General features: G+C 72.7%; 100 protein-coding genes, 2 pseudogenes and 1 riboswitch (2 of these 103 running past the window's edge). Of the genes and pseudogenes, 61 read left to right on the top strand and 41 right to left on the bottom strand.

Annotated features, from left to right (window positions below; translation table 11 throughout):
- The 6 genes in view from gnd to tkt are tightly spaced (at most 30 nt apart) and all read right to left on the bottom strand, a layout consistent with a single transcriptional unit that may run on beyond the window.
- Positions 1-5: the start of a phosphogluconate dehydrogenase (NAD(+)-dependent, decarboxylating) gene (gene gnd / locus ACSU6M_RS28380; RefSeq protein WP_437073418.1), read on the bottom strand. The gene continues 871 nt to the left of window position 1, outside the view; only the first 5 of its 876 coding nucleotides appear in the window; it begins with the start codon at positions 3-5; its stop codon lies off the left edge, out of view.
- 2 nt (positions 6-7) lie between these two features.
- Positions 8-1,654, bottom strand: a complete 1,647-nt coding sequence (gene pgi / locus ACSU6M_RS28385; RefSeq protein ID WP_437073419.1) for a glucose-6-phosphate isomerase — start codon at positions 1,652-1,654, stop codon at positions 8-10.
- On the bottom strand, positions 1,647-2,573 hold the full coding sequence (gene opcA, locus ACSU6M_RS28390) for a glucose-6-phosphate dehydrogenase assembly protein OpcA (RefSeq protein WP_437073421.1): 927 nt from the start codon (positions 2,571-2,573) through the stop codon (positions 1,647-1,649). Before opcA ends, pgi begins: the two co-directional genes overlap by 8 nt.
- Positions 2,570-4,141, bottom strand: coding sequence for a glucose-6-phosphate dehydrogenase (gene zwf / locus ACSU6M_RS28395; RefSeq protein WP_437073423.1), 1,572 nt, complete (start codon positions 4,139-4,141; stop codon positions 2,570-2,572). The genes opcA and zwf overlap by 4 nt, the downstream gene beginning before the upstream one ends.
- Positions 4,138-5,262 (bottom strand): transaldolase, encoded by a 1,125-nt coding sequence (tal, locus tag ACSU6M_RS28400; protein WP_437073425.1) that lies wholly within the window; start codon positions 5,260-5,262, stop codon positions 4,138-4,140. The genes zwf and tal overlap by 4 nt, the downstream gene beginning before the upstream one ends.
- A 30-nt stretch (positions 5,263-5,292) precedes the next feature.
- The gene (gene tkt, locus ACSU6M_RS28405) at positions 5,293-7,386 is read right to left on the bottom strand and encodes a transketolase (RefSeq protein WP_437073427.1); all 2,094 of its coding nucleotides are present in this window, start codon (positions 7,384-7,386) and stop codon (positions 5,293-5,295) included.
- Between the two features lie 146 nt (positions 7,387-7,532).
- Between tkt and ACSU6M_RS28410 the strand changes: the two genes are divergently transcribed.
- Entirely contained in the window at positions 7,533-8,420 is an 888-nt protein-coding gene (locus ACSU6M_RS28410; RefSeq protein WP_437073429.1) for a helix-turn-helix domain-containing protein, read from the top strand.
- 6 nt (positions 8,421-8,426) lie between these two features.
- Here ACSU6M_RS28410 and ACSU6M_RS28415 read toward each other — a convergent pair whose 3' ends face one another.
- Complete coding sequence (locus tag ACSU6M_RS28415; RefSeq protein WP_437073430.1) at positions 8,427-8,924, bottom strand: GNAT family N-acetyltransferase; 498 nt, start codon at positions 8,922-8,924, stop codon at positions 8,427-8,429.
- 56 nt (positions 8,925-8,980) lie between these two features.
- Positions 8,981-10,381: a glycoside hydrolase family 16 protein gene (locus tag ACSU6M_RS28420; protein WP_437073431.1), complete on the bottom strand. Its 1,401-nt coding sequence runs from the start codon at positions 10,379-10,381 to the stop codon at positions 8,981-8,983.
- Between the two features lie 197 nt (positions 10,382-10,578).
- Between ACSU6M_RS28420 and ACSU6M_RS28425 the strand changes: the two genes are divergently transcribed.
- Complete coding sequence (locus ACSU6M_RS28425) at positions 10,579-10,992, top strand: VOC family protein (protein WP_437073432.1); 414 nt, start codon at positions 10,579-10,581, stop codon at positions 10,990-10,992.
- Between the two features lie 10 nt (positions 10,993-11,002).
- Here ACSU6M_RS28425 and ACSU6M_RS28430 read toward each other — a convergent pair whose 3' ends face one another.
- The 6 genes from ACSU6M_RS28430 to ACSU6M_RS28455 all read right to left on the bottom strand — a co-directional run bounded on the left by ACSU6M_RS28430 (position 11,003) and on the right by ACSU6M_RS28455 (position 16,979).
- Positions 11,003-11,449 (bottom strand): N-acetyltransferase family protein, encoded by a 447-nt coding sequence (locus ACSU6M_RS28430; protein ID WP_437073433.1) that lies wholly within the window; start codon positions 11,447-11,449, stop codon positions 11,003-11,005.
- A gap of 95 nt (positions 11,450-11,544) precedes the next feature.
- The gene (locus ACSU6M_RS28435) at positions 11,545-13,230 is read right to left on the bottom strand and encodes a carbohydrate binding domain-containing protein (protein ID WP_437073435.1); all 1,686 of its coding nucleotides are present in this window, start codon (positions 13,228-13,230) and stop codon (positions 11,545-11,547) included.
- A gap of 249 nt (positions 13,231-13,479) precedes the next feature.
- Complete coding sequence (locus ACSU6M_RS28440; protein ID WP_437073437.1) at positions 13,480-13,968, bottom strand: hypothetical protein; 489 nt, start codon at positions 13,966-13,968, stop codon at positions 13,480-13,482.
- A 103-nt stretch (positions 13,969-14,071) separates the two neighbouring features.
- Positions 14,072-15,196, bottom strand: a complete 1,125-nt coding sequence (locus ACSU6M_RS28445; protein WP_437073438.1) for an ATP-grasp domain-containing protein — start codon at positions 15,194-15,196, stop codon at positions 14,072-14,074.
- A 190-nt stretch (positions 15,197-15,386) separates the two neighbouring features.
- Entirely contained in the window at positions 15,387-15,749 is a 363-nt protein-coding gene (locus ACSU6M_RS28450) for a hypothetical protein (protein ID WP_437073440.1), read from the bottom strand.
- A gap of 579 nt (positions 15,750-16,328) precedes the next feature.
- On the bottom strand, positions 16,329-16,979 hold the full coding sequence (locus ACSU6M_RS28455; protein ID WP_437073441.1) for a helix-turn-helix domain-containing protein: 651 nt from the start codon (positions 16,977-16,979) through the stop codon (positions 16,329-16,331).
- Positions 16,980-17,202: 223 nt separating this feature from the next.
- Between ACSU6M_RS28455 and ACSU6M_RS28460 the strand changes: the two genes are divergently transcribed.
- Together ACSU6M_RS28460 and ACSU6M_RS28465 are read left to right on the top strand one after the other, a co-directional pair.
- Positions 17,203-17,874 carry an MmyB family transcriptional regulator gene (locus ACSU6M_RS28460; protein ID WP_437073443.1) on the top strand — a complete coding sequence of 224 codons (672 nt, stop codon included), beginning with the start codon at positions 17,203-17,205 and terminating at the stop codon, positions 17,872-17,874.
- Between the two features lie 438 nt (positions 17,875-18,312).
- Complete coding sequence (locus ACSU6M_RS28465; protein WP_437073445.1) at positions 18,313-20,364, top strand: phosphocholine-specific phospholipase C; 2,052 nt, start codon at positions 18,313-18,315, stop codon at positions 20,362-20,364.
- Positions 20,365-20,438: 74 nt separating this feature from the next.
- Here the strand turns inward: ACSU6M_RS28465 and ACSU6M_RS28470 are convergent, their stop codons facing one another.
- Positions 20,439-21,404, bottom strand: coding sequence for a hypothetical protein (locus ACSU6M_RS28470; RefSeq protein WP_437073446.1), 966 nt, complete (start codon positions 21,402-21,404; stop codon positions 20,439-20,441).
- Positions 21,405-21,835: 431 nt separating this feature from the next.
- A pseudogene (locus ACSU6M_RS28475) lies at positions 21,836-22,624 on the bottom strand (phosphatase PAP2 family protein); the annotation flags it as partial.
- A 173-nt stretch (positions 22,625-22,797) separates the two neighbouring features.
- Between ACSU6M_RS28475 and ACSU6M_RS28480 the strand changes: the two are divergent.
- On the top strand, positions 22,798-23,409 hold the full coding sequence (locus ACSU6M_RS28480; protein ID WP_437073448.1) for a TetR/AcrR family transcriptional regulator C-terminal ligand-binding domain-containing protein: 612 nt from the start codon (positions 22,798-22,800) through the stop codon (positions 23,407-23,409).
- Between the two features lie 147 nt (positions 23,410-23,556).
- Here the strand turns inward: ACSU6M_RS28480 and ACSU6M_RS28485 are convergent, their stop codons facing one another.
- Positions 23,557-24,669, bottom strand: a complete 1,113-nt coding sequence (locus ACSU6M_RS28485) for a DUF2510 domain-containing protein (protein WP_437073449.1) — start codon at positions 24,667-24,669, stop codon at positions 23,557-23,559.
- A gap of 294 nt (positions 24,670-24,963) precedes the next feature.
- Between ACSU6M_RS28485 and ACSU6M_RS28490 the strand changes: the two genes are divergently transcribed.
- On the top strand, positions 24,964-27,639 hold the full coding sequence (locus ACSU6M_RS28490) for an ATP-binding protein (protein WP_437073451.1): 2,676 nt from the start codon (positions 24,964-24,966) through the stop codon (positions 27,637-27,639).
- A 4-nt stretch (positions 27,640-27,643) separates the two neighbouring features.
- On the opposite strand, the gene ACSU6M_RS28495 is transcribed toward ACSU6M_RS28490, so the two are convergent.
- Positions 27,644-28,642: a DUF3048 domain-containing protein gene (locus ACSU6M_RS28495; protein WP_437073452.1), complete on the bottom strand. Its 999-nt coding sequence runs from the start codon at positions 28,640-28,642 to the stop codon at positions 27,644-27,646.
- Between the two features lie 206 nt (positions 28,643-28,848).
- Here ACSU6M_RS28495 and ACSU6M_RS28500 point away from each other — a divergent pair, with 206 nt between their 5' ends.
- A complete protein-coding gene (locus ACSU6M_RS28500) occupies positions 28,849-30,039 on the top strand; it encodes a zinc-dependent alcohol dehydrogenase (protein WP_437073454.1) in 1,191 nt (396 codons plus the stop codon).
- 35 nt (positions 30,040-30,074) lie between these two features.
- On the opposite strand, the gene ACSU6M_RS28505 is transcribed toward ACSU6M_RS28500, so the two are convergent.
- Both ACSU6M_RS28505 and ACSU6M_RS28510 read right to left on the bottom strand, forming a co-directional pair.
- A complete protein-coding gene (locus ACSU6M_RS28505) occupies positions 30,075-31,142 on the bottom strand; it encodes an ATP-dependent DNA ligase (RefSeq protein ID WP_437073456.1) in 1,068 nt (355 codons plus the stop codon).
- Between the two features lie 93 nt (positions 31,143-31,235).
- The gene (locus ACSU6M_RS28510; RefSeq protein ID WP_437073458.1) at positions 31,236-31,484 is read right to left on the bottom strand and encodes an SCO4226 family nickel-binding protein; all 249 of its coding nucleotides are present in this window, start codon (positions 31,482-31,484) and stop codon (positions 31,236-31,238) included.
- 100 nt (positions 31,485-31,584) lie between these two features.
- Here ACSU6M_RS28510 and ligD point away from each other — a divergent pair, with 100 nt between their 5' ends.
- Together ligD and ACSU6M_RS28520 are read left to right on the top strand one after the other, a co-directional pair.
- Positions 31,585-32,622, top strand: coding sequence for a non-homologous end-joining DNA ligase (gene ligD, locus ACSU6M_RS28515; protein WP_437073460.1), 1,038 nt, complete (start codon positions 31,585-31,587; stop codon positions 32,620-32,622).
- A gap of 67 nt (positions 32,623-32,689) precedes the next feature.
- The gene (locus ACSU6M_RS28520) at positions 32,690-33,742 is read left to right on the top strand and encodes a LacI family DNA-binding transcriptional regulator (RefSeq protein WP_437073462.1); all 1,053 of its coding nucleotides are present in this window, start codon (positions 32,690-32,692) and stop codon (positions 33,740-33,742) included.
- Here ACSU6M_RS28520 and ACSU6M_RS28525 read toward each other — a convergent pair.
- Positions 33,739-34,527 (bottom strand): VOC family protein, encoded by a 789-nt coding sequence (locus tag ACSU6M_RS28525; protein ID WP_437073463.1) that lies wholly within the window; start codon positions 34,525-34,527, stop codon positions 33,739-33,741. The genes ACSU6M_RS28520 and ACSU6M_RS28525 overlap by 4 nt on opposite strands.
- Between ACSU6M_RS28525 and ACSU6M_RS28530 the strand changes: the two genes are divergently transcribed.
- Together ACSU6M_RS28530 and ACSU6M_RS28535 are read left to right on the top strand one after the other, a co-directional pair.
- On the top strand, positions 34,520-34,705 hold the full coding sequence (locus ACSU6M_RS28530; protein WP_437073465.1) for a hypothetical protein: 186 nt from the start codon (positions 34,520-34,522) through the stop codon (positions 34,703-34,705). The genes ACSU6M_RS28525 and ACSU6M_RS28530 overlap by 8 nt on opposite strands.
- A 35-nt stretch (positions 34,706-34,740) precedes the next feature.
- On the top strand, positions 34,741-34,986 hold the full coding sequence (locus ACSU6M_RS28535; protein ID WP_437073466.1) for a WhiB family transcriptional regulator: 246 nt from the start codon (positions 34,741-34,743) through the stop codon (positions 34,984-34,986).
- Between the two features lie 19 nt (positions 34,987-35,005).
- Here the strand turns inward: ACSU6M_RS28535 and ACSU6M_RS28540 are convergent, their stop codons facing one another.
- The 4 genes from ACSU6M_RS28540 to ACSU6M_RS28555 form a co-directional block, all read right to left on the bottom strand.
- Entirely contained in the window at positions 35,006-35,980 is a 975-nt protein-coding gene (locus tag ACSU6M_RS28540; RefSeq protein ID WP_437073468.1) for an acyl-ACP desaturase, read from the bottom strand.
- 222 nt (positions 35,981-36,202) lie between these two features.
- A complete protein-coding gene (gene ddaH, locus ACSU6M_RS28545) occupies positions 36,203-36,979 on the bottom strand; it encodes a dimethylargininase (RefSeq protein WP_437073469.1) in 777 nt (258 codons plus the stop codon).
- A gap of 96 nt (positions 36,980-37,075) precedes the next feature.
- Positions 37,076-39,331, bottom strand: a complete 2,256-nt coding sequence (locus tag ACSU6M_RS28550) for an ATP-binding cassette domain-containing protein (protein ID WP_437073471.1) — start codon at positions 39,329-39,331, stop codon at positions 37,076-37,078.
- Between the two features lie 10 nt (positions 39,332-39,341).
- On the bottom strand, positions 39,342-40,967 hold the full coding sequence (locus tag ACSU6M_RS28555; protein WP_437073472.1) for an ABC-F family ATP-binding cassette domain-containing protein: 1,626 nt from the start codon (positions 40,965-40,967) through the stop codon (positions 39,342-39,344).
- 340 nt (positions 40,968-41,307) lie between these two features.
- Between ACSU6M_RS28555 and ACSU6M_RS28560 the strand changes: the two genes are divergently transcribed.
- Entirely contained in the window at positions 41,308-42,150 is an 843-nt protein-coding gene (locus ACSU6M_RS28560) for an isocitrate lyase/PEP mutase family protein (RefSeq protein WP_437073474.1), read from the top strand.
- A 6-nt stretch (positions 42,151-42,156) separates the two neighbouring features.
- On the opposite strand, the gene ACSU6M_RS28565 is transcribed toward ACSU6M_RS28560, so the two are convergent.
- Positions 42,157-42,573 carry an SsgA family sporulation/cell division regulator gene (locus ACSU6M_RS28565; RefSeq protein WP_437073476.1) on the bottom strand — a complete coding sequence of 139 codons (417 nt, stop codon included), beginning with the start codon at positions 42,571-42,573 and terminating at the stop codon, positions 42,157-42,159.
- A 275-nt stretch (positions 42,574-42,848) separates the two neighbouring features.
- On the opposite strand from ACSU6M_RS28565, the gene ACSU6M_RS28570 reads away from it, so the two are divergent.
- The 4 genes from ACSU6M_RS28570 (at position 42,849) to mmpA (ending at position 45,468) form a co-directional block, all read left to right on the top strand.
- Positions 42,849-43,889 (top strand): WD40/YVTN/BNR-like repeat-containing protein, encoded by a 1,041-nt coding sequence (locus tag ACSU6M_RS28570; protein ID WP_437075393.1) that lies wholly within the window; start codon positions 42,849-42,851, stop codon positions 43,887-43,889.
- Positions 43,890-43,970: 81 nt separating this feature from the next.
- Complete coding sequence (locus tag ACSU6M_RS28575) at positions 43,971-44,294, top strand: plasmid stabilization protein (protein WP_437073478.1); 324 nt, start codon at positions 43,971-43,973, stop codon at positions 44,292-44,294.
- Positions 44,295-44,521: 227 nt separating this feature from the next.
- Positions 44,522-45,214 (top strand): endonuclease V, encoded by a 693-nt coding sequence (locus tag ACSU6M_RS28580; RefSeq protein ID WP_437073480.1) that lies wholly within the window; start codon positions 44,522-44,524, stop codon positions 45,212-45,214.
- A gap of 107 nt (positions 45,215-45,321) precedes the next feature.
- Positions 45,322-45,468, top strand: a complete 147-nt coding sequence (mmpA, locus tag ACSU6M_RS28585; RefSeq protein WP_437073481.1) for a morphogenic membrane protein MmpA — start codon at positions 45,322-45,324, stop codon at positions 45,466-45,468.
- Between the two features lie 111 nt (positions 45,469-45,579).
- Here the strand turns inward: mmpA and ACSU6M_RS28590 are convergent, their stop codons facing one another.
- Positions 45,580-46,758 carry a saccharopine dehydrogenase family protein gene (locus ACSU6M_RS28590; RefSeq protein ID WP_437073483.1) on the bottom strand — a complete coding sequence of 393 codons (1,179 nt, stop codon included), beginning with the start codon at positions 46,756-46,758 and terminating at the stop codon, positions 45,580-45,582.
- Positions 46,759-46,849: 91 nt separating this feature from the next.
- Here ACSU6M_RS28590 and ACSU6M_RS28595 point away from each other — a divergent pair, with 91 nt between their 5' ends.
- The 5 genes from ACSU6M_RS28595 (at position 46,850) to ACSU6M_RS28615 (ending at position 53,448) form a co-directional block, all read left to right on the top strand.
- A complete protein-coding gene (locus ACSU6M_RS28595; protein ID WP_437073485.1) occupies positions 46,850-47,230 on the top strand; it encodes an MmcQ/YjbR family DNA-binding protein in 381 nt (126 codons plus the stop codon).
- Between the two features lie 136 nt (positions 47,231-47,366).
- Positions 47,367-48,527, top strand: a complete 1,161-nt coding sequence (locus ACSU6M_RS28600; protein WP_437073486.1) for a CaiB/BaiF CoA transferase family protein — start codon at positions 47,367-47,369, stop codon at positions 48,525-48,527.
- On the top strand, positions 48,524-49,738 hold the full coding sequence (locus ACSU6M_RS28605) for an acetyl-CoA C-acetyltransferase (protein WP_437073488.1): 1,215 nt from the start codon (positions 48,524-48,526) through the stop codon (positions 49,736-49,738). The genes ACSU6M_RS28600 and ACSU6M_RS28605 overlap by 4 nt, the downstream gene beginning before the upstream one ends.
- A gap of 37 nt (positions 49,739-49,775) precedes the next feature.
- Positions 49,776-51,956: a 3-hydroxyacyl-CoA dehydrogenase NAD-binding domain-containing protein gene (locus ACSU6M_RS28610; protein ID WP_437073489.1), complete on the top strand. Its 2,181-nt coding sequence runs from the start codon at positions 49,776-49,778 to the stop codon at positions 51,954-51,956.
- A gap of 157 nt (positions 51,957-52,113) precedes the next feature.
- Positions 52,114-53,448, top strand: coding sequence for a glycoside hydrolase domain-containing protein (locus ACSU6M_RS28615; RefSeq protein ID WP_437073490.1), 1,335 nt, complete (start codon positions 52,114-52,116; stop codon positions 53,446-53,448).
- Between the two features lie 10 nt (positions 53,449-53,458).
- On the opposite strand, the gene ACSU6M_RS28620 is transcribed toward ACSU6M_RS28615, so the two are convergent.
- Positions 53,459-54,175: a MerR family transcriptional regulator gene (locus tag ACSU6M_RS28620; protein WP_437073491.1), complete on the bottom strand. Its 717-nt coding sequence runs from the start codon at positions 54,173-54,175 to the stop codon at positions 53,459-53,461.
- Between the two features lie 222 nt (positions 54,176-54,397).
- Here ACSU6M_RS28620 and ACSU6M_RS28625 point away from each other — a divergent pair, with 222 nt between their 5' ends.
- The 4 genes from ACSU6M_RS28625 to ACSU6M_RS28640 are packed head-to-tail and all read left to right on the top strand — an operon-like array spanning position 54,398 to position 57,888.
- A complete protein-coding gene (locus ACSU6M_RS28625; protein ID WP_437073493.1) occupies positions 54,398-55,864 on the top strand; it encodes an amino acid permease in 1,467 nt (488 codons plus the stop codon).
- 42 nt (positions 55,865-55,906) lie between these two features.
- Positions 55,907-56,386 (top strand): macro domain-containing protein, encoded by a 480-nt coding sequence (locus tag ACSU6M_RS28630; RefSeq protein ID WP_437073495.1) that lies wholly within the window; start codon positions 55,907-55,909, stop codon positions 56,384-56,386.
- 31 nt (positions 56,387-56,417) lie between these two features.
- Entirely contained in the window at positions 56,418-56,900 is a 483-nt protein-coding gene (locus ACSU6M_RS28635; RefSeq protein WP_437073496.1) for a F0F1 ATP synthase subunit B family protein, read from the top strand.
- A gap of 43 nt (positions 56,901-56,943) precedes the next feature.
- Entirely contained in the window at positions 56,944-57,888 is a 945-nt protein-coding gene (locus ACSU6M_RS28640; RefSeq protein WP_437073498.1) for a PfkB family carbohydrate kinase, read from the top strand.
- Here ACSU6M_RS28640 and ACSU6M_RS28645 read toward each other — a convergent pair.
- Positions 57,876-59,408 (bottom strand): M1 family metallopeptidase, encoded by a 1,533-nt coding sequence (locus ACSU6M_RS28645; RefSeq protein ID WP_437073500.1) that lies wholly within the window; start codon positions 59,406-59,408, stop codon positions 57,876-57,878. The genes ACSU6M_RS28640 and ACSU6M_RS28645 overlap by 13 nt on opposite strands.
- A gap of 163 nt (positions 59,409-59,571) precedes the next feature.
- On the opposite strand from ACSU6M_RS28645, the gene ACSU6M_RS28650 reads away from it, so the two are divergent.
- Both ACSU6M_RS28650 and ACSU6M_RS28655 read left to right on the top strand, forming a co-directional pair.
- A complete protein-coding gene (locus ACSU6M_RS28650; RefSeq protein WP_437073501.1) occupies positions 59,572-61,506 on the top strand; it encodes a Xaa-Pro dipeptidyl-peptidase in 1,935 nt (644 codons plus the stop codon).
- Positions 61,507-61,790: 284 nt separating this feature from the next.
- On the top strand, positions 61,791-63,431 hold the full coding sequence (locus ACSU6M_RS28655; RefSeq protein WP_437073503.1) for an ABC-F family ATP-binding cassette domain-containing protein: 1,641 nt from the start codon (positions 61,791-61,793) through the stop codon (positions 63,429-63,431).
- 40 nt (positions 63,432-63,471) lie between these two features.
- On the opposite strand, the gene ACSU6M_RS28660 is transcribed toward ACSU6M_RS28655, so the two are convergent.
- The 3 genes from ACSU6M_RS28660 to ACSU6M_RS28670 all read right to left on the bottom strand — a co-directional run bounded on the left by ACSU6M_RS28660 (position 63,472) and on the right by ACSU6M_RS28670 (position 67,402).
- Positions 63,472-64,641, bottom strand: a complete 1,170-nt coding sequence (locus tag ACSU6M_RS28660; protein ID WP_437073504.1) for a serine hydrolase domain-containing protein — start codon at positions 64,639-64,641, stop codon at positions 63,472-63,474.
- A 169-nt stretch (positions 64,642-64,810) separates the two neighbouring features.
- A complete protein-coding gene (locus ACSU6M_RS28665; protein WP_437073506.1) occupies positions 64,811-67,165 on the bottom strand; it encodes a Tex family protein in 2,355 nt (784 codons plus the stop codon).
- A gap of 99 nt (positions 67,166-67,264) precedes the next feature.
- Positions 67,265-67,402, bottom strand: coding sequence for an LPFR motif small protein (locus tag ACSU6M_RS28670; protein ID WP_399652735.1), 138 nt, complete (start codon positions 67,400-67,402; stop codon positions 67,265-67,267).
- 126 nt (positions 67,403-67,528) lie between these two features.
- Here ACSU6M_RS28670 and ACSU6M_RS28675 point away from each other — a divergent pair.
- A pseudogene (locus ACSU6M_RS28675) lies at positions 67,529-67,729 on the top strand (GlxA family transcriptional regulator); the annotation flags it as partial.
- 96 nt (positions 67,730-67,825) lie between these two features.
- On the opposite strand, the gene ACSU6M_RS28680 reads toward ACSU6M_RS28675, so the two are convergent.
- On the bottom strand, positions 67,826-68,575 hold the full coding sequence (locus tag ACSU6M_RS28680) for an enoyl-CoA hydratase/isomerase family protein (RefSeq protein WP_437073507.1): 750 nt from the start codon (positions 68,573-68,575) through the stop codon (positions 67,826-67,828).
- Positions 68,576-68,896: 321 nt separating this feature from the next.
- Here ACSU6M_RS28680 and ACSU6M_RS28685 point away from each other — a divergent pair, with 321 nt between their 5' ends.
- Complete coding sequence (locus ACSU6M_RS28685) at positions 68,897-69,406, top strand: ATP-binding protein (RefSeq protein ID WP_437075395.1); 510 nt, start codon at positions 68,897-68,899, stop codon at positions 69,404-69,406.
- Between the two features lie 3 nt (positions 69,407-69,409).
- Here ACSU6M_RS28685 and idi read toward each other — a convergent pair whose 3' ends face one another.
- From idi to galE, 3 genes are all read right to left on the bottom strand, one after another.
- Positions 69,410-70,003: an isopentenyl-diphosphate Delta-isomerase gene (idi, locus tag ACSU6M_RS28690; protein ID WP_437073508.1), complete on the bottom strand. Its 594-nt coding sequence runs from the start codon at positions 70,001-70,003 to the stop codon at positions 69,410-69,412.
- Positions 70,004-70,170: 167 nt separating this feature from the next.
- Entirely contained in the window at positions 70,171-71,112 is a 942-nt protein-coding gene (locus ACSU6M_RS28695; protein WP_437073510.1) for a cation diffusion facilitator family transporter, read from the bottom strand.
- A 184-nt stretch (positions 71,113-71,296) separates the two neighbouring features.
- The gene (galE, locus tag ACSU6M_RS28700; RefSeq protein WP_437073512.1) at positions 71,297-72,268 is read right to left on the bottom strand and encodes a UDP-glucose 4-epimerase GalE; all 972 of its coding nucleotides are present in this window, start codon (positions 72,266-72,268) and stop codon (positions 71,297-71,299) included.
- A gap of 349 nt (positions 72,269-72,617) precedes the next feature.
- Between galE and ACSU6M_RS28705 the strand changes: the two genes are divergently transcribed.
- The 18 genes from ACSU6M_RS28705 to ACSU6M_RS28790 all read left to right on the top strand — a co-directional run bounded on the left by ACSU6M_RS28705 (position 72,618) and on the right by ACSU6M_RS28790 (position 92,606).
- Positions 72,618-74,405, top strand: coding sequence for a DUF5941 domain-containing protein (locus ACSU6M_RS28705; protein WP_437073513.1), 1,788 nt, complete (start codon positions 72,618-72,620; stop codon positions 74,403-74,405).
- The gene (locus ACSU6M_RS28710; protein ID WP_437073515.1) at positions 74,402-75,154 is read left to right on the top strand and encodes a sugar phosphate nucleotidyltransferase; all 753 of its coding nucleotides are present in this window, start codon (positions 74,402-74,404) and stop codon (positions 75,152-75,154) included. Before ACSU6M_RS28705 ends, ACSU6M_RS28710 begins: the two co-directional genes overlap by 4 nt.
- Positions 75,142-76,203 (top strand): iron-containing alcohol dehydrogenase family protein, encoded by a 1,062-nt coding sequence (locus ACSU6M_RS28715; protein WP_437073517.1) that lies wholly within the window; start codon positions 75,142-75,144, stop codon positions 76,201-76,203. The genes ACSU6M_RS28710 and ACSU6M_RS28715 overlap by 13 nt, the downstream gene beginning before the upstream one ends.
- Positions 76,181-76,960 carry a CDP-alcohol phosphatidyltransferase family protein gene (locus tag ACSU6M_RS28720; protein WP_437073518.1) on the top strand — a complete coding sequence of 260 codons (780 nt, stop codon included), beginning with the start codon at positions 76,181-76,183 and terminating at the stop codon, positions 76,958-76,960. Before ACSU6M_RS28715 ends, ACSU6M_RS28720 begins: the two co-directional genes overlap by 23 nt.
- An 8-nt stretch (positions 76,961-76,968) precedes the next feature.
- Positions 76,969-77,841 carry a glycosyltransferase family 2 protein gene (locus ACSU6M_RS28725; RefSeq protein WP_437075397.1) on the top strand — a complete coding sequence of 291 codons (873 nt, stop codon included), beginning with the start codon at positions 76,969-76,971 and terminating at the stop codon, positions 77,839-77,841.
- A 90-nt stretch (positions 77,842-77,931) separates the two neighbouring features.
- The gene (locus tag ACSU6M_RS28730; RefSeq protein ID WP_437073520.1) at positions 77,932-78,861 is read left to right on the top strand and encodes an ABC transporter permease; all 930 of its coding nucleotides are present in this window, start codon (positions 77,932-77,934) and stop codon (positions 78,859-78,861) included.
- Positions 78,854-79,645 carry an ABC transporter ATP-binding protein gene (locus ACSU6M_RS28735; protein ID WP_437073522.1) on the top strand — a complete coding sequence of 264 codons (792 nt, stop codon included), beginning with the start codon at positions 78,854-78,856 and terminating at the stop codon, positions 79,643-79,645. The genes ACSU6M_RS28730 and ACSU6M_RS28735 overlap by 8 nt, the downstream gene beginning before the upstream one ends.
- Before the next feature lie 393 nt (positions 79,646-80,038).
- The gene (hpnC, locus tag ACSU6M_RS28740) at positions 80,039-80,932 is read left to right on the top strand and encodes a squalene synthase HpnC (RefSeq protein WP_437073524.1); all 894 of its coding nucleotides are present in this window, start codon (positions 80,039-80,041) and stop codon (positions 80,930-80,932) included.
- On the top strand, positions 80,929-81,879 hold the full coding sequence (gene hpnD, locus ACSU6M_RS28745) for a presqualene diphosphate synthase HpnD (protein WP_437073525.1): 951 nt from the start codon (positions 80,929-80,931) through the stop codon (positions 81,877-81,879). The genes hpnC and hpnD overlap by 4 nt, the downstream gene beginning before the upstream one ends.
- A gap of 199 nt (positions 81,880-82,078) precedes the next feature.
- Positions 82,079-83,506: a hydroxysqualene dehydroxylase HpnE gene (hpnE, locus tag ACSU6M_RS28750; protein ID WP_437073527.1), complete on the top strand. Its 1,428-nt coding sequence runs from the start codon at positions 82,079-82,081 to the stop codon at positions 83,504-83,506.
- A 68-nt stretch (positions 83,507-83,574) separates the two neighbouring features.
- Complete coding sequence (locus tag ACSU6M_RS28755; RefSeq protein WP_437075398.1) at positions 83,575-84,639, top strand: polyprenyl synthetase family protein; 1,065 nt, start codon at positions 83,575-83,577, stop codon at positions 84,637-84,639.
- 121 nt (positions 84,640-84,760) lie between these two features.
- Positions 84,761-86,815, top strand: a complete 2,055-nt coding sequence (gene shc, locus ACSU6M_RS28760) for a squalene--hopene cyclase (RefSeq protein ID WP_437073529.1) — start codon at positions 84,761-84,763, stop codon at positions 86,813-86,815.
- Positions 86,812-87,453: a phosphorylase family protein gene (locus ACSU6M_RS28765; RefSeq protein WP_437073530.1), complete on the top strand. Its 642-nt coding sequence runs from the start codon at positions 86,812-86,814 to the stop codon at positions 87,451-87,453. Before shc ends, ACSU6M_RS28765 begins: the two co-directional genes overlap by 4 nt.
- A gap of 5 nt (positions 87,454-87,458) precedes the next feature.
- Positions 87,459-88,481 (top strand): adenosyl-hopene transferase HpnH, encoded by a 1,023-nt coding sequence (gene hpnH / locus ACSU6M_RS28770; protein ID WP_437073532.1) that lies wholly within the window; start codon positions 87,459-87,461, stop codon positions 88,479-88,481.
- A gap of 4 nt (positions 88,482-88,485) precedes the next feature.
- Entirely contained in the window at positions 88,486-90,390 is a 1,905-nt protein-coding gene (gene dxs, locus ACSU6M_RS28775) for a 1-deoxy-D-xylulose-5-phosphate synthase (RefSeq protein WP_437073534.1), read from the top strand.
- Positions 90,387-91,796 (top strand): aspartate aminotransferase family protein, encoded by a 1,410-nt coding sequence (locus ACSU6M_RS28780; RefSeq protein WP_437073535.1) that lies wholly within the window; start codon positions 90,387-90,389, stop codon positions 91,794-91,796. The genes dxs and ACSU6M_RS28780 overlap by 4 nt, the downstream gene beginning before the upstream one ends.
- Before the next feature lie 64 nt (positions 91,797-91,860).
- On the top strand, positions 91,861-92,490 hold the full coding sequence (locus ACSU6M_RS28785) for a helix-turn-helix domain-containing protein (protein WP_437073537.1): 630 nt from the start codon (positions 91,861-91,863) through the stop codon (positions 92,488-92,490).
- A complete protein-coding gene (locus ACSU6M_RS28790; RefSeq protein WP_437073538.1) occupies positions 92,487-92,606 on the top strand; it encodes a DUF6126 family protein in 120 nt (39 codons plus the stop codon). The genes ACSU6M_RS28785 and ACSU6M_RS28790 overlap by 4 nt, the downstream gene beginning before the upstream one ends.
- A 35-nt stretch (positions 92,607-92,641) precedes the next feature.
- Here ACSU6M_RS28790 and ACSU6M_RS28795 read toward each other — a convergent pair whose 3' ends face one another.
- On the bottom strand, positions 92,642-93,439 hold the full coding sequence (locus ACSU6M_RS28795; protein WP_437073539.1) for a tyrosine-protein phosphatase: 798 nt from the start codon (positions 93,437-93,439) through the stop codon (positions 92,642-92,644).
- Between the two features lie 337 nt (positions 93,440-93,776).
- On the opposite strand from ACSU6M_RS28795, the gene ACSU6M_RS28800 reads away from it, so the two are divergent.
- The 4 genes from ACSU6M_RS28800 (at position 93,777) to ACSU6M_RS28815 (ending at position 99,237) form a co-directional block, all read left to right on the top strand.
- Positions 93,777-95,849, top strand: coding sequence for an alpha-galactosidase (locus ACSU6M_RS28800; RefSeq protein ID WP_437073540.1), 2,073 nt, complete (start codon positions 93,777-93,779; stop codon positions 95,847-95,849).
- A gap of 307 nt (positions 95,850-96,156) precedes the next feature.
- Positions 96,157-96,314: riboswitch (cyclic di-AMP (ydaO/yuaA leader) on the top strand.
- 4 nt (positions 96,315-96,318) lie between these two features.
- Positions 96,319-97,266: a M23 family metallopeptidase gene (locus ACSU6M_RS28805; protein ID WP_437073541.1), complete on the top strand. Its 948-nt coding sequence runs from the start codon at positions 96,319-96,321 to the stop codon at positions 97,264-97,266.
- A 246-nt stretch (positions 97,267-97,512) separates the two neighbouring features.
- Positions 97,513-98,298, top strand: a complete 786-nt coding sequence (locus ACSU6M_RS28810) for an SGNH/GDSL hydrolase family protein (RefSeq protein ID WP_437073543.1) — start codon at positions 97,513-97,515, stop codon at positions 98,296-98,298.
- Between the two features lie 198 nt (positions 98,299-98,496).
- On the top strand, positions 98,497-99,237 hold the full coding sequence (locus ACSU6M_RS28815; protein WP_437073545.1) for an SIMPL domain-containing protein: 741 nt from the start codon (positions 98,497-98,499) through the stop codon (positions 99,235-99,237).
- A 6-nt stretch (positions 99,238-99,243) separates the two neighbouring features.
- On the opposite strand, the gene ACSU6M_RS28820 is transcribed toward ACSU6M_RS28815, so the two are convergent.
- Positions 99,244-99,864: a TetR family transcriptional regulator C-terminal domain-containing protein gene (locus ACSU6M_RS28820; protein WP_437073546.1), complete on the bottom strand. Its 621-nt coding sequence runs from the start codon at positions 99,862-99,864 to the stop codon at positions 99,244-99,246.
- Positions 99,865-99,936: 72 nt separating this feature from the next.
- A complete protein-coding gene (locus ACSU6M_RS28825; protein WP_437073548.1) occupies positions 99,937-101,115 on the bottom strand; it encodes a Glu/Leu/Phe/Val dehydrogenase dimerization domain-containing protein in 1,179 nt (392 codons plus the stop codon).
- A 577-nt stretch (positions 101,116-101,692) separates the two neighbouring features.
- Here ACSU6M_RS28825 and ACSU6M_RS28830 point away from each other — a divergent pair.
- Together ACSU6M_RS28830 and ACSU6M_RS28835 are read left to right on the top strand one after the other, a co-directional pair.
- The gene (locus ACSU6M_RS28830) at positions 101,693-102,886 is read left to right on the top strand and encodes an MBL fold metallo-hydrolase (RefSeq protein WP_437073550.1); all 1,194 of its coding nucleotides are present in this window, start codon (positions 101,693-101,695) and stop codon (positions 102,884-102,886) included.
- Between the two features lie 101 nt (positions 102,887-102,987).
- Complete coding sequence (locus tag ACSU6M_RS28835) at positions 102,988-104,409, top strand: cellulase family glycosylhydrolase (protein ID WP_437073551.1); 1,422 nt, start codon at positions 102,988-102,990, stop codon at positions 104,407-104,409.
- Here ACSU6M_RS28835 and ACSU6M_RS28840 read toward each other — a convergent pair.
- Positions 104,406-104,864: a pyridoxamine 5'-phosphate oxidase family protein gene (locus ACSU6M_RS28840; RefSeq protein ID WP_437073552.1), complete on the bottom strand. Its 459-nt coding sequence runs from the start codon at positions 104,862-104,864 to the stop codon at positions 104,406-104,408. The genes ACSU6M_RS28835 and ACSU6M_RS28840 overlap by 4 nt on opposite strands.
- Positions 104,865-105,299: 435 nt before the next feature.
- Between ACSU6M_RS28840 and ACSU6M_RS28845 the strand changes: the two genes are divergently transcribed.
- Together ACSU6M_RS28845 and ACSU6M_RS28850 are read left to right on the top strand one after the other, a co-directional pair.
- On the top strand, positions 105,300-106,010 hold the full coding sequence (locus ACSU6M_RS28845; protein WP_437073554.1) for a CBS domain-containing protein: 711 nt from the start codon (positions 105,300-105,302) through the stop codon (positions 106,008-106,010).
- Positions 106,011-106,076: 66 nt separating this feature from the next.
- A complete protein-coding gene (locus ACSU6M_RS28850; RefSeq protein ID WP_437073556.1) occupies positions 106,077-106,949 on the top strand; it encodes a universal stress protein in 873 nt (290 codons plus the stop codon).
- Between the two features lie 256 nt (positions 106,950-107,205).
- On the opposite strand, the gene ACSU6M_RS28855 is transcribed toward ACSU6M_RS28850, so the two are convergent.
- On the bottom strand, positions 107,206-108,597 hold the full coding sequence (locus ACSU6M_RS28855) for an erythromycin esterase family protein (protein WP_437073558.1): 1,392 nt from the start codon (positions 108,595-108,597) through the stop codon (positions 107,206-107,208).
- A 379-nt stretch (positions 108,598-108,976) separates the two neighbouring features.
- Between ACSU6M_RS28855 and ACSU6M_RS28860 the strand changes: the two genes are divergently transcribed.
- From ACSU6M_RS28860 to tdh, 6 genes are all read left to right on the top strand, one after another.
- The gene (locus tag ACSU6M_RS28860) at positions 108,977-110,989 is read left to right on the top strand and encodes an ATP-binding protein (protein ID WP_437073559.1); all 2,013 of its coding nucleotides are present in this window, start codon (positions 108,977-108,979) and stop codon (positions 110,987-110,989) included.
- 83 nt (positions 110,990-111,072) lie between these two features.
- Entirely contained in the window at positions 111,073-111,504 is a 432-nt protein-coding gene (locus tag ACSU6M_RS28865) for a roadblock/LC7 domain-containing protein (RefSeq protein ID WP_437073560.1), read from the top strand.
- Positions 111,505-111,506: 2 nt separating this feature from the next.
- Positions 111,507-111,878, top strand: a complete 372-nt coding sequence (locus tag ACSU6M_RS28870; RefSeq protein ID WP_437075400.1) for a DUF742 domain-containing protein — start codon at positions 111,507-111,509, stop codon at positions 111,876-111,878.
- On the top strand, positions 111,856-112,479 hold the full coding sequence (locus tag ACSU6M_RS28875) for a GTP-binding protein (RefSeq protein ID WP_437073562.1): 624 nt from the start codon (positions 111,856-111,858) through the stop codon (positions 112,477-112,479). The genes ACSU6M_RS28870 and ACSU6M_RS28875 overlap by 23 nt, the downstream gene beginning before the upstream one ends.
- Entirely contained in the window at positions 112,476-113,033 is a 558-nt protein-coding gene (locus ACSU6M_RS28880) for a GAF domain-containing protein (protein ID WP_437073564.1), read from the top strand. Before ACSU6M_RS28875 ends, ACSU6M_RS28880 begins: the two co-directional genes overlap by 4 nt.
- A 214-nt stretch (positions 113,034-113,247) precedes the next feature.
- On the top strand, positions 113,248-113,883 hold the 5' portion of the coding sequence (gene tdh / locus ACSU6M_RS28885; RefSeq protein ID WP_437073565.1) for an L-threonine 3-dehydrogenase. It continues 393 nt past the right edge of the window; 636 of the gene's 1,029 nt are visible here — the first part of the coding sequence; it begins with the start codon at positions 113,248-113,250; its stop codon lies beyond the right edge, outside the window.

The following is a 113,883-nucleotide window of genomic DNA, read 5'->3' on the forward strand; positions in this document are numbered from 1 at the left end:
TGCATGATCACTTCACTTCCTTGAGGTCGCGGTAGGCCGCGACGAGTGCTGCGGTGGAGGCGTCCAGACCGGGCACCTCCGCGCCTTCGGTCAGGGCGGGTTCGACGCGCTTGGCGAGGACCTTGCCGAGCTCCACGCCCCACTGGTCGAAGGAGTCGATGTTCCACACCGCGCCCTGCACGAACACCTTGTGCTCGTACAGCGCGACCAGCTGACCCAGCACCGACGGCGTCAGTTCGCGGGCCAGGATCGTGGTCGTGGGGTGGTTGCCGCGGAAGGTGCGGTGGGCCACCTGCTCCTCGGCGACGCCCTCGGCCCGTACCTCCTCGGCGGTCTTGCCGAAGGCCAGCGCCTGTGTCTGTGCGAAGAAGTTCGCCATCAGCAGGTCGTGCTGCGCCTTGAGTTCGTCGCTCAGCTCGCCGACCGGGCGGGCGAAGCCGATGAAGTCCGCCGGGATCAGCTTGGTGCCCTGGTGGATCAGCTGGTAGTAGGCGTGCTGCCCGTTGGTGCCGGGCGTGCCCCACACCACCGGACCGGTCTGCCACGCCACCGGGTTGCCCTCACGGTCCACCGACTTGCCGTTGGACTCCATGTCCAGCTGCTGGAGGTAGGCGGTGAACTTCGACAGGTAGTGGCTGTAGGGCAGCACCGCGTGCGACTGGGCGTCGTGGAAGTTGCCGTACCAGATGCCCAGCAGGCCCAGCAGCAGCGGGGCGTTGGCCTCGGCGGGAGCGGTCCTGAAGTGCTCGTCGACGATCCGGAAGCCGTCCAGCATCTCCCGGAAGTTCTCCGGGCCGATCGCGATCATCAGGGACAGGCCGATGGCCGAGTCGTAGGAGTAGCGTCCGCCGACCCAGTCCCAGAACTCGAACATGTTCGCCGTGTCGATGCCGAACTCGGTGACCTTCTCCGCGTTCGTCGACAGCGCCACGAAGTGCCGGGCGACCGCCTTCTCGTCGCCGCCGACGCCCTTCAGCAGCCAGGAGCGGGCCGAGGTGGCGTTGGTGATCGTCTCGATCGTGGTGAACGTCTTGGAGGCGACGATGAACAGCGTCTCCTCCGGGTCGAGGTCCCGCACCGCCTCGTGCAGGTCGGCGCCGTCCACGTTGGACACGAAACGGAAGGTCAGATCCCGTGCCGTGTAGGCGCGCAGCACCTCGTAGGCCATGGCCGGGCCGAGGTCGGAGCCGCCGATGCCGATGTTGACGACGTTGCGGATCCGCCTGCCGGTGTGGCCGGTCCACTCGCCGGAGCGCACCCGCCGGGCGAAGTCGGCCATCTTGTCGAGCACGGCGTGCACGCGCGGAACGACGTTCTCGCCGTCCACCTCGATCACCGCATCGCGCGGGGCGCGCAGCGCGGTGTGCAGCACCGCCCGCCGCTCCGTGATGTTGATCTTCTCGCCGCGGAACATGGCGTCCCGCAGCCCGAAGACATCGGTGGCGGTGGCGAGTTCCTGGAGCAGGGCCAGGGTCTCGTCGGTGACGATGTTCTTGGAGTAGTCGATGCGCAGATCACCGACGCGCACGACGTACCGCTCGGCGCGCCCGGGGTCCGCGGCGAACAGGTCGCGCAGGTGCGGGAGCCCCTGGGCGCGGTGGTCCTCCAGGGCGGTCCACTCCGGGCGCCGGGTCAGCTGGGGGGCGTCAGACATGGGAAGAGGTCTCCTTGCCGCGCAGGGCGATGGCGTACATCTCGTCGGCGTCGAGGCGCCGCAGCTCCTCGGCGATGAGTTCGGAGGTCGGGCGCACCTTCAGCGCGAGGGTGCGGGAGGGCTGGCCGGGCAGGGACAGCGTGGCCAGCGGGCCCTCGGGGCGGTCGATGACGATCTCGCCGTGCTCGGTGCCCAGCCGTACGGCCGTGACGACCGGCCCGGCGGTGACCACCCGGTCGACCGTCACGCCGAGGCGGGCCTCCAGCCAGCGGGCCAGCAGCTCGGCGCTGGGGTTCTCCGCCTCGCTCTCCACGGCCGCCGAGACGATCCGCTCCCGCGCCTGGTCCAGGGCCGCCGCCAGCATCGAGCGCCAGGGGGTGAGCCGGGTCCAGGCGAGGTCGGTGTCGCCGGGGGAGTAGGAACGTACGCGGGTCTCCAGCGCCTGGAGCGGGTGCTCCACGGCGTACATGTCGGTGATCCTGCGCTGCGCCAGCGCGCCCAGGGGGTCCTTGGCGGGCACCTCGGGCGCGTCCACCGGCCACCACACGACGACCGGGGCGTCGGGGAGCAGCAGTGGCAGCACGACCGAGTCGGCGTGGTCGGACACCTCGCCGTAGGTGCGCAGGATGACGGTCTCGCCGGTGCCGGCCTCGGAGCCGACCCGCACCTCGGCGTCCAGCCGGGACTGGGTGCGCTCGCGCGGGGTGCGGGCGTGCCGCTTGATGACGACCAGGGTGCGCGAGGGGTGCTCGTGCGAGGCCTGCTCGGCCGCCTTGATCGCGTCGTAGGCGTTCTCCTCGTCCGTGACGATGACCATCGTCAGGACCATGCCCACGGCCGGTGTGCCGATCGCGCGGCGGCCCTGCACCAGCGCCTTGTTGATCTTGCTTGCCGTGGTGTCGGTCAGGTCGATCTTCATGGCCTGCGCCAGCTCCGTCCGTCTCGTGCGAGCATCTCGTCGGCTTCCTCGGGTCCCCAGCTGCCCGACGCGTACTGCGCGGGCCTGCCGTGCGTGGCCCAGTACTCCTCGATCGGGTCGAGGATCTTCCAGGACTCTTCCACTTCCTGGTGACGCGGGAACAGGTTGGCGTCCCCGAGGAGGACGTCCAGGATGAGCCGTTCGTACGCCTCCGGGCTGGACTCGGTGAACGACTCGCCGTAGGCGAAGTCCATCGTCACGTCCCGGATCTCCATCGAGGTGCCGGGCACCTTGGAGCCGAACCGGACCGTCATGCCCTCGTCCGGCTGCACCCGGATGACGATGGCGTTCTGGCCGAGCTCCTCGGTGGCGGTGGAGTCGAACGGGGAGTGCGGGGCGCGCTGGAAGACGACCGCGATCTCCGTGACCCGGCGGCCGAGCCGCTTGCCGGTGCGCAGGTAGAAGGGGACGCCCGCCCAGCGGCGGTTGTCGACGTTCAGCTTGATCGCCGCGTAGGTGTCGGTGGTGGAGTCGGGGTCGATGCCGTCCTCCTCCAGATAGCCGCGCACCTTCGCGCCGCCCTGCCAGCCCGGCGCGTACTGCGCGCGCACGGTGTGCCGGCCCAGGTCCTCCGGCAGCTTCACCGCCTTGAGGACCTTCAGCTTCTCCATGAGCAGCGAGCCCGCGTCGAAGGAGGCGGGCTCCTCCATCGCGGTGAGCGCCATCAGCTGGAGCAGGTGGTTCTGGATGACGTCACGGGCCGAGCCGATGCCGTCGTAGTAGCCGGCCCGGCCGCCGATGCCGATGTCCTCGGCCATGGTGATCTGCACATGGTCGACGTAGGACCGGTTCCAGATCGGCTCGAACATCTGGTTGGCGAAGCGCAGCGCCAGGATGTTCTGGACCGTCTCCTTGCCCAGGTAGTGGTCGATGCGGAAGACCTGCTCCGGGTCGAACACGTCGTGCACGAGCGCGTTCAGCTCGCGCGCGCTGTGCAGGTCGTGCCCGAACGGCTTCTCGATGACCGCCCGCCGCCAGGCCCCCTCGGGGGCGTCCGCCAGCCCGTGCTTCTTCAGCTGCTGGACGACCTTCGGGAAGAACTTCGGCGGTACGGAGAGGTAGAACGCGTAGTTGCCGCTGGTGCCGCGCGCCACGTCCAGCTCCGCGACGGTGTCGCGCAGCGTCTTGAACGCCGTGTCGTCGTCGAAGTCACCGGGGATGAACCGCATGCCCTCGGCCAGCTGCTGCCAGACCTCCTCGCGGAACGGCGTGCGGGCGTGCTCCTTCACGGCGGCGTGGACGACCTGCGCGAAGTCCTGGTCCTCCCACTCGCGGCGGGCGAAGCCCACCAGCGAGAAGCCCGGCGGCAGCAGACCCCGGTTGGCCAGGTCGTAGACGGCCGGCATCAGCTTCTTGCGGGACAGATCGCCGGTGACACCGAAGATGACGAGCCCGGAGGGGCCCGCGATCCGGGGCAGCCGGCGGTCGCGCGCGTCCCGCAGCGGGTTGGACCAGTCGGACGCGCTCAGCGCCTCGGCGACCGCACCCTCGGCACTCTCCTTGCTCATTCCCCGTCAACTCCCTTGCTCATCAGGGACTTCGTCACGGTGTCCAGCAGGTCCTGCCAGGCCGCCTCGAACTTGGCCACGCCCTCGTCCTCAAGCCGGGTGACGACCTCGTCGTAGGAGATGCCCAGCCGCTCGACGGCCGCGAGGTCGGCGCGGGCCCGGTCGTAGCCGCCGGTCACGGTGTCGCCGGTGATCTCGCCGCGCTCGGCGGTGGCGTTCAGTGTGGCCTCCGGCATGGTGTTGACCGTGCCGGGCGCGACCAGCTCGTCGACGTAGAGCGTGCTCTTGTACGCGGGGTCCTTCACGCCGGTCGAGGCCCACAGCGGGCGCTGTGCGCGGGCGCCGGCCCCGGCGAGGGCGAGCCACCGCCTACCGCCCACGACCTTCTCGTACGCCTCGTAGGCGAGCCGGGCGTTGGCCAGTGCCGCCCGGCCCTTGAGGGCCAGGGCCTCGGCGGTGCCCAGCGCGGTCAGGCGGCGGTCGATCTCGGTGTCGACGCGGGACACGAAGAAGGAGGCCACGGAGTGGATGCCGGACAGGTCCAGGCCCGCCGCGCGGGCCTTCTCCAGACCGGCGAGGTGGGCGTCCATGACCTCGCGGTAGCGCTCCAGGGAGAAGATCAGGGTCACATTGACGCTGATGCCCTGGGCGAGCACCTCGGTGATGGCCGGCAGGCCCGCCTTGGTCGCCGGGATCTTGATCATGACATTGGGGCGGTCCACCAGCCACGCCAGCTGCCTGGCCTCGGCGATCGTGGCCTTGGTGGCGTGCGCGAGGCGGGGGTCGACCTCGATGGAGACCCAGCCGTCGCGGCCCCCGGTGGCCTCGTGGACCGGCTTGAGGACGTCGGCGGCGGCGCGGACGTCGGCGGTGGTCATCATGCGCACGGCCTCGTCGGTCGTGACGCCCCGCACGGCCAGGTCGGCCAGCTGCTCCTCGTAGCCCTCGCCGGAGCCGATGGCGGCCTGGAAGATCGAGGGGTTGGTGGTCACGCCCACCACGTGCCGGGTCTCGACGAGTCGGGCCAGGTCGCCGGACTCGATCCGCCTGCGCGACAGGTCGTCCAGCCAGATGGAGACGCCCTCGTCGGACAGGCGCTTGAGGACGGGTGATTCGGTCATTTCGCGATCATCTTCTTTCTGGCGGTCGGATCAGCCACGCGCGGCGGCGAGGCCCGCAGTCGCATCAAGGGCAGCCCTCGCGGACGCGGCGACGTTCTCGGCGGTGAAGCCGTACTCGGCGAACAGGGTGGAGGCGTCGGCGGAGGCGCCGAAGTGCTCCAGGGAGACGATGCGTCCTGCGTCACCTGTGTAGCGGTACCACGTCAGGGCGATCCCGGCCTCGACGGCGACCCGCGCTCGCACGGACGGCGGAAGGACGCGCTCGCGGTACTCCCGCGGCTGCTCCTCGAACCACTCCACGGACGGCATCGACACCACCCGGGTCCCGGTCCCCTCGGCCTCCAGCAGCTCTCGCGCGCCGACGGCGAGCTGCACCTCGGAGCCGGTGGCGATCAGGATCACGTCGGGCGTCTCGGTGGAGGACTCCAGCAGCACGTATCCGCCGCGCGCGGCGTCCGGGTTCGGCGGGTACGTCGGCACGCCCTGACGGGTGAGGGCCAGGCCGTGCGGGGCCGGCTGGGTGGAGTGGCGGCGCATGATCTCGGCCCAGGCGATGGCGGTCTCGTTGGCGTCGGCCGGGCGGACCACGTTCAGGCCGGGGATCGCGCGCAGCGCGGCCAGGTGCTCGACCGGCTGGTGGGTCGGGCCGTCCTCGCCGAGGCCGATGGAGTCGTGCGTCCACACATAGGTCACCGGCAGCTGCATCAGCGCCGACATACGGACGGCGTTGCGCATGTAGTCGGAGAACACCAGGAAGGTGCCGCCGTAGATGCGGGTGTTGCCGTGCAGCGCGATGCCGTTCATCTCGGCTGCCATCGAGAACTCGCGGATGCCGAAGTGGACGGTACGGCCGTACGGGTCGGCCTCGGGCAGCGGGTTGCCGGCCGGGAGGAAGGACGACGTGCTGTCGATGGTGGTGTTGTTCGACCCGGCGAGGTCGGCGGAGCCGCCCCACAGCTCGGGAAGCACACCGCCCAGCGCCTGGAGCACCTTGCCGGAGGCGGCGCGGGTCGCGACCGACTTGCCGGGCTCGAACACCGGGATCGAGGACTCCCAGCCCTCGGGCAGCTGACCCGCGACGACACGGTCGAACAGGGCCGCACGCCCCGGCTGGGCCGCCCGCCACGCGCCGATCCGCCGGTCCCAGGCGGCGTGCGCCTCGGCGCCCCGGTCCAGGGCCCGGCGGGTGTGGGCGAGGACCTCGTCGGCGACCTCGAAGGTGCGCTCCGGGTCGAAGCCGAGGAGGCGCTTGGTGGCGGCGATCTCCTCCTCGCCCAGCGCCGAGCCGTGCGCGGCCTCGGTGTTGCGCGCGTTGGGGGCGGGCCAGGCGATGATCGTGCGCATCGCGATGATCGACGGCCGCTCGGTCTCGGCCTGCGCCGCCCGCAGGGCCGCGTACAGGGCGTGGACGTCGACATCGCCCTCGGCGGTGGGCTCGATGCGCTGGGTGTGCCAGCCGTACGCCTCGTAGCGCCCCAGGACGTCCTCGGAGAACGCCGTGGCGGTGTCGCCCTCGATGGAGATGTGGTTGTCGTCGTAGAGGAAGACCAGGTTGCCGAGCTTCTGGTGGCCGGCGAGGGAGGACGCCTCGGCGGAGACGCCCTCCTGGAGGTCGCCGTCGGAGACGATCGCCCAGATCGTGTGGTCGAACGGCGACTCGCCCCGCGGGGTGTCCGGGTCGAACAGACCGCGCTCGTAGCGGGCGGCCATCGCCATGCCCACCGCGTTGGCCACACCCTGGCCCAGCGGACCGGTGGTGGTCTCCACACCGGCCGTGTGGCCGTACTCGGGGTGGCCGGGCGTCTTGGAGCCCTGGGTGCGGAACGCCTTCAGGTCCTCCAGCTCCAGCTCGTACCCGGCGAGGAAGAGCTGCGTGTACAGGGTCAGCGAGGTGTGGCCGGGGGAGAGGACGAACCGGTCGCGGCCGGTCCACTCCGGGTCGGCCGGGTCATGCCGCATCACCTTCTGAAAGATCGTGTACGCGGCCGGGGCCAGGCTCATCGCCGTGCCGGGGTGGCCGTTGCCCACCTTCTGCACGGCATCGGCCGCGAGAAGGCGGGCCGTGTCGACGGCACGCCGGTCGAGTTCGGTCCACTCCAAGGTGTCGGGCGTCTGCGTGCTCATCTTCAAGAAGTCCTCTGAAAGAGCCGGATTACTGGTCGGACGCGTTAGAGATTAAAAGTCTGACTTTTAGGAGGCCAGGTCGGTGTGTGTCAGCCTTTGGTGAAAGTGGGACACCACCCGTACGGACGAGTCAGTGCGAGAAGGACATGGCGGACAGAACCAACCCCCCAGGTGAGGGCATCAGGACTTTCGCCTTCCCCACCGACCTCAGCGTCTGCGGGGTCGGCATGCAGGTCGGCCCCATGGGCGCCGACCGCACCTGGCACGCCGACGCCCCGCTCGACAAGGTCCACCGCATCGACTTCCACGTGGTGATGCTGTTCTCCGCCGGTCCCGTCCGTCACATGATCGACTTCGCCGAGTACGAGGCACAGGCCGGCGAGCTGCTGTGGATCCGCCCCGGACAGGTGCACCGCTTCTCGACCGACGCCGAGTACCGCGGCACCGTCCTGACCATGCAGCCCGGTTTCCTGCCCCGCGCCACCGTCGAGGCCACCGGCCTCTACCGCTACGACCTGCCGCCCCTGCTGCACCCCGACGCCGAACAGCTGACCGGCCTGACGGCCTCCCTGAACCAGCTGCGGCGCGAGTACGAGGACACCGACACCCTCCCGCTCAGCCTGCACACCGCCGTGCTGCGCCACTCCCTGACCGCGTTCCTGCTGCGCCTCGCGCATCTCGCGGCCAGCTCCGCCGAGGCCGAGCGCCGGCAGGCCGACACCACGTTCACCCTCTTCCGGGACGCCGTGGAGCAGGGCTTCGCCACCAACCACAGCGTCAGCGCCTACGCCGACGGCCTCGCCATCTCCCGCCGCACCCTGGTCCGCGCGGTGCGCGCCGCGACCGGCGAGACGCCCAAGGGCTTCATCGACAAGCGGGTCGTCCTGGAGGCCAAGCGCCTGCTCGCCCACACCGATCTGCCGATCGGCCGGGTCGGTGTGGCGGTCGGCTTCCCGGACGCGGCGAACTTCTCCAAGTTCTTCCACCAGCACACGGACATGACGCCCGCGGCCTTCCGCGCCGAACTGCGCTGAGCGGCCTCAGCCGCGCTCGCCCTCCTCGGTCCGGTACGGCCGCAACCCCCGGCGGCGGTAGTTGGGCAGCGCCCGCGGGTGGTCCCACGAGGAGGTGTGCAGCCACACCCGGCGCACCGAGGGCGTCACCTCCCAGGCGCCCCGGACCGCGAGCGTCAGCGCGAAACCGCCGAGGCCCTTGCCGACGAACTCCGGCAGCAGGCCGAACGACCCGATCTCCACCTCGTCGTCCGGCTGGGGCTTGTAGGTGACGATGCCCGCCGGCTCGCCCTCGAAGGACAGCAGCCCGAACGTCCGGTCCGGGGTCTCGGCGAACCAGACCCGCCACTGCTCCAGGGTCCGGCTCGCGCTCCGCCAGCCGTAGGGCGTGCCGACCCGCGTCAGCAGATCGACCACCAGGGGCGAGTCCCGCTCCAGCGGCTCAAGGCGCAGGCCGGGCACGGGAGGGGCGGGTTCCAGCTGATCCGGGCCGGTCATCTCCACGTACGTCACGATCTCCTTCATCCACGCAGGCTAAGGGGGCCCCACGCGCGCGTGAAGCCCCCTTCGCGGTGTCCTGCTCAGCGCCCGAAGTGGAACCAGTTGACGTTCACGAAGTCGGCCGGCTGGCCGCTGGTGAAGGTCAGATAGACGTCATGGGTGCCGGTGACGCCGGTGATGTTCGCCGGGACCGCCCGCCAGGACTGCCAGCCGCCGGTGCTGCCGACCGCGAAACTCCCGATCGGCGCGCTGGTACGGCTGTCCAGGCGCACCTCGACCAGACCGCTCACACCGGACCCGGCACCGCTCGCGACCCGGGCGTAGAACTGCCTGGCCGGCGTGGAGCCGAAATTGACGCCCCGGTAGAGCGTCCAGTCGCCGTTCGCCACGGCCCCGATGTTCTGGCCGCCGCCCGTGTCCGAGGTGCCCTCGGTGATCACGCCGGACTGGCCGTCGAAGGACTCGGCCTGGATGGCGGAGTAGGCGTCGCGGTTGCCGGCCGGCGGGGTGGTGCCGCCGCCTCCGCCGCCCCCCGCGGACAGCACCTGCACATAGTCGACGACCATCGCGTGCCCCGGCACCGTACCGGCGTCCGGGCCGCCGCCGAAGGCGTTCGGGAAGCCGCCGCCCATGGCCACGTTCAGGATGATGAAGAAGCCGTGGTTCGTGGCGTTGGCCCAGGTCGTCGCGTCCACCTGGTTCGCCCTGACCGTGTGGTAGTGGGTGCTGTCGACGAAGAAGCGGATCTCCTCAACGGCCGTGGAGCGGTCCCACTCCATGCGGTAGGTGTGGAATCCCGCCTGACAGGTGGTGCCGGGGCAGGCGGTCGAACCGCCGATGCCGCTCGTCTCGTTGCAGGGACCGCCGGGACTGGTGCCGCAGTGCATCGTCGCCCATACGGTGTTCAGGCCCTGGACGTTCTCCATGATGTCCAGTTCGCCGACGCCCGGCCAGTTCCAGTAGTTGCCGCGGAAGGGCGCGCCCAGCATCCAGAACGCCGGCCAGTAGCCCTTGGCGGCGGCGCCGGTGACGTTCGGCATCTGGATGCGCGCCTCCACGCGCAGCTTGCCGCCGGAGGGGGGCTGGAAGTCGGTGCGGTGGGTCTCGATCCGGCCCGAGGTCCAGCGGCCGCCCGCGTCGCGGCGCGGGGTGATGCGCAGATGGCCGCTGCCGTCCAGGGCGACGTTGCTGGTGCTGGAGGTCATCGTCTCGACCTCGCCGGTGCCCCAGTTGGCGGGGCCGCCCGGATAGGACGTGCCGGTCGCGTACTGCCAGCGGGCGGTGTTGACACCGGTCCCGGCCGGGCCGTCGAAGTCGTCGACGAAGACCTGGGTCCAGCCGGACGGGGGCGGCGGCGCGGTGGCGTTCGCCGTGCCGGTGACCGTCGTGGCGGCGGCCGCGGCCAGGGCGAGCGTGCCGACGGCGGCGATCAGGGCCCGCCGCAGCGGACGGCGTCTGGGGAGGTCCGGGGTTCGGCTCATGTGGGGGTGCCTCTCGTGAACACTGGGTGAGAGCGCTCTCAGGGTGCGCCCAATGTGCTCCCGCGGGCCAGGGCCGTCAAGAGGTGAAGCGGGTAAATCCGTTGACCGGTGGACGAGTTCAGGACGCGAACGGAGGGAATGCGGTGATGCGCGCCCGCAGTTGTGCCGGACAGCACCCGTGAGCACGAAGGAGCCCCATGTCCGACGAACCCGCCGTCCGCGAACTGCGCCTGGTCGTCACGGCCGAGGACTACGAGCAGGCCCTGCACTTCTACCGGGACGTCCTCGGCCTGCCCGAACGCGCCGCGTACTCCTCGCCCGGCGGCCACGTCACCATCCTGGAGGCGGGCCGGGCCACCCTGGAGATCACCGATCCGAACCACGCCGCGTTCATCGACGACGTCGAGGTGGGCCGCAGGGTCGCCGGACATGTGCGGGTCGCGTTCCAGGTCGGCGACTCCACCGCGGTGACCGCGAAGCTGGCGGCGGCCGGCGCGGAGGTGATCGCCGAGCCGACGCGCACCCCGTGGAACTCGCTCAACTCCCGTCTCCGGGCCCCCGCCGCCCTCCAGCTGACGCTGTTCGAGGAGCTGGGCGCCGAGGCGTCCTAGGTGCTGGATGTCAGGCGGCGCCCAGCGGATAGTCGTAGCGGATGAAGCCGTTGTACGCCGCGACCTTGTCGTAGAGGGCGCGGGCGGTGGCGTTGTGGTCCTGGGTGGTCCAGTACAGCCGGACCGCGCCCCGCTCGCGCGCCTCGACCGCGACCGCCTCGATCAGCGCCCGCGCGGCTCCCTGTCCCCGCGCGGCCTCGGCCACGTACAGGTCCTGGAGGTAGCAGCTGTCGGCCGTCCAGACCTGGGCGTGGAAGAGGTAGTGGGTGATGCCGACCAGGTGTCCGTCCGCCGTGCGCGCGCCCAGGGCGTGCACCTCGGTGCCCGCCCTCAGGCGCTGCCAGGCCGCCTCGTACTCCTCGTCGGAGGTCTCGGTGGCGTAGAACTTCTTGTAGCCGCGCGCGAGTTCCTCCCACGCGGGACGGTCCTCGGGACGCAGCCCATCAATGGTGATCACGAACAGCCATTGTGATCACCTCTGTCCGGTGTCACCAGCCCCGTCTCGCGGGCGGGGACCGCCGCGCGGGGGAGGTGCCCCGCGCGGCGGACCGTTCAGCCGGTGAAGCCGGCGGTGATCGAGGTGAACTGCCAGTTGCTCTGGCTGATGCCGGAGCAGTTGCTGGTCACCCCGCCGCCGGGACAGGGCCGGTCGCGGTTGACCGACCAGAACGCGAGACGGGCGATGTGCTTGGCGTTCGCCCAGTCCCGGATCTGCGTCCAGATCGCCGTCGAGGTGAGCTCCTGCTGGTCGGACAGCCCGTTCATGCCGGAGATCCCGATGTGCGCGTAGGCGGTGGCGTCGTCCCAGCCGAAGGTCGACTTCAGCTTGTTCTTCAGCCCTTCCGTCGCGTTCACGGTGTTGCCGTACATGTCCGCGTGCCCGTTGAAGTCGAACGGCATGATCGTGAACACGTCGATGTTGGCGTTCAGCGCCTTGGCCTGCTCGATGAGCCGGTTGCCCCAGTAGGTGGGACCGGTGGTCGTGGTCCCGAAGGTGATGATCGTCCGCAGGCCCGGGTTGTTGGCCTTGACGATCCTCAGCGCGTTGAGGATGCGGTCCTGGACGACGGCGTTCTCGAACTCGTCGGTGTTCTCGATGTCGACGTCGATCGCCTTCAGCCCGTAGGCGTCGATGACCTTCTGGTACGCCCCCGCCAGCGCCTCGGCCGTCGAGCAGTTGGGGCCGAGCTTGTTGCCGCTCCAGCCGCCGATCGACGGGACGATGTCACCGCCCGCGGCACGGATGGAGTTGATGACGCTCTGGTCGTTGCCGCCGGTCAGCGGCCGGTTGCCGTCCCAGGCGGGGTTGCAGCCGCCGGAGGAGAGGATGAACGCCATCGTGTACCACTTGATGCCGGTCGCGCTCATCACCGAGGTCGCGCTGGGCGGTTCGCCCCAGCCGAGGTACAGATAGGGCGCGGCCTGCTTGAAGCCGGTGCCCCCGCCGCCGCCCGGATCGGTGGTGACGGTGACGGCGTTGGACGCCGCCGAACTGTTGCCCGCCGCGTCCCTGGCCCGCACGGTGAAGGTGTACGCCGTGTTCGGCGCGAGCCCCGAGACCGTGGCGCTCGTCCCCGAGGCGCTCACCACCTGCTGGGAGCCGTTGTAGACGTCGTACGCCGTGACGCCGACGTTGTCGGTCGAGGCGTTCCACGCCAGCGACACGCTCGACGAGGACTTGCCGGTGGACCGCAGGCTGCCCGGCGCACTCGGCGCCTGCGTGTCGCCACCGCCGCCGCCGGGCCCGTCGAGGCTGATGTCGTCGGCGTAGTACGTCCCTTGTCCGTACCAGCCGTGCACGTACACCCGCGCACTGGTCTGCGAGGCGCCGGTGGTGAAGGTCAGCCGCAGCTGGCTGTACGCCGACGGGGAGCTGGTCCAGGTCGAGGAACCGCCGTCGACGCCGAGGTAGACGTACGAGCCCCGCACCCAACCGCTGAGCGTGTACGTCGTGTTGGGCTGGACCGCGACGGTCTGCCCGCACTTGGCGTTGTCGCTCGCGCCGGCCGCCCCTTGGAGCGCCCGCGAGCCGCTGTGCACGGGGGAGGAGACGACGGAACCGAGGTTCCCCGAGCAGGACCAGGGTGACAACGCCCCCGATTCGAACCCGGAGTTGGTCAGGATGTTGGCTGCATGAGCGGTACCGGGAAGGGCGACGGCCCCGCCGACCGCGAGGCCGACGGCACCGCACCACGCGACGAGTCTGCGTCTGGAGCGACCGAGGAGTGATATGCGCACGCGTTCTCCCTGAGGGGTGTGGGGTGTTCGGGAGTGCACAGGGGTGCGAGGAGGTGCGCCCACCAAGTTGGTATGGACCAATGAGCCTGTCAAGGGAGGGGGCGGAATTGGTCCATACCGGAGGTGACGTGCTTCAGGGGCGGGGAACTGCTCCCTTCCCTGGTGCGGGCGGCCGATCCCTTGAAGTCGATCATCCAGTCGGCCCGACTCGTCTCGTTTCCCCCGACCGCAGGAAGTTCAGGCTGCGGTTCACCGGGCGAGCGAGGACGCTTCACCAACGGCCGCCAGCAGTTGGAACTGCCACTCCGGATCGGCTTGCCCGATGGCCAGGCCGATCCATCGCTCCGAGTTCGGCAACCGCCACATCTGCATGCTCCCGGCGACACTGCACAGGAAGCTGAGCGGCTCGCGAGCCGTGACGTCGGGGTCGGGGTCGTCGAGCCCGAGATACGGCCACAGATCAACCGCTTCCGGGGCACCCCAACGTTGCGTGAGGATGACAGCCAGAGCGGCGAGGTCGGCTTCCAACTCCTGCTCGGCCGCCTCGACGATCTCGGGGCTCCGGTCCTCCCAGAAGTCCCGGCTCTCGCGGAGCACGGCCAGGTGAAACCCGGGCCCACTCCACTGGCCGTCCGGTCCCGGCCTTCCCTCCACCTCAGGGAAGGGCAGAGAGCTCAAGTTGTCGATGATCGACAACTGCTCGTCAGTGTGGCCTGCGGACTGGTGCTGGGGCGGCATGGCCGAAGCCTAGCCGCCTGGTTCCCATCCGCCTGGGCAGGTTCCAACCAACGTGTCACGGCACAGTGATGCACAGGCACAAGACACCCCTTGGAATCGATCCTCAGAGCGGCAGCACCTGGGCCGAAGCCTCCACCGACGTGGACGGCGCGGGCACCGCGGGCAGCAGCACGCCACCCTCCTCGACCCTCTGCTGCGGCAGGGCGACGGGCCGCAACGGCCGGGGCCCCGACACCACCGTGTAGTCCTGGCCGAGGAACGGGGGCGCGACCTCCCCGATCTCCTCGCCGAGAGCCATCCGCACGGCCAGCCACGGCACGTTGATCCCGCACAGCGACAGCTGGTGCAGGCCGCCCGCCGGCCGCGTGTTGACATCCATCAGCACCGGCCGGTCCCCGAACATCCGGAACTGGATGTTGGACAGATGCCGCAGCCCGAACCCCTCCGCGATCGTCCGCGCCGGCTCCAGCCACTGCTCGTGCAGCGTGAACCCGCGCCGCCGCCCGTTCTTGGTGCGGCCCACCGCCAGCCGCAGCCGGCTGTCCGGCCCGGTGAGGCAGTCCACGGACACCTCGGGCTGCTCCAGCCGCGGCATGACCAGCCAGTCCACCGGCTCCTCGGCCTGCCGCAGCGCGTCGACGACCAGGTCGAGATGGACGTACGGGCTGGGGAAGCCGCTGAGGTGCACCAGCGAGAAGGGCGCGCGCGTGATGACCCGGAAGCCCACCCCGCCCGCCCCGGACGCCGGCTTGAAGCACGCCGTGTGCCCGCCGGCCTCCAACTCCTCCACCGCGGCCACCAGTTCGGCGGCCGAACGCACCCGCCACCACGGCGGCACCGGGACGCCGATCGCCTGGACCGCCTCGTAGGCGACGATCTTGTCCTGGAACACGGCGATCGCCTCCGGCGGCGGCGCCAGCAGCGCCGTGCCGACCGCCTCGAACTCCGCCCGGTGCGCCGCGATCACCGCCTGGTGCAGCCGGGGGACGAAGACGTCGATGCCGCGCCGCGCGCACTGGTCGAGGGCGTACTCGACGTACGCGGCCGGGGACAGTCCCTCCGGCTCCAGCTCGGCGGTGTCGGCGGCGGCGAGCACGGGGGAGTCCGGGTCGCCGTGCGTGGCGTGGATCTCGACGGCGCGGTCGCTGGGATTTCGCCGCAGCTGATCCATGAAGAACACGTTCTCCGCGTACGTGCGGTTGAGCCAGACGCGTACGCGAGAGACCATTCAGGCCGCCTTTCACGGTTCGCGGGCAGGGCGGAGCGGCCCGTGCCCGGGCAGGATGGAGGGAGGGTCACCGAACCGCCCTGGCGAAGGGAGTTTCGGGCGGTGGTGTCGGGGGGATCATACGGCTTTCAAAGGCCGCCGCGTGCAACACGCGGGTTACGGATTCACCGGTCTCGCGCCGGGCCCGGTGTCATCCCCGCGGCCGGCAGCTGCGCAGCAGCCGGAAGAACTCCTCCTCGTTGCCTCTCAGGCCCGCCGCCGCGAGAGCCTGCTCCGCCTCGGCGAGCACCGAGGGCGGCACCGAGGGCGGCAGCGCGACCGGCGTCGGGGCCGGGGGCCGGGGAGGGGTCGGGGCCGCCGTCGAGGTCGAGGTGGGGGCCGCCGCCGAGGTCGGCGTCGGGGTCGGTGTCGGTGCCGCGGGTGGTGCGTCTGGTGTCCCCCGCCCGGTCGCCTGGTCGTCGGCGGCGTCGAAGGCGGCCCGGACCGTGTGCAGCAGGCGCAGATACGCCTGGACGGCCGCGCGTTCCCGGTCGGTCAGGACGGACGTGGGCATGGGTCGGCTCTCCCCGTGTCGGATGCGATGACGCATCCCCCAGCTTGCCCCCCGCCACTGACAATCGAGGGGGACCGCACCCGGAACCACTCGGACAGCCGTGCCGCGCTCAGCCCTGTGGCCCCGGACAGCCCAGCGGCGTCCCGGTCCGCCCGGCCGGCCGCTCCCGCCGCGCCGGCCCGCGCGCGGCCGAACCGGCCAGCGGCGTCCGTCACTTGATCCTCGGCAGCGGCCCGCACGCCCCGGCCGTCCCGAGATCCGCCGACAGCGCGGCTGTCTGGAGACCCACCGGCAGCGCGGCCGTCCCGAGATCCGCCGGGCTGCCGGGCAGTCGGGCGGCGACCGCCAGGCGCCCGCACCGGGAGGCCGTGGTGCCCGGCCCGCGAGAGCCAACTCAGGCTCGGGGACCGCCCGTTGGCGAGCCGGGGCGGGACCCTCCTCGACGATCACCATCCTGGGCGACCGGGGCCGACCGGACCCCTTGGAGCGGGGTGGCGCGCAGGCGGCGCATCGTCCGGCGCGCGCCTGCCGTTGTGACGCCGACGCCGACGCCGACGCCGACGCCGACGCCGACGCCGATCAGGACTCGGGCCGCTTGACACTCTCCAGCAGCATGTCCAGCCACTCGGCGACCTTGTCGCGGTGCTGGTCGGTGGGGAGTTGGGCGGCCCGCCAGGCGATCCCGCGCACACCGTGGTCCTGGAGCAGCCTCTCCAGCGGGTCCTCCGACGCCTGCGCCGCCTCGCGCTCGGCCAGCTTCTGCAGCAGGTCCTGCTCGGTGCGCTGCAGCGCGATGGCCAGGGCCTCGCCGTCCTCGGCGGTCAGGAAACCGGCGTGCACCCGGAAGAAGCGCTGGATGGCGTCGCAGTGCTCCATGGTGGGGCGGCGGTCGCCGTTGATCAGCGCCCCGGCCTGCTGCCGGGACATGCCCGCGCCGTCGGCGATCTCCTGCTGGGTGTACCGGCGCCCGTTGGGCTTGAGCCGGGTGCGGCGCAGCAGGTCCAGCCGCTGGAGAAAGCGCGCCTGCACATCGGGCTCACCGGCCGGGCGGCCCTGGAGGAGATCCTTGACCACCGGCTCCGGGACCCCGGAGGCCACCGACAGTCGCGCCGTGTCGAAAACCTCCGCGTGCGCCACGCCGAGCCGGTCGGCGAGCGCGGTGACGCGGGCGACGACGGCCGGCAGGACAGCCGATGCCATGCCGTCCGGAACCTCGTAGCCATCCGTCACCGACGTGTCTCCTACGTCTCGCACAGCCATCTCGCATGTGGTCTCCGTGAACTTCCCGGAGCGTAGCGGGTGCTTCGAACTCACATCCAGGTCTCGCCACAACTGTGGCCAATTTCAGCCGTCAACAGTCGCTGAATGCCACGATAGTTGACATGCCTACGGTCTGAGCAGCAGGATCGGGGCGCCGCGAGAAGGCCGCATAGGCAAGAGGGGTGACCTCCCGATGGCATATCAGGCAGGTGGGCAGCGGCCGGCATCGCGGCCCGCCCCCATCAGTTCCCAGGCGCTCGAGGAGTACCTGCGGGACTACGCCGCGCTCGTGGAGGCCGTCCCCTTCCCCTCCCTCGTGGTCGATCACCGCTGGGACGTGGTGCTGACCAACAGCGCGTTCGAGACACTTTTCCGTGGCGTCGGGCCGCATCCGACCGCCATGCCCGGGGACAACTTCCTCCGCTTCGTCCTGTTCCATCCCGACGCCGCGTCCGTTCTCGGGGACCACGAGTCGAGCTGGTGCCTGCCGATGCTGGCGCACTTCACCACGACCCTGGAGCGCCACGCCCACGACGCGGGGCTCCAGGCCGTACGCCGGGACATCGCCCAGGACCCGCTCATGGAGGCCGCCTACCGGCAGGGCCTGCCGCACTGGATGCGCGCCATGGGGGAGGCGGCCGTCGAGCACGACGGCGCCGTCCGCCCGCTGCTGCACCCCGACCCGCGCTGGGGCGCCACCGACTGCCGGATCGTCGACGAGACCCCCAAGGTGCTACGGGACTCGGGCCACACCCGGCTGACCATGGTGCTGCGCGGCCGCCGGCCCGCCACCCCTCGGGGCGGCCGCCCCCGGGCCCGTCGAGCCGCGGGCCATCTCACGGTGGTGCCCACCCCCGAGGGCTGACCTGACACCGCCGGCGTTCAGGTCGCCGGCGGCGTCAGGCGGACCCCCACCCATCCACCTGCGCGCACCCACCCGCGCCCACTCCGGCCGTCCCTCACCAACCGTTTCCAGCCGTGCTCCCCTCCCGCGCACCGCGCCGCACTCCCCGGCGAGCGCCCGGCCCGCACGCCCCTCCCCCCGCGCCCGCACCGCACCCGGCCCCCTCCCACCTGGGCCTTCGTCCTCCGCCGGCACCCCGGCCCGCCCGGTGCCGCTCCCGTCCCTTTCGCGCCGGTGGCGTCGGATGTGCGCCAGCCGGGCAGCTCCCCTACGCGCGAGTTTCACCTGGATGCCACCGGACCCTTCCCTGACGTTTGGTGCTCTTGGAACACTCCTTTCGCGCGCATTCACGCACGGCCCGGCCGGTTCCACTCCGTCAGCACGAGAGGTCCCTCACCCATGCCCGAAGTCAACCGGCGCAGATTCCTCCAACTCGCGGGCGCCACCACGGCCTTCGCCGCCCTGTCGAGCAGCATCGAGCGGGCGGCCGCGCTGCCGGCCAACCACCGCTCCGGCACGATCGAGGACGTCGAGCACATCGTCGTCCTGATGCAGGAGAACCGTTCGTTCGACCACTACTTCGGCAAGCTCCGCGGCGTCCGCGGCTTCGGCGACCCGCACCCCGTACGGCTGGAGAGCGGCAAGTCCGTATGGCACCAGAGGGACGGCGGCCGGGAGGTGCTGCCCTTCCACCCGGAGGCCGACGACCTCGGCATGCAGTTCCTGGAGGGCCTCCCGCACGGCTGGAGGGACGGCCAGCAGGCGTACAACGACGGCAACTACGACAAGTGGCTGCCCGCCAAGGGCACCACGACGATGGCGTACCTGACCCGCGAGGACATCCCGTTCCACTACGCCCTCGCCGACGCGTTCACCGTCTGCGACGCCTACCACTGCTCGTTCATCGGCTCGACCGACCCGAACCGCTACTACATGTGGACGGGATACACCGGCAACGACGGCACGGGCGGCGGACCGGTCCTCGGCAACGACGAACTCGGCTACGGCTGGACGACGTACCCCGAACGCCTGGAGCGGGCCGGCGTCTCCTGGAAGATCTACCAGGACATCGGCGACGGCCTGGACGCGGCCGGCCACTGGGGCTGGATCTCGGACGCCTACCGCGGCAACTACGGCGACAACTCCCTGCTGTACTTCAACAGTTACCGCAATGCCCAGCCCGGCGACCCCCTCTACGAGAAGGCCCGCACGGGCACGAACGTCAAGGCGGGCGACGGCTACTTCGACCGGCTGCGCGCCGACGTGCAGGCCGACCGGCTGCCGCAGATCTCCTGGATCGCCGCGCCCGAGGCGTTCACCGAGCACTCCAACTGGCCCTCGAACTACGGCGCCTGGTACATCGCCAAGGTCCTGGACGCGCTGACCTCCAACCCGGCGGTGTGGGCGAAGACGGCCCTGTTCATCACCTACGACGAGAACGACGGCTTCTTCGACCACATCCTGCCCCCGCTGCCGCCGGAGTCCGCCGCGCAGGGCAAGTCCACCGTCGACGTCTCCCTCGACCTCTACCCCGGCGACAGCAGGCGCCCGGCCGGACCCTACGGCCTCGGCCCGCGGGTGCCGATGCTGGTGGTGTCGCCGTGGAGCAAGGGCGGGTTCGTCTGCTCCGAGACCTTCGACCACACCTCGATCATCCGGTTCATGGAGAACCGCTTCGGGGTGCGCGAGCCCAACATCTCGCCCTGGCGCCGGGCCGTCTGCGGTGACCTCACCTCGGCGTTCGACTTCTCCCGCCCGGACAGCCGCCCGGCGGCCCTGCCCGACACCGACGCCTACGAGCCGCCGGACCGCGAGCGTCACCCCGACTACAGCCCCACCCCGCCCGCCGACCCGAGCCTGCCCCGCCAGGAGCGGGGGCTGCGCCCGGCCCGCCCGCTGAAGTACGCCCCCGCCGTCGACGGCGCCCTGGACGCGGCGGCCGGGAAGTTCACGCTCACCTTCGCCTCCGGCCCGCAGGCCGGTGCCGCCTTCTGGGTCACCGCCGGCAACCGCACCGACGGCCCCTGGACGTACACCACCGAGGCGGGCAAGTCCCTCTCGGACACCTGGAACACGGTGTACTCGCGGGGCGTCTACGACCTGACCGTGCACGGCCCCAACGGCTTCCTGCGGGTCTTCCGCGGCCCCGGCAAGGCGGCGGGACCGGAGGTCACCGCCCGGCACGCCGGTGACGGCATCGAACTGACCTTCACCCACAAGGGATCGGGCACGGCCCGCCTGAAGGTCACCGACGGCTACGGGAGCGCCCCGCGCACGGTGACGGTCCGCGCCGGCGCCACCGTGAAGCTCCCCGTCGACCTCACCGCGAGCCGCCGCTGGTACGACCTCACGGTCACCTCCGACACCGCCCCGTCCTACCTGCGCCGCTTCGCCGGCCACGTCGAGAACGGCACGCCCGGCGTCAGCGACCCCGCGATCATCACGGACTGACGTCCCTGTCACGCCGGTGGCCCGGCCCGCGCTCCGTGCGGACCGGGCCACCGGCGTCCCCTCCGACCCCCGACTCAGGCCACGAGCCGCGCGTCCCGCGCCGCCGACGGGGATCCCGGCTGCCGCGGTACGCCGCCGGGCGCCGGTCCCTCCGGTACGGCGGCGGGGGGTGCCCCGAGCCGGTCCGTTCCCGGCGTCCGATCCGTCCCCCGGCCGTGGTCCTGCGTCCCCCGTGACAGCAGGACCACGCCCCAGGACGCCAGTCCGGCCCCGGCCAGGGCCATGAGGACGCCGACCGGGCCGCCCTGGAGGCGTTCGCCGAGGAGGGAGAGGCCGATCAGCGCGGCCGCGACCGGGTTGGCCAGGGTCACCATGGCGAGGGGCGCGCCGAGGCCGCCCCGGTAGGCGGTCTGGGACAGCAGGAGACCGCCGGTGGCGAAGGCGGCGACCAGGACGGCCACCCCGACGACCTGGAGGCCGAGCACCGGACCCGTGCGGTCGGTCGCGGCGACCGTCACCGTCTGGGTGAGCGCGGAGGCCACGCCCGAGGCGAGTCCGGAGGCGGAGGCATGCCGCAGACCGGGCCGGGTGCCGGGCCAGGACAGCAGGCCGATGAGCGCCGCGCCGGCGCCGGAGACGGCCAGCGCCTCGGCCGGGCTCAGCACGTCCTCCGGGGCCGGGCCCGACGCCGTCGCCAGCAGCGCGGCGAGACCCGCCAGCGTGAACGCCGTGCCCCGCCACTCGGCCGCACTGACCCGGCGGCCCGCGACCCGCGCCCCCAGCGGCACCGCGGCCACCAAGGTGAGCGCCCCCAGCGGCTGCACCACGGTGAGCGGACCGTACTTCAGGGCCACCACGTGCAGCAGCGCGGCCGACGCGTTCAGCAGCACCGCGCCCCACCACGCCCCGTCGGCCAGCAGCCGCAGCGTGCCCGCGCCGGACGACCGGGCGGCCAGCCGCTCCTGCGCCACCGCCGCGGCGGCATAGGCGACGGCGGAGAACAGCGACAGCACGACGGCGACGAGGACCGCACCACTCACCGTCCCGCCCCCCGCCCCACCCCACCACGGGCCACCGCCCGCCCCCCGCCCGCCAACTGACCGCCGACCTCCGACCGACCGCCAGCCCCCGCCCCGCCGCCGGTCACCGACCGACCCCCGGCCAGCACCCCACCGCCGGCCACCGCCTGACCGCCGGCGATCGGTTGACCGTTGGCCTCCGGCCCGCCGCCGGTCGTGGGCCGACTGCCGGTCACCGGCCTGCCGCCGGTCACCGACCGACCCCCGCTCATCGCCCCACCGCCGGTCATCGCCCCACCGTCGGCCACCGCCTGCCCCCCGGCGATCGGCTGACCGCCAGCCTCCGCCCCGCCGCCGGTCACCGACCGACCTCCGGCCAGCGCCCCACCCGCGCGCGAGAACCCGCCCCCCGTCGCACCGCTCGTCATCGGTCCGCCGCCGCTCGCAGCCACCCCCGCGAGCGTGTCCTCCCCGGCCGGGGAGGGGACCGGGGCGGTGCGGAGCGGGGTCGTGGGCGTGCGGCGGGGCGCGTGGACCACCGCCAGGGTGAGGGCCAGGAGTACGGTCGCGACGACGGCGTCCAGCCAGTAGTGGTTGGCGGTCCCCACGATGACGAGCAGCGTCAGCAGGGGATGCAGCAGCCAGAGCCACCGCCACCGCGACCGGGTCGCGACGATCAGGCCGATCGCGAGCATCAGGGCCCAGCCGAAGTGCAGCGAGGGCATCGCCGCGAACTGGTTCGAGAGATGGTCGGTCTGCGGGGGGCCGTAGACCGAGGGCCCGTACACCCGCCCGGTGTCCACCAGCCCGGTCGCCCCGAGCATCCGGGGCGGGGCGAGCGGGAACGCCAGATGCAGCACCAGCGCGGCCGCGGTGACCGCGGCGAGCACCCGCCGCGCCCACACGTAGTGCGCGGGCCGCCGCAGATAGAGCCAGACCAGAAACGCGGCCGTGGCCGGGAAGTGCACGGTCGCGTAGTAGACGTTGGCCAGGTGCACGAGCGTGTCGCCGTGCAGCAGCGCCGACTGCACCGCGCCCTCGCCGGGCAGCCGGACGGCGCGCTCCAGGTCCCACACCCGGTGCGCGTTGGCGAAGGCCGCCTCGGTGTGCCCCGTGGCGAGCTGCCGGCCGAACTTGTAGACGAGGAACAGCCCGAGGACGAGCAGCAGCTCCCTCAGCAGCGGGGGCCGGGCAGCCCTGTCGGGCGGCTCCTCCCGGTCGGGCTCGGTCCGTGCCTTCATCCCCGGCCCCTTCACTGACGGCGACGCGAATACCGATACGAAAGCGTATCGATACGCCAGTGTACCGATACGCCCGCGTACCGGTACACTGGCGTATCGCAAGGGATGAGACAGACTGGTGGCCAGAGAAGCAGAAGGCGCTCGAGGCGCACTGGACCGAGGGGAAGCACACGATGACGTCGCAGGCCGCGGACCGACCGGAACAGGTCGCCTCGCGCCGCTCCAAGCTCACCCCCGAACGGGAGCAGGAGTTCTTCGACGCCGTCCTGGAGCAGATCCGGTCCTGCGGCTACGACTCCGTCACCATGGAGGGCGTCGCCGCCAGCACCCGGTGCAGCAAGTCCACGCTCTACCGGCAGTGGAAGACCAAGCCCCAGTTCGTCGCCGCGGCCCTGCGCGCCAACCGCTGCCCGCGCTTCGCCGGCATCGACACCGGCTCCCTCGCCGAGGACCTGCGCCAGGCCGCCCGGGCCGCGGGCAGCGCCTCCGACAAGGACCAGGGGCTGCTCCAGGCCCTCGGCCACGCCGTGATGCAGGACCGCGAGCTCCAGCAGGCGCTGCGTGAGGCGCTCGTCGACCCCGAGATCGACGCCCTGCGCGAGATCCTGCGGCGCGGCGTGGAGCGCGGCGAGATCCCCGCGGACCATCCCGCGCTGGAGTACATCCCCGCCCAGATGTACGGCGTGCTGCGGGCGCGGCCGGTCATCGAGGGCGAGTACGCCGACGCGGACTACCTGGTCCGCTTCGTGGAGGCAGCCGTACTGCCCGTGCTCGGCGTCACATAAGGACTCAGGCCGCCGTCCACGGGATGACTGGACGGCGGCCTGACCGCGCCGCACCGTGGGGACGGGGGCGGCGCGCACCCCCCGGCCGGGTGGGGTGCCTCTGGAGCGGAGAGGCGCCCCACCCGGCCGTCGTGCGCCACCCGAGGCTCAGACGTCCTGCCCGTTGCCGCCGGCGGACGAGGCCGCGATGCCCTCGGTGATGTCGTCGAGGATCGACACCTTCTGGTCCACGTCCAGCCCGCAACGCACCACGACCAGCCGCTCCGGGTCCGCGGGCGAGGGGAAGACCAGCGACTGGACGTAGCCGTCCGAGCCCTTGCTCGTGATCGCCTTCCAGCGCACCAGATAGCCCTTCTGCCCGGCCACGGTGACCGCTTTGGAGGCCAGCACCTGGTGCGAGGTGATCTTTCCGTAGCTGCCGCCGTAGGACTCCTCGGCGTTCGCCGCGATGTCCGCCTTGGCCACCGCCTCCGGCGTGGACCCCTTGGTGCCGACCAGTTCGGCGGGCGCCGAGTACGCCCCGCCCTTGGTGCACCGCTCGGAGGGGGCGGCCGGGCAGTCGTAGGTGGTGTCGGACGTCATCTGCGCGCCCACCGTCATCGGCTCGCCCGACCAGCCCTCCGGCACCGGCAGGCTGATGGCGTTGACGGGGTCCTGGAGCGTGCCGCCGCCCTCGACCTCGCCGCCGCCACGCTCGCCCGGGCTCTCCTCGGGCTCGCCGGGGTCCTCGGGATCCGGCGACGGGCCGCCCGGCCGCCCCCGGTCACCGAAGGGGCCGCCCTCCCGGTCCTGCTGGGTGCCCGCCCGGTCCGGACCGCCGCCGTCGTCGTCCTTGGTCAGCACGTACACGCCGGCCCCGATGCTCGCCAGCACCGCCGCCGCCACCGCGATCGCGATCCCGGTGCGCAGTCCGCGCCGCCGCCCGGCCGGCGCCGCGCCCGGATACGCCGGATGTCCCGGATGGCCCTGCGGTCCCGGATAGGCGGGGAACGCCGTCTGCGTGGGCGCCGAGGCGTACCCCGGCTGACCCGGCTGCACCGGCCCGCCCGGCTGCCCCGGCTGCACCGGCCCGCCCGGCTGCCCCGGCTGCACCGGCCCGCCCGGCTGCCCCGGCTGCACCGGCGGCCCCCAGGCCGCGGCCTGCCCCGCGGGGCGGGTCCGGTCCGTCCAGACCCTGCCGTCCCACCAGCGCTCGGTGGCGGGACCGTCACTTTTCTGCCCGGGGTCGGGATACCACCCGGGGGGAGTCACCTGCGTCATACCCCCACCGTATGAGGCGACCGTGAAAGCCGGATGAGAGGGAGCGAGCCGCCCCCACAGGACCGGTCGATACCCGAGCGCACCGGGACAGCACCGGACGAAACAGCGGCAACTCCCTTCCCCCCGGCCGCCGATGACACTGTTTCGCGGCAGCTCACGCGCCCCGCGCGTCGCCTGCCCGCACCTGCCGTCACCCGTCGCGGCAACAGCTCCCCGGACCGGCCACCACCGGGCCCGCCGGACGGCTACGCTCAAGCTCTGTACGTCGTCCGGGCGACTTGGGGAGGTAGCGGGATGACGGAGGTACGGCCCACGGCGGCCGTCGCGGCTTCCCTGTGGGAGCGCGACGAGGAAGTCGCCGCGATCGCACGGGCGGTCGACGCCCTGCGCGCGGACCGTACGTCAGCGGGCAGCCTGATGCTGTTCCGCGGCGAGGCCGGCCTCGGCAAGACCGCCCTGCTGCACGAGGCCCGCCGGATCGCCGAGGAACGGGGCTGCACCGTCTGGTCGGCACGCGGCGGCGAGGCCCTGCGGTCCGTCCCCTTCCACGTCGTACGACAGCTCCTGCAGCCCGCCCTCGTCTCGCTGCTGCCCGAGGAGGCCCGCGAATACCTCGGCGACTGGTACGACATCGCCGGACCCGCCCTCGGGATAGCGGAGCCGACCGAGCGTCAGGCCGACCCGCAGGCCGTGTGCGACGGACTCGTGGCCGCCGTACGCCGCCTCGCCAGACGTGAGTTCCCGCTGGTGCTGATCGTCGACGACGCCCACTGGGCCGACCAGGAGACCCTGCGCTGGCTCGCCGCGTTCGCCGGGCGCCTCGACGACCTGTCCGTGCTGGTGCTCGTCGCCCGCAGGCCCGGCGAGGTCGGCGGCGACAGCGCCCGCCACCTCGACGAGGTCGCCGCCGCGGGCCGCACCGTCACCAACCTCAGCGCGCTCACCCCGGACGCCACCGCCGGCCTCACCCGCGCCACCCTCGGGGCCCACGCCGACGCCCCGTTCTGCCGCGAGGTCTGGGCGGTCACCGGCGGCAACCCCTACGAGACCGTCGAACTCCTCGCCAAGGTCCAGGACAGCGAGCTGGAGCCGACCGACGCCTCCGCCGGTGAACTGCGCGCCCTGAACCGCTCCGCGCGCGGCGGCGGACTGGTCGCCCGCCTGGAGGGACTGGGCATCGAGGCCACCCGGTTCGCCTGGGCCGCCGCCATCCTCGGCACCGGCATCTCCGTCGACCTCGTCGCCCAGCTCGCCACGATGCCGCAGCCCGACGCCGTGCGCTGCGCCGAACTCCTCAAGGGCGCCCGCATCCTGACCGAACCCGACCCCTCGGCCGCCCAGGCCGCCGGCGGCGACCTGGAGTTCGTGCACCCGCTGATCGCCAGCGCCGTCTACAACTCCATCCCGCCCGCCCTGTGCACCGCGATGCACGGCATCGCCGCGCGGGTCGTCACCGACTCCGGGCGCGGCGCCGCGGCCGCCTCCCGGCATCTCCTCCAGGTCCACCCGGACGACGACGCCGAACTCGTCGAGCAGCTGCGCCAGGCCGCTGCCGAACACCTCGCCGTCGGCGCCCCGGACGCCGCCCGCCGCTGTCTGGAGCGCGCCCTGGAGGAACCGCCGCGGCCCGAGGTGCACGCCAAGGTGCTCTACGAACTGGGCTGCGCCACCCTCCTCACCGCGCCCGCCACCACCATCGGCCATCTGCGCACCGCGCTGGCCATGCCGGGCCTGGACGGCGCCGAGCGGGTGGACGCCGTCTTCCGTCTCTCCCCGGCCCTGCTCCACAACGACCAGCTGGAACAGGCCGTCCGCACCGTCGAGGCGGAGGCCGCCCGGCACGAGGACGGCCCCGCGAAGCTGCGGCTGCAGGCCGTGCAGTACATGTGGGAGGGCATCTACGCGGGCGAGTCCACCTCACCCGGACGCTCCGAGCGGCTCGCCGCCGTCGCCCGCGGCTGCACCGGCCGGGACAACTCCGAGCGCGCCCTGCTCATCCTGCGCGGCTTCGACGCCATGACCCACGGCGAGAACGCCGAGGAGGTCGTGGAACTGTGCGACCGCGCCCTGGTCAACGGCCGCCTCGCGCCCGGCCTCGGCTGGACCGACACCGAGTGGGGCATCGAGCTGCTGATGATGCTCGGCAGCTCCTACGCCTACGCCGACCGGCTGGACCGCGCCGAGAGTCTCTTCTCCGAGGCGCTGCGCGCCTACACCTCGGCCGGCTGGAGCGGCGGCCATCTCTCCCTGGCCAACGCCTTCCTGGGCCTGGCCTACCGGCGGCAGGGCCGACTGAAGGACGCCGAGACCGTGCTGCGCGAATCCCTGCGCATCGCCGAGCGCGTCGGCCGCGGACTGCCGCTGTACTGGTCGGCGACGTGCGGACTGGTGGACACCCTGCTGGCCCGCGGCCATGTCGAGGAGGCGTGGGCGCTGGCCGAGCAGTACGGCTTCGCCCCGCCGTACCCGTCCACGATCGTGCTGCCGGACACCCGGTCCGTGCGCGGTCGGCTGCTGATCGCCGTCGGCCGCACCAAGGAGGGGATCAACGAGCTGGGCGAGGCGGAGAAGGCGGCCGCCGCCCGCGGCGGACACAATCCGGTGCTCGCCCCGTGGATGCTCGACCTCGCCCGGGCCCTGGCCGTCGAGGACCCGGCCCGCGCGGCCCAGCTGGCCGCCGACGCCCGCCGCCAGGCGGAGCGGTTCGGCACCGACACCGCCATCGGCGAGGCCCTGCGCTGTGCCGCCGCGCTGGAGACGGGACAGGAGAAGGTGCGCCTCGCGGCCAAGGCCGTCGCCTACCTTGAGGCATCGCCCTGCCAGTACGAGCACGCCGCCGCCCGGATCGAGCACGGCATCGCGGCCGGCTCGGTGGCCGAGATCAACCGCGGTCTGTCGCTGGCCCTGTCCTGCGGCGCGGACGGACTGGCCGCCATGGCGCGCGAGGCCCTGGAGAACGCGGGCGGCTGAGCCGTCATGCCTTGGCGAACACCACCCACACCTGACCCTCGGCGAAGTTCATCCGGGTGCCGTCCTTCGTCTCGAACCGGGTGCCGTCGGTGGCCGTGGGACGCGACCAGGTCACGTCGAAGGCTTTGCCGTCGCGCAGCACCTTGGCCCGGCCCGTGCCGACCGTCTCGGTGAACGGCGTGTTGTTGCCGAGGGAGTCGAAGAACTCCGACTTGCGCAGCTTGACGTACTGCACCACGACCGTGGCGGGCGCGAGCCGGCCGGTGTCCGTCGTCGTGGCGTTCGTGCCGTCCATCGCCACAAGCCAGCGGCCGCGGCTCGCGGACCAGGTGAAGGAGAAGGAGGCCGCGGGATAGCTGACCGTCTCCGCGGTGTCCGCCTTTCCGCCGGCGGGCGCGGCGCCGTAGGTGAAGCCGGTGGTCAGGGCGGTGGCGCCGGGCACGGTGGGCATCAGCTTGGCGGGGCGCAGATAGAGGTTGTGCGGGGCCGGGCGGTCCGTGCCGCGGTAGTACGCGCCGGGGGTGCGGCCCGGCGGCTCCGAGCGCAGCGGCGCGTCGTCGATCAGCGGGTTCAGCTTGCTCTGCGCACCCGAGTAGGCGAGCGTCGGCTGCTCGAACTGGCGCAGCAGCTCCAGATCGGACTCGCGGGCGCTGCGCACGGGGCCGACCGCGTTCGGCAGCTTGCTGGCGTACACCGCCATCAGCCGGCTCATGCCGCCCTCGACCTGCTCGACGTAGATGATGTCGGCGCTGTTCAGGCCGGTGTGCGGGCGGGCCCGGCGGGAGTTGTCGATCTTCACCGCGAGCACCGAGTCCGCGGCCGCCACCGTGCCGGTGTCCGGCTCGCGGACCGTTCCGCTGTCCGGCTGCTGGACCGGGCCGCGCCCGTCGTCCGGGGCGGTGCCGCCCCCGGAGGAGCAGCCGGCGGCCAGGGAGGCCGTCATCACGGCGGCCAGCAGCGCCGCCGTCGTACCGCCGCGCCGTGTGCGCGCTCCGCGTCTCATGCCCACCGTGGCCACCCGCCCTGTCCTGTGTCATCGATTGTGCGCTTATCAGGTCATTGCAGGCCATACCCGTTCACACAGGACGGCGGGCGGATCGTTCCCCCTTTGGCCGTCCGGAATGGGCCGAACGGCGCACGCCCGGTTCGTCGCGGGCGCCCCGGGTACCCGGGCGGCGGTCGGCGCAGGCGAGCAGAGAGGACCTGGCGATGAAGGCCGTGACCTGGCAGGGCAAGCGCGACGTACGGGTCGAGGAGGTGCCCGACCCGCGGATCGAGGAGCCCACGGACGCCGTCGTCCGGATCACCTCCACCGGTCTGTGCGGCTCCGACCTGCATCTCTACGAGGTACTGACCGCGTTCATGACACCGGGCGACATCCTCGGACACGAGCCGATGGGCATCGTGGAGGAGGTCGGCGCCGCAGTGCCCGACCTCAAGGCGGGGGACCGGGTCGTCGTCCCCTTCCAGATCGCCTGCGGCAACTGCTGGATGTGCCTGAACGCACTGCCCACCCAGTGCGAGACCACCCAGGTCACCGGCGAGCACATGGGTGCCGCCCTGTTCGGCTACACCCGCCTCTACGGCGCCGTCCCCGGCGGCCAGGCCGAGTACCTGCGGGTGCCGCAGGCCCAGTTCGGGCCGATCAAGGTGCCCGAGGGCCCGCCCGACGACCGGTTCCTCTACCTCTCCGACGTGCTGCCCACCGCCTGGCAGGCCGTCGCCTACGCGGACGTCCCCGACGGCGGCAGTGTCGCCGTCCTCGGCCTCGGGCCCATCGGTGACATGGCCTGCCGGGTCGCGCAGGTCAAGGGCGCGGGCCGGGTGTTCGGCGTGGACCTGGTGCCCGAGCGGCTGGAGCGGGCCCGGGCACGGGGCGTGGAGACGTACGACCTGAGGGACTTCGACGACGAGAAGGGCCTGGTCCAGGCGATCCGGGACGAGACCGACGGCCGCGGCCCCGACGCAGTGATCGACGCGGTCGGCACCGAGGCGCACGGCAGCGCCGCCGCGCGGCTCGCCCAGCACGCCGCGAGCCTGCTGCCCCGCAAGATCGGCGGGCCCCTCGCCGAACGCTTCAGCGTGGACCGGCTCGCCGCCCTGTACACCGCGATCGACCTGGTGCGCCGGGGCGGCACGCTGTCCCTGGTCGGTGTCTACGGCGGCATGGCCGACCCGCTGCCCATGCTCACCCTCTTCGACAAGCAGCTCCAGATCCGCATGGGCCAGGCCAACGTCCGCCGCTGGAGCGACGAGATCCTGCCCTACCTCACCGACGAGGACCCGCTCGGCGTGGACGACTTCGCCACCCACCGGGTGCCGCTGGCCGAGGCGCCGCAGGCGTACGAGATGTTCCAGCGCAAGCGGGACGGCGCGGTGAAGGTCCTCATGAAGCCGTGAGGCGCTGCGTGAGGCGCTGATCGGGGCGCAAGCCTTCAGCGCTCGCCCAGGATCTCCGCGAGGTCGTAGCGCACCGGCTCCTCCAGCTGGGCGTAGGTGCAGCTCTCCGGTGTGCGGTCCGGGCGCCAGCGGCGGAAGCGGGCGGTGTGCCGAAAGCGCGCCCCGTTCTCCATGTGGTCGTAGGCGACCTCCGCCACCCGCTCCGGGCGCAGCGGCACCCAGGACAGGTCCTTCTTGCCCGACCAGCGGCTCGGCGCCCCCGGCAGCCGGGCCGACTCATGGGCGGCCTCGTCCGCCCAGGCGGCCCACGGATGCCCGGCGACATCGTCCATCCGCAGCGGCTCCAGCTCCTGGACCAGCTCGGCGCGCCTCTTCATCGGGAAGGCCGCCGAGACTCCCACATGCTGGAGGGCGCCCTTGTCGTCGTAGAGCCCCAGCAGCAGGGAGCCGACCACGGGGCCGCTCTTGTGGAGGCGGTAGCCGGCCACCACGACATCCGCGGTCCGCTCGTGCTTGATCTTGAACATGGCCCGCTCGTCCTGGAGGTAGCGCACGGCGAGCGGCTTGGCGATCACCCCGTCCAGGCCGGCTCCCTCGTACTGCTCGAACCAGCTCCGCGCGACCTCGATGTCGGTCGTCGCGGGCGCCAGGTGCACCGGCGGCGTCACGTCCTCAAGGGCCCGGTCGAGCAGCGCCCGGCGGTCGGTGAGCGGGACGTCCAGCAGGGACTGGTCGTCCAGCGCCAGCAGGTCGAAGGCCACGAACGAGGCCGGTGTGCGCTCGGCCAGCGTGCGCACGCGGGAGTCGGCCGGGTGGATGCGCTCGGTCAGCGCGTCGAAGTCCAGCCGCCCCTCGCGCGCGATCACGATCTCCCCGTCCAGTACGCACCGCGCGGGCACCCGCTCCCTCAGCGCCGCCACCAGCTCCGGGAAGTACCTGGTCAGCGGCTTGCCGGTACGGCTGCCCAGCTCGACCTCGGTGCCGTCGCGGAACACGATCGCCCGGAAGCCGTCCCACTTCGCCTCGTACTGCATGCCCGGCGGGATCCTCGCCACCGACTTGGCGAGCATCGGCTTCACGGGCGGCATCACGGGCAGATCCATGATCCGACCTTACGAGCGCTCGAGCCCGCCCGCCTGCGGGAGCGCGGGCGCACCGCGCCCCCATGGACGGGCGGGCAGGTGACGCCAGGCCCCCTAGACGGTCAGCGGGACCGGGTGGATCTCGTCGGGCCTGCCTCCCACGCGTTCGTGCAGGCGGTTCACCGCGTCGGCCGAGGCGGCCTCGGTGAGGCAGAAGACCGTGCCCGAGTCCGGGTCGGCCCAGGTGTGCCGGAAGTGCACCCCTTCCTCCTCCTGGATCGCGATCGCGGCGTCGTGCCCCTGACGCAGTTGGTCGGCCGTGATGCCCCGCATACCGTGGTGGACGTCCATGAACAGGGTCATGACCTCGCACCTCTTCTCGTACGAGCCGTTCGCCCCTCTCCATCCTGCGCCCGCGCGGGTCCGATATGCGAGGGATGGGGCGTACGCCTACGGTGGCCGCATGGGTGACGCGGTGGAACTGGAGGCGGGCGGCCGGACCGTACGGCTGTCCAACCCCGACAAGATCTTCTTCCCGGAGCGCGGCTACACCAAGCTGGACCTCGCCCGCTACTACCAGGCGGTCGCCCCCGGCATCCTGCGCGCCCTGCGCGACCGCCCCACCACCCTGGAGCGCTACCCCGACGGGGTGACCGGCGAGTGGTTCTTCCAGAAGCGGGCGCCGAAGAACATGCCCGACTGGATCCCCACCGCCCACATCACCTTCCCCAGCGGGCGCAGCGCCGACGAGATGTGCCCCACCGAGGAGGCCGCCGTGCTGTGGGCCGCCCAGTACGGCACCCTCACCTTCCACCCCTGGCCGGTGCGCCGCCGGGACGTCGACCGGCCCGACGAACTGCGCATCGACCTCGACCCGCAGCCCGGCACCGACTACGACGACGCCGTGCGCGCCGCCCACGAACTGCGCGCCGTGCTGGACGAGTTCGGCGGACTGCGAGGCTGGCCCAAGACCTCCGGCGGCCGCGGGCTGCATGTCTTCGTGCCCATCGAACCGCGCTGGACCTTCACCCAGGTCCGCCGCGCCGCCATCGCCGTCGGCCGCGAGATGGAACGCCGGATGCCGGAGCGGGTCACCATCAAGTGGTGGAAGGAGGAGCGCGGCGAGCGCATCTTCCTCGACTACAACCAGACCGCCCGCGACCGCACCATCGCCTCCGCCTACTCGGTGCGCCCCCGCCCGCACGCCCCCGTCTCCGCGCCCCTGCGCTGGGAGGAGGTGGGACAGGCGCACCCGGCCGACTTCGACATCCGGACCATGCCCGCGCGCTTCGCCGAGGTCGGCGACGTGCACGCCGACATGGACGACCACGCCTACTCCCTGGACGCCCTGCTGGAGCTGGCGGCGAAGGACGAGCACGACCACGGGCTGGGCGATCTGCCCTATCCGCCGGAGTACCCGAAGATGCCGGGCGAGCCGAAGCGGGTGCAGCCCAGCCGGGCGAAGAAGGCGCAGCCGGGCCGGGCGCAGAAGGACTCCTGAGCGCGGCGGCGTCCCGCGCACGGCGGCTGGCTATCCTGATCGCGAGCCGCAGACGAGGAGTTGAGCCGTGACCGAGAGCGCGCCGCGTCCCACGCTGGAGGCCGTGGCCGCGCGGGCGGGGGTGTCACGGGCCACCGCCTCCCGCGTGGTCAGGGGCGGCGACGGCGTGCGCGAACCCCTCGTCCGCAAGGTCATGCGGGCGGTGGAGGAACTGGGCTACGTCCCCAACCAGGCCGCGCGCAGCCTGGTGACCCGGCGCCACGACGCCGTCGCCGTCGTCATCGCCGAACCCGAGACCAGGGTCTTCGCCGACCCCTTCTTCGCGCTCCAGCTGCGCGGCATCAGCAAGGAGCTGACCGCCCACGACAACCAGCTCGTCCTGCTGCTCACCGAGGGCCGCGAGGACCACGCCCGGGTGGGCCGCTATCTCGCCGGCGGCCATGTCGACGGCGCGCTGGTGTTCTCGCTGCACCTCGACGACCCGCTGCCCGGCCTGATCCGCGGTGCCGGGGTCCCGGCCGTGTTCGGCGGACGCCCCGGCTGGGCGGGGGCCGAGGACGAGGACGCGCCGACGGTGTACGTCGACTGCGACAACCGGGGCGGCGCGCGGGACGCCGTACGCCATCTCGTGGAACTCGGGCGCGGCCGGATCGCGCACATCACCGGGCCGCTGGACCAGACCTCGGCGGCGGACCGCCTCGACGGCTACCGCGACACGGTGGGGGAGACCGGGCTGGTCGCGGAGGGCGACTTCACACCGGCCGGCGGGGAGCGGGCGATGCGGGAGCTGCTGGAGCGGTGTCCCGACCTGGACGCGGTGTTCGCCGCCAACGACCTGTCCGCGGCCGGTGCCCTGCGGGTGCTGCGCGAGCGCGGGCGGCGCGTGCCGGAGGACGTCGCCGTGGTCGGCTTCGACGACATGGTGCCGTTCGCCGAGCAGACCGACCCTCCGCTGACCACGGTCCGCCAGGAGATCGAGGAGATGGGCCGCCTGATGGCACGCCTGCTGCTCACCCGCCTCGCCGGGGACACGGCGAGGCCCCCGGGGCCGGACACGGACGCGGAGACACCGGCCGGCCTCGTCCTGCCGACCACGCTGATACGCCGCGCCAGCGCCTAGCCGCGCGGCGCGCTGGTGATCACCGCGAAGCGGGCGCCGTAGGGGTCGGTGAGCTTGGCGACGCGGCCGACGTCCGGGATGTCGGTGGGGGGCATACGGACCGCGCCGCCCAGCTCCCGTGCGCGGGCGACGACGGCGTCGGTGTCGGTGACCTCGATGTGGACCAGCCAGTACGGATCGCCGCGGGACTCTTCGGGCTCCTCGTCCTGCGGGACCAGGCCGCCGAACATGGCGTCCTCGCCCTCACCGGCCGGGTTGACGCAGGTGTAGAAGCCGCCGGGGAAGGTGACGGAGGACGTCTCCCAGCCGAGCACCCTGTGGTAGAAACCGGCGGCCGCCGCGATGTCCGGCGTGTACAGCTCCAGCCAGCGCAGCGAGCCGGGCGCCTGCATCATGTCCACTCCGTGGGTCGACCGGGGCTGCCAGATGCCGAACGGCACGCCCGCCCGGTCGCCGAGGATCGCCATACGGCCCCGGTCCGTCACGTCCATCGGCTCCAAGACGACGGAACCGTGCGCCTGCCGCGCGGCCTCGGCCGTGGCGTCGGCGTCCGCGCTGCGGAAGTACACCGTCCAGGACGGCGGGCCCTGCTCGGGCGGGATCTGCATCCCCCCGGCCACGGTCCGGCCGTCCAGCTGGAACAGGCCGTACCCGCCGACCTCCGGGCCGCCCGGCACGAACCGCCAGCCGAACAGGCCGCCGTAGAACGAGGCGGCGCCGTCGAGGTCCGGGGTGCCGACGTCGATCCAGTTCGGAGCGCCGTCGACGAAACGGGTGGTGAGCATCGTCGCCCTCCTCGGCAGAAGCCCGCTGTCCGCACTGCCGAGTCTGGCACCGCCCACCGACAACCGCCCACCGGCGATCACCCGCGTCCACCGCGCGCCGCCGTGCGCCTCACCCCGTGCGGACGGCATCATCGTCGGGCCGCCGGCCCGTGCCGCGGGCGCGTTGATCCCGCGTTGATCGAACGTTTTCCGCCGCCCGGCACGATGACGGCCATGCACTACGACACACTCACCCCGGCCGCCCCCGCCTGGCAGGCTCAGGCCCTGTGCGCGCAGACCGGGGCGGACTTCTTCTTCCCCGAGCCGGGCAGCTCGGTCCGCGAGGCCAAGCGCATCTGCGCGATGTGCGAGATGCGCCCGGCCTGTCTGGAGTACGCGCTGCGGAACGACGAGCGCTTCGGCGTGTGGGGCGGCCTCTCCGAGAAGGAACGCCTCCAGCTGCGCCGTACGTCGAGCTGAGCGCGCCGCCGGGGGACGGTCAGAGCCGGCCCCGCGCCGCCATCCGCGCCTTGCGCGCCGCCAGCTTCTCGTCGAACTTGGCGGCCTCCGCGTCCAGGCCGGCCATGAACATGCCCAGCTCCTCCTGCGCCTGACGGCCCTCGGGGCCCAGGCCGTCGATCTCCATGACCTTCAGGAAGCGCAGCACCGGCTGGAGCACGTCGTCGTGGTGGATGCGCAGGTTGTACACCTCGCCGATGGCCATCTGCGCGGCGAACCGCTCGAAGCCGGGCATGCCGTGGCCGGGCATCCGGAAGTTCACCACGACGTCCCGCACGGCCTGCATGGTCAGATCGGGGGCGAGCTCGAAGGCCGCCTTGAGCAGGTTGCGGTAGAAGACCATGTGCAGGTTCTCGTCGGTCGCGATGCGCGCCAGCATGCGGTCGCACACCGGGTCGCCGGACTGGAACCCGGTGTTGCGGTGCGAGATGCGCGTCGCCAGCTCCTGGAAGGCGACGTAGGCGACCGAGTGCAGCATCGAGTGGCTGTTGTCCGACTCGAAGCCCTCGCTCATGTGCGCCATGCGGAACCGCTCCAGCTGGTCCGGGTCCACCGCGCGCGAGGCCAGCAGGTAGTCCCGCATGACGATGCCGTGGCGGCCCTCCTCCGCGGTCCAGCGGTGCACCCAGGTGCCCCAGGCGCCGTCCCGGCCGAAGAGCGTGGCGATCTCGTGGTGGTAGCTCGGCAGGTTGTCCTCGGTCAGCAGGTTCACCACCAGGGCGATCCGGCCGATCTCGGTGACCTTGGACTGCTCCTTGTCCCAGGGCTCGCCGTCCTCGAAGAAGCCGGGGAAGTTGCGGCCGTCGCTCCACGGCACGTACTCGTGCGGCATCCAGTCCTTGGCGACCTTCAGATGCCGGTTCAGTTCCTTCTCGACCACTTCCTCCAGTGCGTACAGCAGGCGGGCGTCGGTCCAAACGGAAGGGCTGCCCAGGTGGGGAGAAGTGATCGTCACAGGTACTCCAGGGGATACACACGCAAAGCGGAACGCACCGGCGGGGGGAGCGCCGGGAACTTACGGGATCGTAGGCTACGAATCCGTAGGTTACGAAGCCGTAGGTTAAGAGCGAGGTAAAGACCCGGCGGGCCGGCTGTGACCGCCGGGGGCGTGCGGGCATACGGAAGAGCCCCGGGACCCGCAGGTCCCGGGGCTGTCCGGGTGATCGGGATCACCTCGTCAGGCGTACAGCTCCCGCATCCGCACCGAGAGGCACGTCACACAGCCTTCGAGCTTCTCGAACTCGGAGATGTCCACCACGACCGGCTCGTAGCCGAGGGAGGTGTACAGCTCGGCCGTCTTCGGGGCGCTGGCCGCCATCAGCAGCTTGTTGCCGCCGAGCAGCACCACATGCGCCCCCGACTCCTCCGGGACGTGCAGGAAGCGCCCGAACAGCGACGGCGTGTCCATCATCGGGATGTGTCCGACGACCGTCCCGTCCGGCAGCGCCGTGACCGCGGTCTTCAGATGCAGCACCTTGGTCACCGGCACGGCGACCACCCGCGCGCCCAGCGGCTCGAAGGCCGCCCGCAGCTGCTGCACCCCGGCCGCGTTGGTGCGCCCGCCCCGGCCCACGTAGATCGTGTCCTCGATCTTCAGCACGTCACCGCCGTCCAGCGTGCCCGGCTCCCAGATCCAGTTCACCGAGCAGCCGAGGCTCGCCACGGCCTCCTCGACCGCGGCGGTCTCCGGGCGCCGGGACTCGGCACCCGGGCGGGAGATCAGCGCCACGTTCTTGTACATCACGACGGTGTCCTCGACGAACACCGCGTCCGGGCAGTCGTCGGCCGGGTCCACCTCGATGGTCTCCCAGCCGTGCTCGCGCAGCGCCTCGGCGTACGCCTCCCACTGCGTGACCGCCAGGTCGACGTCGACCTCGCCGCGCTCGATGTGCGTGACGAGGCCCTCGGCGAGACGGGGGCCGGGACGGCGGATGAGGGCCTTCTTGCTGGGCACGAGGGTGTCTCCGTATCGGTGGGGCTTCACCGGCGCGATGTCGCTGCGCCGCCCGGCCATCATGCAGTGCGGTCCGGCCGGGACAAAACCCCGCTCTCAGCCCGTGGCCCTCCTGAGGTACTCGCCGGTAACCGAGTCCGGCGCCGCCAGCAGCTCCCTCGGCGTGCCCTCGAAGACCACCCGGCCGCCGTCCCGGCCGCCGTCCGGCCCCAGGTCGACGATCCAGTCGGCGCGCGCCACCACGTCCAGGTTGTGCTCGACGACCACCACCGTGTTGCCGCCGTCCACCAGCCGGTCCAGCAGCCCCAGCAGCCCGTCGACGTCCGACATGTGCAGCCCGGTCGTCGGCTCGTCGAGCACGTACACCGCGCCCGTTCGGTGCAGCCGGGTCGCCAGCTTGATGCGCTGGCGCTCCCCGCCGGACAGCGTGGACAGCGGCTGCCCCAGCGTGAGGTACGTCAGGCCCACGTCCCGCAGGGCGCGCAGCCGCCGTCGTACGCCGGTGTCCTGGAAGTACTCCAGCGCGTCATCGGCCGTCATCTCCAGGACGTCCGCGACGGAGACGCCGTCGAGGGTCAGCCGCAGCACCTCGTCCTTGAACCGCCGCCCCTCGCAGTCGCGGCAGGTGGTGGTCACCGGGTCCATGAAGGCCAGGTCGGTGTGGATGATCCCGCGGCCCTCGCAGGTGCCGCAGGCGCCGGAGGAGTTGAAGCTGAAGAACCCCGGTTCGGCGCCCGTCCCGCGCGCGAAGATCCGCCGGATCGCGTCCATGACGCCGAGGTAGGTCGCCGGGGTCGACCGTGCCGAGATCCCGACGGACGACTGGTCCACGACCACCGCGTCCGGGTGCGCGGCGGTGAACTCCTCGACCAGCGTGCTCTTCCCGGACCCGGCGACCCCGGTCACCACGGTGAGCACCCCGGCCGGGAACTCGACCGTCACGTCCCGCAGGTTGTGCCGGTCGGCACCCTTGACCCACAGCCCGCCGTGCGCGGTCCGTACGTCCTCCTTGAGCACCACGGGCCGCTGCAGACACCGTCCGGTCACCGTGCCCGACGCGGCCAGCTCGTGCGGCGTTCCCTCGAACACCACCCGCCCGCCGCCCGTGCCGGCCCCCGGCCCCATGTCGACGACATGGTCGGCGAGGCGGATGACGTCCGGGTCGTGCTCGACGACGAGCACGGTGTTGCCCTTGTCGCGCAGCCGCAGCAGCAGATCGCCGAGGCGTCCGACGTCCCGCGGGTGCAGCCCCACGCTGGGCTCGTCGAAGATGTACGTCATCCCGGTGAGGCTGGAGCCCAGGTGCCGCACGGTCTTGAGCCGTTGCCCCTCGCCGCCGGAGAGGGTGGACGTCTCGCGGTCGAGACTGAGGTAGCCGAGGCCGATGGCGTCGACGCGTTCGAGGGCGGTGACGGCGGCCCGCGCGATGGGGCCGGCCACCGGGTCGTCGATCTCCCGCAGGACGGCGATCAGTTCGGTGACCTGCATCCGGGTGCAGTCGGCGATGGTCAGGCCGTTGATCCGGGTCGCCAGGGCCGCCGCGTTGAGGCGGGCACCCTCGCAGGCCGGGCAGGTGCCCTCCGTGAGGAACTCCTTGACCAGGTCGCGGGTCTTCTGGCTCATCGCGGACAGGTCCCGCTTGAGATACAGCCGTTCGAAGCGGTCGGCCAGGCCCTCGTACTCGGTGGTCCAGGTGCCCCCCGCGCCGCTGACGGTGACCTTGCTGCCGGGGCGGCCGCGCATCAGGAACTCCCGTTCGGCGGCGGTGAACCGGCCGACGGGCTTGTGCGGATCGAGCTCCGCGCTGTTGGTGTACGCCTGACCCTGCCAGGTGCCCGCGGCGAACGGCGGGAAGCGGACCGCGCCGCCGGCCAGCGACAGCTCCGGGTCCAGGATGCGGTCCCAGTCCGGTCCTACCGTCCGCCCCAGCCCGTCGCACTCGGGGCACATCCCGGCGGGGTCGTTGAACGAGTAGGCGGTCGCCGGACCGGCGCTCGGGGTGCCGTGCCGGGAGAACAGCACGCGGATCACCGCGTAGATGTCGGTCATCGTGCCGACCGTGGAGCGGGAGTGGCCGCCGAGCGGCCGCTGGTCGACGACGATCGCGGGGGAGAGGTCCGCCAGCTCGTCCGCGTGCGGCCGCTCGTACCTGGGCAGCCGGTTGCGCACGAACCAGGTGAACGTCTCGTTCAGCTGGCGCTGCGACTCCACCGCGATCGTGTCGAAGACGACCGAGGACTTCCCCGATCCCGAAACGCCGGTGAACACGGTCAGCCGGCCCTTCGGGATGCGGAGCGTCACGTCCTTGAGGTTGTTCTCCCTGGCTCCGGTGAGGGTGATGAAATCGGGCATGCCGCCGAAGCTAGGCGGAATACCTGACATCTTCTGGCGTGATTTCCTTCAGTTCTCCCTCCTCCACCACGAGCCAGCGGGTGATGCCGACGGACTCCAGGAACGGCAGGTCGTGGCCGGCCACGAGCAGCGCGCCCTCGTAGGACTCCAGAGCCGTGGTCAGCTGCCGTACGCTCGCCAGGTCCAGGTTGTTCGTCGGTTCGTCCAGCATCAGCAGTTGCGGGGCCGGCTCGGCCAGCATCAGCGCGGCCAGCGCCGCCCGGAAGCGCTCGCCGCCGGACAGGGTGCCGGCCCGCTGGTCGGCGCGGGCGCCCCGGAACAGGAAGCGGGCCAGGCGTGCCCGCACCCGGTTGTCGGTGGCGCCCGGCGCGAACCGGGCCACGTTCTCGGCGACCGTCAGCCCGTCGTCGAGCACGTCCAGGCGCTGCGGCAGGAAGCGGTGGGGCACATGCGCCGCCACCAGGCCCGAGACCGGCGCCAGCTCCCCGGCGATCGTGCGCAGCAGCGTCGTCTTGCCCGCGCCGTTGCGCCCGATCAGCGCCACCCGCTCCGGGCCGCGCAGCTCCAGCCCGCCCCTGACCCGGGCACCGTGGGCGAGTTCCAGGTCCTGGAGGGTGAGCACGGTCCGGCCGGGCGGTACGGCGGTGTACGGCAGGTCGACACGGATCTCGTCGTCGTCCCGTACCGCCTCCACCGCCTCGTCGAGCCGTTCCCTGGCCGCGGTGAGCTTCTCCTCGTGCATGATGCGGTGCTTGCCGGCGGAGACCTGGGCCGAGCGTTTTCTCAGCTTCATCACCGCACGGGGCTCGCGCTTGTTCTCGTACATCTTGTTCGCGTAGCGCGTGCGTCTGGCCAACTTGGTGTGGGCCTCGACGAGTTCACGCTTCTGCCGCTTCAGGTCGGCCTCGGCGACCCGCACCATCCGCTCGGCCGCCTCCTGTTCGGTGGCCAGGGCCGCCTCGTAGGCGGAGTAGTTGCCGCCGTACCAGGTGACCTCGCCGCCGCGCAGATCGGCGATCTGGTCGACCAGTTCGAGCAGGTCGCGGTCGTGGCTGACCACGACCATGACACCGGGCCAGGACCGCACGGCCTCGTACAGCCGGCGCCGCGCGTACAGGTCGAGGTTGTTGGTCGGCTCGTCCAGCAGCAGGACGTCGGGGCGGCGCAGCAGCAGCGCCGCCAGCCGCAGCAGCACCGACTCGCCGCCCGACAGCTCGCCGGTCGTGCGGTCCAGGCCGATGTGGCCGAGGCCGAGTTCGCCGAGCAGGGCCAGCGCGCGCTCCTCGACGTCCCAGTCGTCGCCGATCGTCTCGAAGTGCTCCGCGGCCACGTCGCCCGCCTCGATGGCGTGCAGCGCGGCCCGCCGCGCGGCGATGCCCAGGGCCTCGTCGACCTTCGACGCGGTGTCGAGGGTGACGTTCTGCGGCAGATAGCCGACCTCGCCCGCGACCCGCACGGTGCCCTCGGTCGGGGTGAGCTCACCGGCGATCAGCTTCAACAAGGTGGACTTTCCCGCTCCGTTGACACCGACCAGCCCGGTGCGTCCGGGGCCGAAGGAGATGTCGAGCCCGTCCAGCACGGGCGTGCCGTCGGCCCAGGAGAAGGAGAGGGAGCTACAGGTGAGGGACGTATGCATCAGGGCGCCTCCGCGGTTGCTTCAGGTGATCAAGGGCGAACGCGTGTGAGACACCGCGACCAGGGGACGCGAGGACAGCCCTGGGCATGAGAAAAGCCCTGTTCGTCGGGGGACGGCTCGCCTTCCGAGGTCGCACGCGGCGCACACCCCATGGCGGGTGTGACGCAGGTGTCTCAGGACCTCAGAGGAGCAACGTCCTTCTCCTATCGACGGCAACAGGACCTCATACACCGTAAGAGGGGGCTTCCGCGGCTGTCAACGGATTTCCCTGCGGGCCGCTCCACGACCATGTCGGATTCCTGCCAGACCCCCTGTACCCAGGGCTGGTTGAGTACGGCGCATGACGAACCAGCACCCGCTCCACGCCCTCGCCCTCGCCCTCGCCTTCCGCGCCCTGCACGTCCCCGGCCGTCCCCTGGTCCTGCCCAATGCCTGGGACCTGCCCAGCGCCCGTATCGCCGAGGACGCCGGGGCCGCCGCCGTGGCCACCACCAGCGCGGGGCTGGCCTGGGCGCTGGGCGCGGCGGACGGTGACCGGCTGGAGCGGGACCGCGCGCTCGCTGCCGTCGCCGGGATCGCGGCGGCCGTCCGGGTGCCGGTGACCGCGGACATCGAGAGCGGCTACGCGGCCGACGCCGCCGGGGTCGGGGACACCGTCCGCGCGGTGCTCGCCGCGGGCGCGGTCGGCGTCAACCTTGAGGACGGGCGGTACGAGGCGGGCGCGGGCGCGCTGCGGCCGGTGCAGGAGCAGGCCGAGCGGATCGCGGCCGCGCGGGAGGCCGCCGACGCCGAAGGAGTGCCGCTGTTCGTCAACGCCCGGATCGACACGTTCCTGCGGGGCGCCGGGGGAGTGGACGCGACCCTGGAGCGGGCCGCCGCCTTCCTCGCCGCGGGCGCCGACGGGATCTTCGTCCCCGGTGCCGTCGAGCCGGGGACGGTGAAGCTGCTCGTGGACGGGATCGACGCGCCGCTGAACGTCATGGTGGGCCCCGGCGCCCCCTCCGTGGCCGACCTCGCCGCGCTCGGCGTCGCCCGGGTCAGCGCGGGGGCGGGCATCGCCCTGGCCGTGCACGCGCTGACCCGCCGGGCCGCGCGGGAGCTGCTCGCGGACGGCACGTACGGGACGCTGGCCGGCGGCGCGGACTACGGCGAGCTCAACGCCCTGTTCGCCGAGGGCCGCTGACCGGCCTCAGCAGGCGTCCCGCATCAGCTCCGCGAGGTCGCGGTCCAGGTCGACCATGAGGTGCTCCCGGCCCGCCGGGACCAGCTCGCCGGTCGCGTCCAGGAACCGGCGCACCTCGGCGGAGTGCAGATGCACCACCGCGGTGCCCTCCGGGGCGTGGAACTCCAGCTCGGTGCGGTCGTAGCCGTAGGGCCGCACCCGCACGTCACCGAACCCCTCGGCGCCCTCCAGGCCCGCCGCCAGCAGCTCGCGGGCGAAGGTCCAGCACACCTCCACGCCCTCCAGCGTGGCCTGGGCCGGGAACGTCATACGGACGGCGAACGGGTCGCGCCGGTCGTAGTGCAGCGTCGCCGGGATGCGCTGCATCCGCGGTGCCGCGGCGACCAGACGGGCCTCGACGGGCTGCTCGATCACGGTGGACAAGGCCTTGCTCCCTTGCGACGGCGGGACGGAATTCCGGGTGGATGGCGGCCGGTCACCGGAAGAGACGTAGGAATCGGCCGAGACGTGCACACCCCTCTCCAGTGACCTCTGTCACCGTGTTCCATCACTGCGGTGACTCACTCCTGCGATATCGAACAATCAGGCGCTCTGGACGGCGCCGAGGGCGTCGGCTAGCTTCGCGCGCCATGAGGCGTATGGGGAGCACGCGAGGGACGGGACGATCGGGGCGGGCCGGCCGGGCGGTGGCCGCGGCCATGGCGTGCGGGGCGGCGCTGGCCGCGCTGACCGCCGTACCGGCGCAGGCGGACGAGGAGCGGACGGCGCCGCACTGGGAGCTGAAGGACAGCGGCACCACCGCGGTCCGGTTCCGGGGGCTGGCCGCCGTCAGCCGGCAGATCGCCTGGGTGTCCGGGAGCGCCGGGACGGTGCTGCGGACCACCGACGGAGGCGCGAGCTGGCGGAACGTCTCGCCGCCGGGGGCCGAGGGGCTGCAGTTCCGGGACATCGAGGCGTTCGACGCCCGGCGGGCCGTGGTGCTCGCCATCGGGGAGGGCGAGGCATCGCGGGTCTACCGCACCGAGGACGGCGGGGCCACCTGGACGGAGTCCTTCCGCAACACCGACCCGCGGGCCTTCTACGACTGCCTCACCTTCTTCGACCACCGCCACGGCCTCGCCCTGAGCGACCCGGTGGACGGCAGGTTCCGCATCCTGTCCACCGGCGACGGCGGCCGCTCCTGGACGGTGCTGCCGAACGCGGGCATGCCCGCCGCGCAGGAGGGCGAGGCCGGGTTCGCGGCGAGCGGCCAGTGTCTGGTCGCGTCCGGACCGAAGGACGTGTGGCTGGCCACCGGCGGCGCCGCACGCGCGCGCGTGCTGCACTCCGCGGACCGCGGACTGACCTGGACGGCCGCCGACAGCCCGATCCCGGCCGGCGACCCGGCCCGCGGTGTCTTCGCGCTCGCCTTCCGCGACCGCACCCACGGCCTCGCCGTCGGCGGCGACTACCGCCCCGACCAGACCTCCCCGCGGGCCGCCGCGCGCACCACCGACCGCGGCCGCACCTGGCAGCCGGCCGACCGCCCGCCGCCCGCCTACCGCTCCGGTGTGGCCTGGCTCCCGCACAGCCGCAGCGCCGCCCTCGCCGTCGGCCCCACCGGCACCGACCTCACCACCGACGGCGGCCGCACCTGGCGCACGGTGGACACCGGCTCCTACGACACCGTCGACTGCACCCCCGACCGCGCCTGCTGGGCCTCCGGCGAGAAGGGACGCGTCGCCCGCCTGGAGCACTGAACGCGCCCGAGCGTGCCGTCACCGGGAGGATGACCGGGAAAGCGGGTACCCGGTGACGGCCGTTGAGAGGAGTGAGCACTCATGCCACGCGGTTCCAGTCCCAAGCGGGAACGCCAGTACGAGCACATCAAGGAGAGCGCGCTGGACCGGGGGGAGAGCAAGTCCCGCGCCAAGGAGATCGCCGCGCGCACCGTGAACAAGGAACGCGCACGCTCCGGCGAGTCCAAGACGGCGAGCCGCACCTCGACCCAGGACATGTCCTCGGGCAGGCGCGGCGGCCAGCGCTCCGGCAAGGGTTCCCAGGGACCCACCTACGACCAGCTGTACGAGGAGGCCAAGCGCCGCAACATCCACGGCCGTTCGGACATGAACAAGGCGCAGCTCCAGCGCGCGCTGGGCAAGTAACGATCCGCTCGATCCCGGCCCGGTCCCCCGCGACGGCGACGATCACCGCCGTCGCGGGGGTTCTTGCGTCCGGACGCCGGGAGACGCCCCTGCGCGCACTGCTCCTCCGGCCAGGCCAGGTGCGCCGGTTGCACGGCGTCCAGGGCCTCCGGGGGCGCGGTGCAGGACAGTTCGGGGACACACATGATCGCGAGCCTGTCCTCGCGGACCGTACGCTCGTTCCCATCATGACGACCGTACGCATTCCCGCGGGCTGGCCCGCGACCGAGGAGCAGGCCCGCGCGGTGCAGGACGAACTGCGGGAGCGGGTGGTGCTGGACGAACCGGGGCCGCCGCCCGGCACGGGGTACGTCACCGGGGTCGACGTGGCCTACGACGACGAGCGCGACCTGGTCGCCGCGGCGGCCGTGGTGCTGGACGCGGCGAGCCTCGACGTCGCCGCCGAGGCGACGGCCGTCGGCCGCATCTCCTTCCCGTACGTCCCCGGCCTGCTCGCCTTCCGCGAGATCCCGACCGTCCGCGCGGCCCTCGACGCCCTGCCCTGCGCGCCCGGACTGGTCGTCTGCGACGGCTACGGCCTCGCCCACCCGCGCCGCTTCGGTCTGGCCAGCCATCTGGGCGTCCTGACGGGGCTGCCCACGATCGGCGTCGCCAAGAACCCGTTCACCTTCACCCACGCCGACCTCGACGCCCCGCGCGGATCGACGGCCCCGCTGCTCGCGGGCGAGGAGGAGGTCGGCCGGGCGCTGCGCACCCGCGACGGGGTGAAGCCGGTGTACGTGTCCGTCGGCCACCGCGTGTCCCTGGACACCGCCTGCGCCAACGTCCTGCGCCTGACCCCGCGCTACCGTCTGCCGGAGACCACCCGCCGCGCCGACGCCCTGTGCCGACGGGCGCTGCGGGAGGCGGCGGGGGAGTGACGCCCGCGTAGGTATGGGGAGTGTGCCGCCCGCGTAGGTATCCGGAGCCCGCGGCTGAGTACGCGTACGGATATCCGGTCACCCGTCCCGGCCCCGAGGCTGGCCGCATGCCCACTCACCGTGCCTCCAAGCCCGTCGCCACCGCCGCCCGGCCCGTCGAGCGCGCCGTCACCACCGCCCTGGTCCTCGGCACCCTCGCGGGCCTGGCCTGGATCGCCGGCATGATCTGGACGCTGGTGCGGTGGCCGATATGAGGGCCGGGACCGCGGCTTTCCACCGGCCCCGCCGGTCGCGAGCCGCTGCCCCGCCGCCGGCCGCCGCCGGTGCGCGGCCCGGCCGCTTCCCGGTATCCGTGACGCCCCGCCTCAGCGGGTCGCCGCCACCCGGAAGGTGATCCCCGCGCGGGTCAGCCGCTCGATCAGGGCGTCGCCCATCGCCACCGCGGTCGTCACCTGACCGGCCGTCGGCGGCAGGTCGTCGAAGGCCAGCGAGAGCGCCGACTCGGCGAACATCTTGGCCGTCTCGCCGTACCCGGGGTCGCCGCCCGCGACCTCGGTGAAGACCCGGCGTCCGCCGCCCTCGCCGACGAAACGCACCGAGAACCAGCTCCGGGCCCGCTTCTGCGCGCTCGGCCCCTCACCCGGCCGGAGCCGCCCGGACAGCCAGCGCCGGGCGGCCGGCACCTGGGCCGCCGCGAACAGCGCGCCGACGGCCGCGACCCCGCCCACGGCGACCGGAAGACGCCGTACGGCGGCGTAGTGGCGGTAGCGGAAGTCGGGACCGTAGCGCTCCAGCGCCCTGGCGGAGCGGCCCACGATCTGCGGGTCGATGGTCGGCAGCGGCAGCGCCCACGCGCCGACCTCCGGTGCGTACCGGGGCGCGGCGGCGGGGGTCGTCGCCCGACGGCCCATCAGACGCGGCTCGTGCCGGCGCCGGTCGCGGGCGGCGGCGAGCATGCTGCGCCCGCGGGCGAACTGCTCCAGCGCCGAGGCGAACGTACCGCCGGAGAAGGCCGCGTCGACGCTGACATAGCTGTCCACGGTCAGCGGCACGCCCTTCGGCAACTGCTGCACGGTGAAGTACGCGCCCAGGTCGTGCGGCACGGAGTCGAAGCCGCAGGCGTGCACCAGGCGGGCGCCCGTCTCGCGCGCGCGTGCGTCGTGCCGGACGTACATCAGGTCGACGAACTCCGGCTCACCGGTCAGATCCAGATAGTCGGTGCCCTCGTCGGCGCAGGCGGCGACGAGCTCCTCGCCGTAGCGGACGTAGGGGCCCACCGTGGTCGCCACCACGCGCGCCTGCCGGGCGAGGGCACGCACCGAGTCCGGCCGGGCCACGTCGGCGCGCAGCACGCCGACCGCGGAGCCGCCGGGCAGCGCGGCCCGCAGCCTGTGCAGCTTCGTCTCGTCACGGCCCGCGATCGCCCAGCGCAGCTCCTCGGGCGCGTGCGCCGCCAGGTACTCGGCGGTGAGCCGGCCGACGAAGCCGGTGGCTCCGAAGAGCACGATGTCGTACGGACGTTCCGCCCTGTTCAGCCTGCTCATGACACCTCTCGATCCCGCGCCCCGCGCCGTTGTCGGTGGCTGAGGCTAGCGTGAGGAGTGCGGAGCCCGACGAGGAGGCCGGAGGTGTGCGGTGGCGGTGGCCCGAAGTGCCCTGAACAAGTGGGAGAAAGTGCGCCAGTTCGCCCTCGGGCTGCCGGGTGCCGCGGAGGATCACCCCTGGGGGGAGACCGTCGTCAAGGTCGACAAGAAGGTGTTCGTCTTCCTGGGTGTCACCGACGGCAGCCATCCGCTGGGCCTCACCGTCAAGCTCAAGGACGAGACCGCCCATGCGCACGCCCTCAGCGCGCCCGGCGCCGAGCCCGCCGGGTACGGCCTGGGCAAGGCGGGCTGGGTGAGCGTCCCGCTGGCGGGCGCGGGCTCGCCCCGTGCCGACCTGCTGTGCGACTGGGTGGAGGAGAGCTACCGCGCGGTCGCGCCCAAGCGGCTGACGGCCGAGCTCGACGCCCGCTGAAGCCGGCGCCCGGAGCGCTGTCCGGCCCGGCCCGTGTCGCCGTAGATTGTCTAAGCGCTTGCTCTTGCCTGGAGGGGAACAGGTTTCTAGCATCACTGGTGTTACAGCACTACTGTCACAAGCGGCTGGGGGCCGGATGACGACGGCGAGGGAGCCGGGGCAGGGCCCGCTCACGGACGTGCGAGTGGTCGAGCTGGCCGGCATCGGACCCGGCCCGTTCGCCGCGATGCTGCTGGCCGACCTGGGAGCGGACGTCGTCCGGGTGGACCGGCCCGGCGGGCAGGGGCTCGGGATCGACCCGGCGTACGACATCACCAACCGCAACAAGCGCTCGGTGGTCGTCGACCTGAAGGCGCCCGACGGCCCCGCCCGCGTCCTCGACCTCGCCGCACGGGCCGATGTGCTGATCGAGGGCTACCGCCCCGGCGTCGCCGAGCGCCTGGGCGTCGGCCCCGAGGACTGCCACGCCCGCAACCCCGCGCTGGTCTACGGCCGCATGACCGGCTGGGGCCAGGAGGGCCCCCTCGCCCACCGCGCCGGTCACGACATCGCCTACATCGCCCTCACCGGCACCCTCGGCATGATCGGCGCCCCCGACCGGCCCCCGGCCGTCCCGGCGAACCTGGTCGGCGACTACGCGGGCGGCTCCCTCTATCTCGTCGTCGGTGTCCTCGCCGCCCTGCACCACGCCCGCGCCACCGGCACCGGCCAGGTCGTCGACGCGGCCATCGTCGACGGCGCCGCCCACCTCGCCTCGATGATCCACGGCATGCTCGCGGCCGGCGGCTGGCAGGACCGGCGCGGTGCCAACCTGCTGGACGGCGGCTGCCCGTACTACGGCACCTACGAGACCGCCGACGGCGGTCACATGGCCGTGGGCGCTCTGGAGGGCCGGTTCTACGACGAGTTCCTGGAGCTGCTGGGCATCCCGGAACTCGGCCCGGCCCGCACGGACCTCACCCGCTGGGGCGAACTGCGCGAGGCCGTGGCCGCACGGTTCCTCACCCGCACGAGGGACGAGTGGACGGCCGTCTTCGAGGGCTCCGACGCCTGCGTGGCCCCGGTGCTGTCGCTGCGCGAAGCCCCGCACCACCCGCATCTGGCCGCCCGCGGCACCTTCACCGACCACGGCGGCATCACCCAGCCGGCCCCCGCGCCCCGCTTCTCCGCCACCCCGACGGCCGTGCGCGGCGGCCCCGCGCTCCCCGGCGCCGACACCCATGATGTGGCCCGCGACTGGGACGTACCGCGACTCCTCGACACTCCCGAAACCCTCGTTGAAAGGCCCCTTCCGTGAGCACCGAAGCGTTTGTGTACGACGCGATCCGCACCCCGCGCGGGCGCGGCAAGGCCAACGGCGCCCTGCACGGCACCAAGCCGATCGACCTGGTCGTCGGACTGATCCACGAGATCCGCGCCCGCTTCCCCGGCCTGGACCCGGCCGCGATCGACGACATCGTGCTCGGCGTGGTCGGCCCGGTCGGCGACCAGGGCTCCGACATCGCCCGGATCGCGGCGATCGCGGCCGGGCTGCCGGACACGGTCGCGGGCGTACAGGAGAACCGCTTCTGTGCCTCGGGCCTGGAGGCCGTCAACCTGGCCGCCGCCAAGGTCCGTTCGGGCTGGGAGGACCTGGTCCTCGCGGGCGGTGTGGAGTCGATGTCGCGGGTGCCGATGGCCTCCGACGGCGGCGCCTGGTTCAACGACCCGATGACCAACCTCGCGGTCAACTTCGTGCCCCAGGGCATCGGCGCCGACCTGATCGCCACCATCGAGGGCTTCTCCCGCCGGGACGTCGACGAGTACGCGGCCCTCTCGCAGGAGCGCGCGGCCACCGCCTGGAAGGAGGGCCGCTTCGACCGCTCGGTCGTGCCGGTGAAGGACCGCAGCGGCCTGGTCGTCCTCGACCACGACGAGCACATGCGGCCCGGCACCACCGCCGACTCCCTCGCGAAGCTCAAGCCGTCCTTCGCGGACATCGGCGACCTGGGCGGTTTCGACGCCGTCGCGCTGCAGAAGTACCACTGGGTCGAGAAGATCGACCACGTCCACCACGCGGGCAACTCCTCCGGCATCGTGGACGGCGCCTCCCTCGTGGCCATCGGCTCGAAGGAGGTCGGCGAGCGCTACGGCCTCACCCCGCGCGCGCGGATCGTCTCCGCGGCCGTCTCCGGCTCCGAGCCCACCATCATGCTCACCGGCCCGGCGCCCGCCACCCGCAAGGCGCTGGCCAAGGCGGGCCTGACCATCGACGACATCGACCTGGTCGAGATCAACGAGGCGTTCGCCGCGGTCGTGCTGCGCTTCGTGAAGGACATGGGCCTGTCCCTGGACAAGGTCAACGTCAACGGCGGCGCCATCGCCCTCGGTCACCCGCTGGGCGCCACCGGCGCGATGATCCTCGGCTCGCTCGTGGACGAACTGGAGCGCCAGGACAAGCGGTACGGCCTCGCCACGCTGTGCGTCGGCGGCGGCATGGGCATCGCCACGATCGTCGAGCGCGTCTGACCCCCTTCCCGACGGATCACCACGGAGCAACCTCCCCATGAGCACTCAGCCCACCACCATCCGCTGGGAGCAGGACCGCAGCGGCGTCGTCACCCTCGTCCTGGACGACCCGGACCAGTCCGCGAACACCATGAACGCGGCCTTCCGCGCCTCCCTCGCCGCGGTCACCGACCGCCTGGAGGCCGAGAAGGACACCGTCCGCGGCGTCATCCTCACCTCCGCCAAGAAGACCTTCTTCGCGGGCGGCGACCTGCGCGACCTCATCCGGGTCACCCCCGAGACCGCACAGGACCTGTTCGACGGCGGCCTGGAGATCAAGCGCCACCTGCGCCGCATCGAGACCCTGGGCAAGCCGGTCGTCGCCGCGATCAACGGCGCGGCCCTCGGCGGCGGTTACGAACTCGCCCTCGCCTGCCACCACCGCATCGCCCTGGACACCCCCGGCACCAAGATCGGCTGCCCCGAGGTGACCCTCGGCCTGCTGCCCGGAGGCGGCGGTGTCGTACGCACCGTACGGCTGCTGGGCATCGCCGACGCGCTGCTGAAGGTGCTCCTCCAGGGCCAGCAGTACAACGCCCGCCGCGCCCAGGAGAACGGCCTGGTCCACGAGGTCGCCGAGACGCAGGAGGAGCTGCTGGCCAAGGCCCGCGCCTTCATCGAGGCCAACCCCGAGTCCCAGCAGCCCTGGGACAGGCCCGGCTACCGCATCCCCGGCGGCACCCCGGCCCACCCGAAGTTCGCCGCCAACCTGCCCGCCTTCCCGGCCAACCTGCGCAAGCAGACGGGCGGCGCCCCCTACCCCGCCCCGCGCAACATCCTCGCCGCGGCCGTCGAGGGCGCCCAGGTCGACTTCGAGACCGCCCAGGTGATCGAGGCCCGCTACTTCGTGGAGCTGGCCGCCGGGCAGACCTCGAAGAACATGATCCAGGCGTTCTTCTTCGACCTCCAGGCCGTCAACTCCGGCGCCAACCGCCCCCAGGGCGTCGCGCCCCGCGAGGTCCGCAAGGTCGCCGTCCTCGGCGCCGGGATGATGGGCGCGGGCATCGCCTACTCCTGCGCCCGCGCCGGCATCGACGTCGTCCTGAAGGACGTGTCCCTGGAGGCCGCCCTCAAGGGCAAGGGCTACTCCGAGAAGCTGTGCGCCAAGGCCGTCTCCCGCGGCCGTACCAGCCAGGAGAAGGCGGACGCGCTGCTCGCCCGCATCACGCCCACCGCCGAGGTCGCCGACCTCGCGGGCTGCGACGCGGTCATCGAGGCCGTCTTCGAGGACACCTCCCTCAAGCACAAGGTGTTCCAGGAGATCCAGCACGTCGTCGCCCCCGACGCCCTGCTGTGCTCCAACACCTCCACCCTGCCCATCACCGCGCTCGCCGAGGGCGTGGAGCGCCAGGCCGACTTCATCGGGCTGCACTTCTTCTCGCCCGTCGACAAGATGCCCCTGGTCGAGATCATCAAGGGCGAGCGCACCGGCGACGAGGCCCTGGCCCGCGCCTTCGACCTGGTCCGGCAGATCAGGAAGACGCCGATCGTCGTCAACGACTCGCGCGGCTTCTTCACCTCGCGGGTCATCGGCCACTTCATCAACGAGGGCGTGGCCATGGTCGGCGAGGGCATCGAGCCCGCCTCCGTGGAGCAGGCCGCCGCGCAGGCGGGATATCCGGCCAAGGTCCTCTCCCTGATGGACGAGTTGACGCTGACCCTGCCGCGCAAGATCCGGAACGAGACGCGGCGGGCGGTCGAGGAGGCGGGCGGCACCTGGCAGGAGCACCCCGCCGAGGCCGTGATCGACCGCATGGTCGACGAGTTCGGCCGCACCGGCCGCAGCGGCGGCGCCGGTTTCTACGACTACGACGACAGCGGCAAGCGCGTGGGCCTGTGGCCGGGCCTGCGCGAGCACTTCACGCGCGAGGGCGCGCGGATCCCGTTCGAGGACATGCAGGAACGCATGCTGTTCTCCGAGGCTCTGGACACCGTCCGGCTGCTGGAGGAGGGCGTGCTGACCTCCGTCGCCGACGCCAACATCGGCTCGATCTTCGGCATCGGCTTCCCCGGCTGGACCGGCGGTGTGCTCCAGTACATCAACGGCTACGAGGGCGGCCTGCCGGGCTTCGTGGCCCGTGCGCGGGAGCTGGCCGAGCGCTACGGCGAGCGCTTCGAGCCGCCCGCGCTGCTCGTCGAGAAGGCGGAGAAGGGCGAGACCTTCACCGACGCGCGCTGACAGGCCCGTTGATCCACCCGCGGCCCCGGCACCTTGCCGGGGCCGTTGTGCATCAAGCGCGTAATAAGGCTGAAACAGGACTGTACGGCCTCTTGCCGCGAACCGGACTTGCCTCAACTCTGAGGCCACACTCCATCGCGTGCCCCGGGGGGCCGTCATGTCATACCAGCGCCCTGCCCTGCGAAGACTCCTCGCCGTCCTCGCCGCCTGTGTCCTGGGCCCGGCCGCCGTTCTGGTGGCCGCCCCCACCGCGTCCGCCGAACCGGCAACTCCCGTCGCCTACCCGGCGGGTGCGACCGCCACCCGCTACTCCGGCCTCGCCTTCGACACCTGCACGGCTCCGCCGCTCAGCTCGATCCAGGCATGGAACGCCTCCCCGTACCGAGCCGTGGGCGTCTATGTCTCCGGCGTCAACCGCACCTGCGCCCAACCCCAGTTGACCGCGTCCTGGGTGGCGTCGGTGTCACGGATGAAGTGGCGTCTGCTGCCCATCCACAAGGGCCTGCAGCCGCCCTGCGGCGCCCGCCCCTCCGACGCCAAGATCAGCCGCACCCTGTCCACCGCCCGCTCCCAGGGCATCGCCGCCGCCACCGAGGCTGTCAAGGCCGCCAAGGCCCTCGGCATGCTCCCCGGCAGCGCCCTCTACAACGACATCGAGCACTACAGCCAGACCGACACCGGCTGCCGCAACGCCGTCCTCACCTACGTCTCCGCCTGGACCAAGGAGCTGCACCGCGTCGGCTGGGTCTCCGGCGTCTACATGAACCTCAACCTCGGCGCCAAGCAGCTCTCCGACGTCTACACCTCCACCACCTACGCCCGCCCCGACGCCCTGTGGATCGCCCGCTACGACGGAGTCGACTCCCTCAAGGGCTGGGCCGGCATCTCCGACGCCAAGTGGGCCCGCCACCAGCGCGCCAAGCAGTACCGGGGAAGCCACGACGAGACCTACGGCGGAGTCCGGATCAACATCGACAACAACCGTCTCGACGCCCCCGTCGCCACGGTCGCCCACCCCTACCAGGTGACCAGCGCGACACCGCTCAACGCCCGCACCGGCCCCGGTACGGGCTACCCGGTCGCCGCCACCTACGCCCGCGGCACCACGCTCAGGGTCGTCTGCCAGACACCCGGCACCAAGGTCGGCACGACCACCGTCTGGAACAAGCTCAGCAACGGCCACTACGTCACCGACTACTACGTCAGCACCCCGTCGAACACCGGCTACAGCGCCCCGCTGCCCCGCTGCGCCTACCCCTACCAGGCCACCGCCTCGGGCGGCCTGACCGAGCGCAGCGGACCGGGCAGCGGGTACACCGCCACCGGCACCCTGCCCAACGGCGGCCTCGCCTGGGTCACCTGCCAGCGCCCCGGCACGCGGGTGGGCACGACCTCGGTGTGGAACCGCCTGATCAACGGCCGCTATGTCACCGACCACTACGTGGCCACGCCCGGCTCCACCTCGTACAGCAGGCCCGTCCCGCGCTGCTGAACGCCCCGGCTCAGGCGCGTGGCTCCGGCTCGTGATGCGTGAGCCACGCGCGCAGCTCCTCCCGCAGTGACCGCTGAAACGTCGTCAGCAGCGCTTCCACCACCAGCGGATGCATGTGGGCGGACAGTGACCTCACCTCCCGCGGGGCGCGTTCGGAGACCGCCTCCCGCAGAAGTCGCGACAGCTCGGCCGCCGCCGCCCGCGAGTGCTCGATCAGCACGGTGCGGGCGGCGAGCAGCGTCTCCTGCGAGAACGGCATGCCGAGCAGCTCCACACCGAGCCGCAGCAGACCGGTGTCCACCCGGAAGCGGCCGTCGTCCTCGGGGGCGATCACGCCCATCGCCGCCAGCCGCTCCACCTCCCCGTCGTCCAGCGGCCGCCCGGCCAGCCGCCCCAGCTCCTCGCGCGACACCGACTCCACCGCCTCCGGCGCCCAGGAGGCCACCACCGCCCGGTGGATCGCCAGGTCGTGCGCGCTCAGCCCGGTCGGCAGCGCGCGCAGATACCGCTCGATCGCGGCGAGCGTCATGCCCTGCCGCTGCAGCTCCTCGATCAGCGACAGCCGGGCCAGATGGTCCGGGCCGTAGCGGCCCACCCGGCGCGGGCCGATCACCGGGGGCGGCAGCAGTCCCTTGGTGCCGTAGAACCGCACGGTGCGGACCGTGACGCCCGCGCGCGCGGCCAGCTCGTCGATCGTGAGGGTCGGCTCCCCGGTGTCCGTCGTCATGCCGAGCAGTATCGCTGTCACACCAGTGGTGTGACACCTGGGACTGTCACCGGCTGCTCCCGGATGTGAGAAGTAACGCTCTGTGACGTGGGTCACCGTATGTGATGCGAAGGCTGTGGGAAGGTGCTGCCTTGGTCTGTGTCGCAAACCGACGGCTGGGCCATGTCATGCAAGGCCGTACGGGCGTATCCCGCCCGGACGCACCAGAGAGTGGAAACACCCGTGAGCAAGGACGCCGTGGACACGGCACAGGTTGCCGCCCACCCCCAGGCGACCCAGGCGCCCGCCGACGCGGGCGACGCCGGCTACAGCAAGGGTCTCAAGCACCGCCACGTCAACATGATCGCGATCGGCGGCGCGATCGGTACCGGTCTCTTCCTCGGCGCGGGCGGACGTCTGCACAACGCGGGCCCGGCGCTCGCGCTGGCCTACCTCGTCTGCGGCGTCTTCGCCTTCTTCGTCGTGCGGGCGCTGGGCGAGCTGGTCCTGTACCGGCCGTCGTCCGGTTCCTTCGTGTCGTACGCGCGCGAGTTCCTCGGCGAGAAGGGCGCCTACGTCGCCGGCTGGATGTACTTCCTGAACTGGTCGACCACCGGTATCGCCGACATCACCGCGATCGCGCTGTACACGCACTACTGGAGCGCCTTCACCAGCATCCCGCAGTGGGTGCTCGCCCTGATCGCGCTGGCGGTGGTCCTCGCCATCAACCTCATCTCGGTGAAGATCTTCGGCGAGATGGAGTTCTGGTTCGCGATCATCAAGGTCGCCACGCTCGTGGCCTTCATGTTCGTCGGCATCTTCCTGCTCGCCACCCAGCACGAGGTCGGCGGCCAGACGCCCGGTCTGCATGTCGTCACCGACAACGGCGGTGTCTTCCCGCACGGTCTGATGCCGGTCGTCCTGGTCATGCAGGGCGTGATCTTCGCGTACGCCGCCCTTGAGCTGGTGGGTGTCGCCGCCGGCGAGACCGCGGAGCCGGAGAAGGTCGTCCCGCGCGCGGTGAACTCGATCATGTGGCGCGTCGGCCTCTTCTACGTCGGCTCGGTCGTCCTGCTGGCCCTGCTCCTGCCCGGCTCGGTCTACTCGGCCGACGAGAGCCCCTTCGTGACGGTCCTGTCGAAGATCGGCGTCGAGGGCGCGGGCGACGTGATGAACCTGGTCGTCCTGACCGCCGCCATGTCGTCCCTCAACTCGGGCCTGTACTCCACCGGCCGCATCCTGCGCTCCATGGCCATGGCCGGCTCGGCGCCCAAGTTCACCGCCCGTATGAACCGCAGCCAGGTCCCCTACGGCGGCATCCTGCTCACCTGCGCGGTGTGCGTCCTCGGCGTCGGCCTGAACTTCCTCATGCCGCACCAGGCATTCGAGATCGTGCTGAACATCGCCTCCCTGGGCATCATCAGCACCTGGGTGATCATCATGGTCTGCCACCTGATCTTCGTCCGCCGCGCCAAGGCGGGCCTGGTCGCCCGGCCGCACTTCCGCCTCCCCGGCAGCCCGGTCACCGAGATCGCCACCATCGCCTTCCTCCTCGTCTGCCTCGGCATGATGTGGAACGACCCCGAGGTCGGCCGCTGGACCCTGCTGCTGATCCCGGTCATCGCCGCCATGCTCGTCGTCGGTTGGTGGGCCATCCGCCGCACCGCCGCGAAGAACGAGGAACGCGAGCTGACCGACCTCACGAAGTAGCAGCTCACCGCCACTGTCAGTGGCATCGCCTACGGTGGCGTCATGTCGGAGATCACGTATGTCCGAGGTGACGCCACCGTTCCGTCGGGCAAGGGCACGAAGATCGTCGCCCATGTCTGCAACGACATCGGCGGCTGGGGGAAGGGCTTCGTGCTCGCGCTGTCGCGGCGCTGGCCGCAGCCGGAGGCCGCCTACCGCCGCTGGCACCGCGAGCGCGCGTCGAACGACTTCGGCCTGGGCGCGGTCCAGCTCGTCCAGGCCGAGCCGTATGTCTGGGTCGCCAACATGGTCGGCCAGCGGGGCATCCGGACCGGCAGCAAGGGGGTGCCCGTGCGGTACGAGGCCATCGACGCCGCTCTCGACCGGCTCGCCGGACACGCCGCCGAACTCCGCGCGTCCGTGCACATGCCGCGCATAGGGTGCGGTCTGGCCGGTGGGACCTGGTCCCGTGTCGAACCGCTGATCATGGAGCGGCTGGTGCGCCGGGGGATCGCGGTCACGGTCTACGACCATGGGAAGTGACCGCGCGAACGGGTAGGCATCGCCCCTGGAGGTGAGTCCCACGAACATCGGCCCACTGGAACCCCGGATCCCGGACCTGGCGGCGGCACTGGTGCTGTTCACCGTCTGCCACGCCGTCATGGTCCGGCTGCTGCGCCGGATCGACCGTGTCCTTCAGGCGCGTGAACAGGCGACGGACGGAGTCGACCGGCAGGCCGCCGAGACACGCGCCGAAGCCGACGCCGTACGCGAGGCGACGCTCAGGCTGCTCGCCGACGCCCGCCACGACGCCGCCCGCATCCGCCAGCAGGCCCGTCAGGAGGGCGCCGCCCTCGTCGCCGAGGCCCGCGCCGAGGCCCTGCGGGAATGCGACGCCCTGCGCGCCGAGTCCACGGCCCGCATCGAGGCCGACCGCGCCGCCGCCGAACGGGAACTGCGGCCCTATGTCTCGGCGTTGGCGCACGAGGTGGCGAGCCGCGTCCTGGGCGAACCGATCGCGCCCACGTCACGCACGGCCACGGCCGAGACGCGCTGACGCTAGGCTGCCGACGGGCGTGGACCTTCAGAAGGGGCGGGGGATGAGCCGGAGCATCGACGTGCTCGTGCTGGGCGGCGCGGGCGTGGACACCATCATCCGCGTACCGGAGCTTCCGCTGCCGTACGCCGACAGCTACATGATCGAGGACGGCATCCGGGCCCGCGCCGGACAGACCGGGGACTTCGTCGCCCTGGGCCTGACGGCCCTCGGCCTGCGCACCCACCACCTCGACCTGCTCGGCGACGACCCCGAGGGCGACCTGGTGCGCGCGCTGCACGAGGAGCACGGCATCGCGCTCACCGCGATCCCGCAGCCCGCCGGAACCAAGCGCGCGGTCAACCTCGTCGGCCCCGACGGCCGCAGGCTGTCCCTGTACGACTCCAGCCGCGGCCACCCCGACGACCGGTTCCCCGAGGACGTACTGCGCCCGCTGGCCGAGGCCAGCCGCCACGTCCACGTCTCCATCACCCAGCCCTGCGCCCACACCCTGCCCCTGCTGCGCGAGTCCGGCGCCACGATCTCCACCGACCTGCACAACTGGGACGGCGAGAACCCCTACCACGAGCCCTTCGCGCACGCCGCGGACGTGGTGTTCCTCTCCGCCACCGCCCTCACCGACCCGGAGGCGGTCATGCGCCGCATCGCCGAGCGCGGCCGCGCCGAGGTGGTCGTCGCCACGGCCGGCGCGGACGGCGCCCACCTCCTGGCGGACGGCGAGCTGACCCATGTGCCCGCGGTGCCGCCGCCCGCGCCGGTGGTGGACTCCAACGGCGCGGGCGACGCCTTCGCCGCCGCGTTCCTCCACGGCCGCCTCACCGGCGAGCCCCCGCGCCGCTGCGCGCTGTACGGCGCGATCGCGGGGGCGTACGCCTGCACGGTGCCGTCGACGCGGGCGGCGGCCATCGACCGGGCCGAACTCCTCGCCCGGGTCAGGGAGGCGGAGTCGGCCCCGGCGAGCCGCCGGCCGACGGCTCAGTGCCCGTGACCGTGCCCGGTCCCGTTCCCGTGCCCGTTGTCGTGCACGCCGTTCGTCGCTGCGATCTTCTTCCACGACTTCGGCCGCACGGGCACCCCGCTGACGGACCGCGCGACACCCGCGTCCCGCGCGGTGGACACGGCCGGCTTCGACGGCTGGTACAGCCATGTCTCGAACAGCGCGTCCAGCTGCCGCCCGGACACCTCCTCGGCATAGGCGACGAAGTCCGCGACCGTCGCGTTGCCGTGCGCGTACCGCTGCGGCCAGCCCTTGAGCAGCGTGAAGAAGTGCCGGTCGCCGATCTCGTTGCGCAGCGCCTGCAACGCCAGCGCGCCACGGTCGTAGACGGCGAGATGGAACTGGTTCTCCGGGCCGGGATCGCCCGGCCTCACCGTCCAGAACGGATCGCCGGCACCGCGCGAGGCGTACACATAGTCGGCGATCTCCTGCGCCGTGCCCTCGCCCTCGTGCTCGGACCACAGCCACTGCGCGTACCGCGCGAAGCCCTCGTTGATCCAGATGTCCTTCCACCCGCGCACGGACACCAGGTCTCCGTACCACTGGTGGGCCAACTCGTGCACGACCACCGAGGTGTTCGACCCGTTGGCGAACTGCCGGGGGCTGTAGAACGGCCGCGTCTGCGTCTCCAGCGCGTACCCGGTGCCGGTGTTCGGCACATAGCCGCCCAGCGCGTTGTACGGGTACGGCCCGAAGTACTCCACCAGCCAGTCCGCGATCTCACCGGTCCGCTCCACGGACGCCCGCGCGGCCCCGTAGTGGTCGCCGAGGTCCTTGCTGTAGGCGTTGAGGACGGGGATGCCGCTGTCGGTCGTGCCGGTGGTGATGTCGAACCTCCCGACCGCGAGCGTGGCCAGGTACGTCGCCTGCGGCTTGTTCGAGCGCCAGTTCCAGCGGGTCCAGCCCAGCCGTGAACTCGACGACTGCAGACGGCCGTTGGAGATGGCCTGGGTGCCGTCCGGCACGAGCACCGACACGTCGTAGGTGGCCTTGTCCAGCGGGTGGTCGTTGCTCGGGAACCACCACCACGCCGCCTCGGGCTCGTTCGCCGCGACACCGCCGTCCGGGGTGCGGTGCCAGCTGGTGAAGCCGTACGCCTTCTCCTCGGAGGGCACCCCGCGGTAGCGCACCACCACGGTGACGGGCGTGCCCTTGGGCAGCGGGGTGCGCGGGGTGATCTCCAGCTCGTGCTCGCCGGACGTCGAGAACCTGGCCTTGCTGCCGTTGACCCGCACCTCGCTGACGTCCAGCAGGAAGTCCAGGTTGAACCGCGACAGGTCCTCGGTGGTGCGGGCCAGCAGGGTGGCGGTGCCCTCCAGCTCGTCGGTCGCCGGCTGGTACTTCAGCCGCAGGTCGTAGTGGGAGACGTCGTATCCGCCGTTGCCGTAGGCCGGGTAGTAGGGGTCGCCGATGCCCGGTGCGCCCGGCGGGACGCTCGCGGCCGATGCCGGGATCGCCAGCAGTACGGTGGCCGCCGCCAGTGCGCCCGGCGCGATGATTCTGCGGTGCACGAAAGCTCCAAGTCGTAGGGGCACGAGGTCATTTCCGACCCTATTGACTCGCCGGGCGACCGGACATGTCCACGGCCCCTGCCGTCACACGACTGCCATTCGGCCGAAACAGAGCGCCTACTGCCCCCTTCTGCACGCCAGTTGCCGGATGTACCGTCCGCGCATGCCGATACGCACGCGCTTCATGACCTGGAGACCGTACGCGACGGCGGCCTCGGCCGCCCTGATGGCCACCCTCCTCACCCCGGCGACGGCCCAGGCCGACACCCCGCGCACCAGCCGGCCGGTGTACTCCTACGACCAGGCGATCCGCGAGGCCGTCTGGGTCGACACCGGCCTCGACGGGGACGGCGACGGCCGCACCGACCGCGTCGCCGCCGACATCGTCCGCCCCCGCGAACCCGCCCGGCAGGGCCGCCGCGTCCCCGTCATCATGGACGCCAGCCCGTACTACTCCTGCTGCGGCCGCGGCAACGAGAGCCAGCGCAAGACGTACGACGCCAACGGGAACGTCGTCCAGATGCCGCTGTTCTACGACAACTACTTCGTGCCCCGCGGCTACGCCTTCGTCGCCGTCGACCTCGCCGGCACCAACCGCTCCGACGGCTGCGTCGACGTCGGCGGCCGCTCCGACATCCGGTCCGCCAAGGCCGTCGTCGACTGGCTCAACGGCCGCGCCGAGGCGTACACCACCCGCACCGGCACCACCCGCGCCAGGGCCGACTGGACCAACGGCCGCACCGGCATGATCGGCAAGAGCTACGACGGCACGATCGCGAGCGGTGTCGCCGCCACGGGCGTCGAGGGCCTGGAGACGATCGTGCCCATCGGCGCGATCTCCTCCTGGTACGACTACTACTTCGCCCAGGGCGCCCCGCTGTTCGGCTCCGGCCCCGACTGGCTGTCGAACTACGTCGAGAGCCCCGAGGCCCGCGCCCGCTGCGCCGCCGTGCAGCGGTCCATCGTCCAGGGCGCCCCGCGCAGCGGTGCCTGGACGCCGTTCTGGACCCAGCGGGACTACGTCAAGGACGCGGCGAACGTCGACGCCAGCGTCTTCGTGATCCACGGCATGCAGGACCTCAACGTCCGGGCCAAGCACTTCGGCCAGTGGTGGGACGCCCTCGCGCGAAACGGCGTCGAGCGCAAGATCTGGCTGTCCCAGGTCGGCCACGTCGACCCCTTCGACTTCCGCCGCGCCGCCTGGGTGGACACCCTGCACCGCTGGTTCGACCACGAACTCCTCGGCTACGACAACGGCATCGACGACGAGCCGATGGCCGACATCGAGCGCCGCCCCGACCAGTGGGTCACCTCGTCCGTCTGGCCGCCGACGGCGACCGAGCCCACCGTCCTGCGGCCCGCGAGCGGTGCCCACCCCGGCGTCGGCACCCTGGGGCTGCGCCCCGCCACCGGCACGGAGACCTTCACCGACGACCCCGCGCACGGCGAGACCGACTGGGCGGCCCACATCGACCGACCCACCCCCGACAAGGCGGGCTTCACCACCGCCCCCCTCACCCGCCCCCTGCGCCTGTCCGGCGCCTCGAAGGTCACCGTCACCGCGACCCCCTCCACCCCCACCGCCCACCTCAGCGCGGTCCTGGTGGACCTCGGCCCCGACACCATCCGGGACTACGCGGCCCCCGGCGAGGGCATCACCACCCTCACCGAGCGCAGCTGCTGGGGCGCGAGCACCTCCGGTGACAGCGCCTGCTTCAAGGAGACCGCGGCCAGGACCGCCGATGTCGACTTCACCATCGTCAGCCGCGGCTGGACCGACCTCGCCGCCATGGCCGGTACGCCCCTCACCCCCGGCAGGCCGTACACGATCACCCTCGACCTGGCGGCGACGGACCATGTCGTCCCGGCCGGCCATCGGCTCGCCCTGATCGTCGCGGGCACCGACGAGGACCTCATCGAGCCCCCGTCCACGACCCCGACCCTCACCCTGGACCTCGCCCGCACCTCGGCCCGCGTCCCCCTGGTCGGCGGCGCCCCCGCGTTCGCCCGCGCCACGGCCGACGGCACCCCCGCCACACCCCCGGCGGCCCCGCTGGAGGGCGTCGGCGCACCGGGCGGGGCACAGCGCGTCCCGTAGCGGCACCGAGGATCCCCGGCCGGCAGCGGCGTTCCGGCAGCACCCTTCCGGCAGCGGCGCTCCGGCGGGTGTTCGGCAGCGGCGTTCCGCGGTCGCGCGCGGGCAACCGTGCCCCGACGGCCGCGGTCGAGGCGGTTCGAGGCCGGGGATCCTCACCACACATCGGCCGCCTACGCGGCTGTCGGCCGCCCCCGGCGAGACGCGCCGGCGCTGACGGCGGCCCGGAGGCCCCTCGGAACCGCGGGCCGGGACCCGTGCCCGCGCGCACTAGGATCGGCGTCCTGATGACTGCCACCCTCGTCGCCAAGAATCTCGCCGCCGGACACGGTGACCGCTCCCTGTTCTCCGGCCTCGACCTGGTCGTCGCCCCTGGCGATGTGATCGGCCTGGTCGGGGCGAACGGCGCCGGAAAGTCCACCCTGCTGCGGCTGCTCGCCGGGCTCGCCGCACCGGAGCAGGGCGAGATCAGACTGTCCCCGCCCACGGCGACCGTCGGCCACCTCCCGCAGGAGCCCGAGCGCCGCCCCGGTGAGACGGTCCGGGCGTTCCTGGCCCGCCGCACCGGCGTCACCGAGGCCCAGCGGATCATGGACGAGGCCACCCAGGCCCTGGTCGACGGAGCACCCGGCGCGGACGACGCGTACGCGACGAGCCTGGAGCGCTGGCTGGACCTCGGCGGCGCGGACCTCGACGAACGCGCCGAGGAGGTCGCCGACTCCCTCGGTCTCGCCGTGGACCTGGACCAGCCGATGACCGCCCTGTCCGGCGGCCAGGCGGCTCGCGCGGGCCTCGCCTCACTGCTGCTGTCCCGCTACGACGTCTTCCTGCTGGACGAGCCCACCAACGACCTCGACCTGGACGGCCTGGAGCGCCTGGAGCGCTTCGTCACCGGCCTGCGCGCCGGCACGGTCGTCATCAGCCACGACCGCGAGTTCCTCACCCGCACCGTCACCAAGGTCCTCGAACTCGACCTCGCCCAGCAGCAGATCACCCTCTACGGCGGCGGCTACGAGGCATACCTGGAGGAACGCGAGGTCGCCCGCCGGCACGCCCGCGAGGACTACGAGGAGTACGCCGACAAGAAGGCCGCCCTCCAGGACCGCGCCCAGATGCAGCGCGCCTGGATGGACAAGGGCGTCAAGAACGCCCGGCGCAAGGCGGGCGGCGACAACGACAAGATCGGCCGCAAGTTCCGCAGCGAGGCCAGCGAGAAGCAGGCGGCCAAGGCCCGCCAGACCCAGCGCATGATCGAACGCCTGGACGTCGTCGAGGAGCCCCGCAAGGAGTGGGAGCTGCGCATGGAGATCGCCTCCGCCCCGCGCTCCGGCGCGGTCGTGGCGACGCTCCGGGACGCCGAGGTCCGCCGCGGCGACTTCACCTTCGGCCCGGTGACCCTCCAGATCGACTGGGCCGACCGCGTCGCGGTGACCGGCGCCAACGGCGCGGGCAAGTCGACCCTGCTCGGCGCGCTGCTGGGCCGCGTCCCGCTCGACGCCGGCCACGCGGCGCTCGGCTCGGGCGTCCTGGTCGGCGAGGTCGACCAGGCCCGCAAGCTGTTCCACGGCCCGGAGACGCTGCTGGACGCCTTCCGCGCCGCCGTCCCCGACACCGAGCCGGTCGAGGTGCGCACCCTCCTGGCCAAGTTCGGCCTGAAGTCGGACCACGTGCTGCGCCCCGCCGCCACCCTCTCACCCGGCGAACGCACCCGCGCCGCCCTCGCCCTCCTCCAGGGCAAGGGCGTCAACCTGCTCGTCCTCGACGAGCCGACGAACCACCTCGACCTCCCCGCCATCGAGCAACTGGAGTCCGCCCTCGACGCCTACGAGGGCACCCTCCTCCTGGTCACCCACGACCGCCGCATGCTCGACGCCGTCCACGTCACCCGCCGTCTGGAGGTCGCCGACGGCAAGGTGACCGAACGCTAGGTGCCGGGAGCCCGGCCGATCGACGTGATCTCTCCGGGGGTCACGGCCTGCCCTTGAGCAGCGCGCACACGAAGTCCTCCTGCACCGCGCGCAGCCGTCGCAGCAGCTCCGGGGCCTGCGTCTGGTTGATCTGGCTGGTGGTGGAGAAGGTCAGCGACCGGCGCCCGTCGGGTGTGGCCGCGATCAGCTGGGTGTAGCCGGCCGTGTTGCCGGTGTGCCCGAGGACGACCCCGCACCGGGTGGTGTACCGGAACAGCGCCAGCCCGGCGTCGTTGCGGCCCGGCCCCGCCGGCTCGGACGCGCCGCCCGCGATCCAGCGGCGCTGCGCCCGCACGAGGTCGGGGCCGTAGAGCCTGCCGCTCGCGTAGCCGCGTACGAAGCGGGTCATGTCGGCGGGCGTGGACACGATCCCGCCGGAGGCCCACACGCCGGACATGCCGATGAGCTCGCTGACGTCCTCCGGGGGATCGGCCGGGCTCAAGTCGTAGCCGTGCAGATACGGCTCCCGCATCCGGAACCCCTGCGGCAGGCTGGTGCGGTGCAGGCCCAGCGGGCGGTACACCAGCTCCTCCAGCAGCCGTTCGTACCGCTCGCCGGTGGCCGCCTCCGCCATCAGGGCGACGGCGATGTTGTCGGAGTTGGAGTACTGGTAGCGGCTGCCCGGCGGGAACAGCAGCCGGCGGCCCGCGAAGTCCAGCAGCCGGCGCGAGTCGAAGCGGTGCCGGGGGTCGGCGCGCAGGATCGCCACGAACCGCTCGCTCCGCGAGTAGTCGGGCAGGCCGCTGGTGTGGTTGAGCAGCTGCCGCAGCGTCACCTTGTGCCACGCCTTCGGCAGCTGCGGCAGCCAGGTACCGATGGTGTGCCCGAGGCGCAGATCACCCAGCCGCACGAGGGACAGCGCGACCGCGCCGCTGAACGCCTTGGCGGTGCTGGCGATGCGCATGTGATCGTGCGGCTGCGGCGGGCGGCCGGTCTCCAGGTCGGCGACGCCCGCGCGGACGACCCTGGCCCGGTGCTCGTCCCGCAGGACCGCGATCACTCCGGGGGGACCGCCCGGAGTGCGCACCAGCGCCTCCAGCCGCCGCTGCAACCCGGCGTCCGCGGGTGACGGTTCCGGATGCCCGGCCGCTGTCGCGGGGGCGGGGGACAGGAGGCTGAGACAGAGCGCGACCAGGGACGCGGCAGCGGCCGGGGCAGGGCGACGGGGCATCGATCACTCCGATACGGCGACGACGGGGCGTCCAGCGTCACCCCGTCCCGCCCGCCGCGCTCGCCGTCACTGCTGCACCCGGCCCAACGGCAGCGCCACCGAGGGGCGCGGGGAACCGCGCGACCGGCCACACGGACCCGCAGCCCCCACGCCCCTCTGCTCCCAGGGACTACTTCTTGGGATCCACCAGCCCGGCCCGGCGCAGAGCGTCGACCATCGCGCTGTTGGCAGGCGGCGGCGGAGCCTGCCGCGCCCCGCCCCGGCCGCCGCCCTTCTGCCGCTGCTGCGGCGGACGCCCGCCCCGCTGCGGCCGGCGCTCGCCGCCGGCGGGCTGGGCCTCGTCGTCCAGCCGCAGCGTCAGCGAGATCCGCTTGCGCGGGATGTCCACGTCGAGGACCTTCACCTTGACGATGTCACCCGGCTTGACCACGTCCCGCGGGTCCTTCACGAACGTCCTGGACATCGCCGAGACATGCACGAGCCCGTCCTGGTGGACACCGACGTCCACGAACGCGCCGAACGCGGCCACATTGGTGACCACGCCCTCCAGGACCATCCCGGACTCCAGGTCGGAGATCTTCTCCACGCCCTCCTTGAAGGTGGCGGTCCTGAAGGCGGGCCGCGGGTCGCGCCCCGGCTTCTCCAGCTCCTTGAGGATGTCGGTGACGGTCGGCAGACCGAACGTCTCGTCCACGAACTCGGCCGGCTTCAGCGAGCGCAGCAGCGCCGTGTTGCCGATCAGCGAGGCCACCTCCTGACCCGTGGCCTTCACCATCCGCCGGACCACCGGGTACGCCTCCGGGTGCACGCTGGAGAAGTCCAGCGGGTCGTCGCCGCCCCGGATCCGCAGGAAGCCCGCGCACTGCTCGTACGCCTTGGGGCCGAGCCGCGGCACCTTCTTCAGCTCCGCGCGGGACCTGAACGGGCCGTTGGCGTCGCGGTGCGCCACGATGTTCTCGGCGAGGCCGGAGGAGATGCCGGACACGCGCGCGAGCAGCGGCGCGGAGGCGGTGTTGACGTCCACGCCGACGCCGTTCACACAGTCCTCGACCACCGCGTCCAGCGAACGCGACAGCTTCACCTCGGACAGATCGTGCTGGTACTGGCCGACGCCGATCGACTTGGGGTCGATCTTGACCAGCTCGGCCAGCGGGTCCTGCAGGCGGCGGGCGATCGACACCGCGCCCCGCAGGGACACGTCCATGTCCGGCAGCTCCTGGGAGGCGAACGCGGACGCCGAGTACACCGAGGCGCCCGCCTCGGACACCATCACCTTGGTGAGCTTCAACTCCGGGTGCTTGGCGATCAGTTCACCGGCGAGCTTGTCGGTCTCGCGGGACGCGGTGCCGTTGCCGATCGCGATCAGCTCGACCGCGTGCTCCTTCGCCAGGCGCGCCAGCCTGGCGATCGCCTCGTCCCAGCGGTTGGCCGGGACATGCGGGTGGATCACGTCCGTGGCGACGACCTTGCCGGTCGCGTCGACGACGGCCACCTTCACGCCGGTACGGAACCCGGGGTCCAGGCCCAGGGTCGCGCGGGTGCCGGCCGGGGCGGCCAGCAGCAGGTCGCGCAGGTTGGCGGCGAACACCCTGACGGCCTCGTCCTCGGCGGCCGTGCGCAGCCTCAGGCGCAGGTCGATGCCGAGGTGGACCAGGATGCGGGTGCGCCACGCCCAGCGGACCGTGTCGGTGAGCCACTTGTCGCCGGGGCGGCCGCGGTCGGCGATCCCGAACCTCGCGGCCACCATCCCCTCGTACGACGAAGGACCCTCGGTGGGCTCCTCCGGCTCCAGGACGAGGTCGAGGACCTCTTCCTTCTCGCCGCGCAGCATCGCCAGGACGCGGTGCGAGGGCAGCTCGGTGAACGGCTCGGCGAAGTCGAAGTAGTCGGCGAACTTGGCGCCCGCCTCCTCCTTGCCCTCGCGCACCTTCGCCGCCAGCCGGCCGCGCTTCCACATCCGCTCGCGCAGCTCGCCGATCAGGTCGGCGTCCTCCGAGAAACGCTCGGTGAGGATCGCGCGGGCGCCGTCCAGCGCGGCCTGCGGATCGGCGACGCCCTTGTCGGCGTCGACGAAGGCCGCGGCCGCGGCCGGCGGTTCCACGCTCGGGTCGCCGAGCAGCCCGTCCGCCAGCGGCTCCAGGCCGGCCTCGCGGGCGATCTGCGCCTTGGTGCGCCGCTTGGGCTTGTAGGGCAGATAGATGTCCTCCAGGCGCGCCTTGGTCTCCGCGCCCAGGATCCGCGCCTGAAGTTCCTCGGTGAGCTTGCCCTGCTCACGCACCGACTCCAGGATCGCCGTGCGGCGCTCCTCCAGCTCCCGCAGATAGCGCAGCCGCTCCTCGATCGTGCGCAGCTGCGCATCGTCGAGCATCTCGGTCGCTTCCTTGCGGTAGCGGGCGATGAAGGGCACCGTCGAACCGCCGTCGAGCAGCTCGACGGCGGCCTTGACCTGCCGCTCCCTGACGCCGAGCTCCTCGGCGATCCTGCCTTCGATGGACCCTGCCACGAGGGACCCGGGTGTCGTCACGATCCCGTACCGCCTTCTCCACTTCGGGTTGCGCGGCAATTGTGGCAGGTGGCACCGACAGCACGGGATCAGGGCAGGCGGACGGGCGTGGCAGGCGCGTCAGACATGGCGCGCGCCGCGCCGGCCGCTCGACGAGGCACCGCCGAAGAGCCGGGCCAGCGCACGGAACGGGAGCGTCACCACGGTGGCGACCGCGCCGCCGATCTGCCGCAGAACGTCCGCAATCGCTCGGAACACGTCACACCTCTTTCTTCACGGGCCAAGAACGCCCTCCGGGTACCGCGCGCCCCGCCGGGCACACATGGCGGGAGAGACGGGCTGCTCGTCAGTGCGGCCATCACACCGCCCCGAAGAGTCGAGGGCATGCAGCGAACCGTGCTCGTGGTCCGTCGCGGGGGCCGGGAGCCGCGCTCCGGGCGGTACGGGATCCGTACGGCGTCGCTGGACGGCGGCCCCGTGCGCACGTCCCTCGGACTGACCCTCGTACCGGATCTCGCCCTGGCGGACGCGGGCGGGCCGGCCCTGCTGCTGGTGCCGGGCGGGAGAGGCACCCGGCCGGAGCCCGGCGTCGACGCCACCCGGTCGTCGTGCGGGACGCGCAGGTGTGCGCCTCGGCCGGGGCACGGCAGGAGCCGGTTCCCGCTGACGTGAGACGGCGCCTCAGCCCGGTGTGGTCCAGGTGAAGCGCGGCTGCCTGCGCTCCAGGAACGCGGCGACGCCCTCCGCGGTGTCGCCGCTGCCGCGCGCCTGCGCGGCCCAGTGCGCGTCGCGGTCGGTGCGGCCGTCGGCGAACTCCTTGGCGGCGGCCTGCGTCAGCTGCGAACGCGAGACCAGGATCCGGGTGAACTCGGCGACCCGCTTGGCGAGTTCGCCCTCCGGCAGCACCTCGTCCACCAGCCCCGTGCTCAGCGCCCGCCGGGCGTCGATCAACTCGCCGGAGAACAGCAGGTACTTGGCGGTGGCCGGCCCCACCAGCGACACCAGCCGCCGGGTGGACGACGACGGATAGACGATCCCCAGCTTCGCCGGTGTCACCCCGAACAGCGCGCCCTCCTCCGCGAACCGCAGATCGCAGGCGGCCGCCAACTGCGACCCGCCGCCCACACAGTGCCCCCGGATCGCCGCCAGCGTCGGCCGCGGGAACGCGGCCAGCGCCTCCTCGGCCCGTACCGCCAGTTCCTGCGCCTCGCGCGGCGAGCCCTGCAGCGTGGAGATGTCCGCTCCCGCGCAGAAGGTGCCGCCCTCCCCGGTCAGCACCAGCGCCCGTACGCCCGGATCGGCGGCCAGGGACGTCAGCAGCGGGGGCAGCGCGGCCCACATCGCCGCGGTCATGGCATTGCGCTTGGCCGGGTGGTGCACGACGACGGTGGCCACGGAATCGGTGACGCTGTGCAGCAGCTGGGGCTCCATGAGCGGATGCTAGCCCGGCCCCGCGCCCGCGCCCTGTGGGGCTGATCACGGTGCCCGCACGGCGCCGGCAGGGGCCTGATCGCGCGGCGGGGAAGAACCCCCGGCAAAAAGGGCGAGGCCGCCCGCAAACCCGTACAACCCGAAAAGTTCGCGAAGTCGGCACCAGGGACACAGGACCAGTCCCACAACTGACCGTGTCATACGCCAACGGTCAGAAACGCTCGATAGTCGCTGACTTGTGTTCAGTCATCCGGAGCGGAGCGACTGATTACCAACACTCGACGTGTGGTGACAATCGAGCGCGAGGGTGGCGACCGGACGATGGAGACCCACGGGCGCGGGACCGGCCCACGCCCAGCAGGCGGCGCGGACGCGCCTCTTCCGACGGGTCCCTCGGATCCGTTGCCGTACGAAGGCGTCTGGCGGTTCACCGCTCCGGCCGTGGACGCCTCGGTCCCGCAGGCGCGGCACGCCGTGCGGGACCTGCTGTACCGACAGGGCGTGCCCGTCTCGGAGGACCTGGTCCAGGGGCTGCTGCTGATCGTCTCGGAGCTGGCGACCAACGCCGTGCGGCACGCGGCCCTGCTGTCGCCGATGCTGGCGGTGGAGGTCGCGGTCGGCGCGGAGTGGGTGCGGGTGTCCGTCGAGGACGACCACCCCTACCGCCCGACCGCGCTGGAGGCCGACCACGGCCAGACCGGCGGCCGGGGACTGCTCCTGGTGCGGGAGATCGCCCGGGAGGCGGGCGGCGTGTGCGACGTCGAGCACACCGCGAGCGGCGGCAAGGTGATCTGGGCCGCCCTGCCGCTCAAGCCCGTCGCACAGCCCTGAGGCTCACCAGCCGGAGGACTCGCCCGTCAGCTCTCGGACCGCGGGGCGCGCGGCGTCCAGCACGGTCATGAACCAGGAGGAGAACACGTCCCGCGCGTGCCGCTCGGCGAGCTCCCCGGGCGTCACGAAGGCCGTGTCGCCGACCTCCTCCGGGTCCGGCCGCAGCGGGGACTGCACCAGGCCGACGAAGAGGTGGTTGTACTCCTGTTCCACCAGGCCCGAGGCCGGGTCCGGGTGGTTGTAGCGGACCGTGCCCGCCTCGGCCATCAGCGAAGGGGAGGCCCCCAGCTCCTCGTACGTGCGCCGGGCCGCGGCCGCGAAGGGCGCCTCACCCGGATAGGGGTGGCCGCAGCAGGTGTTGGACCACACACCGGGGGAGTGGTACTTGCCCAGCGCGCGCTGCTGGAGCAGCAGCCGGCCGCGGTCGTCGAAGAGGAACACCGAGAACGCGCGGTGCAGCTGTCCCGGCGGCTGGTGGGCGGCGAGCTTCTCCGCGGTGCCGATCGTCACGCCGTTCTCGTCGACGAGCTCCAGCAAGATCGCTTCAGCGGTGCCCTGGGACGCGTGGTGCGTCGCGGTGGCAGGTGTGATCGGCATACCCATCCTTCGCCTCGGTCCTCGCGCCCCAGTCTGCCGTACGCGGCCCGGCGCGCCCGGCACTGCGCGCGGCCGGTACGTCGCGGGGGACGCCCCGATGGACGATCATGCCCGGGCGTCCGGTCCCGGAATCCCGAGCCCGCCCCCGACATGCCGTGCCGTGCGGGTCAGTGGCACAGACGGGACTCGTGCTCGGCGTGGCCGCCCGGCTCCAGCTGGAAGGTGCAGTGCTCCACGTCGAAGTGGTCGCCGAGACAGCCCTGGAGCTCGTGCAGCATCTTCTCGTAGCCGATCGCGTTCAGGACGTCCGAGCGCACCACCACATGGGCGGAGAGCACCGGCATCCCGGAGGTGATGGTCCAGGCGTGCAGGTCGTGGACGTCCTCGACGCCGTCCAGGTCCAGGATGTGCTCCCTGACCTCGGCCATGTCGACGCCCTTGGGGGCCGACTCCAGGAGCACGTCCAGGGTCTCGCGCAGCAGGCGCACGGTCCGCGGGACGATCATCAGGCCGATCACCAGGGAGGCGATCGGGTCGGCGGGCTGCCAGCCGGTCGTGAGGATCACGGCGGCCGAGATCAGCACCGCGACCGAGCCCAGCGCGTCGGCCGCGACCTCCAGGAAGGCGCCGCGCACATTGAGGCTGTCCTGGCTGCCGCGCATCAGCAGGCTCAGGGAGACCATGTTCGCGGCGAGGCCGACCAGCGCGAAGACGATCGTCAGGCCGCCCTCCGTACCGGCCGGCGTGATGAACCGCTCGATCGCCTCGTACAGGACGTAGCCGCCGACGCCGAGCAGCAGCAGACAGTTGGCGAGCGCCGCGAGGATCTCCGCGCGGGCGTAGCCGAAGGTGCGCCGCGGTGTGGCCGGCAGGCTCGCGAAGCGGATCGCCAGCAGGGCCATGCCGAGGCCGAGGGCGTCGGTCGCCATGTGCGCGGCGTCCGCGATCAGGGCCAGGGAGTCCGCGAGCACACCGCCGACGATCTCCACCACCATCACGCTCAGCGTGATGCCGAGCGCGATGCTCAGCCGTCCGCGGTACGCCGCGGTCGCGGTACCGCCCGGTGCGGCGTGTCCGTGCCCGTGCCCGTGGTCATGCCCAGCCCCCATGGGAACCGCCCTTCCGTGATCGACCGCGACACAGTCAACTACGGGGAGGGGGTATGCGCAACGCGGCACTGAACACCGTTGTCATGTGCCCTGACCTGCGAAAACGAAGGGCAGGTCAGAGGGTGTGGGTAAGGCGCGTCAGCGTCCGTGGGGCTGCGGGGCGGCGTCCGCCGGGCCACGCGGGTCAGCGGCCGTGGTGGTGCAGCCACCCCTGCCACGCCGACTCGACCATCTCCCGCACCCCGTGCCGGGCGGTCCAGCCCAGTTCCTTCGCGGCGAGGGCGGGGGAGGCGACCGCGCGGGGCGCGTCACCGGGGCGGCGGCCCTCGACCACGGCCGGCCGGGTGTCGCCGGTGACCTCGCCGATCAGGGTGACCAGCTCGCGCACGGAGACGCCCTCGCCGCGTCCGATGTTGACCGTGAGGTCGCCCCTCGTTCCGGGGGAGCTCAGCCGCCGGACCGCCGCGAGGTGGGCGTCGGCGAGGTCGCGGATGTGGATGTAGTCGCGGATACAGGTGCCGTCCGGCGTCGGATAGTCGTCGCCGAAGATCCGCGGGGCCTCGTCGCGGGTGAGCCGGTCGAAGACCATCGGCACGATGTTGAACACCCCGGTGTCGGCGAGCTCGGGCGCGGCCGTGCCCGCCACATTGAAGTAGCGCAGGCAGGTCGTCGCGATGCCGTGCGCCCGGCCCGCCGCCCGCACCAGCCACTCGCCCGCCAGCTTGGTCTCGCCGTAGGGGTTCACCGGCGCGCACGGGGTGTCCTCCGTGATGAGGTCCACATCGGGCGTGCCGTAGACGGCCGCGGAGGAGGAGAAGAGGAAACGGGTGATTCCCGCCTGCGCGACGGCGTCCAGGAGCGTGGCGAGTCCGCCCACGTTCTCCGCGTAGTACCAGGTGGGGCGGGCCACCGACTCCGCGACCTGCTTGCGTGCCGCGAGATGCACCACCCCCGTGACCTCGTGCTCGGCCAGGACCCGTCGCAGCAGGTCCGCGTCCAGCGCCGAGCCCCGGACCAGCGGGATGCCGGCGGGCAGCCGCGCGGGGACCCCGGCGGAGAGGTCGTCCAGGGCGACCACGCGCTCCCCGGCGTCCGTCATGGCCCGCGCCACATGAGCCCCGATGTATCCGGCACCGCCGGTTATCAGCCACGTCATGGTGGCCCACCCTAAGCCGACTCCCGGCCGGCGAGCCGCCCGCCCCGAGCTGGCCCCCCGGCTCACGCGCCGCCCGCCCGTGCCCGCGCACTCCGGGACCGGACCGGCGTATGCCGCGTATGTCCGTTCTGGGACCGTGGTTTTGTGTGCTCGGCCCCGGATCACCGATGATGATCGCGACGGAGGCGGCGAGCAGACCGCGTCGACCGGACCGTGAACGGCCGGTGAACGCGGCTTTCCCGGCATCCGATAGCCTCTGCCGACATGCCGCCCGCCTGGTGCAGCCAAGGGGCGCCCCCATCATGTACATGACCGGCGCGACGCGTCGGGACCCAGGGAGTGAGTTCGGTTGCCGACCGCCATCCTCACCGGTCAGCCGGTCCCCGGATCGTCGATCGAGGGCGATCTGCGGTCCCTCGGCTTCGACGTCCGCGTGGCCTCCGGCGCCGACGACGCCGCGAGCCTGGTGGCGCAGGTCCCGGCGGACCAGCGGGTCGCGGTCGTCGACCCCCGCTTCGTCGGGCACGTCCACGCCCTGCGCCTCGGTCTGACCGACCCCCGCTTCCCGCTCGCCGCCGTGCCCGGCGCCGTCACCGCCCAGCCGGCCGGCCGCCCGGCCCTGAGCCGGGCCCTGACCCGCGAGAGCGCCGAGAACACCGGCACGCTCGCCGTCGACAGCCTCGCCGACCGCCTGGTCACCGCCCTGGACGCGGACGGCGCCGCCGTGCACCGCCCCGAGCTGGGCTCCCTCGTCGCCACCGTCCCCGCCGACCCGCAGGCCCGCAACGAGGCCCGGCAGGCCGTGACCGCCGTCGACGACGAGGCCGTACGCCTGAAGTCGGCGGTGAAGGCCCGCGACGGCTTCTTCACCACCTTCTTCATCAGCCCCTACTCCCGGTACCTCGCCCGCTGGTGCGCCCGCCGCGGTCTGACCCCCAACCAGGTCACCACCGCCTCGCTCGTCACCGCGCTGATCGCGGCCGGCTGCGCGGCCACCGGCACCCGCGGCGGCTTCGTCGCGGCCGGCCTGCTGCTGCTCTTCTCCTTCGTGCTGGACTGCACCGACGGCCAGCTCGCCCGCTACTCCCTGCAGTACTCCACGCTCGGCGCCTGGCTCGACGCCACCTTCGACCGGGCCAAGGAGTACGCCTACTACGCCGGCCTCGCCCTGGGAGCCGCCCGCGGCGGCGACGACGTCTGGGCCCTCGCCCTCGGCGCGATGATCCTCCAGACCTGCCGGCACGTCGTGGACTTCTCCTTCAACGAGGCCAACCACGACGCCACCGCCAACACCAGCCCCACCGCCGCCCTCTCCGACAAGCTGGACAGCGTCGGCTGGACGGTGTGGGTGCGCCGGATGATCGTGCTGCCGATCGGCGAGCGCTGGGCGATGATCGCGGTCCTCACCGCGGTCACCACCCCCCGGATCACCTTCTACGCGCTGCTCGTCGGTTGCGCCTTCGCGGCGGCGTACACCACGGCGGGCCGGGTGCTGCGGTCGCTGACCCGCAAGGCCCGGCGCACCGAGCGGGCGGCCAGGGCTCTGGCCGATCTCGCCGACAACGGCCCGCTCGCCGAGGGGCTGAGCAAGGTCGCCTGGCCCCTGAAGACCCCGTTCGCCTCGGCGCTGACCGGCGCCGCCGCGCTCGTGGTCACCACCGCCATCGCCCCGTACGGCAGCCCGCTGCCCGCCCTGGCCGCCGTCTTCTACGTCTGCTTCTCCGCCCTCGCCCTGGCCCGCCCCCTCACCGGCGCCCTCGACTGGCTGGTCCCGCCGTTCTTCCGGGCCGCCGAGTACGGCACCGTGCTGATCCTCGCGGCCAAGGCGGACGTGAGCGGAGCCCTTCCTGCGGCTTTCGGCCTGGTGGCGGCCGTCGCCTACCATCACTACGACACGGTGTACCGCATCCGCGGCAGCGCCGGAGCGCCCCCGGCCTGGCTGGTGCGTGCCGTCGGGGGGCAGGAGGGGCGGACCCTGCTCGTCGCGGTGCTGGCCGCGCTGCTCACCGGTGCGCAGTTCACGGTCGCGCTCACGGCCCTCGCCGTGGCCGTCGCCCTGGTGGTGCTCGTCGAGAGCATCCGCTTCTGGGTCTCCGCGGGAGCCCCAGCCGTACACGATGAAGGAGAACCCGCATGATCGGCCTCGTGCTGGCGGCCGGCGCCGGACGCCGACTGCGCCCCTACACCGACACCCTGCCCAAGGCGCTGGTGCCGGTGGGGCCGGCGGGCATAGAGGGCGAGCCGACGGTCCTGGACCTCACCCTCGGCAACTTCGCCGAGATCGGTCTGACCGAGGTCGCGGTCATCGTCGGCTACCGCAAGGAGGCCGTGTACGCGCGCAAGGCGGCCCTGGAGGCGAAGTACGGCCTGAAGCTCACCCTGATCGACAACGACAAGGCCGAGGAGTGGAACAACGCCTACTCCCTGTGGTGCGGCCGTGACGCCCTCAAGGACGGCGTGATCCTCGCCAACGGCGACACCGTCCACCCGGTCTCCGTCGAGAGGACGCTGCTCGCCGCCCGTGGCGAGGGCAAGAGGATCATCCTCGCCCTGGACACGGTGAAGAGCCTGGCCGACGAGGAGATGAAGGTCGTCGTCGACCCCGACAAGGGCGTCACGAAGATCACCAAGCTGATGGACCCGGCCGAGGCCACCGGCGAGTACATCGGCGTCACCCTCATCGAGGGCGACGCCGCCCCCGAGCTCGTCGACGCGCTGAAGACCGTCTGGGAGACCGACCCGCAGCAGTTCTACGAGCATGGCTACCAGGAGCTCGTGAACCGCGGCTTCCGGATCGACGTGGCGCCGATCGGCGAGGTCGACTGGGTCGAGATCGACAACCACGACGACCTCGCCCGGGGACGGGAGATCGCGTGCCGCTACTGACCCGGCTGATCCCCTCGCCCGTCGTCGTCGACATCCGCCCCGGCGCGCTCGACGACCTCGGCGGGGTCCTGGCCGACGAGCGCATCTCGCACTCGGGCCGGCTCGCCGTCGCCGTCAGCGGCGGCTCCGGCGCCCTGCTCCGCGAGCGGCTCGCGCCCGCCCTGCCCGGCGCCACCTGGTACGAGGTCGGCGGCGGCACCCTCGACGACGCGGTACGGCTGGCCGCCGACATCAAGGCCGGCCACTACGACGCGCTGGTCGGCCTCGGCGGCGGCAAGATCATCGACTGCGCCAAGTTCGCCGCGGCGCGCGTCGGCCTGCCCCTGGTCGCCGTGCCGACGAACCTCGCGCACGACGGCCTGTGCTCCCCGGTCGCGACCCTCGACAACGACGCCGGCCGCGGCTCGTACGGCGTGCCCAACCCGATCGCCGTCGTGATCGACCTGGACGTCATCCGCGAGGCCCCGGCGCGCTTCGTGCGGGCCGGCATCGGCGACGCCGTCTCCAACATCTCCGCGATCGCCGACTGGGAGCTGGCCCACCGGGTCAAGGGCGAGAAGATCGACGGCCTGGCCGCCGCCATCGCCCGGCAGGCCGGCGAGGCCGTGCTGCGCCACCCCGGCTCGGTCGCGGACACCGACTTCCTCCAGGTGCTCGCCGAGGCCCTGGTCCTCAGCGGCATCGCCATGTCGGTGTCGGGCGACTCCCGCCCGTCCTCCGGCGCCTGCCACGAGATCAACCACGCGTTCGACCTGCTGTTCCCCAAGCGCGCGGCCGCCCACGGCGAGCAGTGCGGACTGGGCGCCGCCTTCGCGATGTATCTGCGCGGGGCCCACGAGGAGTCGGCGTACATGGCCCGGGTGCTGCGCCGCCACGGGCTTCCGGTGCTGCCGGAGGAGATCGGCTTCACGACCGACGAGTTCGTCAGGGCCGTGGAGTTCGCCCCGGAGACCCGGCCCGGCCGCTACACGATCCTCGAACACCTCGACCTCACCACCGACCAGATCAAGGACGTCTACGCCGACTATGTCAAGGCCATCGGTAGCTGAACTCCGCCCGGTCGTCCACCCTCCGGGGGTCAAGGACCGGCGCAGCGGTGAGCACTGGATGGGGCGCCTCTACATGCGTGAGGTGTCCCTGCGGGTCACGCGCCACCTGGTGCCCACCCGGGTCACACCCAACCAGCTCACCTACCTGATGACCCTCTTCGGCGTGCTCGCCGCCCCCGCCCTGCTGGTGCCGGGCGTCACGGGCGCCGTGCTCGGCGTGGTCGCGGTGCAGATGTACCTGCTGCTCGACTGCGTGGACGGCGAGGTCGCGCGCTGGAAGAAGCAGTACTCGCTCAACGGCGTGTACCTCGACCGGGTCGGCGCCTACCTCACCGACGCCGCCGTCCTCGTCGGCTTCGGGCTGCGCGCCGCCGACGTGTGGGGCGAGGGCCGCATCGACTGGCTGTGGGCGTTCCTCGGCACCCTCGCCGCGCTCGGCGCGATCCTGATCAAGGCGGAGACCGACCTGGTGGGCGTGGCCCGGCACCAGAACGGGCTGCCCCCGGTCAAGGAGGCCGCCGCCGAGATGCGCTCCTCCGGCATGAAGCTGGCCCGCAAGGCCGCCGCCGCGCTGAAGTTCCACCGCCTCATCCTCGGCATCGAGGCATCGCTGCTGATCCTGGTCCTGGCGATCGCCGACCAGGCGCGCGGCGACCTGTTCTTCTCGCGGCTCGGCGTCGCCGTCCTGGCGGGCATCGCGCTGCTGCAGACGCTGCTGCACCTGGTGTCCATCCTCGCCTCCAGCAGGCTGAAGTGAGCGCCGGTATGAAGGTCGGCGCGGTGATCATCACCATGGGCAACCGCCCCGACGAGCTGCGTGCCCTGATCGACTCGGTCGCCAAGCAGGACGGCGACCCGGTCGAGGTCGTCGTGGTCGGCAACGGCTCGCCCGTCCCGGACGTCCCCGAGGGCGTGCGCACGATCGAACTGCCCGAGAACCTCGGCATCCCCGGCGGCCGCAACGTCGGCATCGAGGCATTCGGCCCCGGCGGCACCGACGTCGACATCCTGCTGTTCCTCGACGACGACGGCCTGCTCGCCCGCACCGACACCGCCGAGCTGTGCCGGCAGGCGTTCGCGGCCGACGACAGGCTGGGCATCATCAGCTTCCGCATCGCCGACCCCGACACCGGCGTCACCCAGCGCCGCCACGTGCCCCGGCTGCGCGCCTCCGACCCGATGCGCTCCTCGCGGGTCACCACCTTCCTCGGCGGCGCCAACGCCGTACGCACCCAGGTCTTCGCCGAGGTCGGCGGGCTCCCGGACGAGTTCTTCTACGCCCATGAGGAGACCGACCTGGCCTGGCGCGCGCTGGACGCGGGCTGGATGATCGACTACCGGTCGGACATGGTCCTCCACCACCCGACGACCGCCCCCTCCCGGCACGCGGTCTACCACCGGATGGTGGCCCGCAACCGCGTCTGGCTGGCCCGCCGCAACCTCCCCGCCCTGCTGGTCCCGGTCTACCTCGGCGTATGGCTGCTGCTGACGCTGCTGCGCAAGCCGTCGGGGCCCGCGCTCAAGGCGTGGTTCGGTGGATTCCGGGAAGGCTGGAGCACGCCCTGCGGTCCGCGCAGGCCGATGAAGTGGCGTACGGTGTGGCGGCTGACCCGACTGGGCCGCCCCCCGGTGATCTGACAAGCTCGACCCTGCGGGCATCGGTGCCGGAACCCCCGGCACCGCCGGGCCCGCACCGGCCGCGCACATCGAAGACGAAAGTTTCCACCCGTGAGTGAGACCACCCAGGACGGCAGGGTCGCGGTGACCGCGCCCCCGTCCCCCGACGAGTCCCTGTCGGCGGCCCAGCTCGCCGAGAAGTACGGCCTGTCCGTCAGCGGCGCCAGGCCCTCGCTCGTCGAGTACGTCCGCCGGCTCTGGGGCCGCCGCCACTTCATCCTGGCCTTCTCCCAGGCGAAGCTGACGGCCCAGTACAGCCAGGCCAAGCTGGGCCAGCTGTGGCAGGTCGTCACCCCGCTGCTGAACGCGGCGGTCTACTTCTTCATCTTCGGTGTGATCCTGGAGGCCGACCGCGGGATGTCCCGCGAGGTCTACATCCCGTTCCTGGTCACCGGCGTGTTCGTGTTCACGTTCACCCAGAGCTCGGTGATGGCGGGCGTACGGGCGATCTCCGGCAACCTGGGTCTGGTGCGCGCGCTGCACTTCCCGCGCGCCTCGCTGCCCATCTCCTTCTCGCTGCAGCAGCTTCAGCAGCTGCTGTTCTCGATGGTCGTGCTGATCGCGGTGACCTGCTCCTTCGGCAGCTACCCGAGCCTGTCCTGGCTGCTGATCGTGCCCGTGCTGGTGCTGCAGTTCCTCTTCAACACCGGCCTCGCCCTGATCATGGCCCGGGCCGGCGCCAAGACGCCCGACCTCGCGCAGCTGATGCCGTTCGTGATGCGGACCTGGATGTACGCCTCCGGTGTGATGTTCTCCATCCCGATCATGCTGAAGGACAAGCCGCAGTGGCTGGCCGACGTTCTCCAGTGGAACCCGGCCGCCATCTACATGGACCTGATGCGCTTCGCGCTGATCGACGGCTACGGCTCCGAGAACCTCCCCGACCACGTCTGGGCGGTGGCGCTCGGCTGGGCCGTGCTCTTCGCGGTCGGCGGCTTCGTGTACTTCTGGAAGGCTGAGGAGAGGTACGGCCGTGGCTGATCTCGACAAGGACGGCAACGGCGGCCCCCGCGTCCCGACCGTCATCGCCGACGAGCTGCACATCGTCTACCGCGTCAACGGCGCCAAGGGCGGCAAGGGCAGCGCGACCGCGGCCCTGAGCCGGATGCTCAAGCGCGGCGAGGAGCGCGGCGTGCGCAAGGTGCACGCCGTCAAGGGCGTCTCCTTCGTCGCCTACCGGGGCGAGGCGATCGGTCTGATCGGCTCCAACGGCTCCGGCAAGTCCACCCTGCTGCGGGCCATCGCCGGTCTGCTGCCCGCGGAGAGCGGCAAGGTCTACACCGACGGCCAGCCCTCCCTGCTCGGCGTCAACGCGGCTCTGATGAACGACCTCACGGGCGAACGCAACGTCATATTGGGCGGGCTCGCCATGGGCATGTCCCGCGAGCAGATCAAGGAGCGCTACCAGGAGATCGTCGACTTCTCCGGCATCAACGAGAAGGGCGACTTCATCACCCTGCCGATGCGCACCTACTCCTCCGGCATGGCCGCCCGGCTGCGGTTCTCCATCGCCGCCGCCAAGGACCACGACGTCCTCATGATCGACGAGGCCCTGGCCACCGGCGACCGCTCCTTCCAGAAGCGCTCCGAGGCCCGCATCCGCGAGCTGCGCAAGCAGGCAGGCACGGTGTTCCTGGTCAGCCACAACAACAAGTCCATCCGCGACACCTGCAACCGTGTGCTGTGGCTGGAGCGCGGCGAGCTGCGCATGGACGGCCCCACCGACGAGGTGCTCAAGGAGTACGAGAAGTTCACCGGCAAGTGATCCGGTGACTCCCGAGGAGCCCCGCCGGAACCGCTCCGGCGGGGCACTGTGCTGCGGACACGGCCACGGGCCGGTCCGGCGGCGCGCAAAGGAAACGTCAACTCCGGCCGGCCCCGGACGCGTTGGCTGCGAAACGGTGTTGTCCTGGGAGGTGCCGGGCACCCCCACGGCCCGGGGCGCGCTGTACGACGTAAGCTGTACCGGTCCCAATCGCGGCAAGTGGGGCGATAACGCGCGACACCGCCCACCGGGGCGGCGCGGTGAGCGCCGGGCGGCGTGTCCGAAATAGTGTGTATTGGGTCCGCAGTGTAGAACGGGAGATGTGACGGCAATGGCTACGGAAACTCCCCGGCTCCGCGAGGCATGCGCCGTCCCCGCCCAGGGTAGCGACCGGTGACCGCACCGGCCGCCGGCGACCCCGAGCGCACCACCCTGGACAAGGCCACCGCCGAGAACTTCCCCGTGGCCCCCTTCTTCCTGCCCCGCGCCTGGCGCACCGACCTCATGGCCGTCTACGGCTTCGCCCGCCTCGTCGACGACATCGGCGACGGCGACCTCGCCCCCGGCGGCGCCGACGCCCGTCTGCTCGGCGTCCCGCCCGAGGCGGCCGAGGACCGCGTGGCCCTGCTGGACGCCTTCGAGGCCGACCTGCGCCGGGTCTTCGACGGCGAACCCCGCCACCCCCTGCTGCGCCGGCTGCAGCCCACCGTCCGCCGCCGCGCGCTCACCCCGGAACCCTTCCTCGGCCTGATCGCCGCCAACCGGCAGGATCAGCTGGTGGGGCGCTACGAGACCTACGAGGACCTGCTCGCCTACTGCGAGCTGTCCGCCAACCCCGTCGGCCGTCTCGTCCTCGCCGTCACCGGCACGGCCACCCCCGAGCGGATCCGCCGCTCCGACGCGATCTGCACCGCGTTGCAGATCGTGGAACACCTCCAGGACGTGGCCGAGGACCTCGGCCGCGACCGGATCTACCTTCCCGCCGCCGACATGAAGCGCTTCCATGTCCAGGAGGCGGACCTCTCGGCGAGGAGCGCGGGCGCGTCGGTACGCGCCCTGGTGGCCTTCGAGGCGCAACGCGCCCGGGATCTGCTGAATGAGGGCACCCCCCTCGTGGGTAGCGTCCACGGCAGGCTGCGGCTGCTGCTCGCAGGGTTCGTGGCAGGGGGAAGGGCGGCGCTGGGCGCCATCGCCGCCGCCGACCACGACGTACTTCCCGGCCCGCCCAAGCCCGGCAGGATTTCGTTGCTGCGTGAGGTGGGCGCCGTTCTGCGAGGAGAGGGGTGATCCGGACCGTGGAGCCCGATCCACAGGTGTCCGCGCCGGTACTCGCCGCCTACCGCTACTGCGAGGCCGTCACCGGACAGCAGGCCCGTAACTTCGCCTACGGGATCCGCCTGCTGCCCGCGGCCGAGCGCCGGGCGATGTCCGCGCTGTACGCGTTCTCGCGGCGCGTCGACGACATCGGCGACGGCGCGCTCGACGCCGACGTCAAGGCGGCCCGGCTGGAGGACACCCGCGCGGTGCTCGCCCGGGTGCGCGCGGGCGTGGTCGAGGAGGACGACACCGACCCGGTCGCGGTCGCCCTCACCCATGCCGCCCAGGTCTTCCCGATCCCGCTCGGCGGGCTCGACGAACTGATCGACGGCGTCCTGATGGACGTACGCGGCGAGACCTACGAGACCTGGGACGACCTCAAGGCGTACTGCCGGCGGGTGGCGGGCGCCATCGGGCGGCTCTCGCTCGGGGTGTTCGGCACCGAACCGGGGGCGCGCGGGGCCGAGCGCGCGCCGGAGTACGCCGACACGCTCGGGCTCGCGCTCCAGCTCACCAACATCCTGCGGGACGTGCGCGAGGACGCCCTGGGCGGGCGCACCTATCTGCCCGCGGACGACCTCGCCAAGTTCGGCTGCTCGGCCGGGTTCGGCGGGGCGAACCCGCCGGAGGGCGCCGACTTCGCGGGCCTGGTGCACTTCGAGGTGCGCCGGGCGCGCGCCCTGTTCGCCGAGGGCTACCGGCTGCTGCCGCTGCTCGACCGGCGCAGCGGCGCGTGTGTCGCGGCCATGGCCGGCATCTACCGCCGCCTGCTGGACCGCATCGAGCGCGACCCGGAGGCGGTGCTGCGCGGCCGCGTCTCCCTGCCCGGTCACGAGAAGGCGTACGTCGCCGTGCGCGGACTCTCCGGGCTCGACACCCGTGATGTGCTCCGGCGCACCGTCAGGAGGCGCGCCTGATGACCCGGCACGGCGAGCGCGGGGCAACCCTGCGCGGACGGGTGGCGTCCCTGACGACAGCGGCTTGTGCACCCTTCAACGACCAGGCACCGTGTGACCGTCCGGCCGGGACTCACCCTCCCGCACCGTTCCACCGTCCCGCACCGTTCCGCCACCACGCGCCGCTCCACCACGGCGGTCGTCCAGGGGAGGACGCACGATGACCGACGGCACTCGGCCGCACGGGCCGCTCACCGACCTCGGGGAGACCGCGGGCAAGCAGGCCGTGGTGGTCGGCGGCGGGCTCGCCGGCATCACCGCGGCGCTCGCGCTCGCCGACGCCGGGATGCGCGTCACCCTGCTCGAAGGCAGGCCGAGGCTGGGCGGCCTGGCCTTCTCCTTCCAGCGCGGCGACCTCACCGTCGACAACGGCCAGCACGTGTATCTGCGCTGCTGCACCGCCTACCGCTGGTTCCTGGACCGGATCGGCGCGGCCGGGCTCGCCCCGCTCCAGGACCGGCTCGACGTGCCCGTCGTCGACGTGACCCGGCCCGCGGGCCGGCGGCTCGGCAGGCTGCGGCGCGACGCGCTGCCCGTCCCCCTGCACCTGGGGCGCAGCCTGGCGACGTATCCGCATCTCTCGCTCGCCGAGCGCGCCAAGGTCGGTCGTGCCGCGCTCGCGCTCAAGGGACTCGACCTCGCCGATCCGGCCCTGGACACCCAGGACTTCGGCAGCTGGCTGACCGCGCACGGTCAGTCGGCGCGGGCCGTCGAGGCGCTGTGGGACCTGGTCGGGGTCGCCACCCTCAACGCGGTCGCGGGCGACGCCTCCCTGGGGCTCGCCGCGATGGTGTTCAAGACCGGGCTGCTGTCCGACCCGGGCGCCGCCGACATCGGCTGGGCCCATGTGCCGCTGGGCGAACTGCACGACCGGCTGGCGCGCAAGGCGCTCGACTCCGCGGGCGTGCGCACCGAGACCCGTACACGGGTCACCTCCGTCTCCCGCCACGACAACGGGCGTTGGAGCGTCCGGGTGCCCGGCGAGACCCTGGAGGCGGACGCGGTCGTGCTCGCCGTACCGCAGCGCGAGACGTACGACCTGCTGCCCGCCGGCGCCCTCGACGCCCCCGAGCGGCTGCTGGAGATCGGCACCGCGCCGATCCTCAACGTCCATGTGGTCTACGACCGCAAGGTGCTGAGCGCGCCGTTCCTCGCCGCGCTCGGCACCCCCGTGCAGTGGGTCTTCGACCGCACCCACGCCTCCGGGCTGCGGCGCGGCCAGTACCTGGCGCTGTCGCAGTCGGCCGCGCAGGACGAGATCGACGAGCCCGTGGCGGCCCTGCGCGCCCGCTATCTGCCCGAGCTGGAGCGGCTGCTGCCCGCGGCGCGGGGCGCCGCCGTGCGGGACTTCTTCGTGACCCGGGAGCGCACCGCCACGTTCGCTCCCGCGCCCGGCGTCGGACGGCTCAGGCCCGGCGCCCGTACCAAGGCCCCCGGCCTGTATCTGGCCGGATCGTGGACCGCCACCGGGTGGCCCGCGACGATGGAGAGTGCGGTCCGCAGCGGGGTGAGCGCGGCCGACGCCGCGCTGCACGCCCTGGGCCGGCCCCGCCCCCGCCATCTCTTCGAGTCGAAGGTGGCGGCATGAGAGTCGACGAGCGCGCGGCAGGTCCTCGCACCTCCGGCACCGCAACAAGAGGAGAGACTGTGCCCACTGTGCCCCCGGCCTCGACGGCCGCTCGAGAGACCGCGGTGGACGTGACCGCGCTCCTGGAGCGCGGCCGGACACTGGCCACACCGGTGCTGCGGGCGGCCATCGACCGCCTGGCGCCACCCATGGACACCGTTTCCGCCTACCACTTCGGCTGGATCGACGCCGACGGCAAGCCCGTCGAGGGCGACGGCGGCAAGGCCGTGCGCCCCGCGCTCGCCCTGCTGTCCGCCGAGGTCACCGGCGCCGCCCCCGAGGTGGGCGTGCCGGGTGCCGTCGCCGTCGAACTGGTCCACAACTTCTCGCTGCTGCACGACGACCTGATGGACGGCGACGAGCAGCGCCGGCACCGCGACACCGTCTGGAAGGCGTACGGCCCGGCCCAGGCGATCCTCGCCGGTGACGCCCTGTTCGCGCTGGCGGGCGAGATCCTGCTGGAGCTGGGCACCGCCGAGGCCGCCCGCGCCACCCACCGGCTGACCACCGCCACCCGCGCGCTGATCGACGGACAGGCCCAGGACATCTCCTACGAGCACCGCGACCGCGTCAGCGTCGAGGAGTGCCTGGAGATGGAGGGCAACAAGACCGGCGCCCTGCTGGCCTGCGCCAGTTCCATCGGCGCCGTGCTCGGCGGCGCCGACGACCGCACCGCCGACGCGCTGGAGCGCTACGGCTACCACCTGGGCCTGTCCTTCCAGGCCATCGACGACCTGCTCGGCATCTGGGGCGACCCGGTGGCCACCGGCAAGCAGACCTGGAGCGACCTGCGTCAGCGCAAGAAGTCCCTGCCGGTCGTCGCCGCGCTCGCGGCCGGCGGCCCCGCCTCCGAGCGGCTCGGTGAGCTGCTCGCCGCCGACGCGGTCAGCCCCGACTTCGCCGGTTTCTCCGAGGCCGAGTTCGCCGCCCGCGCCGCGCTCATCGACGAGGCCGGCGGCCGGGAGTGGACCGCCGAGGAGGCCCGCCGCCAGCACACCATCGCCATCGAGGCCCTGGACGCCGTCGACATGCCCGAGCGGGTGCGGGCGCGGTTCACGGCGCTCGCGGACTTCGTCGTCGTACGAAAGAGATGATCATTATCGGCCGAATAGCCCTCGCGTAGTCGCCGGCCGGTGGCGCGCAGCCGCGCGCACCGGCCGACGGCGGACCCACAGCAGACGTGCCACCGAATTCGACTGCAGTGAAGGGGAAGCCATGACAGCGACGACCGACGGAAGCACCGGGGCCCTGCCGCCCCGGGCCGCCGCGGCCAGCGAAACCGAGCGCACCACCCCCGAGGCGGCCGGGGTCCACGACGCCGCCGAACGCGCCATGCGACGCGCCGTCGACCATCTGCTCGCCCGGCAGGACGCCGAGGGATGGTGGAAGGGCGACCTGGAGACGAACGTCACCATGGACGCCGAGGATCTGCTGCTCCGTCAGTTCCTGGGCATCCGTGACGAGTCCACCACCCGTGCCGCCGCCCTGTTCATCCGCGGCGAGCAGCGCGAGGACGGCACCTGGGCCACCTTCTACGGCGGACCGGGCGAACTGTCCACCACCATCGAGGCGTACGTCGCCCTGCGGCTGGCCGGGGACCCGCCCGACGCGCCGCACATGGCACGGGCAGCGGCCTGGATCCGTGAGCGCGGCGGCATCGCCGCGGCCCGGGTCTTCACCCGGATCTGGCTGGCCCTGTTCGGCTGGTGGAAGTGGGAGGACCTGCCCGAACTCCCGCCGGAACTCATCTACTTGCCGCCCTGGGTGCCGCTGAACATCTACGACTTCGGCTGCTGGGCCCGCCAGACCATCGTCCCGCTGACGATCGTCTCCGCCAAGCGCCCGGTGCGCCCCGCCCCGTTCCCGCTCGACGAGCTGCACACCGACCCGCGCAACCCGAACCCCGTCAAACCCCTGGCGCCTGCGGTGAGTTGGGACGGGGCCTTCCAGCGGCTGGACAAGGCGCTGCACGTGCTGCGCAAGGTCGCCCCGCGCCGGCTGCGCCGGGCCGCGATGAACAGCGCCGCCCGCTGGATCATCGAACGGCAGGAGAACGACGGCTGCTGGGGCGGCATCCAGCCCCCGGCCGTCTACTCGCTGATCGCCCTGCACCTGCTCGGCTACGACCTTCAGCACCCGGTGATGCGCGAGGGGCTGGCCTCGCTGGACCGGTTCGCCGTCTGGCGCGAGGACGGCGCCCGGATGGTGGAGGCATGCCAGTCGCCGGTGTGGGACACGTGCCTGGCGACCATCGCGCTGGCCGACGCAGGGGTGCCCGCCGACCATCCGCAACTGGTCAGGGCCGCCGACTGGATGCTCGGCGAGGAGATCGTGCGGCCCGGCGACTGGGCGGTGCGCCGGCCCGGACTGCCTCCGGGCGGCTGGGCGTTCGAGTTCCACAACGACAACTACCCCGACATCGACGACACCGCCGAGGTCGTCCTCGCGCTGCGCCGGGTCCGCCATCCCGACCCCGAGCGGCTGGAGAAGGCCATCGGGCGGGCGGTGCGCTGGAACCTCGGGATGCAGTCGAGGAACGGCGCGTGGGCCGCGTTCGACGTCGACAACACCAGTCCGTTCCCCAACCGGCTGCCGTTCTGCGACTTCGGCGAGGTCATCGACCCGCCCTCGGCCGATGTCACCGCGCACGTCGTGGAGATGCTCGCCGTCGAAGGGCTCGCCCACGACCCGCGCACCCGGCGCGGCGTCGACTGGCTGCTGGCCGAACAGGAGCCGGACGGCTCGTGGTTCGGACGCTGGGGCGTCAACTACCTCTACGGCACCGGATCCGTCGTACCGGCCCTGACCGCCGCGGGGCTGCCCACCACGCACCCGGCGATCCGCCGGGCGGTGGCCTGGCTGGAAGAGGTCCAGAACGACGACGGCGGCTGGGGCGAGGACCTGCGCTCGTACCAGCACGCCAAGGAGTGGAGCGGCCGGGGCGCGTCCACCGCCTCGCAGACGGCCTGGGCGCTGATGGCGCTGCTCGCCGCGGGGGAGCGGGACTCCGAGGCCGTCGAGCGCGGCATCCGGTGGCTGGCGGCGACCCAGCGCGAGGACGGCTCCTGGGACGAGCCGTACTTCACCGGCACCGGCTTCCCCTGGGACTTCTCCATCAACTACCACCTCTACCGCCAGGTGTTCCCGCTCACCGCCCTCGGCCGCTACGTCCACGGCGAACCCTTCGCCCAGGCTTCCGCGCGGGCCTTCGGCGAGGCGTCCGGCGGGCCCCGTGTCGCCGCCTCCGCCGAGCGTGAGGGGCGCGGATGACGCGCACGCCCGCACCGGCACCGCTGCTGATCGCCTGCGCGCTCGGCATCGAGCGTCTGGCCCTGCGCCTGGGCGAGCGCGGCGGCGCCGACGGGCCCGTGACCGTGCTGCGCACCGGTATGGGGCCCAAGGCGGCGGAACGGTCCGTCACCGCACTGCTCGCCGACCCGGACCTGGCCGGTGCCGCGGTGCTGGCCACCGGGTTCTGCGCCGGGCTCGCCCCCGGTATGCACCCCGGTGACCTGGTCGTCGCCGAGGAGACCCGTGACCCGCGCGGCAGCACCCCGTGCGTGGGCATCGAACTGCTGGTCAAGGAGCTGACCCGGGCCGTGCCCGGCCGTACCGTGCACACCGGGCCGCTCACCGGCTCCGACCACATCGTGCGCGGCGCCGAGCGCGCCGACCTGCTCGCGACCGGAGCGATCGCGGCCGACATGGAATCCGCGGCCACGCTGCTGAGCGCCGTACGGGCGGGCGATCGCCCTGTTGCGGCCGTCCGGGTGGTCGTGGACGCTCCCGAACATGAACTGGTCCGGATCGGCACCGTGCGCGGTGGAATATCAGCCTTCCGCGTTCTTCGCTCCGTCCTTCCCGCTTTCTTCGAATGGCACCGTTCCTTGCTGCTCCCCCGGAGGTGAGCCAGATGGCCATGCCGCTGCGTCAGTCCATCAAGGTCGCTACTTACCTGGCCGAACAGAAGCTCCGCAGGCGTGACAAATTCCCGCTCATCGTCGAACTGGAACCCCTTTTCGCCTGCAACCTCAAGTGCGAGGGCTGCGGCAAGATCCAGCACCCCGCCGGGGTGCTCAAGCAGCGCATGCCGGTGGCCCAGGCGGTGGGCGCGGTGCTGGAGTCCGGCGCGCCGATGGTGTCGATCGCCGGCGGCGAGCCTCTGATGCACCCTCAGATCGACGAGATCGTCCGCCAGTTGGTGGCCAAGCGGAAGTATGTCTTCCTGTGCACCAATGCCCTGCTGCTGCGCAAGAAGATCGAGCAGTTCACGCCCTCCCGCTACTTCGCCTTCGCCGTGCACATCGACGGACTGCGCGAGCGGCACGACGAGTCGGTGGCCAAGGAAGGCGTCTTCGACGAGGCGGTGGAGGCCATCAAGGAGGCCAAGCGGCGCGGCTTCCGGGTCACCACCAACTCCACCTTCTTCAACACCGACACCCCGCAGACCGTCATCGAGGTGCTGAACTTCCTCAACGACGACCTCAAGGTCGACGAGATGATGATCTCGCCCGCCTACGCCTACGAGAAGGCGCCCGACCAGGAGCACTTCCTCGGCGTGGAGCAGACCCGCGAGCTGTTCAGGAAGGCGTTCGCCGGCGGCAACCGGCGCCGCTGGCGGCTGAACCACTCCCCGCTCTTCCTCGACTTCCTCGAGGGCAAGGTCGACTTCCCCTGCACCGCCTGGGCCATCCCCAACTACTCCCTCTTCGGCTGGCAGCGCCCCTGCTACCTGATGAGCGACGGGTATGTGCCGACGTACCGCGAACTGATCGAGCAGACCGACTGGGACAAGTACGGCCGGGGCAAGGACCCGCGCTGCGCCAACTGCATGGCGCACTGCGGCTACGAGCCGACCGCGGTGCTGGCCACCATGGGGTCGCTGAAGGAGTCGCTGCGGGCGATGCGCGAGACGGTCAACGGAAACCGGGAGTGACCCCATGACCGCCCACCCGCTGCTGGCGAGCATCCGGCACCCGCGTGACCTGAAGGCGCTGTCCGAGGCGCAGCTTCAACGACTGACCGGCGAGATCAGGGAGTTCCTGGTGCACGCGGTCGCCAGGACCGGCGGACATCTGGGCCCCAATCTGGGGGTGGTGGAGCTGACCGTCGCCCTGCACCGGGTCTTCGACTCGCCCGTCGACCGCATCCTGTGGGACACCGGCCACCAGAGCTATGTGCACAAGCTGCTGACGGGGCGCCAGGACTTCTCCAAGCTGCGCGGCAAGGGCGGCCTGTCCGGCTATCCCTCGCGGGAGGAGTCCGAGCACGACGTCATCGAGAACAGCCACGCCTCCACCGCCCTCGGCTGGGCCGACGGGCTCGCCAAGGCCCGCCAGGTGCGGGGGGAGCAGGGACATGTCGTCGCGGTCATCGGCGACGGGGCGCTGACCGGCGGCATGGCCTGGGAAGCGCTGAACAACATCGCGGCCGCCAAGGACCGGCCGCTGATCATCGTCGTCAACGACAACGAGCGCTCCTACGCCCCGACCATCGGCGGCCTCGCCAACCACCTGGCCGCCCTGCGCACCACGGACGGCTACGAGAAGGTCCTCGCCTGGGGCAAGGAGATGCTGCTCGGCACCCCGGTCGTCGGCCACCCCCTCTACGAGGCCCTGCACGGCGCCAAGAAGGGCTTCAAGGACGCCTTCGCACCGCAGGGCATGTTCGAGGACCTGGGCCTGAAGTACGTGGGCCCGATCGACGGACACGACATCGGCGCCCTCCAGTCCGCGCTGCGCCGCGCCAAGCGCTTCCACGGACCGGTCCTGGTGCACTGCCTCACCGTCAAGGGCCGCGGCTATGAACCCGCCCTGGCCCACGAGGAGGACCGCTTCCACACGGTCGGCGCGATGGACCCCCTCACCTGCGAGCCGCTCGCTCCCTCGGGCGGCCCGTCCTGGACGTCGGTGTTCGGGGACGAGATCGTGCGGATCGGCGAGGAGCGCGAGGACGTCGTCGCCATCACCGCCGCGATGCTGCATCCGGTGGGGCTCGGGAAGTTCGCCGAGCGCTTCCCGGACCGGGTGTGGGACGTCGGCATCGCCGAGCAGCACGCGGCCGTGTCCGCGGCCGGGCTCGCCACGGGCGGGCTGCACCCCGTCGTCGCCGTCTACGCCACATTCCTGAACCGCGCCTTCGACCAGCTGCTCATGGACGTGGCCCTGCACCGCTGCGGGGTGACCTTCGTGCTGGACCGGGCCGGCGTCACCGGCACCGACGGCGCCTCCCACAACGGCATGTGGGACATGTCCGTCCTCCAGGTCGTGCCCGGCCTCAGGATCGCCGCCCCGCGCGACGCCGACCAGCTGCGGGCCCAGCTGCGGGAGGCGGTCGCCGTGGACGACGCGCCGACGCTGGTCCGCTTCCCGAAGGAGTCCGTCGGCCCGCGCATCCCGGCCGTCGACCGGGTGGGCGGCCTCGATGTGCTGCACCGCGACGAGACGCCCGAGGTGCTGCTGGTCGCGGTGGGCGTGATGGCGCGGGTCTGCCTCCAGGCCGCCGAACTGCTGCGGGCCCGCGGCATCGGGTGCACGGTCGTCGACCCGCGCTGGGTCAAGCCCGTCGATCCCGCACTGCCCCCACTCGCCGCCGGGCACCGGCTCGTCGCCGTCGTGGAGGACAACAGCCGTGCCGCCGGGGTCGGTTCGGCGGTGGCCCTGGCGCTGGGCGACGCCGATGTCGACGTTCCCGTGCGGCGCTTCGGGATCCCCGAGCAGTTCCTCGCGCACGCCAAGCGCGGCGAGGTGCTCGCCGACATCGGGCTGACCCCCGTGGAGATCGCCGGACGGATCGGTGCGAGCCTGGCCGTGAAGGAAGAGCCGTCCGAGGAGAGATCCGCATGACCACCCTCGAACCCGTCACCGGAGCAGGGCAGTTCGACCTCGCCGGGCTGCTCGCCGCGCGCGGCGCCGAACGCTACGAGCTGCACGCCAAGTACCTTAACCACCAGCTCCCGCGCATGCTGCACACCATCGGCTTCGACAAGGTCTACGAACGGGCCGAGGGCGCCTACTTCTGGGACACCGACGGGAACGACTACCTGGACATGCTCGCCGGGTTCGGCGTGATGGGCCTCGGCCGGCACCACCCGGTCGTCCGCAAGGCGTTGCACGACGTCCTCGACGCGGGCCTCGCCGACCTCACCCGGTTCGACTGCCAGCCGCTGCCCGGACTGCTCGCCGAGAAGCTGCTCGCGCACAGCCCGCACCTGGACCGGGTGTTCTTCGGCAACAGCGGCACCGAGGCGGTGGAGACCGCGCTGAAGTTCGCCCGCCGCGCCACCGGCAGACCGCGCGTGCTGTACTGCGCGCACGCCTTCCACGGTCTGACCACGGGCTCGCTGTCCGTCAACGGCGAGGACGGCTTCCGCGACGGCTTCGCCCCGCTGCTGCCCGACACCGCCGTCCCCCTCGGCGATCTCGACGCCCTCGCCCGCGAGGTGCGCAAGGGCGACGTCGCCGCGCTCATCGTCGAGCCGATCCAGGGCAAGGGCGTCCACGAGGCGCCGCCCGGCTATCTGCGCGCCGCCCAGGAGCTGCTGCACCGGCACAAGGCACTGCTGATCGCCGACGAGGTGCAGACCGGTCTCGGCCGGACCGGCGACTTCTACGCGTACCAGCACGAGGACGGCGTGGAGCCGGACCTGGTGTGCGTGGCCAAGGCGTTGTCCGGCGGGTACGTGCCGGTCGGCGCGACCCTCGGCAAGGACTGGATCTTCAAGAAGGTCTACTCGTCCATGGACCGCGTCCTGGTCCACTCGGCGAGCTTCGGCTCCAACGCGCAGGCCATGGCGGCGGGCCTGGCCGTGCTCTCCGTCATGGAGGACGAGGAGATCGTCGCCAACGCCCGGGCGACGGGAGAGCTGCTGCGGTCGCGGCTGGCGGCCCTGGTCGGGAAGTACGAGCTGCTGGCCGACGTCCGCGGCCGGGGGCTGATGGTCGGCATCGAGTTCGGCCGCCCCAAGTCGCTGAAGCTGCGCAGCCGCTGGGCCATGCTCCAGGCCGCCCGCAAGGGCCTGTTCGCGCAGATGGTGGTCGTACCGCTGCTCCAGCGGCACCGGATCCTCACCCAGGTCTCCGGTGATCATATGGAGGTCATCAAGCTGATCCCGCCGCTGATCGTGGGGGAGCGGGAGGTGGACCGGTTCGTGGACGCCTTCACCGAGGTCATGGACGACGCGCACAGCGGGGGCGGGCTGCTGTGGGACTTCGGGCGGACGCTGGTGAAGCAGGCGGTGGCGAACCGCTGACTGCCCTTTTGCCTCAGAGGCAAGAAATTTGCCCCTGGGGCAAGGGTCGGGCTGAATGGAGGGCATGAGCTCTCCCGCGTCCGAGCCCGCCTCGGACGGGCCGGTCACCCACCTGCCCGCCGTCGCGCCCCAGCTGCGGGCCCTGCGCCGCCGGGCCTCCCTCACCCTGGAGGCCGCGGCGCGGGCCGCCGGGCTCTCCCCCGCGCATCTGTCCCGGCTGGAGACCGGGCAGCGCCAGCCCTCGCTGCCGATGCTGCTCGCGCTGGCCCGTGTCTACGGTACGACGGTCTCGGAACTGCTCGGCGAGACGGTCGCCGACCGGGACGCCGTGGTGCGCGCCGCCGACATGGAGCCGACCCGTGCGGGCGGCTGGACGTACTGGCAGGCCGGGTCGCCGGGCCGCGGGATGCAGGCCCTGCGGGTGCATGTGCCGCTCGGCGCGCAGGGCGACATCGTGCGGGTGCACCCCGGTGAGGAGTGGCTGCACGTGCTGAAGGGGCGGCTGCGGCTGCGCCTGGGCGACACCACGCACCGGCTCGGCCCCGGTGACAGCGCGCACTTCGACTCGCTGACCCCGCACCGCATCGCCGCCGAGGACGAGGGCGGCGTCGATCTCCTCTTCGTCCACACCTTGCTGCAGAGCCCCACGGCCGCGTTGTGCCTGGGGTCCGACTCGACGGGAGACAGACCATGAGCGACATCGAGCAGAGGTTCCCCCGCACGCTCTGGGTCCGGCTGCTGATCTACATCGCGGCAGGGCATGTCTTCGCCGGGTTCCTGTATCTGCTGTTCGAGGTGGGCGCCAAGTAGGCGGCGCGGGCCGAGCTGCCGGGGCGGGCCGGCCCTCAGTCCAGCAGGCGCTCCCGCAGCCGCTCGCGCGTCTCGGGCGTGACGCCGAGGCCGCGCTCCAGATAGGGGTCCACGCCGCCCCACGTCTCCTCGATGGTGTCCATCGCCGCCTGGAGGTACTCGGCACGGGCGTCGAACAGGGGGCTGAGCAGCTCCATGACCTCCGGCGAGTAGGCGGAGGCGGAGTCGCCGCCCCGCCGCACCTTGTAGCGGCGGTGCTTGGCGTTGGACTCCAGGTAGTCGGCGACGATCGCCTCCCGCTCCACGCCGAGCGCCAGCAGCGTCACGGCTATGGACAGCCCCGCGCGGTCCTTGCCGGCCGCGCAGTGCATCAGCGCGGGGACACTGTCCTCGGCGAGCGCGTGCAGCACCCGTGAGTGCTCGGCGGTCCGCTCCTTGATGATCATGCGGTACGAGGCGATCATCCGGTTCGCCGCCTTGCCGTCCGCCAGGACGGAGCGCAGCTGCTCCAGGTCGCCGTCGCGGACCATCTTCCAGAACTCGGCGCCGTCGGCCGGATCGCTCAGCGGCAGATTGACGTTGCGCACACCCGGCAGCTCGACGTCCGGGCCCTCCAGCTTCTGGTCCGCCGCGTTGCGGAAGTCGAAGATCGTGTGCAGGCCCAGGGAGGCGAGGAACGCGGCGTCCTCGGCGGTCGCGTGCGCCAGATGGCCGCTGCGGAACAGCACACCGTGCCGCACCCGTCGTCCGTCGACCGTCGGCAGCCCGCCCACGTCACGGAAATTGCGCACTCCGGCCAGTTCCGGCTCGGTCGACGGGACCTGCTGCGTCACGGGGGCTCCCTCCGGTCGGGCCCCGCCGGCGCGGCTCGGCCGGCGGGCACGTCCACGACCATACGACATGGCTTCCTGGGGCAACGAGTTGTCCACAGAGCGTCCACGGACACCTGCCGTGGACGTCTGCCACGGGCGCCGCCCGCGGACGCCGTCGTGCGTCGCGCGGGCGTCGCGCACAGGTCCGGCGTACGCCCGGCGCATGTCCCGCGAACGCCGCGCGCACGGCGGCCGAACGCCGTCCGGGAGTTGTCCACAGGCATTGCGGCGCCCGGCGAGGACGCTCGATGATGTTGGGACCTGAGCGGAGCTGTCGGAATCTGGGGGAGTGGTGGCGATGCTGGAGACCGCCGAGGACGGACGCACCTGGCTGCTGTCGGGTCCGAGCAGCAGCTACGCCCTGCATCTGACCGCACGCGGCGAACTGCTGCATCTGCACTGGGGCCCCCGCATCGCCCTGGCCGACGCCGAGGCGCTCGCCGCCCGCCCGCTCCCGGACGCCTGGCCCTTCGAGTCCGAGCTGGACGGTCGCGAGGAGTACCCGGTCGAGGGCGGCCCCCGCTTCGTGCGGCCCGCCCTGTCGGTGCGCACCGAGGAGCGGCGCGGCACGCAGTGGATCTTCGAGGGGCACGAGGCGGACGCGGACGGACTGCGCCTGCGCTTCCGGGACGGCGGGCTGACGGTCACCCTGCACCACCGGATGCGCGACGACGTCGTCGAGCGCATGGTCACCCTGCGCAACGAGGGCCCGGCGGCCGTCGAGCTGCTGCGCGCCGACTCCGCGACCTGGACGCTGCCCGAGCGCGAGGGCTGGCGCCTGTCCCAGCTGCACGGCCGCTGGGCCGCCGAGTCCCGGCTGACCCGGACGCCCCTGACCTACGGAGAGAAGGTCATCGGCAGCCGCCGCGGTCACACCGGGCACCAGCACCTGCCCTGGGTGGCCCTGGACACCGACGCCACCGAGGACCGCGGCGAGGTCTACAGCTGCGCGCTCGGCTGGTCGGGCTCCTGGCGCATCGCGGTCGCCCAGCTGCCCGACGCGCGCGTGCAGATCACCGGCGGCGCCGGGTACGACGACTCCGGCCTGCTGCTCCTGGAGCCGGGGGAGTCCTTCACCACGCCCGTCTTCGCGGGCCTGTGGAGCGCGCAGGGCCACGGCGGTGCCAGCCGCGCCTGGCACACGTATCAGCGCCGGTACGTGATCCCCGGGGCCGAGCGGGACCGGCCGGTGCTGTTCAACTCCTGGGAGGCGACCGGCTTCGACATCTCCGAGGAGCAGCAGCGGGCGCTGGCGCGGCGGGCCGCGCGGATCGGCGTCGAGCTGTTCGTGGTCGACGACGGCTGGTTCGGTGCCCGCACCGGCGACCGGGCCGGACTCGGCGACTGGACCCCCAACCCCGACCGCTTCCCGGCCGGCCTCAGGCCGCTCGCGGACGAGGTCCACTCGCTCGGCATGCGCTTCGGTATCTGGGTGGAGCCCGAGATGGTCAACCCGGACAGCGACCTCTACCGGGCGCACCCGGACTGGGTGCAGTACCAGAAGGGGCGAAAGCGTACGGAATACCGCAATCAGCTGGTGCTCAACCTCGCGCGCGAGGATGTCCAGGAGTATCTGTGGGGGCAGCTCGACGCCCTGCTGTCCAGCGCCCCGATCGACTATGTGAAGTGGGACTTCAACCGTTGCTTCACCGACGCCGGCTGGCCGGGCGAGCCCTACCCGCAGCGGCTGTGGGTGGACCATGTGCGCGCGCTGTACGCCCTGTTGGACCGGCTGCGGGCGGCACACCCCGGCGTCGCCTTCGAGTCCTGCTCGGGCGGCGGCGGCCGGATCGACCTCGGCGTACTGGCCCGCACCGACCAGGTGTGGACCTCCGACAACACCGACCCCCTGGACCGGCTCGCCATCCAGCACGGCTTCAGTCAGCTGCACCCCGCACGCGTGATGGCCGCCTGGGTCACCGACAGCCCCAACACCCAGCTCAACGGCCGGGTCAGCTCGCTGCGCTTCCGCTTCGTCAGTGCCATGGCCGGGGTCCTCGGGGTCGGCGGCGACCTCATGCGCTGGAGCGAGGAGGAGCTGGCCGAGGCGGCCGGATGGGTGGCTCTCTACAAGGAGATCCGTCCCCTGGTGCAGCGCGGCGACCTGTACCGGCTGCGGCCGCCCGGCGACGGGCTGAGCGCCGTTGAGTACGTGAAGGGGGACGAGGCGGTCGTCCTCGCCTGGCTGCGGTCGCAGCGCCACGGCGAACCGGTTCCGGCGCTCCGGCTCAAGGGTCTCGACCCGGCAGCAGCGTATGAATGCCTTGAAACGGGCGAAGTGCACAGAGGTGCGGTTCTGGTGCATCACGGTCTGCGCCTCGGGCTGCGGGGCGATCTCGATGCGGCAGTTCTCCGCCTGCGCCGCATCTGAGCCTTCTGTCCGAAATGGCGCCGGAAATCCAACTCGCCCCGCACGGAAGGAACCTGGAGCGGAGTCACGTGAGGAGCGTCATATCCGTGACCGTGCGTCGCCCGTCATGCTCACGTAATCAATGTGCTTTTCAAGGGAATTTGCGGAAAGAGCCGGGACCGTAATGCACGGAGGGTGACCGGGAATTCCCCTCAAGGATCAAGAAAGAACCCTTCGGGCGGAACCTCTTGCTTGTCCCTTTGCGTCTTGGTCGCTTACGTTCGCCACCGATCCGGACGGACGCCTAATCCTGCCGCCGACCGGAGCCCGCGCAAACCCACCCGTGTACGGCAGGAGCGGGGGACCCACAGGTACTACCGCCTGTTCCGGTCTCCGGAACGGCTTGGGGTAAAGCCGCGCCCCGGCGCGGCCGGACATCTCCAGTCCGCACCCGACAGCTCACCTCGCAGGCGCCGGAGAGGAATTCGCCATGCCCGCGAAGGGTAAGCACCGCCGTCCCAAGGCCCAGCGCCTGACCCGTTCCATCGCCGCCGCCGGTACCGGTGGCGCCGCACTCGCCCTGCCCCTTCTGGGGGCCACCGGCGCGAACGCCGCGACCGGACAGTCCGTTCCGCAGGCGGCCGTCCAGTCGGCCGCCACGGTCCAGCAGACCGCCGTGAACACCAAGGCCGCCGAAAAGGCCGCGGCTCCGCGCGTCTATTCCGTGAAGGCCGGCGACTATCTCTCGAAGATCGCCGAGGAGCAGAAGGTCAGCGGCGGCTGGAAGAAGCTCTACGAGGACAACCGCGAGGTCGTCGGTGAGGACCCCTCGCTGATCCATCCGGGCCTGAAGCTGACGCTCGGCAAGAAGGCGGCGGCGCAGTCCTCCGAGTCCCAGAAGTCCTCGGGCGCGTCCAAGTCGTCCACCCGCTCCGCCGGGACCACCCAGTCGTCGGCCCCCGCCGCGGACAGCTCCGCGCAGTCGTCCTCGTCCGGCTCCTCGGCCGCCCAGGCCGACGCCGCCCCGGCGAGCGGCTTCACCGCCCCGGTCTCGGCCGGCGTGGGCACCGCCTACCGCGTGGCGGGCAGCATGTGGTCCAGCGGCTACCACACCGGCGTCGACTTCGTCGTCCCGTCCGGCACCCCGCTGAAGGCCGTGGGCCAGGGCACCGTCGTCTCGGCGGGCTGGGCCGGCGCGTACGGCAACCAGGTCGTCATCCAGCTGGCCGACGGCCACTACGCCCAGTACGCCCACCTCTCCTCCCTGTCGGTGTCGTCCGGCCAGACGGTGACGGCGGGTCAGCAGGTCGGCCTGTCCGGCTCGACCGGCAACTCCACCGGCCCGCACCTGCACTTCGAGATCCGCACCACCCCGGACTACGGCTCCGACGTGGACCCCGTGGCCTACCTCCGTTCGCACGGCGTCTCCGTCCGCTGACGCCCGCCGCCGTACCGCCGAAGGCCGGACCCTGCCCAGGGTCCGGCCTTCGGCGTGCCGACGGGGCCGCCTCGGTTGCGGCCGCACCCCAACAGGACCGGGCGGGGGAGTATTCCGGACTTGCCCAAGACTTGGGGAGTGGCTTATCTCACCGCCCGTCAACCCTTGCCTACGGTCGCGTAGGTCACATTCGAAGGTGAATCATGGGTCGATGTGGCAGACGATTCGAAGAATGACAGCAGATCAGTGATCGGGTCGTACGTGGCGGTGGGGGACAGCTTCACCGAGGGCGTGGGCGACCCCGGCCCCGACGGGGCGTTCGTCGGCTGGGCCGACCGGTTCGCGGTACTGCTCGCCGACCGGCGGCCCGAGGGCGACTTCGAGTACACCAACCTCGCCGTCCGCGGGAAGCTGCTCGACCAGATCGTGGCGGACCAGCTGCCGCGGGCCGTGGAACTCGCCCCGGATCTGGTGACCTTCTGCGCGGGCGGCAACGACATCCTCCGGCCCGGCACCGACCCCGACGAGGTCGCCGAGCGCTTCGAGCGGGCGGTCGCCGCGCTCACCGAGGCGGCCGGCACCGTGATGGTGACGACCGGGTTCGACACCCGCGGCGTCCCGCTCCTCAAGCACCTGCGCGGCAAGATCGCCACGTACAACGGCCATGTCCGGGCCGTCGCCGACCGGTACGGCTGCCCGGTGCTCGACCTGTGGTCCCTGAAGTCCGTCCAGGACCGGCGCGCCTGGGACGACGACCGCCTCCACCTCTCGCCCGAGGGCCACACCCGCGTGGCGCTGCGCGCCGGACAGGTCCTCGGCCTGGAGGTGCCCGCCGACCCCGAGCAGCCCTGGCCGCCGCTGCCGGCCCGCGGCACCCTGGAGATCCGCCGCGACGACGTCCACTGGGCCCGCGAGTACCTCGTGCCGTGGATCGGCCGCCGGCTGCGGGGGGAGTCCTCGGGGGACCACGTCACGGCCAAGGGCATGCTGAAGCCGGACGAGATCAAGATGCGCATCGAGGCGGTGGCCTGAGCGGCGACGCCCTCCCGTGGGGCGCGGGTCCGGTCGACCGGCGGCAGCCCGGCGACGGCACACCGCCCGCGCCCCGACGGCGCGTTCCGGCGTGAACCACCCGGAGAGGTGACCGCGCGGGAGTGGTGCCCGCGCCCGACGGCCGCCCGGTGCTGGGATGTCCGCGACCATCCTGCGCACCCGGAAGGACCGGCACCCATGCCACTCGCGCGCACCACCGCCGCTCTCGCGGTCACCCTTCTCGCTCTCGCCGCCGCCCCCGAGGCCGCCGCCCTGCCCAGGCCGCCCGGCGTCGCCACCGCCGAGGCCCCGCGCCCGGCGACGGTCACGGTCACCGGTGAGGGAAGCGCCACGGCGGAACCCGACCTCGCGGTCGTCACAGCCGGGGTCGAGGCGGTCGCCAAGACGCCCCAGAAGGCCCTGGACGCGCAGAACAAGGCGGCCGCCGCGCTGCTGCGGGCCGCCCGCGAGCAGGGCGTCGCCGACCGGGACATCCGTACCGAGAGCGTGTCCCTGAACCCGGTCTACGCGTACCCCGACGGCACCTCCCAGCTGAAGGGCTACCAGGCCACGCAGACCTTCTCGCTCAAGGTGCGCGAGGTGGACCGTACGGGAGCGGTCCTGCAGGCCCTGACCGACGCCACCGGCACGGCGGGCCGCATCCACTCCGTCACCTTCGACGTGGCCGACCCCGGCCCGCTGCGCGCCCGGGCCCGCGAGGCCGCCCACCGGGACGCGCACGCCAAGGCCGAGCAGTACGCCCGCCTCTCGGGCCATCACCTGGGCCGGCTGGTCTCCCTCACCGAGGGCCCCACCGGCTCCCCCGCCCCCGTACCGCCCGCGGCCGACGCCCCCGGAGGCGGAGGGGCGGGCGTCCCGGTCGCGCCGGGCGAGATCAGGGCGACGGCGACCGTCACCGCGGTGTACGAACTGTACTGACCGCCCTCAGCGCCCCGGCCCGGACAACGCCCCCTGCTCCAGCCCCAGTTCGCGCGCCAGGGCCTCGTCCACCCACTCGGCGGCCCGGGCCCGGGGCACCGCGCCGGGGTAGGAGGTCAGCTGGATCGCCAGGCCGTCCAGCAGGGCGGTCAGGCGCAGGGCGGTGGCGGCGGGGTCGGGGCAGCGGAACTCACCGGCGGCCACGCCCTCGGCGATGACCTCGGCGAGGGCGGCCTTCCACTGCCGGTCGAGGTCACGGGTGACCTCCCGCAGCGCCGGCTCGCGCAGGGCGGCCGCCCAGCCCTCGATCCACAGCCGCCAGCCCTTGGCCTGGCCGGTGGGGGCGTACCAGCGCACGGCCGCCCGCAGCCGCCGCAGCGCGGTCGTACGGCGGCCGAGCAGTTGGCGCAGCCGGGCCAGATCGCCCGCGGCGGCGTGCGTGAACGCGGCGGCGACCAGCTTCTCCTTGGTCGAGAAGTGGTAGAGCACCAGGGCGTTGCTCACCCCCAGCGCCGAGGCCACGTCGGAGATCCGCACCGCCGCCACGCCCCGTGCCTCGATCTGCTCGACGGCGGCCCGCAGCAACTCCTCGCGCCGCTCCTGAACGCTCAACCGCACTCTCGCCACGCGGCTCACCCTACACAGCGGCCCCTGGCCGGAGGGGGCGCCTGCGGGAGCCCCCCGGCGCCCCACCACGGGTCACCGGAACCGCCCGAAACGCTCGGCGATCACCGGCAGCCGTTCCTCCGCGAGCGCGTGCGCAGCGGCCCTCGGCGTCGTGCCGTCGGCCCGCGCGCGCGTCAGCATCCGGTCGACCAGGGCCCGCATCGAGCGGCGTACATACGCGAACGCCTCGTCCGCGTCGGCGCCCACGTCACCGAAGAGCGTCCACCACCACCAGGCGTTCGTACCGGAGTTGACCACCACGTCCGGCAGCACCGTCACCCCGCGCGCGGCCAGCAGCGTCTCCGCCTCGGGCACCACCGGCATGTTGGCCGCCTCGACGATCAGACGGGCCCGCACGCGATGCTGGTTGCCGGCGTCGACGGCGTACGACACGGCCGCCGGGACCAGGATGTCCGCGTCCGCCGACAGGCAGGCGTCCACGGGCAGCCGGCGGTCGTCGGCGCGCAGGGCCGCACGGTCCACCACGCCGTGGGCGTCGCGCGCCGCGAGCAGCGCCTCGACGTCGAGGCCGTCCGGGTTGGCGATCGTGCCGCGCGCGTCGGCGACCGCCACGACGGTCAGGCCCGCGCGGGCCAGGAAGCGGGCCGTCGCGCCGCCCATGGTGCCCAGGCCCTGCACGGCGACCCGGGCGCCCGCGTACGGCACACCGTCCCGGTCCAGCGCGGCGAGCGCGGCCTCGGCGACCCCGCAGCCGCCGACCAGCTCGTCCAGGCCGATGCCGTCCACCTCGATCGCGAACGCGGCGGCGAGCCGGGCGCGGGCGGCCGCCGCGTCGTCCAGCAGCGGATACACGGCCTGGACCGTGGACACCAGCCCCGCCTCGGCGGCCGCCCGGTCCACCAGGTCCTGGGTCACACCGAGGTCCTCGCCGGTGGTCCAGCACTGCTCGATGTACGGCCGCATGGCGCGCAGATAGCGCACCAGCACTCCGTACGCCTCCGGGTCCCGCGGATCGCAGTCGATGCCGCCCTTGGCGCCGCCGAGGGGGACGTAGCGGCTGTGCGGGTCGTAGTGCAGGGCCTCCTTCATGGTCATGCCCCGCGCCAGCCCGGTGACCTCCTCCAGGCTGCAGCCCGCCCGCATCCGCAGCCCGCCGCTGCAGACGCCGCGCACCAGGCGGTCGACGACCAGGTAGCCCCGCCGGCCGGTGACGTGGTCGGTCCAGGTGAGGGACAGCAGGGGAGTGGTCATGGGGGCTCCTGGGAGGGGCGCCTGGTGCGCGGGGGTCGTGGCGTGGGGCACGGGCTGGGCACCATCGGGGTGGGGTGACTGAACAGTCGGTCAGTATCGGAAGGCGGCTCGGGGCTGTCAACGCGGTGGGGGGATTGCTGGGGATCGCTGGGGTGACGGGGGTCGGCGGGGGCGGGGCGGGGGCGGTGGGCGCGTGCCGGGGGCCGGGTGGTCGGGCGGGTGGCCGGGCTGTGGTCGTACGGCGGTCGGGCGGGCGGTCGTGTGGTGGTCGAGCGGGCCGGTCACGCGGGTGGTCCTACGGCGGTCGTGCGGTGGTCGTGCGCGCTGGTCACACGGGCGGTCGTACGGCGGTGGCGCGGGCCGGCGTGCGGTGGCCGCGCGGGCCGGACACACGGCCGGTCACAGGGGCCGGTCGCGGGGCCGGTCGCGCGGGGGTCATACGGCGGTGGTGCGGGCCGGCGCTCGGCGGCGTACGGCGGTGGTGCGGGCCGGTCGCCCGCTGTCACGGCTGCGATCCGGCGTTGTCAGTGGGGCGGACCATAATGGAAAGCCTCACCGACTCCACCCTGGAGGTACCGTGGCCGGATTCCGTCAGCTGAGCGCCGGGCTCGGCGCGCTGCAGCCCGAGGCATTCGGCGCGGAGCCCAGCGGTGAGCGCATGGCCCGGATCCGCAGATCGCCCCACTTCAAGGACGGGGTCTTCCAGAACCCGGGCGGCCCTTCCCGTACCCGGCCCTCGGGCTCGCCCGTCGACTTCGCGAGGCTCTACTTCGACAAGGAAGCCCGCGTGCGCAGGGCGCCGCGCGCCCGGATCCCGGTTCACGGCACCACCCTGGCCGACATCGCCCGGCCGCCCGCCACCGGGCTGCGCCTGACCTGGATGGGGCACTCCAGCGTCCTCGCCGAGATCGAGGGTGCGCGGGTGCTCTTCGACCCGGTGTGGGGCGAGCGCTGCTCCCCGTTCGCCTTCGCCGGGCCCAAGCGGCTGCACCCCGTGCCGCTGCCGCTGGCCGCGCTCGGCCCGGTCGACGTCGTGGTGATCTCCCACGACCACTACGACCATCTGGACCTGCCCACGATCAAGGCACTGGCCGGCACCGACACCGTCTTCGCCGTCCCGCTCGGCGTCGGCGCGCACCTGGAGCACTGGGGCGTGTCCGCCGACCGGCTGCGCGAACTGGACTGGCACGAGGAGACACGGGTCGGCGGGCTCACCCTGACCGCCACCCCGGCCCGCCACTTCTGCGGCCGCGGGCTGCGCAACACCCAGCACACGCTCTGGGCGTCCTGGGTGGTCGCCGGGGAGGAGCACCGCGTCTACCACAGCGGGGACACCGGCTACTTCGAGGGCTTCAAGGACATCGGCGCCGCGCACGGCCCGTTCGACGCGACCATGATCCAGCTCGGCGCCTACAGCGATTTCTGGCCGGACATCCACATGACCCCGGCCGAGGCCCTGCGTGCCCACCTCGACCTCCAGGGCGGCGCCGCCGCGGGCGTCCTGCTGCCGATCCACTGGGGGACGTTCAACCTCGCCCCGCACCCCTGGGCCGAGCCCGGCGAATGGATCAAGGACGCCGCCGAGGAGGCCGGCCAGGCCGTCGCCGTCCCCCGGCCCGGCGAGCCCTTCGAGCCGGGCGGCAAGCTGCCCGCCGAGCCGTGGTGGCGCGCGGTGTCCGCGCCCCTCGCCCGGCCGTGGCGGGAGCCGCGGCACGCCCTCGCCGGGGCGGCCGCCGCGGAGGTGAGGGAGGGTGATCTCGATCCCGCGTGAGGGGACTCACGGCGAGGGATGTCGCACCTCTTGATGGACCGTCAGTTCTGCTGATGAGATCTCCGGCACCAGTCGATTCCGACCGTGCCGGAGGTCCACCCGTGTACCGACGACTGTTCGCCGCGCTCGTCTGCTGTGCCCTGCTGGGAGCCGGGACCGCCGCCCAGGCGGGGGCCGTGTCCGGCGCCGGGGAGACCAGGGAGGTGGCGGGCGCGCCGGCCGCACCGGACATACCCCGGCTCACCGACGACCGCGGCCGGGTGCTCACCCTGCGCGGCTGGAACGTCGAGGACAAGGTCCACCGGGGCGACCAGGCGCTCTCGGCGATCACCGAGCGGCACTTCAGGGACCTGCACCGCGACGGCTTCAACTTCGCGCGGCTGCTGGTGTTCTGGGACGATCTGGAGCCCGAGCGCGGCCGCTACAGCGAGGACTATCTGCGCAGGATCGAGCGGATCCTGGACTGGGCGCACAAGTACCGCGTCCAGGTGCTGATCGACGCCCACCAGGACGTGTTCGGGCCCGCGTTCGGCCACCGTGGTATCCCCGCGTGGGCCACCAGGACGGACGGACTGCCGTTCACCCCGCACCCCGAGGACTGGTTCTCCGAGTACTTCGAGCCCGCCGTGCAGCGGGCGTTCACCCACCTCTACGAGGACGAGGACCTGCGCCGCGCCCAGGCCGCCATGTGGCGGGTGCTGGCCGGCCGTTTCGCGCACCACCCCGCCTTGTTCGGCTACGACCTGATCAACGAGCCCATGGGCGAACTGCGCCCGGGCGAGGACCTGCCGACGGCCGCCGCCCGGATCGAGGCCCAGCAGATCACGCCCATGTACAACCGGCTGGCGGACGCGGTCCGTTCGGTCGACCGGGACTCCTGGATCTTCTTCGAGCCCACCCCGATCGTCGGCGAGGGCGTGCCGACAGCGCTCGGGCGGATCGACGACCCCAAGGCGGTGTACGCCCCGCACTTCTACAACACGGCGATGGAGGCGGGCGCCGACTACGACCCCTCGGCGGGCTGGATCGAGTCCTACGAGGCCGCCGTCACCGAGTATCCGCGGCGCCACCGCGTCCCGGTGATCGTGGGCGAGTGGGGTCCGCTCAACAACGGGCTCCCCAACATGGGCCTGTTCTACCGCGACGCGCTCACCTCCCTGAACCGCTACAGCTCCGGCTGGGCGGGCTACGTCTGGTGCTACGGAGGCGGCTACTGCGCCCTGGACGCCACGGGTGTCCTGCGGCCCCACAAGGACCGCACCGCCGCCCCCTACGCCCCGGCCGTCGCCGGCACGGTGACCTCCGAGAGCCACAGCTTCGACACCGGTGCCTACCGGCTGGACTACCGCGCCGGGCACGGCGTCACGGAGATCCGCGTACCGGCCCGGACGGGCGGCTGGCGGGTCTCGGTCACCGGTCCGGCGGCCACACCGACGCCCGACCTGCCGTCCGGCCGCTCGTCGACGGCCCGCGTCCACGCCCGGCCGGGCGGCGAGGTGACGGTGGTGGTCACGCCGCGCTAGGCGCCGACGTCGACCGCCGTGCCGTACAGGCGCTGTGCCTTCAGCCGGATCACCACACGGCGTTCGTCGACCTGCTGCCGCAGAAAGGCGTCCTCGTCGGCGGGGCGGAAGTCCTCAGGGAGCATGGCGAGCAGTTCCCGGCCCACCGCGTCCCCCGGGGCGACGGTGGGCTCGGAGACCTCCGCCTCGCCCTCCACCACGGCGAACGACCACACGTCGCCGCCCGGCACATGCAGCGCCGCACGTGGATCGCGGCGCAGATGCTGGACCTTGACGCGGTCCGCCGTGGTGGAGAACCGGGCGATCCGGGCGTCGGGGTCCCAGCTGTAGACCATGGTCGTCAGATGGGGGTGGCCGCTGCGCTTGGTGGTGGCGAGCGTGCCGAAGCTCTGACCGGCCAGCAGGTCGGAGAGGGCGTCGTCGGACAGGATGCGAGGTTCGGGTCCCTTGGTCATGCCGACGTCAACTCCCTGCCGCCACAGGGCATTCCGGGTCCGGCTCCGTCAACTCCGGGCTCCCCGGCGCCTGGGTCGGTGAGTTCGGCGCAGGACCGCGCGGTACGACGTCCGGCCCGACCGGGGCGCGGTACGGCGTCCAGCCCGACCCGGTCTCGGTACGACGTCCGGCCCGACCGGGTCTCGGTCTCTCTTCCGTCCTGCCGGCCATGGCCCCCGCGTGCAGGCGGCCGCCTGCGGCGTACGGCTCCACCGTGACCTGCCGTGCCTCACGAATGCACGGGTGGTGGTCCTGCTCCCGCACGGCACCCGTGCACCCTGCGGCGGGTCGGCCGTCATGTGTCACGGGGATCCGCCTGAGGCCCACGTGTCGCGCGCCGTGCGGTCGGGTACCCGGACGTGACGGCAGGCTGCCCACCGGAGGGAGGCCCGGTGATGCCTGAACGGCTGTTCGATCGCCGTGAGGTGCTCCGGCTGGTCCGCACCGAGCGCGCCCAGCTGGTCGAGGTGCTGCCGCGCGGCCCGTACGAGGAGGCGCATCTGCCGGGCGCCGTGGACATCCCGCTGAGCGACCTCGACGTACAGGCGCCTCGGCGGCTGGACGCCCAGCGGCCGGTCGTCGTCTACGGCGCCGACGCGCTGTGCGACATGAGCTCCCGCGCCGCGGCACGGCTGCGTCAGCTCGGCTTCGGGCGCGTCTACGTCTATGTGCCCGGCAAGGCCGACTGGCTGGCCGCCGGACTGCCGCGGGAGGGCCGCTCTGCCGCCACCCCCCTCGCGGGTGACGTGGCCGACCGCAACGCCCCCGTGTGCACCGTCGAGCAGCCGCTCGAGGACGCCGTCGACATGCTGGACGAGACGGGCCGCGCCACCGCCGCGGTCGTCGACCACGAGGACGTGGTCGTCGGACTGCTCAGCCACGAGGAGGCGGCCGCGGCGGACGGCACCGGCAGCGTCGGCGAACTGCTGCACCCCGGCCCGGTCACCGTGCGCGCTGACACCCCGCTCGCCCCGCTCCTGGACCGGATGACCCGCACGCACGCCGAGGTCGTCCCGGTCACCGACCCCGAGGGACGGCTGCTCGGCCTGCTCGCCCGCGACCGCCTGCGGCAGGCCGTCGAGCGGACCGGCCGGGCCGCCCGCTGAGCCGGACGGCGCCGGAGGGAGCCGTACGCCGTCGGACCGGACAGAGAGCTGACCACAGGAGGAGCGATGACCGCCGAGGGACCCTCCGGAACCGTGCTCGTGGGGCTCGACGACACCCCGCACGCCTGGCTGGCCGCCGACTGGGCGGCGCGGGAGGCGGAGCTGCGCGGCGCCGGGCTGCGGATCGTGCACGCCGTTCCCGTCGTCTCCGCGGCCGAGGCGGGAACGGAACCCGCGGACCAGGCCGACGCGCGGGTGCTGGACGCCGCCGCGGGGGTGCTGGACGACGCCCGGGCCCGTACCGCGGCCGCGCATCCCGGGCTGCGCACCGATTCCGTGCTCGGCAACGGCCTGCCCGCCGAGGTGCTGCTGGACGCGTCCCACGACGCCGATCTGATCGTGGTCGGCACCCGCGGACGGGGCGGCTTCTCGGGGCTGCTGCTCGGCTCGGTGAGCCTGAAGACCGCCGCGCACGCCGACCGCCCGGTGGTGATCGTCCGCGCCCACACGGAGAAGGCCGCCCACGGTGACGTCGTGATCGGCGTCCGCGACGAGGGCGACGAGGAGGCCGTGCGCTTCGGCCTCGCCGAGGCCGCGCTGCGCCGGACCACCGCACGGCTGGTGCACGCCTGGACCCCGCTGACCCGGGCGGGGCTGATGGTGCCGCAGGTCAGCCAGGTGGACGCCGAGCAGCGGCTGCACCAGCAGATCCTGGAGCACGCGACCCGGCCCGCCGCCGAGTACCCGGAGGTGCCCACCGAGACCGTGCTCGCCGTCGGATCCGCCGCGGGCGCGCTGGTGGAGGCGTCCGAGGGGGCGGCCCTCGTCGTGGTGCCCCGCCACCCGCCCGCCGGACGGCTCGGGATGCGGCTGGGCAGCGTGGTCCACGCACTCGTCCACCACGCCCTGTGCCCGGTTGCGGTGGTGCCCACCGCCTGACCCCGCCGACCGGCCGACCTGCCGACCGCCCCGCTCACCGCCTGACCTCGCCGACCGGCCGGCCTGCCGACCTGGCGCTGACCGGCCCGCCCGCCGACCTGGCGCTGACCGCCCGCCCGCCGACCGGCCGGCGTTCCTCCGCCGCCCCCCGCGCTGACCCGCAGCCACCCCCGCAGGGACCCGCAGCCCCCCCGCAGGGACCCGCAGCCCCCCCGCAGGGACCCGCAGCCACCCCCAGCCGCCCGCAAGCCCGCCGTCACACCCCCGCCGGCCAGGTCTGCTCCTCCGCGGAGGACTCGGCGAGCGGTCGCAGCGGCGTGAGGGCCTCGGTGCGGTCCAACCAGCAGAAGGCGTCGTAGCGCTGGGCCAGGACCGTGGGGACGTAGTGGCCCATGTGCTCGTGCGGCGGCCGGTACACCACGCCGATCGCCCGGTGGCCGTGCTCCTCGTGGTACCACGCGGCCGGCCCGGTCGACGGCACGTGCTGGAGCTGCACATGCGGGAACAGCAGCAGCGCGCGCCGGTCGGGCAGTGCCCGGTGCAGCAGGTGCTCCAGGCTGCCGGTGCGGGCCGGCGGCATCTCCATGACGCGGGGCACGCCGCCCCACCGCTCCGCGGCGACCACCGTGCCGGAGTGCGAGCCGAAGCCGACGAGCACCACCCCGCGCCCGATGTGGCGCTCGCGCACCAGCTGGCCGAGGTTGACCATGCCGGTGTCGGCCATGTCGGTGGCGCGGGCGTCGCCGATGTGCGAGTTGTGCGCCCACACGACCGCCTTGGCGTCCGGGCCGTGGTGTTCCATCAGCCGGTCCAGGGTGTCGGCCATGTGGTGGTCGCGCACGTTCCACGCGTCCGGGCCGCTGCCGAGCAGGGCCCGGTAGTAGCGTTCGGCGCCCGCCAGGATCTCCGCGTGCTGCCGGGCCGCGAACTCCTCGGCCGAGCCGTCCCCCACCGCCGTACCGGCCGCCCGCTCGCGCATCTCCGTCAGCAGGGCCACCACCTCCGGCTCGCACCCCACCGGCGCCGGGCCGGTGGCCGACGCATAGGCCCGCGGGTCCTCGGCGTACGGCTCGAAGCAGCGGTAGGCGGCCAGCGCGTGCTCCACCCGGTCGGGGTCGTGCTCGCGCAGATGAGCGAGGACGGCGTGCAGCGACTCCCACAGGCTGTAGACGTCCAGCCCGTAGAACCCCACGCGGCCCGCGGGCGGCCGTTCGCCGTTGAACGCCCGCAGCCACCGGGCGAGGGCGGCCACCTCGGTGTTGCCCCACATCCAGGCCGGCCAGCGCCGCAGGTCCGCCAGCACCTGCCCGGGGTCCTCGGGCGCACCGGGGGCCAGGGTCACCGAGGCGTGCACGGCCCGGCAGTCCGGCCAGTCGCCCTCCACGGCGACGAAGGAGAACCCCTTCTCCTCGATCAGTCGGCGCGTGAGCTCGTCGCGGACCCGGTAGTAGTCGGCGGTGCCGTGGGACGCCTCGCCCAGCAGCACATAGCGGGCGTCGCCGATGCGCTCCAGCAGGGGGTCCAACGACGCCGGGCCGGTCAGCGGGTGGGCCTGCTCCCGGATGCCGGTCAGGGTGTGGGCCTGCTCCGTGATGCCGGTCGGCGTGTGCGCCTCGTCCCGGAGACGGGTGTGGACGGTGTCGGACACGACTCGACTCCCTCCCGGGGGATCCGGGGCCGGGTTCCCGTGCGGTCGTCGCTGAAACGAGGGTCGCTGGTGAAACGCGGGTCGCCGGTGCAACGCGGGCCGGCGGGGCCCGCCCGCGTCCGGGCACGGCATCACCGAGTGTGACTGTTTCTGATCGGGTCGGACCGGTCGGTGGCGGGTTCTGGCAGGCGCTGGGAGCGGGGTGTCGCTCTGACGTGCGAGGGCTCATACCAGAGCGGGACCGTTCGCGGAGGACTTTGTCAACTGCCCACCGCACATGAGGCGTTCGCGACTACTGTGAGTGTCCGTCGGGCGACACAGGGCCGATCGATTCCGGCTGTCCGACGGACCCCGCACACGGACCAGTACGAGGACACCGATGTCTCACCTCCGCGCACCGGCCGCACGCGCAGACCGCCGCGAGGGCGGACGGCACGGACGGCCGGTCGCCCGTACCGCACCCGCATTGCCCGAGGCCCACATACGGTCCCAACTGATGCGGCTGGCCGTGCTGCCCCCCACCGCCGTCGCCCTCGGCGCCAGCGCCGCCGTCCTGTTCACCGTCCGCTCCACCGGCGCGCGCACCGGCCCCACCCTGTGGGCCGTCCTCGCCGGAGCGGTCTGTGTGACGCTGGCCGGCATCGGCATCGCCGCCGTGGCCGCGAACCGGGCCGCCCGGTCCGTGCACGAGCGCGTCGGCGCCCTGCGCCGCGGCAGCGCCCGCCGCGAGGCCGATCTGCGCGCCCTCGTCGCCGCCCTGCGCCGCGGCGAACCACCGCCCCCGCGCAAGCCGCGCTCCGGACCGCCCGACGACGCCGACGACTTCGAACTGCTCGCCGCCGACCTGGCCCGCGCGCACGAGGGCGCCGTCACCGCCGTCGTGCAGGCCGCGCAGCTGTCCAGCCAGACCGGCAGCGAGCAGAAGCTGGAGGTCTTCGTCAATCTCGCCCGGCGCCTGCAGTCCCTGGTGCACCGCGAGATCGCGATCCTCGACGAACTGGAGAACGAACTGGAGGACCCGGACCTGCTCAAGGGCCTCTTCCACGTCGACCACCTCGCCACCCGCATCCGCCGGCACGCCGAGAACCTCGCCGTGCTCGGCGGCGCCGTCTCCCGGCGGCAGTGGAGCAACCCGGTCTCCATGACCGAGGTGCTGCGCTCGGCGATCGCCGAGGTCGAGCAGTACTCGCGGGTCCGGCTGGTGCCGCCGGTCGACGGCGAGCTGCGGGGGCATGCCGTCGCCGACGTCATCCATCTGCTCGCCGAACTCGTCGAGAACGCCACGGTGTTCTCCGCCCCGCACACCCAAGTGCTGCTGCGCGCCAACCTCGTGACCTCGGGGCTCGCCGTCGAGGTCGAGGACCGCGGGCTCGGCATGCCCGTCGGTGAGCAGAACCGCATGAACGCCCTGCTCGCCGACCCCGACCAGGTCAACGTCGCCAGCCTGCTGGCCGACGGGCGGATCGGGCTGTTCGTCGTCTCCCAACTGGCCCGGCGGCACGGGATCACCGTACGGCTCCAGTCCAACATCTACGGTGGTGTCCAGGCCGTCCTGGTCGTGCCGCAGGCCCTGTTGGGCTCGACGCCGGGGCCCGCCGGGGCGGACGGGCACGGGCAGGGGCAGGGCGCGGGAGCGGGGGACATCGGAGGCGACGGTGTCCCGCTCGTGCCGGTGGCGCCGGGCGGCGGCGAGCCCCGTGCGGACCTGACGGGCCGGATGCCGGCGTCCGCGCCCACGGACCTCGGCTCCCCCGCGCCCACGGACCCGCACCCACAGGTCCCCCGCCCCCCGTCCCCGCGGGGCGGCGGCGCCGTCCCCCTGCCCGTGCGCGGCGCCCACCAGGAGCGGCGCAACCCCGCCGACGCCGTCCCCGGCATCCGGCCCGACGACCGCCCGCTGGTCGAGGAGCACGCCGCCGCACCGCCCGTCCCGCGCAACGGAGCCGTCCGCGGCACCATGGGCAAGCCCCGGCTGCCCCGGCGCCGCGCACAGGAACACATCGTCCCCCAGCTGCGCGAACGGCCCGCGCCCCGGCCGGACGCCGAGGAGCACATCGGCCACGACCCCGGCCTGATGGCCGCCTTCCAGCGCGGCGTCGGCCTCGCGGAGGCCCAGCAGAGCATGGAGGCGGGCCGCACCGAGCCCGGCCCGACCCCCGGCGGAGGCCCGCAGGCGGCCTGCGCCGACGCCGGCCCGGCGGCCCTGCACCGACCCCGCCTCCAGCTCGGCCTCGCCCACGACCCCGTACCCCCGCACCTCCCGGACGTGTCCGGCCCGCAGCCGCCGCCCCCGGCCGCGCCCCGCCCCGCCGAGGACGGAGCGCCGTACGGCGTGACCGCCACCGGACTCGGCCACGGCACCCGGCACGACGGGAGCGCACCAGCCGGATGACCGCCCACGCACCCACCCCCACCGCGGCCGCCGCCAGCCCCGGCGCCTTCGCGGCCCCCCACCTTCCAAGGAGTCGAACCACCATGCCGACCGACGCGCCGACCGGCCATGTTTCCGATCTCGACTGGCTGATGAGCGGCCTAGTGCAGCGCGTGCCGCACACGACCAGCGCGGTCCTGCTGTCCTGCGACGGCCTTGTGAAGTCCGTGCACGGACTCGACCCCGACAGCGCCGACCACATGGCCGCCCTCGCCTCCGGCCTGTACTCCCTGGGCCGCAGCGCGGGCGCCCGGTTCGGCGACGGCGGGGACGTCCGGCAGGTCGTCGTGGAGCTCGACCAGACGCTGCTGTTCGTCACCACCGCCGGATCCGGCACCTGTCTCGCCGTCATGGCCGGACGGGAGGCCGACGCCGCCGTGCTCGGCTACGAGATGGCGATGCTCGTCAAGAGCGTCCGCCCCTATCTGGTCACCGCGCCCCGCCAGCACGCCGAACCCCCGGTGATGCGGCCTTGAGCGTGGCGGCGGCCGGGGACGGGCCCTGGCTGGACGACGCGGCGGGACGGCTGGTGCGCCCGTTCACGATCAGCAACGGCCGCACCCGCCCGACCGTCGCCCTCGACCTGATGTCACAGGTGATGGCCACCGGGGTCACCCCCCTCGGCCATCCGGGTCCGGAGCACGCCCTGGCCCTCGACCTGTGCCGGGCGCCGATATCGGTCGCCGAGGTGGCCGCACACCTGAAGCTGCCGGCGGCGGTCACCAAGGTGCTGCTGTCCGACCTCGTCGACTGCGGGGCGCTCACCACCAAGCCCCCCGAGTTCCACCACAACCCCACGGACCGGGCCCTTCTGGAGGCAGTGCTCGATGGACTACGACGACAGCTCTGACTACGACGGCGCCACGGACCCCTTCCCCACCGCACTCAAGATCCTGGTGGCGGGCGGCTTCGGGGTCGGCAAGACGACGTTCGTCGGCGCGGTGAGCGAGATCGCCCCCCTCTCCACGGAGGAGCTCCTCACCACGGTCAGCGCCGCCACCGACAATCTCGACGGCATCGAGAACAAACTCGAGACGACCGTCGCCATGGACTTCGGCCGGATCACCCTGGACCCGCACCATGTGCTGTACCTGTTCGGCACACCCGGACAGGAGCGGTTCTGGTTCATGTGGGACGAACTGTCCGAGGGCGCGCTCGGGGCCGTCATCCTCGCCGACACCCGCCGCCTCCAGGAGTGCTTCGCGGCCGTCGACTTCTTCGAGGAACGCGGCCTCGCCTTCATCATCGCCGTCAACGAGTTCGACGGCGCCTACCGCTACCACCCCGAGGAGGTGCGCGCCGCCCTCGACCTGGACCCGGACATCCCCGTCGTGTGCTGCGACGCCCGGATCTCCAGCTCCGGCGTCCAGACCCTGCTGACCCTCGTGCGCCACCTGCTCGCCCACGCCCCCGCCGCTCCGGCGCCCAGCGAAGGGGTGGTCCGCGGATGAGCTACGGCCGGCTGCTGCTCACCCCGCAGGACACCGAGGCCCCCGCCCGCGCCCGCCGACTGCGCGGGCTGGGCCTCGGTGAGCGCCCCGAGCCCGCGCTCGACAGCTTCGCGTCCCGTCTCGCCGGGCGCACCGGGACGACGTACGCCATGGTCAACTTCATCGGTGAGCGGGGCCAGTTCTTCGCCGGCCTGCACGCTCCCGAGGCCGCTCCGGTGGTACGGGAGGACGGCACCCGCGCCGAGATCGGCCGCTTCCTGCCCCGCGACCACGGCTACTGCCCGCATGTCGTGGTCCGGCGCCGGGCGCTGGCGCTGGAGGACGTCCGGGACTTCCCGCGCTTCGCGGGCAACGCGGTCGTCGACGACCTCGGTATCCGCTCCTACCTCGGCGCCCCGCTGCTGGACAGCACGGGCATGGCGCTGGGCACGGTGTGCGTCGCCGACGTGGCGCCGCGCCCGTGGGGGCGCGAAGGGCTGGAGTCGATCAAGGCGGCGGCCGCCGAGCTCGTCGTACGGCTGGAGCGGCAGGCGGAGGACGGGCTGCCGATCTGAGGCGTGAGCGGCCCGTGGGCGCACGACTCGGAGGCGGAAGAGACCCCTGAGGCACACGGCGTGAAGGAAAGCTGAGGCGGCGCTTAAGAAAACCTCGATGGACTGTGGCCCGCGCCATACGGCAGATTGCTGTGCGATTCCCCATCTGCCCCCGTCCACGGGTTCCTTCGGCATGCCCGCGGCCGGGATCACACCCCACAAGGGAGCCGTACGCGTGAAGGCGCTGGTCAAGGAGAAGGCGGAGCCCGGACTCTGGCTCACGGACGTCCCCGAGCCGCAGATCGGCCCCGGCGATGTGCTGATCAAGGTGCTGCGCACCGGCATCTGCGGCACCGACCTGCACATCCGTTCGTGGGACGGCTGGGCGCAGCAGACCATCCGCACCCCGTTGGTGCTGGGCCACGAGTTCGTCGGCGAGGTCGTCGAGACCGGCCGGGACGTCGCCGACATCGCCGTCGGCGACCGGGTCAGCGGCGAGGGCCACCTGGTGTGCGGCAAGTGCCGCAACTGCCTGGCCGGCCGCCGCCACCTGTGCCGGGCCACCATCGGCCTGGGCGTGGGCCGCGACGGCGCGTTCGCCGAGTACGTCGCGCTGCCGGCGTCCAATGTGTGGGTGCACCGCGTCCCCGTCGACCTCGACGTGGCCGCGATCTTCGACCCGTTCGGCAACGCCGTGCACACCGCGCTGTCCTTCCCGCTGGTCGGCGAGGACGTCCTGATCACCGGGGCCGGCCCGATCGGTCTGATGGCGGCGGCGGTGGCCCGGCACGCGGGTGCCCGCAACGTCGTGATCACCGACGTGAGCGAGGAGCGTCTGGAGCTCGCCCGCAAGATCGGCGTCAGCCTCGCC

The organism is Streptomyces sp. enrichment culture, assembly GCF_964272895.1.
In the GTDB taxonomy this organism is placed as follows: Bacteria; Actinomycetota; Actinomycetes; order Streptomycetales; family Streptomycetaceae; genus Streptomyces.

Excerpts from the sequence above, each read along its gene's own strand:
- pgi (WP_437073419.1), bottom strand. The coding sequence starts at position 1,654 with ATGTCTGACGCCCCCCAGCTGACCCGGCGCCCGGAGTGGACCGCCCTG.
- opcA (WP_437073421.1), bottom strand. The coding sequence starts at position 2,573 with ATGAAGATCGACCTGACCGACACCACGGCAAGCAAGATCAACAAGGCG.
- zwf (WP_437073423.1), bottom strand. The coding sequence starts at position 4,141 with ATGAGCAAGGAGAGTGCCGAGGGTGCGGTCGCCGAGGCGCTGAGCGCG.
- tal (WP_437073425.1), bottom strand. The coding sequence starts at position 5,262 with ATGACCGAATCACCCGTCCTCAAGCGCCTGTCCGACGAGGGCGTCTCC.
- tkt (WP_437073427.1), bottom strand. The coding sequence starts at position 7,386 with ATGAGCACGCAGACGCCCGACACCTTGGAGTGGACCGAACTCGACCGG.
- ACSU6M_RS28410 (WP_437073429.1), top strand. The coding sequence starts at position 7,533 with ATGGCGGACAGAACCAACCCCCCAGGTGAGGGCATCAGGACTTTCGCC.
- ACSU6M_RS28415 (WP_437073430.1), bottom strand. The coding sequence starts at position 8,924 with ATGAAGGAGATCGTGACGTACGTGGAGATGACCGGCCCGGATCAGCTG.
- ACSU6M_RS28420 (WP_437073431.1), bottom strand. The coding sequence starts at position 10,381 with ATGAGCCGAACCCCGGACCTCCCCAGACGCCGTCCGCTGCGGCGGGCC.
- ACSU6M_RS28425 (WP_437073432.1), top strand. The coding sequence starts at position 10,579 with ATGTCCGACGAACCCGCCGTCCGCGAACTGCGCCTGGTCGTCACGGCC.
- ACSU6M_RS28440 (WP_437073437.1), bottom strand. The coding sequence starts at position 13,968 with ATGCCGCCCCAGCACCAGTCCGCAGGCCACACTGACGAGCAGTTGTCG.
- ACSU6M_RS28445 (WP_437073438.1), bottom strand. The coding sequence starts at position 15,196 with ATGGTCTCTCGCGTACGCGTCTGGCTCAACCGCACGTACGCGGAGAAC.
- ACSU6M_RS28450 (WP_437073440.1), bottom strand. The coding sequence starts at position 15,749 with ATGCCCACGTCCGTCCTGACCGACCGGGAACGCGCGGCCGTCCAGGCG.
- ACSU6M_RS28460 (WP_437073443.1), top strand. The coding sequence starts at position 17,203 with ATGGCATATCAGGCAGGTGGGCAGCGGCCGGCATCGCGGCCCGCCCCC.
- ACSU6M_RS28465 (WP_437073445.1), top strand. The coding sequence starts at position 18,313 with ATGCCCGAAGTCAACCGGCGCAGATTCCTCCAACTCGCGGGCGCCACC.
- ACSU6M_RS28480 (WP_437073448.1), top strand. The coding sequence starts at position 22,798 with ATGACGTCGCAGGCCGCGGACCGACCGGAACAGGTCGCCTCGCGCCGC.
- ACSU6M_RS28485 (WP_437073449.1), bottom strand. The coding sequence starts at position 24,669 with ATGACGCAGGTGACTCCCCCCGGGTGGTATCCCGACCCCGGGCAGAAA.
- ACSU6M_RS28490 (WP_437073451.1), top strand. The coding sequence starts at position 24,964 with ATGACGGAGGTACGGCCCACGGCGGCCGTCGCGGCTTCCCTGTGGGAG.
- ACSU6M_RS28495 (WP_437073452.1), bottom strand. The coding sequence starts at position 28,642 with ATGAGACGCGGAGCGCGCACACGGCGCGGCGGTACGACGGCGGCGCTG.
- ACSU6M_RS28500 (WP_437073454.1), top strand. The coding sequence starts at position 28,849 with ATGAAGGCCGTGACCTGGCAGGGCAAGCGCGACGTACGGGTCGAGGAG.
- ACSU6M_RS28505 (WP_437073456.1), bottom strand. The coding sequence starts at position 31,142 with ATGGATCTGCCCGTGATGCCGCCCGTGAAGCCGATGCTCGCCAAGTCG.
- ACSU6M_RS28510 (WP_437073458.1), bottom strand. The coding sequence starts at position 31,484 with ATGACCCTGTTCATGGACGTCCACCACGGTATGCGGGGCATCACGGCC.
- ligD (WP_437073460.1), top strand. The coding sequence starts at position 31,585 with ATGGGTGACGCGGTGGAACTGGAGGCGGGCGGCCGGACCGTACGGCTG.
- ACSU6M_RS28525 (WP_437073463.1), bottom strand. The coding sequence starts at position 34,527 with ATGCTCACCACCCGTTTCGTCGACGGCGCTCCGAACTGGATCGACGTC.
- ACSU6M_RS28535 (WP_437073466.1), top strand. The coding sequence starts at position 34,741 with ATGCACTACGACACACTCACCCCGGCCGCCCCCGCCTGGCAGGCTCAG.
- ACSU6M_RS28550 (WP_437073471.1), bottom strand. The coding sequence starts at position 39,331 with ATGCCCGATTTCATCACCCTCACCGGAGCCAGGGAGAACAACCTCAAG.
- ACSU6M_RS28555 (WP_437073472.1), bottom strand. The coding sequence starts at position 40,967 with ATGCATACGTCCCTCACCTGTAGCTCCCTCTCCTTCTCCTGGGCCGAC.
- ACSU6M_RS28560 (WP_437073474.1), top strand. The coding sequence starts at position 41,308 with ATGACGAACCAGCACCCGCTCCACGCCCTCGCCCTCGCCCTCGCCTTC.
- ACSU6M_RS28570 (WP_437075393.1), top strand. The coding sequence starts at position 42,849 with ATGGCGTGCGGGGCGGCGCTGGCCGCGCTGACCGCCGTACCGGCGCAG.
- ACSU6M_RS28575 (WP_437073478.1), top strand. The coding sequence starts at position 43,971 with ATGCCACGCGGTTCCAGTCCCAAGCGGGAACGCCAGTACGAGCACATC.
- ACSU6M_RS28580 (WP_437073480.1), top strand. The coding sequence starts at position 44,522 with ATGACGACCGTACGCATTCCCGCGGGCTGGCCCGCGACCGAGGAGCAG.
- mmpA (WP_437073481.1), top strand. The coding sequence starts at position 45,322 with ATGCCCACTCACCGTGCCTCCAAGCCCGTCGCCACCGCCGCCCGGCCC.
- ACSU6M_RS28590 (WP_437073483.1), bottom strand. The coding sequence starts at position 46,758 with ATGAGCAGGCTGAACAGGGCGGAACGTCCGTACGACATCGTGCTCTTC.
- ACSU6M_RS28600 (WP_437073486.1), top strand. The coding sequence starts at position 47,367 with ATGACGACGGCGAGGGAGCCGGGGCAGGGCCCGCTCACGGACGTGCGA.
- ACSU6M_RS28610 (WP_437073489.1), top strand. The coding sequence starts at position 49,776 with ATGAGCACTCAGCCCACCACCATCCGCTGGGAGCAGGACCGCAGCGGC.
- ACSU6M_RS28615 (WP_437073490.1), top strand. The coding sequence starts at position 52,114 with ATGTCATACCAGCGCCCTGCCCTGCGAAGACTCCTCGCCGTCCTCGCC.
- ACSU6M_RS28620 (WP_437073491.1), bottom strand. The coding sequence starts at position 54,175 with ATGACGACGGACACCGGGGAGCCGACCCTCACGATCGACGAGCTGGCC.
- ACSU6M_RS28630 (WP_437073495.1), top strand. The coding sequence starts at position 55,907 with ATGTCGGAGATCACGTATGTCCGAGGTGACGCCACCGTTCCGTCGGGC.
- ACSU6M_RS28640 (WP_437073498.1), top strand. The coding sequence starts at position 56,944 with ATGAGCCGGAGCATCGACGTGCTCGTGCTGGGCGGCGCGGGCGTGGAC.
- ACSU6M_RS28650 (WP_437073501.1), top strand. The coding sequence starts at position 59,572 with ATGCCGATACGCACGCGCTTCATGACCTGGAGACCGTACGCGACGGCG.
- ACSU6M_RS28655 (WP_437073503.1), top strand. The coding sequence starts at position 61,791 with ATGACTGCCACCCTCGTCGCCAAGAATCTCGCCGCCGGACACGGTGAC.
- ACSU6M_RS28660 (WP_437073504.1), bottom strand. The coding sequence starts at position 64,641 with ATGCCCCGTCGCCCTGCCCCGGCCGCTGCCGCGTCCCTGGTCGCGCTC.
- ACSU6M_RS28680 (WP_437073507.1), bottom strand. The coding sequence starts at position 68,575 with ATGGAGCCCCAGCTGCTGCACAGCGTCACCGATTCCGTGGCCACCGTC.
- ACSU6M_RS28685 (WP_437075395.1), top strand. The coding sequence starts at position 68,897 with ATGGAGACCCACGGGCGCGGGACCGGCCCACGCCCAGCAGGCGGCGCG.
- idi (WP_437073508.1), bottom strand. The coding sequence starts at position 70,003 with ATGCCGATCACACCTGCCACCGCGACGCACCACGCGTCCCAGGGCACC.
- ACSU6M_RS28695 (WP_437073510.1), bottom strand. The coding sequence starts at position 71,112 with ATGGGGGCTGGGCATGACCACGGGCACGGGCACGGACACGCCGCACCG.
- galE (WP_437073512.1), bottom strand. The coding sequence starts at position 72,268 with ATGACGTGGCTGATAACCGGCGGTGCCGGATACATCGGGGCTCATGTG.
- ACSU6M_RS28710 (WP_437073515.1), top strand. The coding sequence starts at position 74,402 with ATGATCGGCCTCGTGCTGGCGGCCGGCGCCGGACGCCGACTGCGCCCC.
- ACSU6M_RS28720 (WP_437073518.1), top strand. The coding sequence starts at position 76,181 with ATGTCAAGGCCATCGGTAGCTGAACTCCGCCCGGTCGTCCACCCTCCG.
- ACSU6M_RS28725 (WP_437075397.1), top strand. The coding sequence starts at position 76,969 with ATGAAGGTCGGCGCGGTGATCATCACCATGGGCAACCGCCCCGACGAG.
- hpnE (WP_437073527.1), top strand. The coding sequence starts at position 82,079 with ATGACCGACGGCACTCGGCCGCACGGGCCGCTCACCGACCTCGGGGAG.
- shc (WP_437073529.1), top strand. The coding sequence starts at position 84,761 with ATGACAGCGACGACCGACGGAAGCACCGGGGCCCTGCCGCCCCGGGCC.
- ACSU6M_RS28765 (WP_437073530.1), top strand. The coding sequence starts at position 86,812 with ATGACGCGCACGCCCGCACCGGCACCGCTGCTGATCGCCTGCGCGCTC.
- hpnH (WP_437073532.1), top strand. The coding sequence starts at position 87,459 with ATGGCCATGCCGCTGCGTCAGTCCATCAAGGTCGCTACTTACCTGGCC.
- dxs (WP_437073534.1), top strand. The coding sequence starts at position 88,486 with ATGACCGCCCACCCGCTGCTGGCGAGCATCCGGCACCCGCGTGACCTG.
- ACSU6M_RS28780 (WP_437073535.1), top strand. The coding sequence starts at position 90,387 with ATGACCACCCTCGAACCCGTCACCGGAGCAGGGCAGTTCGACCTCGCC.
- ACSU6M_RS28785 (WP_437073537.1), top strand. The coding sequence starts at position 91,861 with ATGAGCTCTCCCGCGTCCGAGCCCGCCTCGGACGGGCCGGTCACCCAC.
- ACSU6M_RS28790 (WP_437073538.1), top strand. The coding sequence starts at position 92,487 with ATGAGCGACATCGAGCAGAGGTTCCCCCGCACGCTCTGGGTCCGGCTG.
- ACSU6M_RS28800 (WP_437073540.1), top strand. The coding sequence starts at position 93,777 with ATGCTGGAGACCGCCGAGGACGGACGCACCTGGCTGCTGTCGGGTCCG.
- ACSU6M_RS28805 (WP_437073541.1), top strand. The coding sequence starts at position 96,319 with ATGCCCGCGAAGGGTAAGCACCGCCGTCCCAAGGCCCAGCGCCTGACC.
- ACSU6M_RS28815 (WP_437073545.1), top strand. The coding sequence starts at position 98,497 with ATGCCACTCGCGCGCACCACCGCCGCTCTCGCGGTCACCCTTCTCGCT.
- ACSU6M_RS28825 (WP_437073548.1), bottom strand. The coding sequence starts at position 101,115 with ATGACCACTCCCCTGCTGTCCCTCACCTGGACCGACCACGTCACCGGC.
- ACSU6M_RS28840 (WP_437073552.1), bottom strand. The coding sequence starts at position 104,864 with ATGACCAAGGGACCCGAACCTCGCATCCTGTCCGACGACGCCCTCTCC.
- ACSU6M_RS28845 (WP_437073554.1), top strand. The coding sequence starts at position 105,300 with ATGCCTGAACGGCTGTTCGATCGCCGTGAGGTGCTCCGGCTGGTCCGC.
- ACSU6M_RS28850 (WP_437073556.1), top strand. The coding sequence starts at position 106,077 with ATGACCGCCGAGGGACCCTCCGGAACCGTGCTCGTGGGGCTCGACGAC.
- ACSU6M_RS28860 (WP_437073559.1), top strand. The coding sequence starts at position 108,977 with ATGTCTCACCTCCGCGCACCGGCCGCACGCGCAGACCGCCGCGAGGGC.
- ACSU6M_RS28865 (WP_437073560.1), top strand. The coding sequence starts at position 111,073 with ATGCCGACCGACGCGCCGACCGGCCATGTTTCCGATCTCGACTGGCTG.
- ACSU6M_RS28875 (WP_437073562.1), top strand. The coding sequence starts at position 111,856 with ATGGACTACGACGACAGCTCTGACTACGACGGCGCCACGGACCCCTTC.
- ACSU6M_RS28880 (WP_437073564.1), top strand. The coding sequence starts at position 112,476 with ATGAGCTACGGCCGGCTGCTGCTCACCCCGCAGGACACCGAGGCCCCC.